The sequence below is a fragment of the Taklimakanibacter deserti genome (genome assembly GCA_003574785.1).
This window is the reverse complement of the sequence record QORU01000009.1, coordinates 111,609-226,131: the sequence shown is the minus strand read 5'-3', so window position 1 is coordinate 226,131 and position 114,523 is coordinate 111,609. Positions and strand designations below refer to the sequence as shown.

Annotated in this window: 107 protein-coding genes and 1 pseudogene (2 of these 108 only partly in view); 52 read left to right on the top strand and 56 right to left on the bottom strand. The window is 62.9% G+C overall.

Annotated features, from left to right (window positions below):
- The 3 genes from DS839_RS20305 to DS839_RS20295 all read right to left on the bottom strand — a co-directional run.
- Positions 1-1,562, bottom strand: the 5' portion of a protein-coding gene (locus tag DS839_RS20305) for a sarcosine oxidase subunit alpha family protein (protein WP_119272283.1). The gene continues 1,381 nt to the left of window position 1, outside the view; the window shows 1,562 of its 2,943 coding nt (coding positions 1-1,562); the start codon lies at positions 1,560-1,562; its stop codon lies beyond the left edge, outside the window.
- Positions 1,562-1,852, bottom strand: a complete 291-nt coding sequence (locus tag DS839_RS20300; RefSeq protein ID WP_119272282.1) for a sarcosine oxidase subunit delta — start codon at positions 1,850-1,852, stop codon at positions 1,562-1,564. Before DS839_RS20300 ends, DS839_RS20305 begins: the two co-directional genes overlap by 1 nt.
- A gap of 247 nt (positions 1,853-2,099) precedes the next feature.
- A complete protein-coding gene (locus DS839_RS20295) occupies positions 2,100-3,350 on the bottom strand; it encodes a sarcosine oxidase subunit beta family protein (protein WP_119272281.1) in 1,251 nt (416 codons plus the stop codon).
- Between the two features lie 94 nt (positions 3,351-3,444).
- Between DS839_RS20295 and DS839_RS20290 the strand changes: the two genes are divergently transcribed.
- Positions 3,445-4,392 (top strand): GlxA family transcriptional regulator, encoded by a 948-nt coding sequence (locus tag DS839_RS20290; RefSeq protein WP_119272280.1) that lies wholly within the window; start codon positions 3,445-3,447, stop codon positions 4,390-4,392.
- 3 nt (positions 4,393-4,395) lie between these two features.
- Here DS839_RS20290 and DS839_RS20285 read toward each other — a convergent pair whose 3' ends face one another.
- Entirely contained in the window at positions 4,396-4,860 is a 465-nt protein-coding gene (locus DS839_RS20285) for an Lrp/AsnC family transcriptional regulator (protein WP_119272279.1), read from the bottom strand.
- Positions 4,861-5,017: 157 nt separating this feature from the next.
- On the opposite strand from DS839_RS20285, the gene DS839_RS20280 reads away from it, so the two are divergent.
- The 5 genes from DS839_RS20280 (at position 5,018) to DS839_RS20260 (ending at position 8,957) form a co-directional block, all read left to right on the top strand.
- Positions 5,018-6,031: a 1-aminocyclopropane-1-carboxylate deaminase gene (locus DS839_RS20280; protein WP_119272398.1), complete on the top strand. Its 1,014-nt coding sequence runs from the start codon at positions 5,018-5,020 to the stop codon at positions 6,029-6,031.
- A 6-nt stretch (positions 6,032-6,037) separates the two neighbouring features.
- Complete coding sequence (locus DS839_RS20275; RefSeq protein ID WP_119272278.1) at positions 6,038-6,334, top strand: hypothetical protein; 297 nt, start codon at positions 6,038-6,040, stop codon at positions 6,332-6,334.
- A gap of 48 nt (positions 6,335-6,382) precedes the next feature.
- Entirely contained in the window at positions 6,383-7,303 is a 921-nt protein-coding gene (locus DS839_RS20270; protein ID WP_119272277.1) for an alpha/beta fold hydrolase, read from the top strand.
- A 141-nt stretch (positions 7,304-7,444) separates the two neighbouring features.
- Positions 7,445-7,744, top strand: a complete 300-nt coding sequence (locus DS839_RS20265) for a helix-turn-helix domain-containing protein (protein ID WP_119272276.1) — start codon at positions 7,445-7,447, stop codon at positions 7,742-7,744.
- Complete coding sequence (locus tag DS839_RS20260) at positions 7,737-8,957, top strand: type II toxin-antitoxin system HipA family toxin (RefSeq protein ID WP_119272275.1); 1,221 nt, start codon at positions 7,737-7,739, stop codon at positions 8,955-8,957. The genes DS839_RS20265 and DS839_RS20260 overlap by 8 nt, the downstream gene beginning before the upstream one ends.
- On the opposite strand, the gene glnT is transcribed toward DS839_RS20260, so the two are convergent.
- The 7 genes from glnT to DS839_RS20225 all read right to left on the bottom strand — a co-directional run bounded on the left by glnT (position 8,958) and on the right by DS839_RS20225 (position 15,454).
- Positions 8,958-10,265: a type III glutamate--ammonia ligase gene (gene glnT, locus DS839_RS20255; RefSeq protein ID WP_119272274.1), complete on the bottom strand. Its 1,308-nt coding sequence runs from the start codon at positions 10,263-10,265 to the stop codon at positions 8,958-8,960.
- 31 nt (positions 10,266-10,296) lie between these two features.
- Positions 10,297-10,764, bottom strand: a complete 468-nt coding sequence (locus tag DS839_RS20250) for an OsmC family protein (RefSeq protein WP_119272273.1) — start codon at positions 10,762-10,764, stop codon at positions 10,297-10,299.
- Positions 10,765-10,767: 3 nt separating this feature from the next.
- On the bottom strand, positions 10,768-11,379 hold the full coding sequence (locus DS839_RS20245; protein WP_119272272.1) for a LysE family translocator: 612 nt from the start codon (positions 11,377-11,379) through the stop codon (positions 10,768-10,770).
- A gap of 345 nt (positions 11,380-11,724) precedes the next feature.
- Positions 11,725-13,053 (bottom strand): FMN-binding glutamate synthase family protein, encoded by a 1,329-nt coding sequence (locus DS839_RS20240; protein WP_119272271.1) that lies wholly within the window; start codon positions 13,051-13,053, stop codon positions 11,725-11,727.
- A gap of 8 nt (positions 13,054-13,061) precedes the next feature.
- Entirely contained in the window at positions 13,062-13,745 is a 684-nt protein-coding gene (locus DS839_RS20235; RefSeq protein WP_119272397.1) for a GltB/FmdC/FwdC-like GXGXG domain-containing protein, read from the bottom strand.
- A gap of 49 nt (positions 13,746-13,794) precedes the next feature.
- Positions 13,795-14,694: a class II glutamine amidotransferase gene (locus DS839_RS20230; RefSeq protein WP_119272270.1), complete on the bottom strand. Its 900-nt coding sequence runs from the start codon at positions 14,692-14,694 to the stop codon at positions 13,795-13,797.
- A 97-nt stretch (positions 14,695-14,791) separates the two neighbouring features.
- Positions 14,792-15,454 (bottom strand): helix-turn-helix domain-containing protein, encoded by a 663-nt coding sequence (locus DS839_RS20225; RefSeq protein WP_119272269.1) that lies wholly within the window; start codon positions 15,452-15,454, stop codon positions 14,792-14,794.
- A 164-nt stretch (positions 15,455-15,618) separates the two neighbouring features.
- On the opposite strand from DS839_RS20225, the gene cysD reads away from it, so the two are divergent.
- From cysD to DS839_RS20205, 4 genes are all read left to right on the top strand, one after another.
- Positions 15,619-16,527: a sulfate adenylyltransferase subunit CysD gene (gene cysD / locus DS839_RS20220; protein ID WP_368911763.1), complete on the top strand. Its 909-nt coding sequence runs from the start codon at positions 15,619-15,621 to the stop codon at positions 16,525-16,527.
- 223 nt (positions 16,528-16,750) lie between these two features.
- On the top strand, positions 16,751-18,688 hold the full coding sequence (gene cysN / locus DS839_RS20215) for a sulfate adenylyltransferase subunit CysN (protein ID WP_119272396.1): 1,938 nt from the start codon (positions 16,751-16,753) through the stop codon (positions 18,686-18,688).
- 59 nt (positions 18,689-18,747) lie between these two features.
- Entirely contained in the window at positions 18,748-19,695 is a 948-nt protein-coding gene (locus DS839_RS20210; protein WP_119272395.1) for an ornithine cyclodeaminase family protein, read from the top strand.
- 63 nt (positions 19,696-19,758) lie between these two features.
- The gene (locus DS839_RS20205) at positions 19,759-20,190 is read left to right on the top strand and encodes a YybH family protein (RefSeq protein ID WP_119272267.1); all 432 of its coding nucleotides are present in this window, start codon (positions 19,759-19,761) and stop codon (positions 20,188-20,190) included.
- A gap of 39 nt (positions 20,191-20,229) precedes the next feature.
- Here DS839_RS20205 and DS839_RS20200 read toward each other — a convergent pair whose 3' ends face one another.
- On the bottom strand, positions 20,230-22,209 hold the full coding sequence (locus tag DS839_RS20200) for a BTAD domain-containing putative transcriptional regulator (RefSeq protein ID WP_119272266.1): 1,980 nt from the start codon (positions 22,207-22,209) through the stop codon (positions 20,230-20,232).
- 189 nt (positions 22,210-22,398) lie between these two features.
- Here DS839_RS20200 and DS839_RS20195 point away from each other — a divergent pair, with 189 nt between their 5' ends.
- Positions 22,399-23,823: a phenylacetate--CoA ligase family protein gene (locus DS839_RS20195; protein ID WP_119272265.1), complete on the top strand. Its 1,425-nt coding sequence runs from the start codon at positions 22,399-22,401 to the stop codon at positions 23,821-23,823.
- Between the two features lie 152 nt (positions 23,824-23,975).
- On the opposite strand, the gene DS839_RS20190 is transcribed toward DS839_RS20195, so the two are convergent.
- From DS839_RS20190 to DS839_RS20180, 3 genes are read right to left on the bottom strand one after another with little or no spacing between them, the layout of a single operon-like run.
- Entirely contained in the window at positions 23,976-25,490 is a 1,515-nt protein-coding gene (locus DS839_RS20190) for an HAL/PAL/TAL family ammonia-lyase (RefSeq protein ID WP_119272264.1), read from the bottom strand.
- Positions 25,478-26,266: an N-formylglutamate deformylase gene (gene hutG / locus DS839_RS20185; protein WP_119272263.1), complete on the bottom strand. Its 789-nt coding sequence runs from the start codon at positions 26,264-26,266 to the stop codon at positions 25,478-25,480. The genes DS839_RS20190 and hutG overlap by 13 nt, the downstream gene beginning before the upstream one ends.
- A gap of 29 nt (positions 26,267-26,295) precedes the next feature.
- Positions 26,296-27,492: an MFS transporter gene (locus DS839_RS20180; RefSeq protein WP_119272262.1), complete on the bottom strand. Its 1,197-nt coding sequence runs from the start codon at positions 27,490-27,492 to the stop codon at positions 26,296-26,298.
- 61 nt (positions 27,493-27,553) lie between these two features.
- Between DS839_RS20180 and DS839_RS20175 the strand changes: the two genes are divergently transcribed.
- A complete protein-coding gene (locus DS839_RS20175; RefSeq protein WP_119272261.1) occupies positions 27,554-28,144 on the top strand; it encodes a CGNR zinc finger domain-containing protein in 591 nt (196 codons plus the stop codon).
- 5 nt (positions 28,145-28,149) lie between these two features.
- Entirely contained in the window at positions 28,150-28,953 is an 804-nt protein-coding gene (locus DS839_RS20170) for an alpha/beta fold hydrolase (protein WP_119272260.1), read from the top strand.
- On the opposite strand, the gene DS839_RS20165 is transcribed toward DS839_RS20170, so the two are convergent.
- The 3 genes from DS839_RS20165 to DS839_RS20155 form a co-directional block, all read right to left on the bottom strand.
- The gene (locus DS839_RS20165; RefSeq protein WP_119272259.1) at positions 28,954-30,138 is read right to left on the bottom strand and encodes an alpha/beta hydrolase; all 1,185 of its coding nucleotides are present in this window, start codon (positions 30,136-30,138) and stop codon (positions 28,954-28,956) included. It lies immediately after the preceding gene.
- Positions 30,139-30,443: 305 nt separating this feature from the next.
- Entirely contained in the window at positions 30,444-31,979 is a 1,536-nt protein-coding gene (gene hutH / locus DS839_RS20160; RefSeq protein ID WP_119272258.1) for a histidine ammonia-lyase, read from the bottom strand.
- 8 nt (positions 31,980-31,987) lie between these two features.
- Positions 31,988-33,373: a formimidoylglutamate deiminase gene (locus DS839_RS20155; protein ID WP_119272257.1), complete on the bottom strand. Its 1,386-nt coding sequence runs from the start codon at positions 33,371-33,373 to the stop codon at positions 31,988-31,990.
- A gap of 43 nt (positions 33,374-33,416) precedes the next feature.
- Between DS839_RS20155 and hutI the strand changes: the two genes are divergently transcribed.
- Genes hutI through DS839_RS20130 form a run of 5 tightly spaced genes read left to right on the top strand, consistent with a single transcriptional unit; the run spans position 33,417 to position 38,981 of the window.
- Positions 33,417-34,625 carry an imidazolonepropionase gene (gene hutI, locus DS839_RS20150; protein ID WP_119272256.1) on the top strand — a complete coding sequence of 403 codons (1,209 nt, stop codon included), beginning with the start codon at positions 33,417-33,419 and terminating at the stop codon, positions 34,623-34,625.
- A complete protein-coding gene (hutC, locus tag DS839_RS20145) occupies positions 34,622-35,347 on the top strand; it encodes a histidine utilization transcriptional repressor HutC (protein WP_119272255.1) in 726 nt (241 codons plus the stop codon). Before hutI ends, hutC begins: the two co-directional genes overlap by 4 nt.
- 13 nt (positions 35,348-35,360) lie before the next feature.
- The gene (hutU, locus tag DS839_RS20140) at positions 35,361-37,037 is read left to right on the top strand and encodes a urocanate hydratase (RefSeq protein WP_119272254.1); all 1,677 of its coding nucleotides are present in this window, start codon (positions 35,361-35,363) and stop codon (positions 37,035-37,037) included.
- A gap of 8 nt (positions 37,038-37,045) precedes the next feature.
- Positions 37,046-38,560: an aromatic amino acid lyase gene (locus tag DS839_RS20135; RefSeq protein WP_119272253.1), complete on the top strand. Its 1,515-nt coding sequence runs from the start codon at positions 37,046-37,048 to the stop codon at positions 38,558-38,560.
- Positions 38,561-38,573: 13 nt separating this feature from the next.
- Positions 38,574-38,981 (top strand): AprI/Inh family metalloprotease inhibitor, encoded by a 408-nt coding sequence (locus DS839_RS20130; protein ID WP_119272252.1) that lies wholly within the window; start codon positions 38,574-38,576, stop codon positions 38,979-38,981.
- Positions 38,982-39,160: 179 nt separating this feature from the next.
- Here DS839_RS20130 and DS839_RS20125 read toward each other — a convergent pair whose 3' ends face one another.
- The 7 genes from DS839_RS20125 to DS839_RS20095 all read right to left on the bottom strand — a co-directional run bounded on the left by DS839_RS20125 (position 39,161) and on the right by DS839_RS20095 (position 47,642).
- Positions 39,161-39,571 carry a VOC family protein gene (locus tag DS839_RS20125; RefSeq protein ID WP_119272251.1) on the bottom strand — a complete coding sequence of 137 codons (411 nt, stop codon included), beginning with the start codon at positions 39,569-39,571 and terminating at the stop codon, positions 39,161-39,163.
- Positions 39,568-40,044: a helix-turn-helix transcriptional regulator gene (locus DS839_RS20120; protein ID WP_119272250.1), complete on the bottom strand. Its 477-nt coding sequence runs from the start codon at positions 40,042-40,044 to the stop codon at positions 39,568-39,570. Before DS839_RS20120 ends, DS839_RS20125 begins: the two co-directional genes overlap by 4 nt.
- A 57-nt stretch (positions 40,045-40,101) precedes the next feature.
- Positions 40,102-42,543: a GcvT family protein gene (locus DS839_RS20115; RefSeq protein WP_119272394.1), complete on the bottom strand. Its 2,442-nt coding sequence runs from the start codon at positions 42,541-42,543 to the stop codon at positions 40,102-40,104.
- 2 nt (positions 42,544-42,545) lie between these two features.
- Positions 42,546-43,433 carry a phosphotransferase gene (locus tag DS839_RS20110; protein WP_119272249.1) on the bottom strand — a complete coding sequence of 296 codons (888 nt, stop codon included), beginning with the start codon at positions 43,431-43,433 and terminating at the stop codon, positions 42,546-42,548.
- Positions 43,430-45,409: an ABC transporter permease gene (locus tag DS839_RS20105; protein ID WP_119272248.1), complete on the bottom strand. Its 1,980-nt coding sequence runs from the start codon at positions 45,407-45,409 to the stop codon at positions 43,430-43,432. The genes DS839_RS20110 and DS839_RS20105 overlap by 4 nt, the downstream gene beginning before the upstream one ends.
- Positions 45,406-46,455 carry a quaternary amine ABC transporter ATP-binding protein gene (locus tag DS839_RS20100; RefSeq protein WP_119272247.1) on the bottom strand — a complete coding sequence of 350 codons (1,050 nt, stop codon included), beginning with the start codon at positions 46,453-46,455 and terminating at the stop codon, positions 45,406-45,408. The genes DS839_RS20105 and DS839_RS20100 overlap by 4 nt, the downstream gene beginning before the upstream one ends.
- Positions 46,456-46,676: 221 nt before the next feature.
- Positions 46,677-47,642 carry an ABC transporter substrate-binding protein gene (locus DS839_RS20095; RefSeq protein ID WP_119272246.1) on the bottom strand — a complete coding sequence of 322 codons (966 nt, stop codon included), beginning with the start codon at positions 47,640-47,642 and terminating at the stop codon, positions 46,677-46,679.
- A gap of 197 nt (positions 47,643-47,839) precedes the next feature.
- On the opposite strand from DS839_RS20095, the gene DS839_RS20090 reads away from it, so the two are divergent.
- The gene (locus DS839_RS20090) at positions 47,840-48,610 is read left to right on the top strand and encodes a DeoR/GlpR family DNA-binding transcription regulator (protein ID WP_119272245.1); all 771 of its coding nucleotides are present in this window, start codon (positions 47,840-47,842) and stop codon (positions 48,608-48,610) included.
- On the opposite strand, the gene DS839_RS36590 is transcribed toward DS839_RS20090, so the two are convergent.
- Positions 48,597-48,767, bottom strand: a complete 171-nt coding sequence (locus DS839_RS36590; protein WP_162918684.1) for a hypothetical protein — start codon at positions 48,765-48,767, stop codon at positions 48,597-48,599. The genes DS839_RS20090 and DS839_RS36590 overlap by 14 nt on opposite strands.
- A gap of 75 nt (positions 48,768-48,842) precedes the next feature.
- On the opposite strand from DS839_RS36590, the gene DS839_RS20085 reads away from it, so the two are divergent.
- Entirely contained in the window at positions 48,843-49,871 is a 1,029-nt protein-coding gene (locus DS839_RS20085; protein WP_119272244.1) for a histone deacetylase family protein, read from the top strand.
- A gap of 9 nt (positions 49,872-49,880) precedes the next feature.
- Here DS839_RS20085 and DS839_RS20080 read toward each other — a convergent pair whose 3' ends face one another.
- Entirely contained in the window at positions 49,881-50,756 is an 876-nt protein-coding gene (locus DS839_RS20080; RefSeq protein WP_119272243.1) for a polysaccharide deacetylase family protein, read from the bottom strand.
- Positions 50,757-50,950: 194 nt separating this feature from the next.
- Here DS839_RS20080 and DS839_RS20075 point away from each other — a divergent pair, with 194 nt between their 5' ends.
- The 9 genes from DS839_RS20075 (at position 50,951) to DS839_RS20035 (ending at position 59,123) form a co-directional block, all read left to right on the top strand.
- Positions 50,951-51,436 carry an Lrp/AsnC family transcriptional regulator gene (locus tag DS839_RS20075; RefSeq protein ID WP_368911760.1) on the top strand — a complete coding sequence of 162 codons (486 nt, stop codon included), beginning with the start codon at positions 50,951-50,953 and terminating at the stop codon, positions 51,434-51,436.
- A gap of 128 nt (positions 51,437-51,564) precedes the next feature.
- Complete coding sequence (locus DS839_RS20070) at positions 51,565-52,608, top strand: Rieske 2Fe-2S domain-containing protein (protein WP_368911759.1); 1,044 nt, start codon at positions 51,565-51,567, stop codon at positions 52,606-52,608.
- A gap of 14 nt (positions 52,609-52,622) precedes the next feature.
- Positions 52,623-53,555: a PDR/VanB family oxidoreductase gene (locus tag DS839_RS20065; RefSeq protein WP_119272241.1), complete on the top strand. Its 933-nt coding sequence runs from the start codon at positions 52,623-52,625 to the stop codon at positions 53,553-53,555.
- Between the two features lie 103 nt (positions 53,556-53,658).
- On the top strand, positions 53,659-54,441 hold the full coding sequence (locus tag DS839_RS20060) for an SDR family NAD(P)-dependent oxidoreductase (protein WP_119272240.1): 783 nt from the start codon (positions 53,659-53,661) through the stop codon (positions 54,439-54,441).
- A 25-nt stretch (positions 54,442-54,466) separates the two neighbouring features.
- Positions 54,467-55,594 (top strand): ABC transporter substrate-binding protein, encoded by a 1,128-nt coding sequence (locus tag DS839_RS20055; RefSeq protein ID WP_162918683.1) that lies wholly within the window; start codon positions 54,467-54,469, stop codon positions 55,592-55,594.
- Between the two features lie 19 nt (positions 55,595-55,613).
- The gene (locus DS839_RS20050; RefSeq protein WP_162918682.1) at positions 55,614-56,651 is read left to right on the top strand and encodes an ABC transporter ATP-binding protein; all 1,038 of its coding nucleotides are present in this window, start codon (positions 55,614-55,616) and stop codon (positions 56,649-56,651) included.
- Complete coding sequence (locus tag DS839_RS20045; protein WP_162918681.1) at positions 56,648-57,496, top strand: ABC transporter permease; 849 nt, start codon at positions 56,648-56,650, stop codon at positions 57,494-57,496. Before DS839_RS20050 ends, DS839_RS20045 begins: the two co-directional genes overlap by 4 nt.
- On the top strand, positions 57,493-58,269 hold the full coding sequence (locus DS839_RS20040; RefSeq protein ID WP_119272236.1) for an ABC transporter permease: 777 nt from the start codon (positions 57,493-57,495) through the stop codon (positions 58,267-58,269). Before DS839_RS20045 ends, DS839_RS20040 begins: the two co-directional genes overlap by 4 nt.
- On the top strand, positions 58,266-59,123 hold the full coding sequence (locus DS839_RS20035) for a helix-turn-helix domain-containing protein (RefSeq protein WP_119272235.1): 858 nt from the start codon (positions 58,266-58,268) through the stop codon (positions 59,121-59,123). The genes DS839_RS20040 and DS839_RS20035 overlap by 4 nt, the downstream gene beginning before the upstream one ends.
- On the opposite strand, the gene DS839_RS20030 is transcribed toward DS839_RS20035, so the two are convergent.
- From DS839_RS20030 to DS839_RS20020, 3 genes are read right to left on the bottom strand one after another with little or no spacing between them, the layout of a single operon-like run.
- A complete protein-coding gene (locus DS839_RS20030) occupies positions 59,080-60,180 on the bottom strand; it encodes a C45 family autoproteolytic acyltransferase/hydrolase (RefSeq protein WP_119272234.1) in 1,101 nt (366 codons plus the stop codon). The two genes, DS839_RS20035 and DS839_RS20030, sit on opposite strands and share 44 nt — an antisense overlap.
- Positions 60,177-61,064 (bottom strand): polysaccharide deacetylase family protein, encoded by an 888-nt coding sequence (locus DS839_RS20025; protein ID WP_119272392.1) that lies wholly within the window; start codon positions 61,062-61,064, stop codon positions 60,177-60,179. Before DS839_RS20025 ends, DS839_RS20030 begins: the two co-directional genes overlap by 4 nt.
- Positions 61,065-61,076: 12 nt before the next feature.
- Positions 61,077-61,505 (bottom strand): YybH family protein, encoded by a 429-nt coding sequence (locus DS839_RS20020; RefSeq protein ID WP_119272233.1) that lies wholly within the window; start codon positions 61,503-61,505, stop codon positions 61,077-61,079.
- Positions 61,506-61,750: 245 nt separating this feature from the next.
- Here DS839_RS20020 and DS839_RS20015 point away from each other — a divergent pair, with 245 nt between their 5' ends.
- A complete protein-coding gene (locus DS839_RS20015; RefSeq protein ID WP_119272232.1) occupies positions 61,751-62,479 on the top strand; it encodes a carbonic anhydrase in 729 nt (242 codons plus the stop codon).
- Here the strand turns inward: DS839_RS20015 and DS839_RS20010 are convergent.
- The 3 genes from DS839_RS20010 to DS839_RS20000 all read right to left on the bottom strand — a co-directional run bounded on the left by DS839_RS20010 (position 62,465) and on the right by DS839_RS20000 (position 64,742).
- On the bottom strand, positions 62,465-62,902 hold the full coding sequence (locus DS839_RS20010; RefSeq protein ID WP_438816538.1) for a VOC family protein: 438 nt from the start codon (positions 62,900-62,902) through the stop codon (positions 62,465-62,467). The genes DS839_RS20015 and DS839_RS20010 overlap by 15 nt on opposite strands.
- On the bottom strand, positions 62,899-63,225 hold the full coding sequence (locus DS839_RS20005; protein ID WP_119272390.1) for a metalloregulator ArsR/SmtB family transcription factor: 327 nt from the start codon (positions 63,223-63,225) through the stop codon (positions 62,899-62,901). The genes DS839_RS20010 and DS839_RS20005 overlap by 4 nt, the downstream gene beginning before the upstream one ends.
- Positions 63,226-63,308: 83 nt before the next feature.
- Positions 63,309-64,742 (bottom strand): amidase, encoded by a 1,434-nt coding sequence (locus tag DS839_RS20000; protein ID WP_119272231.1) that lies wholly within the window; start codon positions 64,740-64,742, stop codon positions 63,309-63,311.
- Positions 64,743-64,848: 106 nt separating this feature from the next.
- On the opposite strand from DS839_RS20000, the gene DS839_RS19995 reads away from it, so the two are divergent.
- From DS839_RS19995 to DS839_RS19965, 7 genes are all read left to right on the top strand, one after another.
- Complete coding sequence (locus DS839_RS19995; protein ID WP_119272230.1) at positions 64,849-65,592, top strand: SDR family oxidoreductase; 744 nt, start codon at positions 64,849-64,851, stop codon at positions 65,590-65,592.
- 236 nt (positions 65,593-65,828) lie between these two features.
- Positions 65,829-66,893: an ABC transporter ATP-binding protein gene (locus DS839_RS19990; protein ID WP_368911757.1), complete on the top strand. Its 1,065-nt coding sequence runs from the start codon at positions 65,829-65,831 to the stop codon at positions 66,891-66,893.
- Positions 66,894-66,895: 2 nt separating this feature from the next.
- On the top strand, positions 66,896-67,840 hold the full coding sequence (locus DS839_RS19985; protein ID WP_119272228.1) for an ABC transporter permease: 945 nt from the start codon (positions 66,896-66,898) through the stop codon (positions 67,838-67,840).
- 46 nt (positions 67,841-67,886) lie between these two features.
- On the top strand, positions 67,887-68,732 hold the full coding sequence (locus tag DS839_RS19980; RefSeq protein WP_438816540.1) for an ABC transporter permease: 846 nt from the start codon (positions 67,887-67,889) through the stop codon (positions 68,730-68,732).
- Between the two features lie 194 nt (positions 68,733-68,926).
- Positions 68,927-69,961: an ABC transporter substrate-binding protein gene (locus DS839_RS19975; RefSeq protein ID WP_119272227.1), complete on the top strand. Its 1,035-nt coding sequence runs from the start codon at positions 68,927-68,929 to the stop codon at positions 69,959-69,961.
- Positions 69,962-70,037: 76 nt separating this feature from the next.
- Positions 70,038-71,072 (top strand): ABC transporter substrate-binding protein, encoded by a 1,035-nt coding sequence (locus DS839_RS19970; RefSeq protein ID WP_119272226.1) that lies wholly within the window; start codon positions 70,038-70,040, stop codon positions 71,070-71,072.
- A gap of 52 nt (positions 71,073-71,124) precedes the next feature.
- Positions 71,125-72,333 carry a serine hydrolase domain-containing protein gene (locus DS839_RS19965; RefSeq protein WP_119272225.1) on the top strand — a complete coding sequence of 403 codons (1,209 nt, stop codon included), beginning with the start codon at positions 71,125-71,127 and terminating at the stop codon, positions 72,331-72,333.
- A 118-nt stretch (positions 72,334-72,451) separates the two neighbouring features.
- Here DS839_RS19965 and DS839_RS19960 read toward each other — a convergent pair whose 3' ends face one another.
- Both DS839_RS19960 and DS839_RS19955 read right to left on the bottom strand, forming a co-directional pair.
- Positions 72,452-72,808, bottom strand: a complete 357-nt coding sequence (locus DS839_RS19960) for a septal ring lytic transglycosylase RlpA family protein (RefSeq protein WP_119272224.1) — start codon at positions 72,806-72,808, stop codon at positions 72,452-72,454.
- Positions 72,809-72,876: 68 nt separating this feature from the next.
- Positions 72,877-74,127: a D-amino acid dehydrogenase gene (locus DS839_RS19955; RefSeq protein WP_119272223.1), complete on the bottom strand. Its 1,251-nt coding sequence runs from the start codon at positions 74,125-74,127 to the stop codon at positions 72,877-72,879.
- A 71-nt stretch (positions 74,128-74,198) separates the two neighbouring features.
- Between DS839_RS19955 and DS839_RS19950 the strand changes: the two genes are divergently transcribed.
- Together DS839_RS19950 and DS839_RS19945 are read left to right on the top strand one after the other, a co-directional pair.
- Positions 74,199-75,542, top strand: a complete 1,344-nt coding sequence (locus tag DS839_RS19950; protein ID WP_119272222.1) for an NAD(P)/FAD-dependent oxidoreductase — start codon at positions 74,199-74,201, stop codon at positions 75,540-75,542.
- A 393-nt stretch (positions 75,543-75,935) separates the two neighbouring features.
- Positions 75,936-79,694 carry a hypothetical protein gene (locus DS839_RS19945; protein WP_162918680.1) on the top strand — a complete coding sequence of 1,253 codons (3,759 nt, stop codon included), beginning with the start codon at positions 75,936-75,938 and terminating at the stop codon, positions 79,692-79,694.
- A gap of 170 nt (positions 79,695-79,864) precedes the next feature.
- Here the strand turns inward: DS839_RS19945 and DS839_RS19940 are convergent, their stop codons facing one another.
- On the bottom strand, positions 79,865-80,650 hold the full coding sequence (locus tag DS839_RS19940; protein WP_119272220.1) for a 2-keto-4-pentenoate hydratase: 786 nt from the start codon (positions 80,648-80,650) through the stop codon (positions 79,865-79,867).
- Positions 80,651-80,829: 179 nt separating this feature from the next.
- Here DS839_RS19940 and DS839_RS19935 point away from each other — a divergent pair, with 179 nt between their 5' ends.
- Both DS839_RS19935 and DS839_RS19930 read left to right on the top strand, forming a co-directional pair.
- Complete coding sequence (locus DS839_RS19935) at positions 80,830-81,108, top strand: GNAT family N-acetyltransferase (RefSeq protein WP_119272219.1); 279 nt, start codon at positions 80,830-80,832, stop codon at positions 81,106-81,108.
- A 1-nt stretch (position 81,109) separates the two neighbouring features.
- A complete protein-coding gene (locus DS839_RS19930; protein ID WP_368911756.1) occupies positions 81,110-81,568 on the top strand; it encodes a DUF1810 domain-containing protein in 459 nt (152 codons plus the stop codon).
- Here the strand turns inward: DS839_RS19930 and DS839_RS19925 are convergent.
- Positions 81,537-82,451, bottom strand: coding sequence for a pirin family protein (locus DS839_RS19925; RefSeq protein ID WP_119272218.1), 915 nt, complete (start codon positions 82,449-82,451; stop codon positions 81,537-81,539). The two genes, DS839_RS19930 and DS839_RS19925, sit on opposite strands and share 32 nt — an antisense overlap.
- Positions 82,452-82,906: 455 nt before the next feature.
- Between DS839_RS19925 and DS839_RS19920 the strand changes: the two genes are divergently transcribed.
- The 5 genes and pseudogenes from DS839_RS19920 (at position 82,907) to DS839_RS19900 (ending at position 88,515) form a co-directional block, all read left to right on the top strand.
- Positions 82,907-83,443, top strand: a complete 537-nt coding sequence (locus DS839_RS19920) for a sensor histidine kinase (protein WP_119272217.1) — start codon at positions 82,907-82,909, stop codon at positions 83,441-83,443.
- Positions 83,444-83,605: 162 nt separating this feature from the next.
- Positions 83,606-86,800: a PAS domain-containing protein gene (locus DS839_RS19915; RefSeq protein ID WP_119272216.1), complete on the top strand. Its 3,195-nt coding sequence runs from the start codon at positions 83,606-83,608 to the stop codon at positions 86,798-86,800.
- Entirely contained in the window at positions 86,797-87,438 is a 642-nt protein-coding gene (locus DS839_RS19910) for a response regulator transcription factor (RefSeq protein WP_119272215.1), read from the top strand. Before DS839_RS19915 ends, DS839_RS19910 begins: the two co-directional genes overlap by 4 nt.
- A 2-nt stretch (positions 87,439-87,440) precedes the next feature.
- A pseudogene (locus tag DS839_RS19905) lies at positions 87,441-87,820 on the top strand (response regulator).
- 2 nt (positions 87,821-87,822) lie between these two features.
- Positions 87,823-88,515, top strand: a complete 693-nt coding sequence (locus DS839_RS19900) for a response regulator transcription factor (protein ID WP_119272213.1) — start codon at positions 87,823-87,825, stop codon at positions 88,513-88,515.
- A 6-nt stretch (positions 88,516-88,521) separates the two neighbouring features.
- Here DS839_RS19900 and DS839_RS19895 read toward each other — a convergent pair whose 3' ends face one another.
- Positions 88,522-89,700 (bottom strand): MFS transporter, encoded by a 1,179-nt coding sequence (locus tag DS839_RS19895; protein WP_119272212.1) that lies wholly within the window; start codon positions 89,698-89,700, stop codon positions 88,522-88,524.
- A gap of 102 nt (positions 89,701-89,802) precedes the next feature.
- Complete coding sequence (locus tag DS839_RS19890) at positions 89,803-90,831, bottom strand: alpha/beta hydrolase (protein WP_119272211.1); 1,029 nt, start codon at positions 90,829-90,831, stop codon at positions 89,803-89,805.
- A gap of 314 nt (positions 90,832-91,145) precedes the next feature.
- Between DS839_RS19890 and DS839_RS19885 the strand changes: the two genes are divergently transcribed.
- The 5 genes from DS839_RS19885 (at position 91,146) to DS839_RS19865 (ending at position 94,204) form a co-directional block, all read left to right on the top strand.
- On the top strand, positions 91,146-91,892 hold the full coding sequence (locus DS839_RS19885) for an alpha/beta fold hydrolase (protein WP_368911785.1): 747 nt from the start codon (positions 91,146-91,148) through the stop codon (positions 91,890-91,892).
- A gap of 44 nt (positions 91,893-91,936) precedes the next feature.
- A complete protein-coding gene (locus DS839_RS19880; protein ID WP_119272209.1) occupies positions 91,937-92,692 on the top strand; it encodes an SDR family oxidoreductase in 756 nt (251 codons plus the stop codon).
- Positions 92,693-92,724: 32 nt separating this feature from the next.
- A complete protein-coding gene (locus DS839_RS19875; protein WP_119272208.1) occupies positions 92,725-93,132 on the top strand; it encodes a cupin domain-containing protein in 408 nt (135 codons plus the stop codon).
- Positions 93,133-93,155: 23 nt separating this feature from the next.
- Positions 93,156-93,683 carry a carboxymuconolactone decarboxylase family protein gene (locus DS839_RS19870; protein WP_119272207.1) on the top strand — a complete coding sequence of 176 codons (528 nt, stop codon included), beginning with the start codon at positions 93,156-93,158 and terminating at the stop codon, positions 93,681-93,683.
- 83 nt (positions 93,684-93,766) lie between these two features.
- Positions 93,767-94,204 carry a CBS domain-containing protein gene (locus tag DS839_RS19865; RefSeq protein ID WP_119272206.1) on the top strand — a complete coding sequence of 146 codons (438 nt, stop codon included), beginning with the start codon at positions 93,767-93,769 and terminating at the stop codon, positions 94,202-94,204.
- Between the two features lie 6 nt (positions 94,205-94,210).
- On the opposite strand, the gene DS839_RS19860 is transcribed toward DS839_RS19865, so the two are convergent.
- The 11 genes from DS839_RS19860 to DS839_RS19810 form a co-directional block, all read right to left on the bottom strand.
- Entirely contained in the window at positions 94,211-94,978 is a 768-nt protein-coding gene (locus DS839_RS19860) for an SDR family NAD(P)-dependent oxidoreductase (RefSeq protein WP_162918679.1), read from the bottom strand.
- Positions 94,975-95,763, bottom strand: coding sequence for an SDR family oxidoreductase (locus DS839_RS19855; RefSeq protein WP_368911753.1), 789 nt, complete (start codon positions 95,761-95,763; stop codon positions 94,975-94,977). Before DS839_RS19855 ends, DS839_RS19860 begins: the two co-directional genes overlap by 4 nt.
- Before the next feature lie 8 nt (positions 95,764-95,771).
- Complete coding sequence (locus DS839_RS19850; RefSeq protein ID WP_162918678.1) at positions 95,772-96,833, bottom strand: branched-chain amino acid ABC transporter permease; 1,062 nt, start codon at positions 96,831-96,833, stop codon at positions 95,772-95,774.
- Between the two features lie 17 nt (positions 96,834-96,850).
- The gene (locus tag DS839_RS19845) at positions 96,851-97,735 is read right to left on the bottom strand and encodes a branched-chain amino acid ABC transporter permease (protein WP_119272203.1); all 885 of its coding nucleotides are present in this window, start codon (positions 97,733-97,735) and stop codon (positions 96,851-96,853) included.
- Positions 97,732-98,481, bottom strand: a complete 750-nt coding sequence (locus tag DS839_RS19840; RefSeq protein WP_438816537.1) for an ABC transporter ATP-binding protein — start codon at positions 98,479-98,481, stop codon at positions 97,732-97,734. Before DS839_RS19840 ends, DS839_RS19845 begins: the two co-directional genes overlap by 4 nt.
- Complete coding sequence (locus DS839_RS19835; protein ID WP_119272202.1) at positions 98,478-99,203, bottom strand: ABC transporter ATP-binding protein; 726 nt, start codon at positions 99,201-99,203, stop codon at positions 98,478-98,480. Before DS839_RS19835 ends, DS839_RS19840 begins: the two co-directional genes overlap by 4 nt.
- Positions 99,204-99,264: 61 nt before the next feature.
- Positions 99,265-100,446, bottom strand: coding sequence for an ABC transporter substrate-binding protein (locus DS839_RS19830; protein ID WP_119272201.1), 1,182 nt, complete (start codon positions 100,444-100,446; stop codon positions 99,265-99,267).
- Positions 100,447-100,475: 29 nt separating this feature from the next.
- Entirely contained in the window at positions 100,476-102,257 is a 1,782-nt protein-coding gene (locus DS839_RS19825; protein ID WP_119272200.1) for a hydantoinase B/oxoprolinase family protein, read from the bottom strand.
- 14 nt (positions 102,258-102,271) lie between these two features.
- The gene (locus DS839_RS19820) at positions 102,272-104,347 is read right to left on the bottom strand and encodes a hydantoinase/oxoprolinase family protein (protein WP_119272199.1); all 2,076 of its coding nucleotides are present in this window, start codon (positions 104,345-104,347) and stop codon (positions 102,272-102,274) included.
- 16 nt (positions 104,348-104,363) lie between these two features.
- A complete protein-coding gene (kce, locus tag DS839_RS19815) occupies positions 104,364-105,299 on the bottom strand; it encodes a 3,5-dioxohexanoate:acetyl-CoA acetone transferase (protein WP_119272198.1) in 936 nt (311 codons plus the stop codon).
- A gap of 23 nt (positions 105,300-105,322) precedes the next feature.
- Entirely contained in the window at positions 105,323-106,240 is a 918-nt protein-coding gene (locus DS839_RS19810; protein WP_119272197.1) for a 3-hydroxyacyl-CoA dehydrogenase, read from the bottom strand.
- 177 nt (positions 106,241-106,417) lie between these two features.
- Between DS839_RS19810 and DS839_RS19805 the strand changes: the two genes are divergently transcribed.
- On the top strand, positions 106,418-107,143 hold the full coding sequence (locus tag DS839_RS19805) for a GntR family transcriptional regulator (protein ID WP_162918677.1): 726 nt from the start codon (positions 106,418-106,420) through the stop codon (positions 107,141-107,143).
- An 11-nt stretch (positions 107,144-107,154) separates the two neighbouring features.
- Here DS839_RS19805 and DS839_RS19800 read toward each other — a convergent pair whose 3' ends face one another.
- From DS839_RS19800 to DS839_RS19775, 6 genes are all read right to left on the bottom strand, one after another.
- Positions 107,155-108,189, bottom strand: coding sequence for a molybdopterin-dependent oxidoreductase (locus DS839_RS19800; protein ID WP_368911751.1), 1,035 nt, complete (start codon positions 108,187-108,189; stop codon positions 107,155-107,157).
- Positions 108,190-108,602: 413 nt separating this feature from the next.
- Positions 108,603-109,796 carry a multiple monosaccharide ABC transporter permease gene (gene mmsB / locus DS839_RS19795; protein ID WP_368911750.1) on the bottom strand — a complete coding sequence of 398 codons (1,194 nt, stop codon included), beginning with the start codon at positions 109,794-109,796 and terminating at the stop codon, positions 108,603-108,605.
- Positions 109,793-111,331 (bottom strand): multiple monosaccharide ABC transporter ATP-binding protein, encoded by a 1,539-nt coding sequence (mmsA, locus tag DS839_RS19790; protein ID WP_119272193.1) that lies wholly within the window; start codon positions 111,329-111,331, stop codon positions 109,793-109,795. Before mmsA ends, mmsB begins: the two co-directional genes overlap by 4 nt.
- 108 nt (positions 111,332-111,439) lie before the next feature.
- Complete coding sequence (gene chvE, locus DS839_RS19785; protein WP_368911784.1) at positions 111,440-112,489, bottom strand: multiple monosaccharide ABC transporter substrate-binding protein; 1,050 nt, start codon at positions 112,487-112,489, stop codon at positions 111,440-111,442.
- 213 nt (positions 112,490-112,702) lie between these two features.
- On the bottom strand, positions 112,703-113,053 hold the full coding sequence (locus tag DS839_RS19780; RefSeq protein WP_119272191.1) for a RidA family protein: 351 nt from the start codon (positions 113,051-113,053) through the stop codon (positions 112,703-112,705).
- A 14-nt stretch (positions 113,054-113,067) separates the two neighbouring features.
- Positions 113,068-114,523, bottom strand: the 3' portion of a protein-coding gene (locus tag DS839_RS19775; protein ID WP_162918676.1) for a M20/M25/M40 family metallo-hydrolase. Its footprint extends 143 nt past the window's final position; only the last 1,456 of its 1,599 coding nucleotides appear in the window; its start codon lies beyond the right edge, outside the window; the stop codon is at positions 113,068-113,070.

The following is a 114,523-nucleotide window of genomic DNA, read 5'->3' as shown; positions in this document are numbered from 1 at the left end:
GAGCTGTAGCCTTCGCGCGCCGCGAGCGGCAGGTCCTTGGGCGTCACGTCGTTCTGATAGTCGACGAAGGCCTTGCCGTGGCTGGCCTTCACCCACCAGAGCGGCTGGATGCTATAGGCTTCATCGCGGCATCTGGGCGCCGGCGCAGGCTTGGCCTTGAAGCCCAGATCGTTCACCGCTTTGGCCGCCTTTTCGGCTCCTTCGCGCAAGCATTCCGACAGCAGCATGGCGCCATTGGCCGAGCCCGCGGCAACGAGCGCCGTCTCGCCATTGGGCGGCAGGAAGGCCTGGAGCTTGTCGTTCCATTGCGGCTTGGCACCCTTGTGGCAGAGAAGATTCACGACCGGGCTCCAGCCGCCCGACATCGCCACCGTGTCGCAGGCGATGTGCACATGATCGGAAAGCTCGACGCCGGTTACGATCTTGCCGCCTTCCACATCGGAGACAGCGCGGCCCTTGAGCACCGGGATGCCTTGAGCATCGCCCGTGCCGTCCCTGCGTGAATCGACGATCACCTCGACATGGACGCCTTTGGCCTTGAGATCGCGCGCCGTGCGATAGCCTGAATCGTTGTTGGTGAAGACGACCGCCGATTTGCCCGACGCCGCCGCATAGCGATTGGCGAAGCCGCGCATCGCGGAAGCGAGCATCACGCCCGGCACGTCATTGCCGCCGAAGACGATCGGCCGCTCCTCGGCGCCCGCCGCCAGCACACAGCGCTTTGCCATGATCTTCCAATAGCGTTGCCGGGGTTCGAAGGGCGAGGGCTCGAGCACGTGATCGTTCACCCGCTCGAGCGCGCCGAAGACATTGCCGTCATAAGCGCCGAAGGCGGTGGTGCGCGGCATCAGCGTGACATTGGCCATGCTCGCGAGCTCGGCGATGGCGCCTTGCGCCCAGTCGAAGCCGTTCTCGCCATCGATCTCCTCATTCTCGTTGAGAAGCGAGCCACCGAGACGGGAGCCTTCATCGAGCAGGATCACGCGCGCACTCGAACGGGCGGCGGTGAGGGCCGCCATCAGGCCCGAAGGCCCCGAGCCGATCACCAGGAGATCGCAATGGCCGTAGGATTTCTCGTATTTGTCGGGATCGGCCTCATGGGTGGCGGCGCCTAGGCCCGCGGCGCGCCGGATCAAGGGCTCGTAGATCTTCTCCCAAAAACTCTTCGGCCACATGAAGGTCTTGTAGTAGAAACCGGCGACGAAGACCGACGCGGCAAGCGAATTGATCGCGCCGATATCGAAATTGAGCGACGGCCAGCGGTTCTGGCTTCTGGCCGTGAGCCCGTCATAAAGCTCGATGACGGTGGCGCGGGTATTGGCTTCCTTGCGTCCGCCCTCGCGCAATTCGACCAGCGCATTGGGCTCGGCCGCACCGCTTGCGATGACGCCGCGCGGGCGGTGATATTTGAACGAGCGGCCCATCAGATGGACGCCATTGGCGATGAGCGCCGAAGCGAGCGTGTCGCCGGGATGGCCGGAAAAACTCTTGCCGTCGAAGGTGAAACCGAGGGTCGCTGAACGGTCGATGAGACCGCCTTTGGCGAGACGGAAGCCGGCCATCAGGATCTGCCCTTCTTGTTCTGCATCTCAGCGAAGTCCCGCGCCGTCATGGTGCCGAAGATCTCATGCGTCTGGGTGTCGCGATCGACCACCAGCCAGGAACGGCAGCCGCCGCCATGATGCCAGTATTCCTGGAACCGGCCCTTGGGATTGTCGCGCAAATAGACATAGTCGAACCACTGATCCATGGTGTTGGGATCATTGGAGGTCGGCCGCTTGACCGTCGCATCGCCGAGCTGGGTGAATTCTTCCGAGGGACGCGGGCCGCAATAAGGACAATTGATCAGCATGGTTTGGATTTCCGGATCGTCTTGACGCAGAGTCTCCCTCCTCCGCCGAAGGCGGGGAGGGTGGCCACGGCGAAGCCGTGGTCGGGTGGGGTGTTGCCGCAGTTGAGCTCTTGCACGTTGGTATTCGTATTGGGCGAGTCACACCGCTCACGTGGTAACACCCCACCCGTCGCGCTTACGCGCGCCACCCTCCCCGCGCTGCGCGCGGCGGAGGGAGAAGATATGGATGAAAATGCGTGCATGATCGTCAGTGCAGATTGGGTGTCGCGCCGACACCCTTTTCGTCGATCATGTAGCCGCGCTGGAAGCGGTCGAGCCGATAGGGCGCGTTGAGCTTGTGCGCCTCGTTCTTGGCGATCGTATAAGCGAAGCACCAGCCCGACGCCGGTGTCGCCTTGAAGCCGCCATAGCACCAGCCGCAATTGAGATAGAGCCCGTCTATATGGGTCTTGTCGATGATCGGCGAGCCGTCCATCGACATGTCCATGATGCCGCCCCAGGAGCGCAGCACGCGGATGCGCGCGATGCCGGGGATCATGGCGACACCCGCCTCGATGACATGCTCGACGGTCGGCATGTTGCCGCGCCTGGCATAGGAATTGTAGCCGTCGAGATCGCCGCCGAAGACGAGCCCGCCTTTGTCCGACTGCGAGACGTAGAAATGGCCGACGCCATAGGTGATGACCGTGTCGAGATAGGGCTTGATGCCTTCCGACACGAAGGCCTGCAGCACATGGCTTTCGATCGGCAGCTTCATGCCGGCCATTTGGGCCACCTCGCTGGTATTGCCGGCGGCGGCGAGGCCGAGCTTTCGGCAAGCGATGAAGCCCTTGTTGGTCTCGACCCCCTTGACCTTGCCGTTCTCGACGCGGATGCCGGTCACTTCGCAATTCTGGATGATGTCGACGCCGCGCGTGTCCGCTCCCCTGGCATAGCCCCAGGCGACCGCGTCATGGCGCACCGTGCCGCCGCGCCTTTGCAGGAGGCCGCCCATGATCGGAAAGCGGGCATTGTCGAAGGAGAGGAACGGCGCCATCTCGCGCACCGCCTCGCGGTCGAGCAGTTCCGAATCGACGCCGTCGAGCCGCATGGCATTGCCGCGCCGCGCATAGGCGTCGCGCTGCGGGTCGGAATGGAAGAGGTTGAGCACGCCCCGCTGCGACACCATGGCGTTGAAATTGAAGTCCTGCTCCAGGCCTTCCCACAGTTTCAGCGACCATTCGTAGAACGGGTTGTTGCCGATGAGCAGGTAGTTGGAGCGGATGATGGTGGTGTTGCGCCCGATATTGCCGGAGCCGAGCCAGCCCTTCTCCAGCACCGCGACATTGGTGATGCCGTGCTCCTTGGCGAGATAATAGGCGGTGGCGAGGCCATGACCGCCGCCGCCGACGATGACGACGTCATACTCTTTCTTAGGCGTGGGCTGGCGCCAGGCGGGCGCCCAGTTCTTGTGGCCTGAGAGAGAATTCTTGAGAAGCGATAAGACGGAATAGCGCACGGGCTTTGCAATCCCCTGTTGGAGCGGGCGCAGTGTGGCACCGAGGGCGAGTTCCTTCTTGTCGTAAAGAGACAAAATCTGTTAAAATTGAGACATGCTTTCGGATCGTCCCCAGACCATCGGTTTCCTGCTGGTGCCGGGCTTCGCGCTCATGTCCTATGCCTCGGCGATCGAGCCCTTGCGCGCCGCCAATCTCTTCGCCGGCCGCACGCTCTATCGCTGGGTCCATATCACGCCCAAGGACCAGGCTGTCACCTCGTCCTCCGGCGCCACAGTGCCAGCGAATGCGCGCGTCGGCGATGATCTCGCCCTCGATCTGCTGCTCGTCTGCGCCGGCGGCAATCCGGCGCAATTCGCCCATCGCCCGACCTTCGCCTGGCTGAGGAAGCTCGCACAGCGCGGGCTTCGCATCGGCGGCGTGTCGGGCGGGCCTTTCATTCTCGCGCGTGCCGGCATCATGGGCGGCTATCGCATGACCATCCACTGGGAACATGCCCCGGCCTTCGCCGAGGAATTCCCCGACCTGCTGTTGACCCGCGCCCGCTATGTGATCGACCGCAACCGCGTGACCTGTGCCGGCGGCGTGGCGCCGCTCGATCTGATGCACGCCCTCATCGCCGAGCGGCACGGCGCAGGGCTAGCCACCAAGACCAGCGACTGGTTCCTGCACACCGACGTGCGTCCGGGCGGCGGGCCGCAGCGCGCCTCGTTGAGCGAGCGCTATGACGTCCACCGACCGGAGCTGATCGCCGCTCTCGAGCTCATGCAGAACAATCTAAGCGAGCCGCTCGACCGCGGCCAGGTCGCGCGCCATGTCGGGCTCTCCACCCGCCAGCTCGACCGTTTGTTCGCCCAGCATCTGAGCAAGAGCTTCGCCGAGCACTATCGCTCCATCCGCCTCGAAGCGGCGGGCGAGCTCCTGCGGCACTCGGCCCTCACCATCACCGAGATCGCCATCGCCTGCGGTTTCGCCAATGCCAGCCATTTCTCCACCTGTTTCAAGGCCGAACACGGCATCTCGCCAAGCGCAGAGCGGCGATAAGATTCAGAAGTCCAGAGGGGCGTTATCGACGACCTCTTTCATGACGAAGAATGTTCGCGTCTGACGCACGCCGGGCAGCGCGATCAGCTTTTCACCGTGCAGCCGGTTGAAATCTGCCATGTCGCGTACTCTGATTTTCAGGAAATAGTCGAAGTCGCCGGCCACGAGATGGCAGTCGAGCACGAATTTCAGCTTGGCCGCGGCCTTCTCAAACGCCGCGAAACTGTCCGGAGTCGAGCGATCGAGCACCACGCCGACCATTACCAGCGCCCCCATGTCGATCTTCTGCGGCGCGATCGCCGCTCTGACCTGGCTGACGAAACCTTCATCGAACAGGCGTTGTGTGCGGCGGTGGCACGTGGCCGGGCTGACGGAGACCAGTTGCGCCAGCTCGGCATTTGTGAGCCGGCCATTGTCCTGAAGCAGGCGCAATATCTTCAGGTCGATCCGGTCAAGATCTGCGGGCATGGAAGATTCTCTCACAAACAAGCCTCAGCAAGGAAGATAAATGAATTTCTGTCTGTAAAATAGGCAGAATAGGTAGAATTTCGGAAGCATTTCGAGAGCACTCTTCTGGTCTGAAATGCTAATGAACGCATCAGTGCAGACCGAAGAAAGTCACCCGATGCTGCGGAAATTCGAACGCTATCCCCTCACTTTCGGGCCGACCCCTATCGAAAAGCTCGAGCGCCTCGGCGCTCATCTCGGCGGCAAGGTCGACCTTTATGCCAAGCGCGAAGACTGCAATTCCGGCCTCGCTTTCGGCGGCAACAAGCTGCGCAAGCTTGAATATATCGTCCCGGATGCAATCGCCTCCAACGCCGACACGCTGGTCTCAATCGGCGGCGTTCAATCCAACCACACGCGCATGGTGGCGGCCGTCGCGGCGAAGATCGGCATGAAGTGCCGGCTCGTGCAGGAAAGCTGGGTGCCGCATGAGGACGCCGTCTATGATCGCGTCGGCAACATCCTATTGAGCCGGATCATGGGTGCCGACGTCCAACTGGTCGACGAGGGTTTCGACATCGGCATTCGGGAAAGCTGGGAACAGGCGATCAGCGATGTAAAAGCTAAAGGCGGCAAGCCCTATGCGATTCCGGCCGGCGCGTCGGTGCATAAATATGGCGGCCTGGGCTATGTCGGTTTCGCCGAGGAGGTGCGCGCCCAGGAGAAGGAGCTTGGGTTCACTTTCGACTATATCATTGTCTGCACCGTCACCGGCTCGACCCATGCGGGCATGGTGGTGGGTTTTGCCAAGGACGGCCGCGAGCGCAAGGTGATCGGGATCGATGCTTCCTGCACCCCGGCGCAGACCAAAGCGCAGGTCCTCGATATAGCGCGCAACACCGCAAGCCTGGTCGAACTCGGCAAGAAGATCGTCGCGGACGACATCATCCTTCTCGAAGACTATGCCTACCCCGTCTATGGCGTCCCTTCGCCCGAGACGAAAGAGGCGATCCGCCTGTGCGCGCGCCTCGAAGGCATGATCACCGACCCGGTCTATGAGGGCAAGTCGATGCAGGGGCTAATCGATCTCGTGAAGAAATCATACTTCCCCGCCGGGTCGAAGATCCTGTACGCCCATCTCGGCGGCGCTCCCGCGATCAACGGCTATGCTTATACGTTTCGCAATGGATGATATGACATGGGCGCTGTCATCCTGTTTGAATTTCCTGCCGACCGGCCCGAGGCGCGATCATGGATTCTCGACCACGCAGCCATGCTGGCGATCGAAGGCAAGGCAGAGCTCAAATTTGTCGGAACTGAGCCGGCTCGCTCCGGCAGGGCCGGCACTGAGACAATTGCCCTTGAATTTGCAGGCGTCGACTGTGCCGAGTCGACCATTGCCGCGTGGCAACGCGACTCCGGATTTCCTGGTGTCGTAGAAATGCGATTGCTGGAAATCGAACCCATTACCCTCGCCGGCGCGATCTTCCCTTGAGCGGCGGCGCGGCTGGAACGCCTGCCTGCCCGACGGCGTTACCTCCGCATGGACACTGTGAGCGATCGGATCATCGATGAGCGGAAACACCCGGCGACGCGGCAGCGAATGCGCCTGTCCGGCGGCACCGAATTGTCCTTCATCACGGCAGGCAAGGCTTCGCGGCCCGCATTGCTGCTCTTGCACGGATTTCCAAATTCGGCGCGAGGTTTTCGCGAGGTCGTACCCGAGCTGTCTCGGGCCGCCTATGTGATCGCACCCGACCTGCCCGGCTTCGGCGAATCCGACGTGCTGCCTGAGGTCTCGTTTGCGGCCTTCGGCCAGGCCATCGCGGAGCTGCTGGACCGCCTCGCGATCGGGCCGCTCTATCTCTACGTTCACGACTGGGGCGCACCCGTGGCCTTCCACATCGCCATGCAGGCGCCGGAGAAAGTCCTGGGCCTCATCATTCAGAACGCCAACGCGCATCGAACCGGCTTCGGGCCGGCATGGGCCGGGACGCTGGCCTACTGGTCTGATCCGAGCCCGGAGAACGAGGCCGAAGCGACCGCGTTTCTGACCTTCGATGGCGTGCGCGACCAGTATCTCCTCGATGTTCCGCCGGACGTGACCGCGCGAATCCCGGCGCAAAGATGGGAGGAGGACTGGCGCGTGATGCAGTTGCCGGGCCGGATGGACACGCAGCGGGCACTCCTCGCGGACTATGGGCATTACGCCGCCCGCTTCGACGCGATCGCCGAATATCTGGCGCGCCGGCAGCCGCCTTCGCTCATGCTCTGGGGACGGCACGATGCCTTCTTCGACATCGCCGAGACCCTGTCATGGATGCGCGATCTGCCAAGGATGGAATCCCATATTTTCGACGCCGGCCATTTGCTGCTCGAGACGCATGCAGGCCAAGCCGCATCGCTCATGCTCGACTTCATCAAGCGCACCCAGAGAGACGGCGACGCGCGAGGCAATCCTTAGCAATCCGGCGTCGTGTCGCGCTCCACACTGGATGAGATGGCAGCAATACTGGTTCCGCCGAGCCGGAGTTGATCAAAAATTCCGAATCTGATATAGAATATCATATCATTATCCACTATTGATATGTAAATCTGTATCGAAATGGCTTATATAGTTGAGGATATCGGCAAAGATCTCAAGAAAGCCCGCCAAGGCAAGGGATTGAGCCAACGCGCCCTGAGCGCCGCGTCCGGGGTGCCCCAGGGCCATATCTCGAAGATCGAGACCGGCACCGTTGATCTGCGCCTATCAAGCCTGATCGAGCTCGCGCGTATCCTCGATCTTGAACTCATGCTTGTTCCCCGAAAATATATCCCGGCGGTGCAATCTATCGTGAGACAAGCTTCCGCCGACCAGAATCAGCGTCCAGCTTACACGCTCGATGAAGACGACGATGCCTGATCTCACTGTCCTTGATGTGCTCCTCCATGGGCGGCCGATCGGCACGCTGACCCGGACGGCGGGCGATCGCACTCTGCTCGCGTTCAACCAGGCCTATCTAACGGACAGTGATCGTCCTACTCTCGGCCTCGCCTTTAAGGACACGCTCGGTGGTCTCATCACCGACTTCAAGCCGACGCAGACGCGGCTCCTTCCTTTTTTCTCGAACCTTCTGCCGGAAGGTCCCCTGCGTGCCTATCTCGCCGCAAAAGCGGACGTGAATCCGCAACGCGAGTTCTTCCTCTCATGGGCGCTGGGCGAGGATCTGCCCGGAGCCGTCACCATTCAACCACCCGACAACATGCCTTGGCTCGTGGATCCGGATCAAGCTCCAGACAAAGGTCATCGTCACGAAGACGCCTTGCGCTTCTCGTTGGCCGGCGTGCAGCTCAAATTCTCAGCGGTCGCCGAGGCGCGTGGCGGCCTGACCATACCGGCCAAGGGAATAGGCGGATCATGGATTGTGAAGCTCCCGTCGCGCGAGTTCGAAGGCGTTCCCGAGAATGAGTACTCGATGATGACGCTCGCCCGGCTCGTCGGGATGAACATACCGCCGCTCAAGCTCATCCAGCCCGACGAGATCGAGAACCTGCCCAGGGACATCGGCGCCCTCAGGGGAATGGCGCTCGCCATTGAGCGTTTCGACCGGACGCCGGCATCGATGGCGGTCCATATTGAAGATTTCGCGCAAGTCTTCGGCATCTATCCTGAGGACAAATATAAACGCGCCAGCTATCGCAATATCGCGCAGGTGATCGGGGCGGAAGGCAGCCAGGACGACATGGTGGAATTCACCCGCAGGCTGGTCTTCAATGTGCTGATCGGTAATGCCGACATGCACCTCAAGAACTGGTCAATGATCTATCCCGACCGGCGCAAAGCGAGACTGTCGCCCGCCTATGATTTCGTCTCGACGATTTCCTATTTGCCCGATGCAAAAGCGGCGTTGACGTTCAGCCGGACGAAGCGTTTCGATGAATTCACCGAGGACGAACTCTCGCATCTTGCCATAAAGGCGCTGCTGCCCGAGAAACTCATACTTGATACGGCGCGTGAGACGGTCAGCCGATTTCATCAACACTGGCAGGCTGAGAGAAGCCATCTGCCTCTCCCTGCCTCAACCGTGCAAGCGATCGAGGGTCATTTCGAAGGCGTCCCCCTCGCTCGTCTTTGATCAGCAATCCAGCGTCGTGTCGCGCTCCCACTGGGTGAGATGGCGGCAATACTGGTTCCACTCATTGTTCTTCAGTTTGATGTAGGCGGAGGCGAATTCCGCCCCTAGCGCGTCGAGGATATATTTGTCCTTCTCGAGATTGCGGATCGCATCGAGCAAATTGAGCGGCAGCTTCTTGGCGCCCTTCACCTTGTGGCCCTCGGCATACATGTCGATGTCGAGCCGCTTGCCCGGATCCATCTTCTCATCGATGCCGTGGAAGCCCGCCGCCAGGATCACCGCCATCATCAGATAGGGATTGGCGGCATTGTCGGGGAGCCGCAATTCGACCCTGCCCTCATCCGGCACGCGCACCATATGGGTGCGGTTGTTGCCGCCGAAGGTCACCGTGTTGGGCGACCAGGTGGCACCCGAGAGCGTGCGCGGCGCGTTGATGCGCTTGTAGCTGTTCACCGTCGGGTTGGTGATGGCGGCAAAGCTCTCGGCGTGGTGCATCAAGCCGCCGAGGAAATTATAGCAGAGCGGCGACAGGCCGAGCTCGCCCTTCTTGTCGTGGAAGAGATTGCTCTTGCGGCCATTGTCCCACACCGAGATATGCACATGGCAGCCATTGCCGGTGAGGTTGACGAAAGGTTTGGGCATGAAGGTCGCCCGAAGCCCATGCTTCTCGGCGATCGACTTGACCATGAACTTGAAGAAGCAGAGCTGGTCGGCCGTGGTCAGCGCGTCGTTGAAATTCCAGTTGATCTCGAACTGGCCGTTGGCGTCCTCATGGTCGTTCTGATAGGGCGCCCAGCCAAGATTGATCATGGTGGTGCAGATCTCGGAGATGACGTCGAAGCGGCGCATGACCGCAGACTGGTCGTAGCAGGGTTTTTCCTGCGTATCACGCGGATCGGAGACCGCCGAGCCGTCGGCATTGATGAGATGGAATTCGGGCTCGACGCCCGCCATCAGCTTCATGTTGCGCTTGGCGCATTTGTCGAGCAGGTTCTTGAGCACGAGGCGCGGCGCCTGGGCGACCGGCTTGCCTTCCATCCACGGATCGCCCGCGACCCAGGCCACTTCCGGCTTCCACGGCAATTGGATCACCGAATCCGCATCCGGCATGACAAAGATATCGGGATGCGCCGGCGTCATATCGAGCCAGGTGGCGAAGCCGGCAAAGCCCGCGCCCGATTTCTGCATGCTGCCGACCGCTTCCGCCGGCACCAGCTTGGCGCGCTGCGTGCCGAAAAGGTCGGTAAAATTGAAGAGGAAGAATTTTACTTTTTTGTCCTTGGCAAATTTTGCCAGATCCCCAGCCATGAAGGTCTCCTGTTTCCACCCTTAGTCAAGTTCATACGCCCTGCGGTTCGCAGATGATTTCTGTTTTGACGGAATTGGCGATGAAGCATTCCTCATGCGCCAGATGATGAAGATGATCGAGCTCTGGCCGCGTCGGCTGCTTGCCGATGAACTGGACGTTGGGCTTCAACGTGCAGCGCGTGATGGCGAGCCGCCCTTCCGCGTTCTTGGCCATCAGGCCTTCGGCATTGTCCTCATAGCGCTGGATGGTGAAGCCCGCCTTGGCGGCGTGATAGAGGAAGGTCAGCATGTGGCAGCTCGAGATCGACGCCACCAGCGCCTCCTCGGGATCGATGCCGGCGGGATCGGAGAACGGCACCCGCACGACGCTCGGCGATGAGGAGGCGAGCACCGTCTGGCCGCCGTCGAAGGACCAGTGATGGGCGCGCGAATACTGGTTCTTGGTGAACTCGTCGGTATTGCTCTCCCACAGGATGCGGGCGGTATGGAGATGGGCCATCGTTTACCTCGTTGCCATGGTGACCGCGGCACCGCCCATCGCGAGCGCGCTGCATCTATTGGCGAGGCGCATCGCCTTGGCGCTACGGATGAACTGACGCGCCCGCGCGGCGAGAAAGACATAGCTCAGATCGATCGCTGCCAGCACCAGGAACAGAGTTAGCGTAAGCTCGCCCCAGCCGATGAGCGTCACATGCGCGAGATCGACGACAGTCGGCAGAAGCGCCATATAGAGCACCATGATCTTCGGATTGCCGAGCGTGATGGCAAGACCGGTGAGGAACAGGCGGAAGGATGAATCCTCCCTGGGCAATTCGCCCTCCTTCACCGCGACCGGCGCAGTCCACATCTTATAGGCAAGATAGACGAGATAGGCGAGGCCCAGATATTTGATGGTGAGGAAGGCCCAATGGAAAGTCTGGGCGATCATCGCAAGACCGAAGACCGCGAAAGCGAGCCAGATGGCTTCGCCGATCCACATGGCAGCGAGGAAGGGAATGACGCCCCGATAGCCGCGTGAAATAACCTGCGCGACAAGGGCAGCAAGGCTGGGTCCGGGTGAGCCTGCCACAAGGGCGACGGTGCCGGCGAAGATTAGTAAGGCGGAAAGATCCATGGTGAGTGTCTCCTTTACGCGCCCTCTATAGACCGGCCTGCCGCAAACCGGAGAGAGCCACTGCGGAGACTATGGCACAGGCCACTTGCCTCTTTGTACCTCGCCCCGCGCAGCGGGGAGAGGGAGGGGCCCATTGCGGAGCAATGGGAAGGTGAGGGGCCTCCGTTCATTTCGCGCATGCCCCTCACCCCTCCCGCCGCTCTCGCCTTCGCGAAGCCGAAGTTTCGCTTAGGTGGAGCAGGGCGGCTTCGCTTCGGCGGAGCAAGGTCGCGTCGGGGCCCTCCCCTCTCCCCGCTGAAGCGGGGCGAGGGTTTAAGGGAGAGAGGATATGTGCGTCGATCTGCATCAATAACCGTTCTTGCCCGGGATCCAGCTGGTGCCGGCGAGCGGCACTTGCGCCATGGCGGCGGCCTCGACGGTGAGCGCCACCAGGTCCTCGGGCTCCAGATTGTGGACATGGTTCTTGCCGCAGGCGCGCGCGATGGTCTGCGCCTCGAGCGTCATTACTTTGAGGTAATTGGCGAGCCGGCGCCCGGCGAGCTTCGGATCGAGCCTTTTGGCGAGCTCCGGGTCCTGGGTGGTGATGCCGGCCGGGTCCCTGCCCTCATGCCAGTCGTCATAGGCGCCGGCGGTGGTGCCGAGCTTCTGATATTCCTCTTCGAGATGCGGGTCGTTGTCGCCCAAGGCTACCAGTGCGGCGGTGCCGATCGACACCGCATCGGCGCCGAGCGCCAAAGCCTTCGCCACATCGGCGCCATTGCGGATGCCCCCCGAGACGATGAGCTGCACCTTGCGGTGCATGCCGAGTTCCTGCAGCGCCTGAACAGCCGGGCGGATGCAGGCGAGGGTCGGCTGGCCGACATGCTCGATGAAGACTTCCTGCGTCGCCGCGGTCCCGCCTTGCATCCCATCGACCACGACGACGTCGGCGCCCGACTTCACCGCAAGCGCGGTATCGTAATAGGGCCTGGCACCACCGACTTTGATATAGATCGGCTTTTCCCAATTGGTGATCTCGCGCAGCTCATGCAATTTGATCTCGAGGTCGTCGGGCCCGGTCCAGTCGGGATGGCGGCAGGCCGAACGCTGGTCTATGCCCTTGGGCAGGCAGCGCATCTGCGCCACGCGATCGGAGATCTTCTGCCCCAAGAGCATGCCACCGCCGCCCGGCTTGGCGCCCTGGCCGACCACGACCTCGATCGCATCGGCCTTGCGCAGATCGTCGGGATTCATGCCGTAGCGCGACGGCAGATACTGATAGACCAGCGTCTTCGAATGGCCGCGCTCTTCCGGCGTCATGCCGCCGTCGCCCGTCGTCGTCGACGTGCCGGCAAGGGTCGCGCCATTGCCCAGCGCTTCCTTGGCCTGCGCCGACAGCGAGCCGAAGCTCATGCCGGCGATGGTGATCGGGATTTTCAGCTCGATCGGCTTCTTGGCGAAGCGCGTGCCGAGCACGACATTGGTGCCGCATTTCTCGCGATAGCCTTCGAGCGGATAGCGCGAGATCGAGGCGCCGAGGAACAGGAGGTCGTCGAAATGCGGCAGCTTGCGCTTGGCGCCCGCGCCCCTGATGTCATAGATGCCGGTGGTGGCGGCACGGCGGATTTCCGACAAAGTATAGTCGTCGAAGGTCGCCGATTTGCGGGGCGTGGTGCGCGGCGTGTTGGGATCCATGTGTGCCCTCAGTAAGCGTCGGCGTGATCGATGTTGAAATTGTAGAGCTTGCGCGCCGAGCCATAGCGGCGGAAGTCGCGCGGATTGGCCTTGATCTCGGCCTGGTCGAGGAAGCGCGCGAGCTTGGCGAGATGATGCTCGGTCATCTTTTTCTCGATGCAGTCGGCGCCGAGGCTCGTCACCTTGCCCCTGACATAGAGCCGCGCTTCATAGATGGAGTCGCCCAGCGCTTCGCCGGCATCGCCCAACACGACGAGATGGCCGCGCTGCGCCATGAAGGCCGACATATGGCCGACGGAGCCGCCGACGACGATGTCGATGCCCTTCATCGAGATGCCGCAGCGCGAGGCGGCATCGCCCTTGATCACAAGGAGCCCGCCATTGCCGGTGGCACCCGCCGACTGGCTGGCATTGCCGTCGACCCTGACGATGCCCGACATCATGTTCTCGGCCACGCCGGGGCCGACATGGCCGCGGACCAGGATCTCGGCCTGTTTGTTCATGCCGCCGCAATAGAAGCCGGCATGACCGTCGATCTCGACCGTGATCGGCGCATCGAGCCCGCAGGCGATGGCATGCTGGCCCATCGGATTCCTGATGAGCCAGTGCCGCTCATTGGTGTCCTTCGGCAAGGAATGCAGGCGTGAATTGGCGCCCCGCACGCCGTCCTTTTCGAGATCGATCTCGATCATATGCCGTTGCTCATCGGTTTTTCTCGCCAGCGCATCGCCTCGAGCCATGTCAGTGTCCACCCCAATTGTAGATCGTCTGCGGCGCCGGTTCCCAGATCTTCGCCTTGTCGGCGCCGGGCAGATGCGCGATGGCGCGGAACTCGGTCGCCATCGCCACCCAGTCGTCGGTCTCGGCGAGGACGGCGTGCTTGCAGGCAATGGGATCGCGCACCACGGCGAAGCCGTCATGCGTGCCGACGCAGAACGTATAGAAGCCGTCGAGATCCTTGATGCCGTCTTCCAGCGTCTGCTTGAGCGAGGCGCCCTGGCGCAGCTTCCAGGTCATATAGGCGGCGGCGACCTCGGTGTCGTTCTCGGTCTGGAATTCGAGGCCTTCGCGCTTCAGATTCTCGCGCAGGCGGTTGTGATTGGAGAGCGAGCCGTTATGGACGAGGCAGAGATCGGCCCCGGTGGCGAAAGGATGCGAGCCCGCCGTCGTCACCGCACTCTCGGTCGCCATGCGGGTATGGCCGATGATGTGGCTGCCCTTGGCCTTGGCGAGATCGAATTTCTCATAGACCTTTTCCGGGAGACCCGTTTCCTTGAAGATCTCGATCGCCTGGCCGGAGCCGACGATGCGCACATCCTTGTGATGCTCCCTGAGCCAGGCCGTCACCGTCTCTTCCTCGGCATTGGTGGTGATGATGGCGTGATTGCCGATCTGCTGGACGCTGACCTGCTTCCTGGTCGCGGCCTTGAGCGCTTGGGCCAGCTTTTTCCAGCCGAATTTCGCATCGTCATGGGCGAGCGAGAATTTGGTAAAACCCTTCTTGGCCGGATTGCGGTAGATGGCGACGCCGGCGGAATCGGGCCCCCGGCTCGTCATCTCGATGAGCATGGGCTTGAACAATTCGCCGAGCTTCGGCTGCAATTTCGGGTTCTTCAGATAGAGGCCGACAATACCGCACATGGCCTGGGCTCCCGTTGAGTGAGGTCGAGGACGTATGTAACAGCGGTCAGGAGAACTTGCAACTGGGGGGAATAATTTTTTCCCCAGAGGAAATGACCTATTCGTCGCGCCGGTAGCAGATGACGGACAGATAGCGGATGGGCAGCTTGCGCAGCTCTTCCGGCCCATGCGGGGCGTCGGCATCGAAGAACAGGGCATCGCCCGGCAGCATCGCATAGGTCTTGTCGCCATGGCGATAAACGACCTCGCCTTCCAGCATATAGAGGAATTCGAGCCCGGCATGCTGGAAGGTCGGGAAGACGTCGGACTGGGCGGTGAGCGTGATCATATAGGGCTCGACCATGACCGGCCCATGCGGGCTGTGGCCCAGGAGCTGGTACTGGTGGCCCGCCCGCGTACCCCGCCTTTCTATGGTAAGTCCTTGTCCTGCTTTGACAAAAGTCGCATCCCGAAGCTCCTCGTAGCCGCGGAAGAAGGCGGTGACCGGCACATGCAGCGCCCGCGACAAGGCCTGCAGCGAGCTCAAGGAGGGCGATGTGGCGCCGTTCTCGATCTTGGACAGCATGCCGGCCGACATGTCGGCCGATTTGGCGACCTCGCTGATCGTCAGGCTGAGCTTCTCGCGGAAGCGCTTGACCTCGCGTCCGATCGATTCCTCGAGCAGCTTATGGGCGCCGGGAGCTGTCTGATGCGGCTCCTGATAGGGGAGCGCCTCCTCCCTCCGGGATTTTTTCCCCCGTCCGCCACTTGGCTTGTCCAAAGCTGCCTCCCTTCAGACCTTCATAAGGCGCAGGATCGCCAAGCTCAACAGGAGCTTGAGTTTGCGGTGCACAAGAGCCATAAGCAGGCCCGATTAGAGCGCTTTCCGTCAAAGTTGCACGACTTTGGCGGAAAGAAAGCGCTCAGGAAATGTCTGAGTATCGAATGACCCCCGAAAAACTGACCCACCTGCAGCGGCTCGAAGCCGAGAGCATCCACATCATCCGCGAGGTCGCGGCGGAATGTGAGAACCCCGTCATGCTCTATTCGATCGGCAAGGATTCGGCCGTCATGCTGCATCTCGCCATGAAGGCCTTCTATCCCTCGAAGCCGCCCTTCCCCTTGATGCATGTCGACACGACCTGGAAGTTCCGCGACATGATCGCCTTCCGCGACCAGACCGTCGCCAAGCTCGGCCTCGACCTCATCGTCCATATCAATCCCGACGGCCTCGCCAAGAAGATCAATCCCTTCGATCACGGCTCCGCACTCCACACCCAGATCATGAAGACCGACGCCTTGAAGCAGGCGCTGGACAAATATGGCTTCGATGCGGCCTTCGGCGGCGCGCGGCGCGATGAGGAGAAGTCGCGCGCCAAGGAACGCATCTTCTCCTTCCGCGACAACCGCCATCGCTGGGACCCCAAGAACCAGCGCCCGGAATTGTGGAATCTCTACAATGCCCGCAAGAACAAGGGTGAATCGATCCGCGTCTTCCCGCTCTCCAATTGGACCGAGCTCGACATCTGGCAGTATATCTTCCTCGAGAACATCCCGATCGTGCCGCTCTATTTCGCCAAGGAGCGTCCGGTCGTCATGCGCGACGGCCAGATGATCATGGTCGATGACGAGCGCATGCCGCTGCACAAGGGCGAGACCCCTGAGATGAAGCTGATCCGCTTCCGCACACTGGGCTGCTATCCCCTGACCGGGGCCATCGAATCCAATGCCGCGAGCCTCCTCGACATCATCCAGGAAATGCTGGTGACGACCTCGTCCGAGCGCCAGGGCCGCGTGATCGACAAGGACCAGGCCGCCTCCATGGAGAAGAAGAAGCAGGAGGGGTATTTCTGATGTTGACCTCTTATCTCGCGACTTGCGATCTCTACGTTTCATTCCCCCTCTCCCGTCCGAAGGATGGGAGAGGGTGCCCGACAGGGCGGGTGAGGGCTCTTCATCTGTCAAGCGCAGTGCTTTTCGAGCTCTCGTGCGTGTTGCGAAAGAGCCCTCATCCGGCCTTCGGCCACCTTCTCCCACGCTACGCGCGGGCGAAGGGAAATCTTGGAAAGAGCTCATGATGTCGCGTTTCATCGAATTCCAGGGCGGCGACGTCGAAGCCTATCTGCGCTCGCAGGAGGACAAGGACCTCTTGCGCTTCATCACTTGCGGCAGCGTCGATGACGGCAAGTCGACGCTGATCGGCCGGCTTCTCTATGAAGCCAAGATGCTGTTCGAGGACCAGCTTTCGGCGCTGGAAGCGGATTCGAAGCGCGTCGGCACGCAAGGCGGCGCGCTCGATTTCGCCCTCCTCGTCGACGGGCTGTCGGCCGAGCGCGAGCAAGGCATCACCATCGATGTCGCCTATCGCGCCTTCACCACCGACAAGCGTAAATTCATCGTCGCCGACACGCCGGGCCATGAACAATATACCCGCAACATGGCGACCGGCGCCTCGACCGCCGACCTCGCCATCATCCTGATCGATGCGCGGAAAGGCGTGCTCACCCAGACGCGGCGCCATTCCTTCATCGCCACCTTGCTCGGCATTAGGAACGTCGTGGTCGCCGTCAACAAGATGGACCTCATGGACTATCGTCGCGACGTGTTCGAGGCGATCGAGGAGGACTATCGCGCCTTCGCCAAGAATTTGGGGCTGGAGGACTTCACCTGCATTCCCTTGTCGGCGCTCAAGGGCGACAATGTCATCGACCCCTCGGAGGTCATGCCCTGGTATCACGGGCCGACACTCATGGCGCATCTCGAAAGCGTGCCTGTCGGCAACGAAACCGGCGACGGCGCCTTCCGCCTGCCGGTGCAATGGGTCAACCGGCCCAACCAGGCGTTCCGCGGCTTTTCCGGCAGCATCGTCGAAGGCCGCGTGAAACCCGGCGATGAGATCCGCGCCGTGCCGTCGGGACGCACGTCCAAGGTCGAACGCATCGTCACCTATGACGGCGATCTCGATAAGGCGATCTCCGGCCAGTCGGTGACGATCACGCTCAAGGACGAGATCGACATCAGCCGCGGCGATGTCATTTGCGCCGCAAACTCGCCGCTTGCCGTCGCCGACAAGTTCGAGACCCGTATCCTGTGGATGAATGACGAGGAGATGCTGCCCGGCCGTCCCTATCTGATCAAGGCGGGGCCGCTCACCATTCCGGGCATGTTCGAGGCACCCAAATACAAGGTCAATGTCAACACGCTCGAGCATGTGGCGGCGAAGACCTTGAGCCTCAACGAGATCGGCGTCGTCAATCTCGATCTCGACCGCGCCATCGCCTTCGCGCCCTATGGCGAGAATCGCCATCTCGGCTCCTTCATCATTGTCGACCGCTTCACCAACAACACGGTCGGCATGGGGCTCATCAATTTCGCTCTGCGCCGCGCCGCCAACATCCATTGGCAGGCGATGGATGTAAATAAAGCTTCCCGCGCGGCCAAGGCGGGGCAGAAGCCGACCGTCCTGTGGTTCACCGGCCTCTCGGGCTCGGGCAAATCGACCATCGCCAACCTGGTCGAGAAGCGCCTGCATGCCGCGGGGCATATGACCTACCTGCTCGACGGCGACAATGTCCGGCACGGGCTCAACAAGGATCTGGGCTTCACCGATGCCGACCGCGTCGAGAATATCCGCCGCGTCGCCGAGGTGGCGCGGTTGATGGTCGATTCCGGCCTCATCGTGCTCGTCTCCTTCATCTCGCCCTTCCGTTCCGAGCGCCTCATGGCGCGCGAGCTCGTGGAAGGCGATGAATTCGTCGAGATCTTCGTCGACACCCCGCTCAGCGTCGCCGAAGCCCGCGACGTCAAGGGCCTCTATGCCAAGGCGCGGCGCGGCGAGATCAAGAATTTCACCGGCATCGATTCCGATTACGAGGCGCCGGAGAGGCCGGAGCTTCGTCTCGACACGACGACGCTCTCGCCCGAAGAGGCGGCCCAGGAGATCATCGCCCATCTCACCCAGGCCGGAAGGTTGACACCCGATATCCCGGTCACCGATCCGCCGGGCTTCCAGTGAGCGGAGCCTCCTCCATCCGCTTCACCTGGCTCGCCGGGCCCGATATCGCCCGTCTCGCCATGACGGATGAGGAGATCCTGGCGGCGGTCGAAGGCGGCCTCCTGGCGCAAGGCCAGGGCCAGACGGTGATCGAGCCGCGCATGCATCTCACCCCCGATCCCGCCTTTCGCGGCCATTTCAATGTGCTGCGCGGCTACGTGGCGCCGCTTGATCTCGCCGGCGTCAAGATCGTCGGCGACTATGTCGACAACTGGCAGAAGGGCCTGCCGTCCGAAATGGCCCTCCTCAATCTCTTCGATCCGAGGACCGGCATGCCGGTCGCGATTCTCGATGCGACGGCGATCACCGAGATGCGCACCGGCGCCCTCACCGCGCTCGGCGCCCGCTACCTTGCGCGCAAGACATCGAAGATCCTGGGTCACGTCGGGGCGCGCGGCACATCCTATTGGAATATCCGCCTGCTCGACCGGCTGTTCGATTTCGCCGAGATCCGCGTCCATTCGCGCCGCAGGGAAAGCCGTGAGTCCTTCGCGGAAACGCTCGAGCAGGATCTCGGCAAGAAGATCATCGTGACCGAGGATTGGCGGAGCTGCCTGGAAGGCGCTGACATCATGGTCGAGGCCTCGCGCCTCGAAGAGCGCGCGGAAGTCTTCAAGACGGCCTGGGTCGGACAAGGCGCCTGCGTCATCCCCTATGGCACGGTGAGCGCGCTCGAGCTGTCCATGACCCAGATCATGGACAAGATCGTCATCGATGATTTCAGCCAGTTCCGGGCGGGCAAATTCGGCGCGCTCAGGCCGCATATCGACGCCGGCCTCATCAGCGAAGCGACCGTCCATGCAGAGCTCGCCCAGATCGTCGCCGGCAAGAAGCCGGGCCGCGAAAAAGAGGACGAGACGATCCTCTTCTGGCATCGCGGCCTGTCGCTCTCCGACATCGCGCTGGGTGCCGCGATGCTGGACAAGGCGAAGAAACTCGGCATCGGCCAGACACTGGTTTACGCCTGAACCACATCGGGAACCGGCGGCACACCGTCGGGGTTTGACTCTGAATGATGAGGAGTCAGACCCATGACCAGCAGCCAGACCGAGGTAAAGAAAATCATTATCGACTGGACGCGCGCCATCAGTGCGGGCGACCGCGAAGCCATCCTGGCCCATCACGCCGATGATCTCCTGATGTTCGATTTCCCCGCGAAGGTCGAAGGCATCGATGCCTATGGTGAGACCTGGGACTTCTTCTATGACAAGCCGCGCGGGCCGATCGTCTTCGAGCCGCGCAACGTGGAGGTCACCGCCGGCGACAAGGTCGCCTTCGCGACCTGCGAGATCCATTGCGACGGAACCTCGGCCGGGCCGCTCGATCTCAGGCTCACGGTCGGCCTCCAGAAACGTGGCGGTGAATGGCTCATCACCCATGAGCACCATTCCGTGCCGACCACCGAAGAACGGTTCATCGATCCGACGCAGGCGGAGCCAAAACCGTCAGTTTCCCCGATGTGAGACGCCCTTTATGACAGTGCCGGATATTGATAGCCCCGGCTACTCAGGCAACCCAACCAGGCGCAGGCCTGAGAAAAGCCTGTCCCGGCAGTCGGGACGCCGGATGCCGGCCTCGTAATGCTGACGCAGCTTGCTTATGGTCACATCGGGAACGACGGCGAGCAGCCGTTCGACCCACTTCTCGCCCTCCTGGGTTTGACCCTTCAGGCCGCAGATGGCGATCTTCAGGCGCAACGCCGGGAGATAGCTCGGCAGCGCGCGCAGGGAACGGTCGAGCCAGGCCGATGATTCCTCGTATCTTTCTGCCGCAAAATGGGCGAAGGCGATGCCGTACCAGGCGATATAGACCAGGGGATCGAGCGGATTGAGCTCGATCGATCGCTCGAAATGGGCGATCCCCGTGGCGCTGTCGCCGGCATAGGCCCGGACCACGCCGCTGACCAGCCAAGCGCCGGCCGAGTTCGGATTGAGCCCAAGCGAGCGTTCGATCAGCGCGAGCGCCTCGTCGGACTCACCGATCAGCATCGCGAGAGAGACACCCGCCATCCAGAGAGCATCAGGGTCGTCTTGTCCTTTGCGGGCGGCGAGCCTCGCCAGACGAACGCCTTCCGACGTCGTCGAATCGACCCATCCGCGCTGGCGCTGCCGCATCCGGCAGTATGCCGCTAGACCATAAGCGGCTGCATAGTCGGGATCGAGCTCGATGGCGCGGTCGAGCAGGCGAAGCGCTTCGCGGCCATCTTCGTATATCACTGTATTGTGCAGCGCGAGCGCGCGCAGGAAAAGATCATAGGCGTCGATACTGTCGGTCGGCTTGCGGCGCGCGCGCTCGATTTCGGCATCACGGAGTCTCGGTGCGATGGCGCCGACCACGCTCGACGTGATGCGGTCCTGGAGATCGAAGACATCGCTGAGCGTGCCCTCGAAGCGATCCGTCCACAGATGCAGCCCGCTTCCGGCGTCGATCAGCCGGCAGGCGATGCGCACACGCTCGCCGGCCTTGCGCACGCTGCCCTCGAGCAGATAGCGCACGCCGAGGCGGGTGCCGATCTCCTTGGCGTCGACGGCCTTGCCCTTGAAGGTGAAGCTGGAATTGCGGGCAATGACGAACAGCCAGTGCAGGCGTGCGAGGCCGGCGATGATGTCCTCGGTGATGCCATCGGAGAAATACTCCTGCCCGGGATCGCCGCTCAGATTGGCGAAAGGCAGGACGGCGATCGAGGGTTTCAACGTAGGAGCCGTTGCCGATTCAACCGGCGCAGCCGAATCCTGGGTCGATTGGCGGGGCGAGGAGCGGTCGTGCTGTATCGACTGATGCAAGCGCTCCGTCTCGGTCTCGGGCTTCACGCCAAGCTCGGCCCGCAACCTGTCCCGGCAGGTCTGATATTGCTTCAAGGCCAGAGCCGTCTGGCCTTGCTCCGCATAGATGCGCATGAGCGCGCGGTGGGCGTCTTCGCGCAGCGGATCGAGCCCGACCAGCCGGCGCGCCACCGGGGCCGCCTGGTCGTGCGCGCCATCGGCCATATGGCGGGCGAGGAGATTGGCCAGCGCCTCACGTGCAAGATCGCGCAGGCGCTGGCGCTCCATGAGCAGCCATTCCTCGAAGGCGGGATCGCGAATCTCCAAACCATCGAGCAGGTCGCCTCGGTAGAGAACCATCGCTCGCAGGGCGGCCTCCGGCGTTCCTTCGCCGGTCAGCCGCTCGAACTCCGCGACGTCGATCGATACAGCGGCAGGGTCGAGCGTGACGAATTCCCGGTCGGACAGGAGAGGGGCGGGCTCGATGCCCTCCACGGTCTTGCGTAAGCGCAGCATGGCCTGCTTCAGGCTGTCACGCGCCTGCTTGTCGCCGCGCTCGCTCCACAGCATCGAGGCCAGCTTGTCGCGCGAGCGCGCTTCGCCCGCCGGCATTGCCAGGTAGGCAAGAAGCGCACGCTCCCGCCGGCCGGGCAGATCGATCGCCTGATCGCCCTTGCGCAGCTGGAAACCACCAAGCAGAAGGATCTCGAGGGAGGCCATTGGGTTGAACGCGCATCAAAACGTGCCGTCGCGCCCCCGCCGACGTACCTGAATTAACGCTTTTTTTCCGAGCGCCGCAACCGCGCTGTTACGATCCTGCCGACCTCGTCTTGAGGCTGTGACCGGCCTATTACCGGCGGAGCGTACAACACCATCACTCGACCAGCCCTTCCATTGAGGAGACGAGTGATGCTCACGGCAACCGAGCCCCGACCAGTCATCCCTCCCACCATCAAGCCTGCCTTGGACGCCGCAATGGGCCGCCCCCGGCTGGCGGAGCTATCGGCGCGGGACCGCTGGACGCGCCAGCAGCTCCTCGCCTACCAAAACGAGCGCCTGCAGGCGGCCTTGCAGCATGCCGTCCACGCCTCTCCCTATTACCGTGAGACGATCGGGCATCTGGTGGCGCGAGATGCGCCGCTGGAAGAGTTTCCCGTGCTCACGAAGAGCCAGCTCGTGGCCAATTTCGACCGGATCGCTACGGATCGCCGGCTGAAGCTTGCCGATGTCGAGCACCACCTTGCCGGCGAGCACGCCGCTGAGCTGCTCCACGGGGAATATCGCGCCTGCGCCACCGGCGGCACGACCGGCGTGCGCGCCGTGATGGTCTACGATCGACCGGCCTGGGACTATGTGGTTGCCAATGCCACCCGATCCAACGGCATGGCCGGGATAGCGCGGGAGGCTCGCAGCGTCGGGATTGGCGCTCCCACACCGCAGCATCTGTCTTACCGCATTTACGGCGCGATGCGCCGCGCCAACCCCAATGTGCCGCACCTCCATGTCATGATGCCCATGCCGGAGGTCGTTGCCGCATTGAACGAATTCCAGCCGGACGTCATCTCCACCTATCCCTCGTTCATCCGGCTCCTCGCGGAGGAGCAAATGGAGGGGCGTCTCAAAATTTCGGCCCGGCGCTTCTGCTCGGTCGCGGAGATGTTGATGCCGGAGGTGCGCGATCTCGCCCGGAAGGCTTGGGGAGCCGCGGTCTTCAACCGCTACTCCACGACGGAAACCGCGTGTTCGGGCTCCGAATGCGAGCATCATTGCGGCATCCACCTGCCGGAGGACCTGGTGGTGTTCGAGGCCGTCGATGATGCCAATCGCCACGTGCCCACCGGCGTCCGCGGACACAGGTTGCTGACCACGACGCTCACCAACGCGCTGGTGCCGCTCATCCGTTACGAAATGTCGGACATGGTCACCATGACGGATGGCTCTTGCGCCTGCGGCCGACCCTATGCCCGCATCACCTCGATCGAGGGCCGGCGCGAAGAAGTCCTGGAGCTGCCGCGCCGCGGCGGCGGGCGCATTCAGATCGATGCGTTTCGCCTTCTCTCGCCACTCGATGCCATGCCTGGCGTTCGCCAGTATCAGCTGCTGACCGGCGCCAACAAGGTGACCGTCAAGATCTCCATGCGAAACGGCGAGTCCCGGCAGAAGATCAGAAACGCCATCGAACAGAAGATCAGGAACGTGCTGGCGGATGCGGGTGCGGGCGACACCGAGCTTGCGGTGGAGATCGCCGATTCGATCGAGCGCTCCGGCACGGGCGCAAAACTCAGGCTGGTCGCGAAGGCTGCGCCGAAGGATACCCGCCATGATCAGGTTTGATCTGCTCGACGAATACACCTGTGTCGTTGTCCCTAGGCGTCTGCGCAATGGAGCACATGGCGAGACGGCGGGTAGTGAAGCGAGTTCGCGCGGTTCCTATGCCAAGTCGATCTGGAGAAAAGCCGTAACGATGATCGCCTTGCTCGACTTCATCAGCCGCGAGAGCCTGTCTGACCGGCGACAGAGGCAAGTTCACCGGTTCTGATCAATTCGGAAGCGATCCGCTCGATCTCGCGGCCAAGCGGGCGATCGTCATCGATGAAATTCGAGATCGCCCGGATACGCGCGTGAACCGGCGCCAGTCTCGCCGGCAGCTTCTTCAGTCCGGCGAGATCGACCGCCTGCGCGCCCGCCAGCAATTCGAGCGCCCCCAGGAGATCGAGACGGTCGAGAAGATCGCCGAGCTTCTGGGCGGCGAGGGCGGAGAAAGTCGCCGCATCTTCCTGCCCGTCGGCATTCTGGCTGGGAAGGATCGGCACCGGATTGGCCAGATGGATGATCTCGGCGCGCAGCGCCTCGGTGGGCTTGAGCAATGGCGCGAAGCCGGCACGATCGACGCTCTCCGAGGACAGAAGCGGCGGCAGGCCGGAGAAGGACGGGCTCATGAGCTTGGCGACGCGCGAGACCGAATCGGTCGCGGCGAGCGCCAAAGCCCGCGCCATGCCGTCGAGCGCCAGCGTCAGATGCGGCATATGGAAATTGCTGGTGCCGATGATCTTCTCCTCATCGAGAAGGACGACCGGATTGTCGGCGACCGAATTGAGCTCGATAGCGAGCGCCTGATCGAGGCGCAGCGCCTCCGCATAGGCGGCACCATGGACTTGCGGCATGCAGCGGAAGGACAAGGGGTCCTGGAGCCGCCGCGCCTTGCTGTCGGGCGTCCCGAAATCGGTGAGTGCCAGCAATTCATCGCCGGCCTCGACCTCGCCGGGCTGGGGCCTTATGCGGGTCGCAGGCTTGGCGAAGGGCGTCGGATTGCCGCGGAAGCCGATGAAGGAGAGCGCGCCGGCGATCTGCAGCGATGTCACGGCGCGGCGCGCGCGAGCTGCGGCGAGCGCGGCGAGCCCGACCGAGAAAGCGGTATTGTTGCACAGGACCTGGCCGTCCTTCGGCTTGAGAGCGAGCGGTGCCAGACCCGCCACGGCCAGGGCATCGCGAGCCGGACGGCGCTCTCCGTCGATGAGGATCTCGCCCTCGCCGATCAGCGCATGAGCGAGCGCCGCCATGGCGACGAGATCGCCGGCGCCGATCGAGGCATGGCGCGGCATGACCGGCACGATGTTCCGGTTGAGCACATCCGCGAGATAGTCGGCGACAGGCGGGCTGGCGCCCGCGGCGCCGGAAAGCAGCGTATTGAGGCGCGTGACCATGACGGCCCGTGCTTCGGGTGCCGTCAGGGCTGAGCCCAATCCTTGCGCGCGGCCGCGCACCATGCGCAGGCTGAACTCGGCGAGCGCCTCCGGCGGCAGCATCTCGCCGGCGCGAGCGCCAAGCCCGGTATTGAGACCATAGACCGGGATGCCCTCCTCGAGATGCCGCTCGACGATGCGCCTTCCCTTTTCGAGGAGCGGACGTGCGGCGCTGTCGATGGCGATCTTCTCGCCGAGAGCGACCTTCTCGACGCTTTCGGGCGTGAGCGACCTGCCGGTGAGGATCAGGGGCGCCATGCGAGCATGGCTTCGGCGATCCGGCGCAGCACCGGCTTGAGCTTCGCCACCTTGGCGGGATCGAGACGGCTCGAGCCGTCATCCATGAGATGACAGTCCTGACCCTTCTCCATCTGCACGGCATGCACATTCTCGGAAGGCTTGCCGTATTGGCGCGTGATATGGCCCCCGACAAAGCGGCCATTCACGACGTGGCTAAGACCGCTCTTCACCATGATGCCCGTGATCTGCTCCTGCAGCGAACCGGCGCAGCTTGCGCCATGGACGGTGCCGAGATTGAGGTCGGGCAGCGTGCCCGGAAACAGCCGCGGCACGCGCGACGCGATGGAATGGCAATCGAACAGCAGCGCATAGCCGTGACGCGTCTTCACTCGATCGATCTCGGCGGCGAGCCGATCATGATAAGGCTGCCAGTAGGTCTCACGCCGGCGTGCGACCTCCGGTGCTGGGACCTCCTTGCCGTCCTTGTAGATCGGCGTGCCGTCGAATTCGATGGGCGGGCACAGGCCGGTTGTCGCCTGTCCCGGATAGAGGCTTTCATCCTGGGGCGGGCGGTTGAGGTCGATCACATAGCGGCTGACATTGGCGCGGATCAGCGTGGCGCCGAGCGTGGCTGAAAAATCATAGAGCTGCTCGACATGCCAGTCGGTGTCGGGAAGCGTCCTCGCATGCGGCGTCAGCCGCTCGGCGATATCGGAGGGAAGCTCGGTGCCGGCATGCGGCACCGAAAAAATGAGCGGACCTTCGCCCGCCTGAATATCATAGAGTGTCGTCACCGCTGTTTCCCTCTGGCGAAGCTATAGCATCAGGTGGCCAGCGGCTCATCGAGAATCTGGCTCTTCGGAATGACGAAGGGGAACGCGATGAGGAGGACGACATTGAGCAGAGCGAATGTCGTGAAGGCGCCGCTGAATCCCAGATTATCGGCCAGGGGACCGGCAATGACCGAGCCTGTGAAGAAGGCGCTCCAGCCGATCCAGCGATAGCTCGCGACCAGGCGGCCGAGCATCGCACCCGGCACGGTCGCCTGCTGATAGGCGCTGACGCTGATCACCCAGGTGACGCCGCCGATGCCGGCGAGATAGGCCGCGGCAGCGCTCGGGATGAAGCCTAGCCCTGAGGCCGGCACGGCATGGAACAAGATCGTGCCCAGGACATCGAGCATGAGGACCGGGCGCGTACCGAGCGTCCTTTGCAGGAAGCCATAGGCGAAAGCGCCGGTGAGGCTGCCGAGGCCCAGCATGGTGACGACGCTGCCATAGGCCGTGGCGTTGAGGCCCAAGCCCGTGTCCGAGATCACATAGCTCACGATCAGCACGAACCATCCGCCCCAGGCGATCGACATCACGGCCAGCACCAGAGTGAGGCCGGGGAAGACCGGCGTCCGGGCCAGGAAGACGAGGCCGCTGGTAAGATCGGAAAAGCGCAAGGCGGCGCTCGTTTGCGCCGCCTGCCCTTTGAGCCGGAGGATGGCGGCGAAGGCTGCGACCAGCACGAGGGCCGCGACGGCCAGGGCCGATAGCGGCTCGATATCGACAAGGGCCGCGATCAGCACCGGCGCCAGCAAGGTGACGCCGACCGTCTTCGCGCCATTGAGCAGGCTGTTGGCCGAGCGCAGCTCTCGTTTCGCCACGATTTCGGGCAGGATCGACTGGCTGCTGGTATCGACCAGCACTTCCGCCGCGCCGATGGCGAAGCCCGCCACGCATAACAAGGCGAGCGCCAGCGCGCTGGTGGCATAGAGCGCGACCAGGAACAGAAGGCTCGCCGCGGCGATGATCTCGCCGAGCCTGAGCACGCCGAGCTTGCTCGACCGGTCGAGCAGCAATCCGGCGAAGAGGCCGAGGACTGGCCAGGCGGCCGTGACCGACGCCGCGAAGACGCCGATTTGCGAGGCGCTGCTTCCGGCCAGTGCCAGCAGCGCCGGGACCGCGTATTTCACCGCATTGATGCCGAAGCTGGCACCGGTGACGGACGCGACAATCAGATGCAGTGGACGCATCGAGGCGTAATCTATATATTTCGGATAAACGCTTACTAACCCATTTTTGTAAGCTTGTAAAATGGAAAACGATATTACGCTCCACGGCCCGGCCTGGCTTCGGGCGGATCATGACCCCAAAGCCTTCGCGCTCGCCTTCGTGAACACCTATGATCCTTTGCGTCCCATCGTCGATCTCTTCGCCAATCCCGAGCATGCCCGGGTCTTCTTGAGCGAATGGTGCGAGATGGATTGGGACCTGGACTGGGGCAAGGTGGCGCGGCGCCTGCAGCTCTTCCGCGACGACCTCCGCAGCATCCTCACCCGCTTCATCGCGGGCGAGTTGCCGCTTCAGGATCTCGCGCATTATCTCGATCACAAGCTCGTGCACTGGCCATGGATCGCGAAGGCCCTTGCCGATGGGGGCGCCTTCCACGTGGTCTTCGCGCCGTCCCCGCATCTGCAGCCGGTGCAGCATGTCGAAGCGGTGGTGACGCGCGGGCTTGCCGATCTCGTCGCCGAGCTCGGACCTGAGCGCCTGCGCCAATGCGCATCGAAGCCGTGCGAGGAGATCTTCGCCGACCGCTCGAAATCCGGCCGCCAGCGCTTCTGCGGGAAACGCTGCGCGACGCGGTTCAATGTGGCGATGTTCCGCAAGCGCAAGGCGATCTGAACGCAATGCAGCCTCACGACGACGATCTCATCCGTTTCGCCAGTGACGGTGCGCCGGCCCTGCCGCCCGCCGATAGAGAAGGCCATGTCGAGCATGAAGGTGCCCGCATCTGGCATGCGAGCTATGCCGAAGGCGCTCCGGTGATCCTGTTGCATGGCGGCCTGGGCCATAGCGGCAATTGGACCTATCAGCTTCCCGCTTTGTTGGACGCAGGCCATCGCGTCATTCTCATCGACAGCCGCGGTCACGGCCGATCGACGCGCGATGATCGTCCCTTTACCTATGAGCTGATGGCCTCCGATGTGCTCGCGGTGATGGATGCGCTCGATCTCGACAAGGCAGCCTTCATCGGCTGGAGCGACGGCGCCTGCATCGCTCTCGTCCTGGCCATGAGGTCTCCGCATCGCGTCGCGGGTGTTTTCTTCTTCGGCTGCAACATGGATCCGAGCGGCACCAGGGAATTCGTGCCGACGCCTGTCATCGATCGCTGCTTCGGCCGGCACGCCAAGGATTATGCGCGGCTTTCGGTGACGCCGGACCGGTTCGATTCATTCGTCGATGCGGTGAGCCTGATGATGCAGACCGAACCCCATTATTCGGCGCATGACCTGGCCCGGATCCGGGTTCCCGTAGCGATCGTGCACAGCGAGCATGACGAGTTCATCACGCCGGAACATGCCGAATACCTCGCTCGCAGCATTCCCGGCGCCGAGCTGATCCGGCTTGCGGGCGTCAGCCACTTTGCGCCGCTGCAACGGCCGGACTATTTCAATGATGTGCTGTTGACGTTTTTGGAGCGGAAAAACTGATCAGGTCCCGAGCACGAACCGCTCGATCTCGCTGAACATGACCCGCCAGGCCGGTTCCTGCGGCAGGATGACGTGATTGCGGCTTTCGAGCAGGACGAACTCGGCCGCGGGGATACGCGACGCGATCTGGCGGGCCTGATCGAGAGGCTGGACGCCGTCATCGCGCGAATGCATCACGAGCGTCGGGACCCGCACCTTGTCGGTGAGGGCACTCACATCGAAATGATCGACCGCCGCGCGCAGCGCCGCGGCGTTCGCCGCCGAGGTCGAGTGTCTCTGCAGGTCGGCGACGGAGTCGATCTGCTCGCGGTCGCCGCCCGGAATATACATGGTGGTGAACGCATCGATGAAGGCGCTGTCGCGCTTGCCCCAGCCATGCCGGATCAGGGTGATGATGGCCTCGGCCTGCTCGCGCTCGGCAGCCGAGCGGACGAGCCGGCCCTTCTCATAGCCGCCTTGCAGGATCAGATGGCTCACGCGCTCGGGATGACGGCGGATATAGGCGATGGCGATGGGCACGCCCTGCGACATGCCATAGAGGGCGAAACGATCGATGCCGGCTGAATCCACCACCGCTTCGAGATCATCGACGAAGCGATCGAGGGTGAAGTCGGTGACGTCCCAGTCCGAGAGACCATTGCCGCGCTGGTCATAGCGCACCAGGTGAAAACGCCGGCTGAGCTCGTCGAGGAAGGGCCGCCAGATGGGATTGCGCATGTCGTGCTCGAGATGGGTGAGCCAGTGACCGGCCTTCACCATGGGATAGCCGCTTCCCATCGTGGCATAGGCGATACGGGTCTCATCGGCGGAGCGGCAGAAGCCGATGCGCTGGCGGCCCGCGGTGCTGCTCTCCGGCGCTTCGCCGGCGGCCGGTGTGACGGCGGTCACGGCGCCGATGAAGCGGAAGCCGCGGCCGCGCACGGTCTTGATCCATTCCTGGCGCTGGCCGTCATCGCCGATGGCGGAGCGGGCGGCGCTGATGCGGGAATTGATGGCGGATTCCGAAACGATCCGGCCGTTCCAGATGACATTGATCAGCTCGTCGGTCGAGACCACCCGGTCGTGTTCCTTCACCAGATGATGCAGCAGGTCGAAGACCTGCGGCTCGACCGGACGCAGTCCGCCCGCCACGACGAGTTCGCGGGCTGCCGGCGTCAATTCGCATTGCCCGAACTTGTAGCGCATGCGCGCTTCTATCACAGGCTGCTATCCGCATGGAACGGGCGAATGGCAAGCAAAGACAAGCGAGAGGCAAGGATAAGGCAAGCCTCCGATCAAGCGGATTTAAGCGCATTTGCTTACGCTTTGTGGGCCCTCAGCGTAGGAGATCAATGCGGTGAGCGAACTCGGTTTCGAAATGCGACGGCCGGACGGCTCAATCGACCAGCAATTCTATGTCCGGCGCGCCAACCGCCTGCGCAAGGCCGCCCTGCGCAAAGCGGCGAGCCGGTTGCGGGCGCTGCTGTCGCGCTGGCGACGACAGTATGCCCCTATGCAACACCGAGATCGTTCAGCAGACCCGGCACGAAGCCCGCGAAGCTCCCCGTCTCGACCATAGCGGCGATGCCTTCGATGTCGGTGGCGAATTCGCGGTCGGTTTCGCGCGCCGCGGCCTTGCCGCGGATGAGCTTGAAGGTTTCCTCGAGCGGTTGCGACGAGGTAAGGGGCCTGCGGAAGTCGATGCCTTCGGCAGCGGCGAGCAGCTCGATGGCGATGATGCGGGCGAGATTGGCATTCATGAGGGAAAGCCTGCGCGCGCCATGAGTCGCCATGCTGACATGGTCTTCCTGATTGGCCGAGGTCGGCACGCTGTCGACGCTCGCCGGATGGGCGAGCTGCTTGTTCTCGCTCATCAGTGCCGCGGCGGTGCATTGCGGGATCATGAAGCCGGAATTCAGGCCCGGATTGCGGATGAGAAAGGGCGGCAGGAGCGAGATCGTCGGGTCGATCAAAGCGGCGATGCGCCTCTCGCTAATCGAGCCCATTTCGGCGACGGCCATGGCGATGATATCGGCGGCGAAGGCGACGGGCTCGGCGTGGAAATTGCCGCCCGACAACACCGCGCCGTCCTCGGCAAAGACCAGCGGATTATCGGAGACACCATTGGCCTCGATGACGAGCGTCTTCGCGGCATTGCTGAGGAGATCGAGCGCCGCCCCCATCACTTGCGGCTGGCAGCGGAAGGAATAGGGATCCTGCACCCGGTCATCGCCCGTCACATGCGAGGCACGGATGCGGCTTCCTTCCATCAGGCGGCGATAGTGCTTGGCCGCGAGCTGCTGGCCGGGATGCGGCCGCAAGGCATGGATGCGCGGATCGAAGGGCGTGTCCGATCCCATGACGGCATCGACCGAGAGCGCGCCGGCGAGGATTTCGCACGCGGCATTGCGCTCGGCGGCGATGAGGCCGGAAAGGGCGAGCGCGGTCGAGACCTGCGTGCCGTTGAGGAGCGCCAGGCCCTCCTTGGGCCCGAGCGGTACGGGGCCCAAGCCCGCTGCCCGAAGCGCCTCGCGGCCGGAAACGCGTTTGCCTTTGACGAAGGCCTCGCCTTCGCCGATGAGCACGAGGCTCAGATGGGCGAGCGGCGCCAGATCGCCCGAGGCGCCGACCGATCCCTGCCCCGGGATCACTGGCAGGATGTCCTGGTTGAGGAGCTTTGCCAGCGTATCCATCGCCTGGACGCTGATGCCGGAAGCGCCTTGCGAGAGCGCGTTGATCTTGAGCAGGAGGATGGTGCGCACGATGGCTTGATCGAGCGGCGCGCCGACGCCCGCCGCATGCGAGCGCACAATATTGAGCTGCAGCGCCGAGAGATCGGGCGCAGCGATCCGCTGCTTGGCGAGCTTGCCGAAGCCGGTATTGACGCCATAGATCGCGTCACCGGTGGCGAGGAGCCGCGTCACCGTTTCGGCACTGCGCGCGATCTGGGCGCGCGCCTTTGGGGTGAGCTCGATCGTGATCGGCCCGGCCAGCGCCTTGCGGATATGATCGAGAGTGAGCGGACTGTCGCCGATTGGGATGGTCATCGATTGCCTCAGTCAGTAAGCCGCTTCACCGCGGCGCGGAAATTTTTGAAGATTGCCTCTTCCTTGATATGGCGGCGATCTTCGACCACGTGCTGGCCGGCAACGAAGACGTCGCGCACGCATGCATTGCCGCCGGAGAATATCCAGGAATCGAGCGCTGAATCTTCCGACCGTCCGATGAGGGCCGGATGCTCGTCATCGAGGACGGCGATATCGGCGCGGAAGCCGGGCGCCAGGGCGCCGACCGGCTGCGTCATCGATTTGGCGCCGCCCTTGAGCGCCAGATCGAGCAGCGTGCGGCCCGTCGATTGGCCAGGGCCCGCTGCCAGCGCATTGCGGGTGCGGTCGCGCAGACGCTGCGAATATTCGAGCTGGCGCAGGTCTTCGGCCGGGCTCACGCTGATATGGCTGTCCGAGCCGATGGCGATGGCGCCCTTGGCTTTCAGGAAACTGTCGGCCGGGAAGATGCCATCGCCGAGATTGGCTTCGGTCGTGGGGCAGAGACCGGCGATCATGCCGGCCTTTGCCATTCGTTGCGTCTCGTCCGCCGTCATGTGGGTGGCATGGATGCCGCACCAGCGGCTCGACAAGCTGAAATTGTCGAGGAGATACTCGACCGGGCGTTTGCCGCCCGACCAGGCGAGGCAGTCATCGACTTCCTTGGTCTGCTCGGCGACATGGATATGGATGGGCGCCGATGTTCGCCCCATGCGATCGAGACCGGCGATCACCTCGGTGAGAAGCCCTTTGGTCACGGCTCGCAGCGAATGCGGCGAGATGCCGAGCCTCGACTGCGGATTGGCCTTGCTGGCTTTGTCGAGGCTTTCGAGAATTTTAAGGTAGCGACTCGAATCGTTGATGAAGCGGCGCTGTCCCGTCACCGGCGGCTGGCCGCCGAAACCGCCATAGGCATAAAGCGTCGGCAGCAAGGTGATGGCGATACCCGCCTCTTCGGCAGCCTTGAGGCAGCGTAGAGTGAGCTCGGCCGGCTCCTGATAGGGCGTGCCGTCCGGCTGGTGATGCAGATACTGGAATTCGCCGACGACCGTCGAGCCGCTTTTCAGCATCTCGACATAAAGCTGTGTCGCGACCGCTTGAAGGTCATCGGGGCCTAGCTTGAGGGCAAAGCCATACATCACTTCGCGCCAGGTCCAGAAGGAATCGGCCCCAGGCCCCGCCACTTCGGCGAGCCCCGCCATGAGGCGCTGATGGGCATGCGAATGGACATTCGGCACCGCCGGAATGGCGATGCCTTTCAGGGCCTTGACGGTCTTGTCGGCGCTTTGGGCCTCGACCTTCTCGATCATCCCCTGGGGCCCGAGGGTGAGGGTGACGTCCGACGCCCAGCCGGTGGGAAGGAGGGCCGAGGCGAATTTCAACTTGCGCTGTTCCATCTTTTCACTATACTGTATATACAACCTTATACAAGTGGCTTTGATGCTTTTTTCTCATGTGAAGCTCGCGACCATGACCGGCGTCCAGCCCTATGGACTGATCGCGGACGGTGCGGTCCTCGTGGAAGACGGCCGGATCGCCTGGGCCGGGCCGCGCCAGGATGCGCCCCGCGAGAAGACCGGCAAAGCGGTCGATTGCGGCGGGCGGCTTCTGACCCCCGGCCTGATCGACTGCCACACGCATCTCGTCTATGGCGGCAACCGCGCCAATGAATTCGAGATGCGTCTCAATGGCGCCGCCTATGCCGACATCGCCAAGGCCGGCGGCGGCATCCTCTCGACCGTGCGCGCCACGCGCGAGGCAGCGGAAGACGAGCTTGTCCAGTCGGCCTCTGTGCGGCTCGAAAGCCTGCTCCGTGAAGGCGTGACCACGATCGAGATCAAATCGGGCTATGGGCTCGATGTCGAGACCGAGATGAAAATGCTGAAGGTGGCGCGCAAGCTCGGCGAGACGCATTTCGTCGATGTGGTCACGAGCTATCTCGGCGCCCACACCTTCCCGGCTGAATATCGCGACGATCACGCGGCCTATGTCGATCTCGTCTGTGCCAAGGCCTTGCCGGCCATCGCGGAAGCGAAGCTCGCCGATGCCGTCGATGCCTTCTGCGAAGGCATCGCCTTTTCCGTCGCCGAGACGGAGAAGGTCTTCGCCGCGGCGAAGAAGCTTGGACTTCCGATAAAGCTCCATGCCGAGCAGCTCTCCAATCTGGGTGGCGCCAAGCTCGCCGCCAGATATGATGCGCTCTCCGTCGATCATATCGAATATCTGGACGAGGACGGCGTTGAGGCCATTGCCCGCTCGCGAACGGTCGCGGTGCTTCTGCCCGGCGCCTTCTATTACCTCAAAGAGAAGCAGCACCCACCCGTCGCCGCCTTGCGCAAGCACAAGGTGCCGATTGCGATCGCGACCGATCTCAATCCGGGCTCCTCGCCTGTCCATTCGCTCCTCACAACCATGAACATGGCTTGCGTCCTCTTCGGCCTGACTCCCGAAGAGGCGTTGCGCGGTGTCACGGCGAATGCAGCGCTGGCTCTGGGCCTGAAGGATCGCGGGCGGATCGCCCCTGGCCTCAAGGCCGATCTCGTTCTGTGGAATGCCGAGCGGCCGGGCGACCTGGCCTACCCCTTAGGTCTAAATCCTTGCGCCGCGGTGATCCGCGACGGCGCCATCGTCAGGGGCCAGATCGGATGACCGCGCCGCTTTATGCCAAGGTCAAGGAGCATATCCTCGAGCATATCCGCTCCGGCGCCTGGACGCCGGGCACGCGCGTGCCGTCCGAGAACGAGCTCGTCGAGCATTTCAGCATCTCGCGCATGACCGCCAACCGGGCGTTGCGCGAGCTCACCGCCGATGGTTTCCTGTCGCGCGTGCCGGGGGTCGGCACCTTCGTGAAAGAGCCGCCGGCGCGCTCGAGCCTGCTCGAATTGCGCAATATCGCCGAAGAGATCGCCCAGCGCGGCCATGCCTATGCCGCCCATATCAAGAAGCGGCAGACGGTCGAGGCGACACCGGCGCTTGCCGAGCAGTTCGAGATGAAGCACCCCGCAAGGCTCTTCTACCTGGTGATGGTGCATACCGAGAATGGCGTGCCGGTGCAGCTCGAGGAGCGCCATGTCAATCCCTTCACCGCGCCCCAGTTCAACGATCAGGATTTTGCAAAGATCACGCCGACCGCCTATCTGATCGCTCACCAGCCGGTCGATGAGCTCGAGCATACGGTCGAAGCGATCATGCCGAGCCCTGAGCAGTGCGCCTTGCTCGATATCGGCGAGGACGAGCCCTGCCTCGCTTTGCATCGCAGGAGCTGGAGCCGCGGCCATGTCGTGACGGTCGCGACCCTTATCTATCCCGCCAGCCGCTACGCCCTTTACAGCCGCTACAAGACGTCACCCTCAGGAACGCTGAGCCAGTAGGAGTTTTCAAGAGATGAATACGCGCCGCGACAATACTCGCGTCATCAAATCCCCGATCGGCCCCGAGATCAGCGCCAAGAGCTGGCTCACCGAGGCGCCGATGCGCATGCTGATGAACAATCTCGATCCGGGCGTCGCCGAACGTCCCGAGGAGCTCGTCGTCTATGGCGGCATCGGCCGCGCGGCGCGCAACTGGGAAGCCTTCGACCGTATCGTCGCCTCCCTGCGCTCGCTCGAGGAAGACGAGACGCTGCTGGTGCAATCGGGCAAGCCGGTCGGCATCTTCCGCACCCACAAGGATGCGCCGCGCGTCCTCATCGCCAATTCCAATCTCGTGCCGCATTGGGCCGACTGGAACCATTTCAACGAGCTCGACCGCAAGGGCCTCATGATGTACGGCCAGATGACGGCGGGCTCGTGGATCTATATCGGCACACAAGGCATCGTTCAGGGCACCTATGAGACCTTCGCCGAGGTCGGCCGCAAGCATTATGACGGCAAGCTCAAGGGCAAATGGTTCCTGACCGCGGGACTCGGCGGCATGGGCGGCGCCCAGCCGCTCGCCGCCACCATGGCGGGGGCCTCGATGATCGCCATCGAATGCCAGCCGTCGCGCATCGAGATGCGGCTCAAGACCCGATATCTCGACGCCAAAGCGGCGACAGTCGACGAGGCGCTCGCGATGATCGAGCAGTCGCACAGGCAGGGCAAACCGATCTCGGTCGGCGTGCTCGGCAACGCGGCTGAGATCCTGCCCGATCTCGTCAAGCGCGGCATCCGGCCCGACGCGGTTACCGACCAGACCTCGGCGCATGATCCCGTCAACGGTTATCTGCCTGCCGGCTGGACGATCGCCGAATGGGAAGCCAAGCGCGCCACCGATCCCAAGGCGGTCGAAGCCGCCGCGAAGAAATCCATGCGCGACCATGTCGAGGCGATGCTCGCTTTCCACAAGGCCGGCGTGCCGACCCTCGATTACGGCAACAACATTCGCCAGGTCGCTCTCGATATGGGCCTCAAGGACGCCTTCGCCTTCCCGGGCTTCGTCCCGGCCTATATCCGCCCGCTCTTCTGCCGCGGCATCGGCCCCTTCCGCTGGGCAGCGCTCTCCGGCAACCCTGCAGATATCTACAAGACCGACCAGCGCGTGAAGGAGCTGATCCCCGACGATCCGCATCTCCACAACTGGCTCGACATGGCCAAGGAGCGCATCGCCTTCCAGGGCCTCCCCGCCCGCATCTGCTGGGTCGGCCTCGGCCAGCGCCATCGTCTGGGCCTCGCCTTCAACGAGATGGTGAAGAAGGGCGAGCTCGACGCGCCGATCGTGATCGGCCGCGACCATCTCGATTCGGGCTCGGTGGCTTCCCCCAATCGCGAGACCGAGGCGATGCTGGACGGCTCCGATGCCGTTTCCGACTGGCCGCTCCTCAATGCGCTGCTCAACACCGCGAGCGGCGCCACCTGGGTGTCGCTGCATCATGGCGGCGGCGTCGGCATGGGCTTTTCGCAGCATTCGGGCATGGTGATCGTCTGCGACGGCACGGACGACGCGGCCCGCCGCCTCGAGCGCGTGCTGTGGAACGATCCGGGCACCGGTGTCATGCGCCACGCCGATGCCGGCTATGATATCGCCATCGACTGCGCCAAGGAACAGGGTCTCAAGCTGCCGTCGCTGGGCATTGGAATCTGAGGACGGCGATGACACGGCACACGGCGTCCCTGGTCATCACCGGGCACGATCTCGACTTCCGCGACATGGCGAAAGCGGCGGCGGGCAAGCTTCCCGTCTCCTTGGCACCCCAAGCCTTCGCGGCAATCGCCGCCTCGCGCGGGATCGTCGAGACGATCCTTAAGGAGAACCGGCCGGCCTATGGCATCACCACGGGCGTCGGCTCCCAGAAGGATTTCGCGGTCGATCCGGCATCGGCCGCCGCCTACAATGCGAGGCTCGTCGCCGCCCATGCGACGCGCGTGCCGGGGCCGACCTTGCCGCCCGAAGCCGTGCGCGGCGCCATGATCTTTCTCGCCAACCAATTCGCCAATGGCCTGTCCGGCGTGTCGCCGGAGCTGGTCGAATTGCTCGTCGCCGCGATCAATGGCGACAAGATGCCGGAGATCGACGGCTCGGGCTCGGTTGGCGCTTCCGATCTCGTGCCCAATGCGCAATTGGCGCATTGGCTGCTCAACCGTCCGGAAGCGAAGAAGCTCGGGCTTCCTCGTCCCAAGGAAACGCTTTCGCTCATCAACAACAATGCCATCTCGCTGGCGCAAGGGGCGATGGCACTTGCTTCCGCCGAGCGCCTGCTCGCGGCCTTCGATCTCGCTGCGGCGGCAGCGCTGGAAGGCTTCCGCGGCAATCTGGGCTCGATCTCGGAGGCGGCGAACCGCGCCCATAAGCGCGAGGGCCAGCGCCGCGCGGCACAGCGTCTGCGCCATTTCCTGAGTGACAGCCGCCTGTGGAACAAAGGCGAGCCGCGCCTGTTGCAGGATCCTCTCTCCTTCCGTTGCGTGTCGCAAGTCCATGGCGCGGCGGCGGAGGTCTTCGCCGAGACGGCAAAGGTCTGGAATTCCGAGCTGAACTCGGTCAACGACAATCCGATCATCGACCGCGAGACGGCGGACGCCGTATCGAACGGCAATATGGATACGACGCGTCTCACCTTGGCCGCCGACCATCTGCGCCAGGCTTTGGGCAAGATGTGCGATCTCGCCGGCGAGCGCGTCCACAAGCAGCAATGGCCGGCCTTCACCGGCCTGCCCACCGGCCTTGCCGAGGAAGGAGGCGCCGTCGGCGGCGTTCAGTTCCTCAATCTCGGCCATATCACCGCATCCCTCGTCACCTCGGTGAAGATCTGGGCCCGACCCAGCCTGCTCAATTCCGTGGGCCAGGTCGCCGATGGCGTGGAGGACACGGCGAGCCACGCCCTTCATGCCGTGCATGATCTGATGCGGGTCATCGACGCCGGCTGGAAGATCGCCGGCCTCGAGCTGATGATCGCGGTCTGGGCGATGAAGCGCCGGCGCCTCGGCACGGCCGATCTGGGCAGAGGCATCCGCCCGGCCGTCGAGAGTCTAAGCGATATGCTGCCGATCGGGCGGGAGGGCGATGCGATCTTCGATATCGCGCCCTTGATCGCCGAATTGCAGTCGGGCGCCCTTCTCGATCGCGCCTTGACGGAAAGTCGGGAAAAGGTTGATCTTTCCCTCGATTGAGGGAACGGCTGCCATGCGGACGATCAGGGTTTTGGGCTTTCTGGTTTTGCTCGGCGCGAGCCCGGCCGCGGCGCAGGCGCTCATGGATCTCGAGGCGGTCGACCCGGCGATGCTGGACGATTTCCTGGGCGACTGGTCGATCCAGAATGTCGATAGCAGCAAGACCTGCAGGGTAACGCTCAGCCGCGAGACGACGATCGGCGGCTTCGTGGTCGATGTCGATCCCGATTGCGGCCAGGTTTTTCCGGTGATGAACGATGTGGCGGCCTGGCGCCTCTATGAGGATTGGCAGATCGTCTTCGTCGATGCGACGAAGAAGTCGCTCATCCGCTTCTCGACGCCCGACAATGCCTATGTCGCCGAACCCGAGGCCGACGGCATCACCACCATCGTGAAGCTCGGCGGCGGGCTGGAAAATTAGAGCGTGATGACTGGAAAAAGAGTCGGCCCGCCGAAACATCCTCATGCTGAGGTGCGAGCGTAGCGAGCCTCGAAGCATGACCCAGGAACGACGGTCTTGCCGCTTGCCACCCTTCGAGGCCCGCCTACGGCGGGCACCTCAGGGGTGAGGGTTGTGAGGCGGACTAAACTCATCACGCCCTACCCTCGCCGCGCCTCGATCATCTTCCACCCGTTGCCCGACGGATCGCGGAAGCCGGCATCCACGGAACCGTAGCGCTCGACCGGTTCCTGGGTGAATTCCACGCCGCGGGCGTGCATCCGCTCATAGGCGGCGCGGCAGTCGTCGACGACGAGCACGAGCGGCGGCATGGCGCCCTTCGCCACGGCCTCGCGCAGGGTCTGCGCCGTCGCGGCGTCGACCATGGGTGACTGCGGCATGAACAGGCCGAGCTGGAAGGAGGGCTGGTCCGGATGCTGCACCGTGAGCCAGCGGTAATCGCCGTTGCGCGCATCGGTATGGATGCGGAATCCGAGCTTTTCGACATAGAACGCGACCGCTTCGTCCTGATCGCGAACATAAAGACCAACGACCTCGATACCTTGACTCATGGGACCTCCGTTTTTTCGGGGCCGCTTATATCGTCCGCCTCCTGCCGCCGCTTCTCCAAAACTGCGATCTTGAGGTCGGGCCGATGGGCGGCGCTGGTGAAGCAGCCCGGCACCCGCTTGAGCTCGTGCGGAGCCGCCTTCTCACGTAGCCGGAGCTCACCTGGGCTCTCGCCGGTGACGTCACGGAATACGCGTCCAAAGGTCCCCAGACTGTTCCAGCCGGTCTGGAACGCGATCTCGGTGATGGCGAGATCCGTATCGCGCAGCAGCGCCTTGGCCCGCTCCAGCCGGCGGGTGAGCAGATAGCGGTGCGGCGGCACGCCGAAGGCCTTCTTGAACGATCGCGCGAAATGGGCCTCGGAGACGCCGCTCACGCGCGCCAACCGCCTGACGGGCCATTCCTCCTGCGAGGCGGCGTCCATCCGGTCCTTCGCGCGCAGCAGACGGCGCAACAGCTTGGGGTCCTGGCTCATGACGTGCCTTGTATCACGCGCGGGCCTGAGAACGGAAAGCTCCGATGGAGAAGTGTATCAGGACTTTACGCGCGCATTTGCCGAGTCATACAGCGGTTCGAGATGCACCTGCGCCTTGACCACGTCCTTCGCGACCACGAGCTCATAGGTTCCTTGGCCGAGATAGGCATCATCGACGCCGTCGCCGTCGCGCACATAGCCGAAGCCGATCGGCTTGCCGACCGTGTAGCCATAGCCGCCGCTGGTGAGATAACCGACCTGGCGGCCGTTGCGCAGAATGGTCTCGCGGCCGAGGAGCACAATGGAAGGATCATCGGTGGTGAAGCCCGCGAGCTTTTTCGGCAAAGGCGAGGCGGCGGCCTTGGCGCAGGCTTCGCGCCCGAGGAAGGCGATATTCGACTTGAGCTTCACCGCCCAGCCGAGCCCGGCCTGGAACGGATTGTCATTGGGCGTGATGTCGGAGCCCCAGGCGCGATAGCCTTTCTCGAGCCTGAGCGCTTCCAAAGCGCGATAGCCCGCGGGCGCGATGGCCTGCGGCGCGCCCGCTTGCATCAGCGCGTCGAACACATCGCCGGTGGCGCCGATCGGCATGTGCAATTCCCAGCCGAGCTCACCCACATAAGTGACGCGCAGCGCCCGCAGCCTGTGGCCGGCGATCTCGATCTCGCGCACATGGCCGAAGGGGAAGGCCTGGTTCGACATGTCGGCTTGGGTGACGCCCGCGATCACCTCGCGTGACTTGGGCCCCATCACCGAGAGCGTGCCCCAGCCTTCCGTAACATCCTCGATCCGGGCATCGAGGCCAGGCTTGATATGGTCCCTGATCCAGGCGAGATCATGGGTGCGGAAGCCGGTGCCGGTGACGATATAGAAATGATCGTCGGCCAGGCGCGCGACGGTGAGGTCGCATTCGATGCCGCCGCGCGAATTGAGCATCTGCGTATAGGTCAGGCGCCCGGCCGGGCGGGTGACGTCATTGGCGCAAATCCACGACAGGGCCTCGGCCGCATCCGCGCCTTTAAGCTCATATTTGGCGAAGGAGGACTGATCGAACACGCCGACGCGCTCGCGCACCGCTTTGTGCTCCTGGCCCACCGCATCGAACCAGTTCTGCCGTCCCATGGAATAGAGGTCCTTCGGCTCCACGCCTTTGGGTGCAAACCAGTTCGGCCTTTCCCAGCCGAGCTTCGAGCCGAAGCAGGCATTGAGACCTTTGAGCCGCTCATAGAGCGGGGAAACGATCCGCGGTCTTACGCTCTGATATTCCTCATGCGGGAAGCCGATCGTGTAGTGCTTGCCATAGGCTTCGAGCGTGCGCTCATTCACCCAGTTGCGGTCCTTATGCAGTTCGGAGAAGCGCCTTATGTCGACGACCCAGAGATCCATGGGGGCTTCGCCTGAGGCGACCCATTGCGCCAGCACCCAACCAGCTCCGCCGCCGCTCGCTATGCCGAAGGCGTTGAAGCCGGCGCCGACATAATAATTGGCGAGCTCGGGCGCTGCCCCCAGGATGAAGTTGCCGTCGGGCGTGAAACTTTCCGGCCCGTTGATCATCTTCTTGATGCCGGTCGTCTCGAGCGCCGGCACGCGGGCCAGCGCCTGCGTCATATGCTGCTCGAAATGATCCCAGTCGTCCTCGAAGAGCTGGAACTCGAAGTCGGAGGGCACGTCATCGAGCGTCCAGCTGATGGGATCGGGCTCATAGCCCCCCATCACCAGCCCGCCGACCTCTTCCTTGAAATAGGTGCGCCGGTCGGGATCACGAATGGTGGCGATGTCGGTCGAAAGCCCCGTAACCTTCTCGGTGATGATATATTGATGCTTGACCGGCTGCAGCGGCACGCTGACGCCCGCGAGAGCGCCGAGCTGGCGCGCCCATTGCCCGCCGCAATTCACCACCTTCTCGCAGGCGATGCGGCCGTGATTGGTCCTGACCGCCGTGACCCGGCCCTTGTCGATGTCGAAACCCTCGACCCTGACCCCTTCGAAAAGCTTGGCGCCATGCATGCGCGCACCCTTGGCGAGCGACTGGGTGATATCGGAAGGGCTCGCCTGGCCGTCCGTGGCTAAGAAGCTCGCGCCGACGAGATCGGAGACCTCCATCAAGGGCCACATCGCCTTGACCTCATACGGTGAAAGGAGGTGCATCTCCATACCGAAGCTCTGCGCGGTGGTAGCGAGGCGCTTATATTCGATCCAGCGGTCCTCGTTGCAGGCGAGCCTCAGGCAGCCCGTCATCTTCCAGCCAGTTTCGAGGCCGGTCTCCTTGGCGAGGTTCTTGTAGAGCTCGACCGAATATTTGAGCACTTGCGTGATCGAGGCCGACGAGCGCAGCTGCCCGACGAGCCCCGCTGCATGCCAGGTCGAGCCGGAGGTGAGCTTGTTCTGCTCGATGAGGATGACATCCGCTTTGTGATCGCGCGCCAGATGATAGGCGGTCGAGCAGCCGATGATGCCGCCGCCGATGACGATGGTCCCGGCGTGGCTGGGTAGCGAGATGGTCATGATGCTCCGTAACGGTCCTGGAAGGTCTTGAGCGCCCGCTCATAGCGGCCGAGATACTCATTGGCATGCGCCACATAATCGACGCCCGGCGCATTGAGGTGCAGCTCCGAGACCATGCCCCATGTCGCCTCGCGCAAGGCCGACGCCGTCTTCATCGCGTCGAAGGCGCGCTGCGTCGCCTCGTCCGGGGCTTTCTCGAAATAGATTTCGAGCAGCCGGCGCTCCTGCCTCTCGTCGAAGGAGTTGTTGGCCGAGATATTGGCGAGGTCGAACATGGCGGTGCCGAAGCCGCCATATTCCCAGTCGATGAGCCACAGCCGCCGTCCGTCATCCATGAAATTGCCGGGGAGAAGGTCGTGATGGCCGAAGACGACAGGCAGCGGGATTTGCGCGTCTTCCAACGCATCGATCTGCGCGAGCCAGCGCGGTATATCGCCGACACGCGCGTGGCCGCCCTCCTTTAGCGTATTTCCGTAATCCCGCAGCACATGGAAGACCCAGAAGATCGAGGCGGGGCCGGTGACCCGGCGCTTCATGTCGCGATGGCATGTCTTCAAGAGCTCGGCGCAGCGCTCGAGATTGTCGCGCACATTTTCTTCCGAGAAGGTTTTGGCTTCGATGAAGCGCACCACCATGAGCCCGGGCTCGGCATGGACAACCTCTGGTGAGAGGCCCGCTGCATGCGCGGCCCGGCTGGCGCGCGCCTCGCGGTCGCGGAAGACATGATGACAGGGAAAATCTTCGCCGACCCTCGCGACATATTTGCCTTTCGCGTCCGAGACGATGAAGCTCGCATTGCTCAAGCCGCCCTTGAGCGGTTCGAGCGTCACGGCGCCCTGCCAGCAGGCGAGATTGCGCACGCGCTGTTCCGCAGAATTGCTCATGCGAGGCCGCGCCTGGCCTTCATGCGCTCGACCCAGGCGGTGATCAGCCGGTCGGCGATGATGCCGATGAAGGCGATGGCGAGGCCGGCGACGATGCCCTTGCCGGCATCGGCCTTGGACAGCGCCTTGAACACTTCCTGGCCGAGATCGCGCGTGCCGATCATGGCGCAGATGACGATCATGCTGAGCGACAGCAGGATCGTCTGGTTGATCCCGAGCATGATCTCCGGCATCGCCACCGGCAATTGCACGCGCCAGAAGAGCTGCCGCTTGGTGCAGCCTGCGGCGACGCCGGCCTCGATCAACTCATGCGGCACCTGCCTTATGCCGTGATTGGTGTAGCGGATGGCGGGCACGATGGCGAAGGCGACGGTGGCGATCAGCGCCGTCACGTCGCCGACCCGGAACAGCATTACGACAGGGATGATGAAGCAGAAGGAGGGAATGGTCTGCAGCGTGTCGATGATGGGCGTCACGATCTTTTCCACCCGCCTGGAGCGCGAGGCCCAGACGCCGATCGGTATGCCGATGAGGGCAGCGATGAAGGCCGCGACACCGCACAGATAGAGCGTCGCCATGGTCTGCACCCAGAGGCCGGTCGCGGCGCAGAAGGCGGCGAGGGCGGCGACGATGAGCGCCAGCGGCAGCGCGCCCAGGCGGAAGCCCGCGAAGCCGAGCAGCAGGACGACGCCAAGCCAGGGCAGTCCTTCGAAAAACGCGCGCAAAGGGTTGAGGACATAGATGAGGAAGGTGGTGCGGACGATCTCGATGACGTCGAAATAATTGACCGTCACCCAGTCGACCGCCGCCTTCCAGGCGGGGGCCGTCGTCACGGTGATCTCGGTCGGCACCTTGTCGAAGGCGGGCAAGACGAGACCGGCCAATGTCGTCAGAAGCAGCAAGGCGAGGATGGTGATGAAATCGCGGTGTCGTTCATGCCAGGGCCTGGCCACGGCCTCCTGCTCCGGCCGCTGCGCGGCCGCCGCCTGGCTCACCCGGTCGAGAACGATGGCGAGGATGACGATGGCGAGACCCGCTTCCATCGCCTGCCCCACTTTGAGGGCCCGCAGAGCGAGCAGCACGTCATAGCCGAGCCCGCCTGCCCCGATCATCGAGGAGATGATCACCATGTTGAGCGCCAGCATGATGACCTGGTTGACGCCCAGCATGAGCGACGGCTTGGCGCTCGGCACCAGCACGCGCCATAGTTTCTGCAGCTTCGTGCAACCCGCCATGTCGGCGAAGTCCTTGATGTCCTGCGGCACCTTGGCGAGGCCGAGCACGGTTGCGCGCACCATGGGTGGCGTGGCGAAGAGACCGGTGGCGAGAAGGGCCGAGACCGGGCTGTTGCCGAAGAGCAGCAGCATGGGAATGAGATAGGCGAAGGTCGGGATCGTCTGCATCAGATCGAGCAGCGGCGTGATCACGATGCGGTTGATCCACGGATTGAGATAGCCCCAGATGCCGATGAGGAGCCCGGTCGCGACGCAGATCGGCACGCAGACCAGGATCAGGGCCAGCGTCAGCATGGCGCTGTCCCATTGCCGGAAGAGCGCGATGGCGAGGAAGCTGAGGCCGCTCAGCAAAGCGAGCTTGAGCCCGCCGAAACGGTAGCCGATCAAGCCGGCGACCGCGCAAAGGCCGACCCAGGAGAAGCGCGGCAAGGTGATGAAGCCGTCGCCCCAGTTGATCCGGTAGCCTTTGGCGAGGAAGCCGATGGCAAGCTGCAGCGGAATGTTGATGAGATCGGCGAGGCCGCGGGTCAACCAGATGAAGGTCGCCTTGATCCACCCCATGATGGCATTCACCCAGTCGGTGAAGGGGATGACCGCGGCTTGCGGATAGTCGGTGCCGCCGGGCACGATCCAGGCGACGGTGAAGGCGACGATGACGGCCGCGAGCAGGATCAGCGCGGCGCGCCAGCCCGGCAGCGCGCCGAGTTGCCCTTCCTTATGCTCGAGCGCGACATCGGTCATGGCCGCAGCTCTTTCGCCTTGCGCCCCGCCAGGAGATCGATCACCGCTTGCGGCGCGATCTCGCCCAAAAGATCGCCCTTGCCGTCGACCACCGCGAAGGGCGCCTTGGCCGCCACGATGTCGGCGGCGAAGGTCTCGATCTTCGCCTTGGCCTCGACCTTGCCGGCGTGATGCTGATGCGTCTTGCCGCGCGTCATCAGGCTTTGCGCCGACATGACCTTGGCGCGGTTCACGTCGCGGGTGAATTCCGCCACATAATCGGTCGCCGGATTGAGCACCAGTTCTTCCGGCGCGCCGATCTGGATGATCTCGCCGTCCTTCATGATGGCGATGCGGTCGGCGAGCCTGATCGCCTCGTCGAAATCATGGGTGATGAAGACGATGGTCTTCTTGAGCACGTTCTGGAGCCGCATGAGCTCCGATTGCATTTCGCGCCGGATCAGGGGATCGAGCGCCGAGAACGGCTCGTCCAGGAACCAGATCTCGGGCTCGACCGCGAGCGAGCGCGCGATGCCGACGCGCTGCTGCTGGCCACCCGAGAGTTCGCGCGGATAGTGATGCTCGCGGCCCTTGAGGCCGACGAGATCGACCATCGCCTTGGCGCGTTTCGTCTGCTGCGCCTTGGGCACACCCTGGACCGAGAGCGGGAAGGCGACATTCTCGAGCACGGTCAGATGCGGCAGGAGCGCGAAATGCTGGAACACCATGCCCATCTTGTGGCGGCGGATCTCGATCAGCTCAGCTTCGCTGGCCTTGAGGAGATCGCGGCCATCGAATTCGACTTCGCCATAGGTTGGCTCGATCAGACGCGACAGGCAGCGCAGCAATGTCGATTTGCCGGAGCCCGAAAGGCCCATGACGATGAAGATCTCGCCTTCATGCACATCGATGCTGGCCCGGCGCACCGCGCCGATGAGCCTGGCCTCAGCCAAAGCCTCGGCGGAAGCATCGCCCTTGTGCCGGCGCATGAAGTCTTCCGCGCTGCCGCCGAAGACTTTCCAAAGATTGCGGCAAGACAGCTTCACCGGCCGCTTCGCATCGGTCATCGAAACTCGTTCCGTGTCCAAGCTTTCGCTAGCTTTCCCCCTCTCCCGTTGCGAAGCAATGGGAGAGGGTGCCCGAAGGGCGGGTGAGGGCTCTTTGTCTCGGCAAGAAATATTTGTTCAGATTAGAATGCATTTCGCGAAAGAGCCCTCATCCGGCCTTCGGCCACCTTCTCCCACGCTGCGCGCGGGAGAAGGGGAATTCGTGGAGAACGCCCTGGCCTCTACTGCGCCCAAGCCTTCCACTTGGCCTCATTGGCGGCGATCCAGGCGGCCGCGACCTCATCGATCGACTTGCCGGCGAGATCGACCTCGCCCGAGAGCTTGTTGAGCTCTTCCGCCTCGATCTGATAGGCCTTGGCGACTTTGTAGGCGATCGGCCATTTGTCCTTCATGCCGGACCAGGCATATTTCCAGATCTCGCCATGCGGCTTGCCGCAATCATGCGCCTTGTCGGGATTGCCGCCCCATTTCGGATCCGTGTAGCATTCGGGCGTGTATTCCGGGAACTGGATCCACTCTCCTTCATATTTTGCCGGCGCCCAATGTGGCGAATAGATCCACAGCATGATCGGCCCTTTGCGCTGATAGGCCGAATCGAGCTCGGCGAACATCGCGGCATCGGTGCCGGCGTGGATGACGGTGAACGGCAGGCCCAGCGCCTCGACACGCTCGTCGTCGAAACCTTCCCAGGTCACCGGTCCGCCGAGATAGCGGCCCTTGGGCGCCGTCTCCGGCGTCGAGAAGGCTTCCGCGCATTTCGGATCCTTGAGCGCTTCCCAATTGGGGAGCCCCGGGCATTTCTCCTTCATATAGATCGGATACCACCACTCTTCCTTGGCCTTGGGCCCGAGCGCGCCGAGCTTCTCGGTCTGGCCGGTTGCGTCCGACGCCTTCATCGCTTCACCGGCCGTCGTGTCCCAGAACTCGACGCCCACCGTGAGGTCGCCATTGGTGAGGCCGGTGGTCAGGCTCGAAAGGTAATCGGCGGTCGGATATTCGACCGTGTAGCCGAGCTTCTCGAGAATGCCGCCGAGGATCTTGGCGTTGAGATTGACGCTGGTCCAGTCGAACAAGGCGATCTTGACGGGATCGTTCGATTCGACCGCGTATGTGGGCATGGGGGTGAGCGCCGTCGCCGCCAGAGCGGCAAGGCCGAACAAGGCACTTGTTACGCGCAATCTGCTCATGGATGTCTTCCTCTTCCTGGCTCCCAATACGGACTTTGATTTTTGCTGTGGTCCGTTGGCGGCAAGTGTCACGGCACTGGCCCATGACTGTCAATGCCAAACCACAAAATCCGTGGAAATTTGTGGATTTGAGAGAATTTTCTTGCCAGAAATGACCAATTGACGGTCAATCCGCTCAATATCGGGCAAATGGAACCATGAATCGCCTCTCTCGCCGCCATGCCGAGATCCGTCGCCTCTTGCATGACCACATGTCGGCCTCGGTCGCCGATCTGTCGGACTGGCTCTCGGTCTCGGCCGAAACCATCCGCCGCGACCTGCGCCTCCTGGCCGAGCGCGGCGAGGTCCTGAAGATGCATGGCGCCGCCGCTTTGCCGCATGCCGTCGGCGAGGCACCCTTCGAGCGCCGCATGCGCGAGAATGCTCTCGGCAAACGCGCGATCGCGCGCCGCGCGGCGCAAGCCATCGAAGACGGCGACAGCATCATGCTCGATACCGGCACCACGACGAGCTATCTGGCGCGTGAGCTTTTGCAGAAGCGCGGGCTGACGGTGGTCACCAATTCCTGCGACATCGCCCGCACGCTGTCGACCGTCAACGGCAACACCGTGCATATCGCCGGCGGCGAACTTCAGGGCGACAATGGCGCGGCTTTCGGCAACTCGGCCGTCGCCTTCGTCGAGCGCTTCAATGTCCGCCACGCAATCATCACCGCAGGCGCGCTCGATGCCGCGACCGGCGTCAACGACTACAATCTGGCGGAAGCGGAATTCGCCGCTACCGTCTTGTCGCGTGGCGAGCGCTGCGTCGTCGTCACCGATCATAGCAAGTTCGGGCGCAGCGCCCTCGTGAACGTATGCGGCTTCGATCAGCTCGACTGCCTGGTGACAGATGCGAAGCCGCCGGATGATCTCGCCCGCGCTCTCCAGGCGGCGGGCGTCGCCGTCGAGATCGCTACACTCCCTTGAGCAGGCAGCCTGCCGCCAGCACGATGAAGGCGATCGTCATCAGCCATATGGCGGCGAGCGGGATGAAGGTCAAAGCATTGAGGGCGGCGAGGACGGCAAGCACCGCGATGATAAGAGCGATCACGAAGGTGATGGTCTTAGGCGCACTGAGTTCCATGACGGATCCCCTCTTGAGTTGGCCTGATTCGGAATCTACACCAAAATCGCCCCAAGGACAAAAAGCAGGTCATTCATGAAAGTCGTCTATTCCGAAGATCACCGGCTGCATTTCCCGCAAGGCGAGCTCTATGGCGGCGAGTTCGTGACGCCTTTCGAGCGGCCCTCGCGCGTCGAATACATCTTGCGCGAATTGAAGCGGCGCAAGATGGCCGACCTCATGGCGCCGGCGAAGCTCGATTGGAAGCCTGTGCGCAAGGTGCATGACCGCGAATTCCTCGACTTCCTCGAGACCGCCTGGTCGGAATGGACGGCAGCCGGTTATCGCGGCGAGATCATTCCGACGGGTTTCGCCGCGCGCGGCATGGGCCGGAAGAAACCGCGCTTCATCGACGGCAAGGTCGGCTATTACTGTCATTCGATGGAGACCTGCATCACCGCCGGCACCTGGGAGGCGGCTCAGGCCTCGGCCGCCGTGGCGCAGACGGCGCAGAAGCTCGTGAGCGCCGGCGCCCGCTCCGCCTTCGCTTTGTGCCGGCCGCCCGGCCATCATGCGCATCACGACATGTATGGCGGCTATTGCTTCCTCAACAACGCCGCCATCGCGGCGCAAGGCTTTCTCGATCGCGGCGCCAAGCGCGTCGCCATTCTCGATGTCGACTTCCATCACGGCAACGGCACGCAGGACATCTTCTATGGAAGGGACGACGTCCTTTTCTGCTCGCTGCATGGCCAGCCGCAAGACGCCTATCCCTATTTCCTCGGCTACAAGGACGAGAAGGGTTCGGGCAAGGGCGAAGGCTTCAACCTCAACTACCCGATGCCGCCCGGCAGCAAATACGATGTCTGGGGCAAGGCGCTCGCCGATGCCACCGCCAAGATCAGGCGCTTCAAGCCCGATGCGCTCGTCGTGTCGCTGGGCGTCGACACCTTCAAGGACGATCCGATCAGCTTCTTCAAGCTGACCTCGGACGACTTCTCGACCTATGGCGCGGCGATCGCCAAGTTCAAGCTGCCGACCTTGTTCGTGATGGAAGGCGGCTATGCCGTCGAGGCAATCGGCATCAACACGGTGAATGTGCTGGAGGGCTTTCTCAACGCCTGACCGCGAAGCTCAAGCGCTGCAGGCATCGCGCGGCAGGGACGGCGTCTTCCCCTTCCGCCACTCACGGGCATAGTCACCGACCGTCGTGAACCGGCCGCCGGGCTTGCTCAGGACATGCTCGATGAGCCCTTCGAGCACGGTCAGGCGATGGCCGCGGCCGATCACTTGCGGATGCATGGTCGGAATGAAAATGCCGGTGCCGATGCGATCGTTGAGATAGTCGAATTCAGCCTTCCAGCTTTCGAGCACGCCGCGCGGTGTTTGGCCGCCTTGCAGCACAGCGCTGCCCATGACCACAAATTCGAACTGCAGGAAGTCGTCGAGATGCCATGAGACCGGCATCTCCACGAGGTCCACCGGCGCGCCGAACTTGAAGGGCTCATCGAGGCTCGCGACATCGCCGAGGCGGCACCAATAGGGCTCGAAATCGGACCCCATCATGCTGCTGTCATAGTCGAAACCATATTCGAGCAGCAGCGGGATGCTGTTGGGGCTGTTGTCCCAGGCGGGCGAGCGATAGCCTCTCGGCCTGACACCGGCAACCTTGTCGAGCGCCGCGAGGCCGCGCTCCATGATCCACCGCTCACGCTCGGCGGTGACGGCGAGTGGGCTTTCATGCGTCCAGCCGTGATGGCCGATCTCATGTCCGGCGGCGGCGATGGCTTCGACCGATTTGGGATAGGCATAGGCCGTGTGGCCGGGAATATAGAATGTGCCCGGCACCTTGTAGCGCTCGAGAACCTCCAGGATGCGGCGCACGCCGACGGCGCAAAATTCGCCACGCGACAATGCCGTGGGCGATGTCTGGCCGAACATGCCGATCCAGACCGACAGCGCGTCATAATCGAAGGTGAGAGCGACCGCTGTGTTGCCGGCACCGAGCATGGCTTGCTCCTCCTCCCCGATGGGACAGCGAGAAGACTAGCTGCGCTTCGCCCGTGAAAAATAACCCGCAATGGGTATGGCAGCGATCCGCACATCAAATGACCATGCTTGAGCGAGGTCATCCATGAGGTGACAGGAGGCCCGGCCCGCGTTACGAAGCCATCTGCGCAAGCCGGCAACGGGAGATGATCAAGATGGTGCCGTTGATGCATATCGATGAAATCGACCGCGGCATCATCGTCGAGTTGCAGTCGGATGGCCGCCGGCCCTTGCGCGAGGTTGCCCGCAATCTGGGGATCGCCGAGGCCACGGTCAGGCTCAGGCTGAAGCGCCTGCAGGACGAAGGCATCCTGCAATTCATTGCCTTTGCCGATCCGACCAAGCTCGGCCCCTCGGTGATGGCGCTCTTTTTCATCACCAGCGAGCCTGATTTCCACGACGCGGTCATTGCCCACCTTCAGGGCCTGAGCGAGGTCACTTATCTGTCGACGACCCTGGGCGATGCCGACATCTGCGCTCAGGTGGTCTGCGCCGATGCCGCCGCCCTCTGGTCCCTCCAGCAATTGACGCGGCGGCTGAAAGGGGTGAGCCGCGTCCAGGTCATCAGCGAGATCGAAGTGCACAAGATCCGTTTCGTGCTGCCCGCCGACAGCATTACGACTGCGCAAAGCGATATATAATAACGATATTTCTGCTATTTGCGCAGAAATAAGCAAAAATAATGTTGACTTGCGCATAATCTCGCCGAATAATCTCCGGATCAGGTGCGGTCGCCAGACCCGCCGCCCGACTGGAGGTTGGCTCACCGATGTTCGACGCCCTTACTCGTCCGTCTGACCGGCTCCCCCCGTTGAAAGGCCCCAAGCGTGAAGCGGCCGAACGCGCCATGCGCCGGCAATGGTGGCCGGTGGCCCGCTCCGTCGATATTGGAAAGCCGCAAGGCGCGGTGCTGCTGGGCGAAAGGCTCGTCGTCTATCGCACGGCAAGCGGAAAGGCCGTCGTGCAGGCGCGGCGCTGCCCGCATCGCGGCGGCGACTTCGCGCTCGGGCAGATTCACGGCGAAGCAATTGCCTGCCCCTATCACGGCTGGCAATTCAGCAGCGCGGACGGCAAATGTACCCATGTCCCCTCGCTCGCCGACCAATCGAAGATCCCGCCCAAGGCCGCCATCGCCGTCTATCCCGCCCTCGAGAAATGGGGGCATGTGTGGACCGTCCTGGAGACGCCCGCTCGTGACATGTATGAGATCGATCTCTGGACCGGGCTCGATCTCGAATGGCTCGCCGGATCGCCGCTCGATTCGACGACCGGCGTCGCCGTCGCCATCGAAAATTTCCGCGATGTCGCGCATTTCCCCTTTGTCCATGCCGTCTCCATGGGACCGACGCCGCATGTCGTCGACCCCCTGAAGGTCAGGCGCGAAGGCCTCAATATCTGGATGGAGCGCCTGCTCACGGCGAGCAGCGGCGACTGGGCCAATGACGGCGACTGCACCATGATCTATCAGTGCACCGCGCCCGGCCTTGCCACCATCACCTATGACTACGAGAAGCTCGGCAAGCGCATCGTCGCCGGCTTCCCCTCGCCCATGGCCTATGACCACGTCATGATCTTCTGGGGCGTGGCCAATGAGAAAAGCTACAAGGGCCTGAGCCTCGAGGAATGCCTGCGCATCGAGGAGATGGTCTATCGCGAGGACTTGCCGATTGCCGGCGCACTCGAGCCGCGCGAGGTGGATTGGGATCAGAGCTATGTCGAGCATTCCGTCCCGGCCGATCTGTTCACGCTGAATTACCGCCGGGCCTTCACGGAATTCGTCGCGGGCGCCGCGGCAGATGGCGGAGCGCGGTGAGCCCTGAGCGGCAGATGCGGATCGTGCGCAGCCAGATCGAGGCCGACAATGTCATTTCGCTCAAGCTGCGCGCCGCCGGCCCGGAAGATCTGCCGGGCTGGACTCCTGGCGCCCATATCGACCTGTTCTTGCCATCCGGCCTGACGCGGCAATATTCGCTGTGCGGCGACCCGGACGACAGGCGCCATTATCAGATCGCCATCCTGCGCGAGCCCAATGGCCGCGGCGGATCGATGGAGGCTCACGACAGGCTGCAGGTAGGGCAGTCCGTCGCCATTGCCGGACCGCGCAACGCCTTCGAGCTCCGGCCGGCGAAGCAATATCTGTTCGTCGCCGGCGGCATCGGCATCACGCCCATTCTCGCCATGGTGCGGCATGCGGAAAGCGCCGGCTTCGCCTGGAAGCTGATCTATGGCGGCCGCACGCGGTATTCCCTGGCCTTCACGGGTGAATTGCTGCCGCTTGGCGAAGACAAGATCACAATCGTGCCGGAGGACGTGAAGGGCCGGATCGATATCGCGGCCGTGCATCGGGCTGCGGAACACGGCGATGAGGTCTATGCCTGCGGACCGGCCGGCATGCTGGACGCGCTCGAAGCAAGATTCACGGCCTCGGGCCGCCGCGGCCAGCTCCATATAGAACGGTTCAGCGCCAAGCCCCCTGCTCCGGTCGCGGGTGACGGCGTCATTCGCGTGTTCCTGTCGCGCAAGGGCGTTCATGTCGATGTTCCGCCCGATATGACCGTCCTCGCCGCCTTGCGCGCCGCCGGGCACGATCTGCCGTCCTCCTGCGAGCAGGGCATTTGCGGCACCTGCGAGACCCGCGTGCTGGACGGCGTGCCGGACCATCGCGACAGCCTCCTGACCGAGGCCGAGCGCGCCAGCAATAGTTGCATGATGCCCTGCGTCTCGCGCGCCAAATCGCCGACGCTGACCCTCGATGTCTAGGTCAAATGGGCCCGATGCTAACCCGTGCGTGGTATGTCGCGCGCACTGTCGCTGTGGCTAGCTGTGGAGAAGGAGGCCGTCTCGAAATGACAGGAAGCGTGCGATGAGTGGCGGTTGGGTGGCGGAAAAGACGGCAATCGTCACCGGCGCCGGCAGCGGCATCGGACGTACCGTCGCGCGGCTCCTGTCCGCGGAAGGCGCCACGGTCCTTCTGACCGATATCGATGCCGATGCGGCGCGCAAAGCCGCGGCCGAGATCGGCGATGGTGCGGCAAGCCTCGCCCAGGATGTGCGCGATCCGCTTCAGTGGGACGCCGTTGTCTCGGGAGTCGTCCAGCGCCATGGTCGCCTCGACGTGCTGGTCAACTGCGCCGGCATTCAGCTCACCCGCGGGCTGATCGAGACGACGCTCGAAGACGTGCGGCGGGTGTTCCAGACCAATTTTGAATCGGTGTTCCTCGGCACGAAGGCGGCGGTGAAGGCCATGCTGCCGCGCAAGACCGGCTCGATCATCAATGTCGCGTCGAACTACGCGAATATTGCCGACGGGCTCAACGCCGCCTATTGCGCCTCGAAGGCGGCGGTGGCGCATTTCACCAAGGCCGCGGCCCTTGATTGTGCGCAGCGCGGCACCACCATCCGCGTCAACTCCATCCATCCCGGCTGCATCGACACGCCGATGCTCGAGCGCGAGATCGTCGATGTCGCCAAGAAGCGCGGCGATCCCGACACATCGCAAGTGCGCGCCGAATGGCGGCGCATGGCGCCTTTGGGGATCGGAACGCCGGAGGACGTGGGCTGGGCCGTCGTGCATCTGGCCTCGGACCGCAGCGCCTACATGACCGGATCGGAAATCGTGATTGATGGTGGTCACATCATTCGCTGACAACACAAGACCAATGGAGGAAACGATGAGGAATTCGAGCAATCCCCTGAAAGGCAGCGCGCTGTCCATCACCCGCCGCGGCTTCATGCTGGGCGCCGGCGGCATGGCGGCCCTGGCCGGTCTCGGCGTTAGGCCCTCTTCCGCCGCCGGTGACGTCACCTTCGTCGGCTGGGAAGGCTATGACACCGCCTTCAAGGCGGGAGACCTCCTCAAGAACGCCGGCGCTTCGCTGCAGACGACCTATATCGCTTCGATCGAGGACATCATCACCAAGCTGCGCGGCGGCGGCATCGGGTCGATCGATCTGACGACGCTGATCTATCAGTATGTCGGCTTTTCCGGCGCCAGCGGCCTTCTCGACGAGATCGACGAGAGCAAGATCCCCAATCTCGCCGGCATGCATCCCAGGGTGAAGGCGTTCGACAAGTTCATGCGCGTCGACGGCAAGCTCTATGCCATCCCCTTCACCTTCTCCTCCATTCCGCTCCTCTACAATCCCGACATGGTGCCCGAGCCCACGTCCTGGCTCGACATGCTGAAGCCCGAATACAAGGGCAAGGTGGTGGGCTATCCGGATGTGATGAGCATGATCGTGACCTGGTCGAAAACGGCCAACGGCCTCGAGGATCCGAGCCGGATGACCAAGGCGCAGCTCGATGCGACCGTCGATCTGATGATCAAGCTCAAGCAGAACTCGCGCACCGTGCCGGCGAGCCTCGGCGAGATCTCCGACATGTTCAAGCGCGGCGAGATCGCCATGGGCATGGGCTGGGAGCCGATGATCAAATGGGTGGAAGGCTCCAAGGTCAAGCTCAAGATCGCCTCGCCGAAGGAAGGCACTTTCGCCTATCTGGATACGGTGAACATCGGCAAGAACGCGCCGAACCGCGATCTCGACCACGAGCTCATCAACTGGGCGCTGGCGCCGGAAAACCAGAAGACATTCGCGGAAGCCAATATTCTCGGTATCGTGAACGAGAAGGCGATGGGCATGGTGTCGGACAAGGTGACGTCGGAAATCTACGGCTTTGCCGATCTCGACAAATACTTCGCCAACAAGTTCCTTCCCGGCATGTTCCCGCTGGAAGCCGAGGGCGAGCTGGTCAAATGGGACGATGTATTGGCGGCCTATGAAACCTATCAGCGCGCATGACATAGAGAGGATGAACCGGATGAAGACGCCGCTCGTGCGGCTCGAGGCGCTGGCCAAGAGCTACGCCTCGGTTCCGGCCGTCCATCCGCTCGACCTCGAATTCGATACCGGCGACTTTCTCGCCATCCTTGGACCATCGGGCTGCGGAAAGACGACATTGCTCAAAATGCTGGGCGGCTTCGTGCCGCCCACATCGGGCCGCATCCTGATCGGCGGCGAGGACGTGACGCACTTGCCGCCGGAGAGGCGGCCGACCAACATGGTGTTCCAGGGCTACGGTCTGTTTCCGCATATGACCGTGCGCCAGAACATCGCCTATGGGCCGCGCATCGCCGGCGAGGACAAGGCCCTTCTGGCCAGGCGCGTGGACGACATGCTGGCGCTCGTCCGCCTGACGGAATTCGGCGACCAGTATCCGGGCGCCCTCTCGGGCGGCCAGCAGCAGCGCGTCGCCTTGGCGCGCGCGCTGATGATGCGGCCCAAGGTTCTCCTGCTCGACGAGCCGTTCGCCGCCCTCGATCTGAAGCTGCGCCAGGCCATGCAGGAGGAATTGCGCACGATCCACAAGAATATCGGCGGCACTTTCGTGTTCGTCACCCATGACCAGGCCGAAGCCATGGCGCTCGCCAGCAAGGTCGTCGTGATGTCCAAGGGCCGGGTGGAGCAAGTGGGCAGCGGCGAGGAGATCTACCGCCGTCCCAAGACCCGCTTCGTGTCGCAATTCGTCGGCGAAGCGAATTTCTTTGCCGCCGAGCGCAAGAACAACCGGGTTTCGATACCCGGCGCCTTCACCTTCGAGGATCACGGCCCCGATTGTCCGGTGCAAGTGGGGGTGAGGCCCGAGCGCGTTCTCCTGGGGGCAAGGACGAAGCAGTCCGCCCATAGTTTCGATGCCAGGATCATCGACCGGCTGTTTTTAGGCGCCCAGGTCCAGTACCGCGTGGCGCTTCCGGACGGCGTCACCTTCCTGGCCACGACACCGGAAGGCGCGCTGCAGATCGGCGAGACGACCAGCGTCGGCTGGTCGGCCGAGGACCAATGGGTGGTGCAGGCATGACGGGCGTGGCCCTCGACCGCCGCAACCTGCTGCTGCTTCCGGCGCTGCTGGTTCTCCTGCTGCTGTTCCTCGGGCCGATGGCCTATTTCTTCGTCGCCTCCTTCTTCAAGGTCTCGCTGTTCAATCTCGTTCCGACCTGGAATCTCGGCAATTACCAGAAGGTCGCCGGCGAATATGGCCTGCCCATCGCCTACACGATGGGCATCAGCGCCTTGATCGCGCTCATCGCGACCGTGCTCGGCTATATCGTCGCTCACGTCATCTGGCGCAATCCCGGGCGCTGGGGCGCTTTCCTGCTCGGCGCCACCTTGCTCACGCTGTTCGGCGGCTATCTCGTCAAGATCTTCGCCTGGAAGACGATCCTCGGCCGCGAGGGCATCATCAACAACACGCTCCTCGCCCTTGGCCTTGCCGATCAGCCGGTCGAGATCCTGCTCTACAGCCCCTTCGCCGTCGTGCTGGTGCTGGTCAGCTACCTTCTGCCCTTCACCATCCTGCCGCTCTATGGCGCGCTCAGGGCCATCGAGCCCACGACCCTCGATGCCGCCCGCGATCTCGGCGCCTCGCCGGCACGGATGTTGTGGGACGCCATCCTGCCGCGCTGCATCCCGGCCATGCTCACGGCCTTCAGCCTCTCCTTCCTGGTATCGGCGGGCGACTATGTGACGCCGCGGCTGGTCGGGGGAACGCGCAGCCTGATGATGGGCAATTTCATCGAAAGCCAGTTCGGCCTGCGCATGAACATTCCCTTGGGCGCCGCCATGACCTATTCGACGATGGTCACCTCGCTCGCCATCATCATCGTCGTCTGGCTGGTCTTGCGCGCCGCGCTGAGGCCCAAATGACCGCGCTCGCCCGCCATGGCTTGAACCTCGCCGCCGGCCTGGCGCTGCTGTTCATGCTGGCGCCGCTGCTGCTGGTCGTCGTGTTCTCGTTCGGCAGCAGCGATGTGATGACCTTTCCCATTCCCGGACTGACGGTCGACTGGTATCGCAAGCTCTTCGCCAGGACGGAATTCTGGGGCGCGCTGCGCAGCACCGCGATCGTCTCGTTGAGCGTGGCGCTGGCCGCGACCGTCATCGGCTCGATGGCCGCCGTCGTCATCTCGCGCATGCGGCCTAAGCCCGCCGCCGCCAGCACATTGCTGTTCGGGCTGCCGATGATGATGCCGCCGCTCGTCCTGGCGCTCGCTTTGCTGTCGGCCTTCGCCGTGGCGGGCGTGAAGCTCAGCCTCCTCACCGTGATCCTGGCGCATCTCACCTTCACCATGCCCTTCGTGATCCTGATCGTCGCGGCGCGGCTGCGCGACTTCGACTACACGGTGCTGGACAGCGCCCGCGATCTCGGCGCCTCGCCGCTCACCACCTTCCTGACGGTCACATTCCCCATCATCCGTCCGACGCTCCTCGGCGCGGCGCTGATGTCCATGGCGCTGTCGCTCGACGATTTCGTCATCACCTTCTTCATGCTGGGCGGCGGCAACACTTTGCCGACGCTGGTCTGGGGCATGCTGCGCACCGGACTCGACCCCTCGATCAACGCGCTCGGCACGCTCATTCTCGCCTTCACGCTCGGAACATCGGCCATCGCTCTGTGGCTGACGCGGTTCCGCGGATGAGCGGCATCCGCCATCTGCGCATCGAGCCCGTGCCGGCGGAACGAAGTCCGGTTGCGCCGGCGCAGAGCGTGACCGTCGACGCCGCTTTGCTGGCCTCGGTTGTCGCTGCCCTTGGCGGCGAAGATTTTTACGCCGCGCTGCGCGCTTTCATCAACGGCATCGTGCGGATCGACAATTGCGTGGCCCTGGTCTTCGACCGTCAGGGCCCGCCGCTCATCCTGCATCAATGGTCGCCGCAGCAGCCCAATTATTTTCAGATGCTGTACAGCCAGGGCGCCTACACGCTGGATCCGTTCTACCGCGCGAGCCTCGATGAGCGCCGCGACGGCGTGATGCTGCTCAAAGACATAGCGCCCGACGGCTTTGGCGAGTCGGATTTCTACAAGGCCTATTACGAGAAGGTGAACATGATCGACGAGATCGGCCTTCTGTGCCCGGTCGACGAGCAGCGCACCATGCATCTCTCCCTCGGCCGCCGCTGCAACTCATGCATCTATGCCGCCGATGATCTTGCCCATGTGAAGCGGCTCCGGCCGCTGCTCTCCACCCTGCTGCTGAAGCAATATCATTTGCAGGACGCGGGGCGTGATGCCGCCGGACATCAGGCGCCCGAGCATGCGGGACAATGGCTGAAACCGTTCCACGTGACGGCCCGCGAAGCGGAAATCGCCGACATGATCCTGCGCGGCCATTCGAATGCCTCGATGGGCGTGATCCTGGCCATCAGCGCCGAAACCGTGAAAGTGCACCGCAAGAACCTCTACGCCAAGATGCGGATCTCTTCGCAGGCGGAGCTGTTCCAACTGTTCATCAGCCATATTTTGCCGCAGCGGGCCGGTCAGCCTCTCGCCTGACCGCGGGATGGCTGCACGGACCGCCGGCATGGACGTCCAGGCTGCCGGCCTCGAGATCGAGCACAACGGTGGACAACGTCTCATATTGCATCGGCGGCGCCTCGGCGGGATCGTGATGGCAGCAAACCGCGGCACCCTTGCCGGAATGGCTGGCCATGGCCGCGAGCACCGTCCGCGCATTCACCTCCGCGAGCGCCGCCATCCGGCGCGTCAGCAGATCGTGGCGCAACAGCGTGTCCGGAAAGGATTTCGGCTCGGTGTCGGAGGCGTCAAGTCCCGGCGCCAGGAAATGGTTGGTGTGGACGAGGAAGCCATTGGCCTGCGGCAGGACGAAGCCCGGGCCGCCGGGATGGAGCTCGACCGTCATCGCCGCCGCCACGTCATGCTCGAGCGACACGAGGTTGATGGAGCTCGACGCCGACACATCGGCGCCCGCCGCGAGCTGGGCCGCACGGGTGATGGTGGCGGCGGAATCGAGGACCTGCCGCGCCACCACATGCACCGGCACGCCGATGCGCTTGCCGTCATCCGCATGGTGAAGGATGGTGAAGAGCACGCCCAGCCCGCGCGTATTGAGGCCGGTCTTTCCGACGATGCCATATTCGGTCATGGTCTTGGTCACGCTGCCATCGGCGAGCGGGATTTCCCAGACCAGCCAGGAGTCCTTCAAGGCATAATACCAGTCCCAGGTCTGGACGGCCGTCGGCGCGCGGCCGTCCACCGGCGCATGAATCACGGACGAGCATTCGCCGCGGGTTCCGGCCTTCAGAAAGGCCAGGATCTCGGTGCGCGCATTCAGCATGCCGATGAGCGCCGGATCGACGCCGGTGCCTTCGGCCATGCCCTGCATTTCTTCATATAGAGCGGGAGCGAAGGCTTGCGTGGCCGCAAGCGCAGCACTACCGGCGCTTTCCATGTCGAAGCTGCCACCCGCCTGGCGCTCGAACATCTCCTGATAGATGCCGATATTGGTGCGGATCCTGTCGGCATGGGCGGCGCCGAATTCCAATCCCCGCGCATGCGCATCGGTGGCCGTCGAGCGGAAATGCCGGATCATAGGCGGTCCCGTCCGCAGGCGGACTGCGCTTGCGGCGCGCCGGAGGCCTTCCACTTGTCCAGCGGATTGGCTTTGCGCCAGCCCTGCGCATAGGCGAGCATGGTGGTGAACTTCACATCGCGCGCGCGCTTGAACTTGTTGATCAGGCGCTCGAGCATCATCAGGCGATGCCCGCGCCCGATCACTTGCGGATGCATGGTGAGGCTGAACAATCCGCCTTTGACGTTCTTGCGGGCGTAGGTGAATTCATCCGTCCAGATTTCCTCGACCTTGCTCGATGCCGACAGGCCGTAAGTATCCTTGTCGACGAATTCGAAATGCGGGAAATCGTCCAGGAGCCAGGTGACGGGCAGCTCGACCAGATCGACATTGGGTCCGAATCTGTAGGGCGAGACACTGTCGAAGCCGTCATCGATGCGGGCATAATAGGGTGTGAAGTCGGCGCCCATCAGGCTCGAATCATAGACGAAGCCGTAATCGAGGAGGATCTTGATGGTGCGATCCGAGAAATCCCAGGAGGGTGACCGGTAGCCTTTCGGCGTCACCCCGGCTGCCTTTTTGAGACATTCGAGACCCTTCTCGATATTGAAGCGCTCGCCGGCTTCGTCGAAATCGGCCGGATTTTCGTGGACCCAGCCGTGATGGGCGATCTCATGGCCCTCGGCGTCGATCTTCTTGACGATATCGGGATAGGCGAGCGCCGTGTGGCCGGGAATGCAGAAGGTCGCCTTGATCCGGTGCTTCTTGAGGAGGCTCAGAATGCGCGGCACGGCGATGGCGCCGAACTCGCCGCGCGAGATCATCGACGGGTTGCGGCTCTTATAGGAGCCGAGCCAGACCGACATGGCGTCGAAATCGAAGGTGAGAGCGCAATTGAGGGTCATCACCGCCTCCAATCAGGTGGAATAGTCCGGGTCGGTGGTGATGTGCTCCTTGAGGATGATCCACTTGCCGTCGCGCCGCTCCAGCGGGAAGGTGCAGTACTGGCGCAGTTTGTGCACTTGGCCGTTGGCCATCTCGCCGCCGCCGCGCAGGATGAAGGAGGCGCAGGCGATATTGCCGTCCACCCAGATCTGGACGCTGTCTTCCTCGGCCTTGATGGCCCACTGTTTCATGTATTGCTTGACCATGTCGCCCCAGATCGTCTTGTAGTCCTTGTGGCCGTAAAGCAGAGACAGCTGGCCGCCATAGTCGTCAATGACCATCGCGTCCTTGTCGAGGACGCGCTCGAATTTCTCGATGCTCCAGGGCTGATCGCCGAAAGTCCACGCATCGAGCCACGCATCGATCGCCGCCCGCACACCTGCAACATCCTTGCCCGTCATGTCCTTCCTCCTTTTTCCGGCTCGTTTTCGCGGTGATCCTAGTCGGCAGGACAGCGCAGGAAATACCCCGGCAAGGGTAGGAAAGGAGGTCGCGCATCAGATGTGCACGCGGCCCCGGCGCGGTGCTGCCGCACGTCCTGAACGCCGCCAGCGTCTCGATCATTTCGATACATGACCTAACGTCAGGCTTGTGATACAGTGCTTTGGAGGCCGGCATCGGGCTGGCACCACGGAAGGGACAGCTCATGTGCGGCAATTGCAAGAATAACGGGATCGGTCGAAGGGATGTGCTGACGCTCGGCGCGGCGAGCATTGTCGCGCTCGGGCTTGGCGGCGTATCGGGACCGGCACGCGCCGCCGACGGCGCGCCGACCGCGCTGTCTCCCGACGAGGCCTTCGCCGCCCTGAAATCAGGCAACGAACGCTATGTCGGCAATCCGGAGCTCTGCTCGGTCGATCTGGCGAAGCAGCGCACGGCAGTGGCCGGGCACCAGGCACCCTGGGCGACGATCATCAGCTGTGCTGACAGTCGTGTGCCGCCGGAGCTGATCTTCGGCGGTCGCGGCGTCGGCGAGCTCTTCATCGCGCGCAACGCCGGCAATCTCGTCGACACCGCGACCCTTGGCACGGTCGAATATGGCGCTGCCGTGCTCGGCTCGCCGCTGATCGTCGTCTTGGCCCACACCAGTTGCGGAGCGGTGAAGGCAGCGTGCGACGTCATCAAGAAGAATGCAACCTATCCCGGCGCCATCGGCCCGATGATCGATCCCATTCTGCCGGCGGCACTTGCGGTGCAGAAAGACTCTGGCGACTTCGTCGACAACGCCGCCAAAGAGAGCGCCAGACGGACCGCCGGGCGGCTTACTGCCGCGAGCAGCGTACTTTCAGGCCTTGCCGGTGCCGGCAAGCTGAAAATCGTTTCGGCGATCTACGACCTGCAGACAGGCGCCGTCAGCTATCTAAACGGCGCCTGAATCCTCATAGCCGCTGACGATGTGGACGATGCCGGCGGGATTGGCGATCCAATAGCCGTCGAAATTTTCAGGCAGCGCCTCGATCGCATCGCAGCGCACGACATCTTGCGCCGCGAGATGCCGGGCCGCTTTCTTCGTGTCGCTGGTGCCGATGTCGAGCCAGAGCTCGGCATGGGACGTCTTGGCGCAGCGGTCGAGCCACAGGCGGATCGGACCGTAATCCACCGCATGCGAATTCTCCGACGTCTGCGTGACCTCGAGGCCGAGCGTGTCGCGGTAGAATTTGATCGTCGCTTCATATTGATGCGGCGGCAGCTTCATGGCGATGTTGCGGCCACCGCGGAATTTGGGAGACGTGTCGGGCATTTTGCGCTGCTCCTGCTCATGATTGCTGTTGTCGATGACGGTGCCGTCATAATTCATGACTGATCATCCTTGCTGCGCGGATCCGGCTGCCTAAGGGCTTCCTCGAGCGCATCGAGCCTTGAGCGCCAGAAGTCACGGATGGATTTGAGCCAGCTTTCGACGTCGCTCAGCCCTTGCGCATTGAGCGAATAGATGCGCCGCTGGCCCTCCACGCGCACATCGACGAGCCGCGCTTGCTTGAGCGCCTTCAAATGCTGCGACACCGCCGGCGCCGTCATCCGGAAATTCTCCGCCAGCGCGCCGGCGGAAAGCTCGCGCTCCGCCAGGAGGCCGATGATGCGCCGGCGCGTGGGGTCGGAAATGGCCGTGAAACTATCCATGGCCATATAATGTAGTTATCACTTAAATAAGTCAAGTCTTAAGTATTTAATTTCAAATATGCTTTTGAAAAAGAACATGAATTTTAGATCTTCGGCCTGGACTTCTTTTCGGTAAGCCAACCACCGACGGCCTTCTCATAGGCGAGCGCCGCCTTGAACACGGTGGCATCGTCGAAGGTCCGCCCGACGATCTGGATGCCGGTCGGGACCCCGCTCGCGGCAAAGCCCGAAGGCACCGACATCACCGGGCAATTATGCAGCATGTTGAACTGATGGGTCATGACCCATCCATATTCGCCGTCGACCTTGACGCCGTTGATGCTGAAATCGGGATCCCAGGGATCATGGTCGGCATGCACGGCGGGAAGGTTGAGCGTCGGGCAGATGAAGACGTCATGTTCCGCGAGCACCGGGCCCAATGTCTCATACATGCGATGCGCCTCGGCCCACGCCTTGTGCACGTCGTCGATGCCCGTCTTCTCGACGGCGTCCGCCATCTTGAGCGCATAGTCGGTCATGAGATGGCCATGCGTCTTCTTCCACCACACCGTCTGGCGGCCGAACTCCATCGTATTGTACCAATGCAGTGCATGTGTCTCGACATCGCCGGTCCAGCCGAGCGTGACCTCGCTCACCTTTGAGCCGAGCGCGCGGAAGCGGTCGAGTGCCGCAGCTGTGTTCTTGCGCACATCGGGATCGACATTCACATAGCCGAAATCGATCGACCACGCGATCTTGAGCCCTCTGAGCGACCCTGGCCGTTCCGGCAGCGTGACCACATCGCGCAAGGAATCATGATCGAGCGGATGGGGCCCTGAGGTGACCGACTGCATCAGCGCCGCATCGCCCACCGCGCGCGTCATCGGCCCGCAGTGATTGTAGCGGTCGAAGCAGTTGGGCGGGCCGTCCGGATTGCGCCCATGCGGCGGCTTGAAGCCGACGACGCCGCAGGCGGACGCCGGGATGCGGATCGACCCGCCGATATCGGTCCCCGTTGCCAGCGTCGTGAGGCCGGCAGCGAGTGCGGCACCCGATCCGCCGGACGAGCCGCCGGGCCCATAATCGATATTGAAGGGATTATGCGTCGTGCCCCAGGCGCGCGAATGGCAGGCGCCGGAAAGGCAGAATTCGGGTGTCGTGGTGCGCGCATGGATGATGGCGCCCGCTTGCGTCAGCCTCTCGATCATCGGATCGGAATGATCGTCGATATTGTCGATGAAGATGAGCGAGCCGTGGGTCGTGCGCTTGCCCTTCACGCGCTGCGCGTCCTTCACCGCGAGGACGATGCCTTCGAGCGGCCGCGGCGCGCCGGATCTTTTCGCATAGACCGCTTCCGCCGCCTTGGCTTGCTCGAGCGCCTCCTCGAAATAGCGGTCGGTAAAGCAGTTGATCGACGGATTGACCTTTTCGCTGCGCGCGATCTGGGCCTTCAGGATCTCGAGCGGCGAGACCTTGCGGGCACGGAAGAGCTTCAGCGCCTCCTTGGCGGACAGATAGCACAGATCCTCATCAGTCATGGACAAACCTCAGGCGGGCGGTTAGAGCATCGGACCGAAAAATCCATGGCCGCCCCTCGAGGCGGCCATCCAGTTACTATCTGACTCAAACGAGGGAAAGAAGTCCATGGGTGACAGGCTGAAGGGCAAGACGGCTCTGGTGACATCGGCGGCGCAGGGCATTGGCCGCTCGGCGGCGGTCGCCATGGCGCGCGAAGGGGCGAAGGTCTATGCCACCGACATCCGTGAAGATCTGCTCGCCGCTCTCGCCAAGGAAAATCCCGGCATCGAGGCCTTCACGCTCGATGTCCTGAACCCCGCGGCAATCGCCGCGGCGGCAAAGCGCGCGCCGGACGTGGATGTCCTCTTCAACTGCTCGGGCTTCGTCCATCACGGCACCATTCTCGATTGCGACGAGAAGTCCTGGGATTTCTCCTTCGATCTCAACACCAAGGCGCATTACCGGATGATCAGGGCGTTCCTCCCCGCCATGCTGGAAAAGGGCAAGGGCGCCATCATCAACATGTCCTCCGTCGCGTCCTCGATCAAGGGCGTGCCCAACCGTTTCGTCTACGGCGCCACCAAGGCTGCGATCATTGGCCTCACCAAGGCGCTCGCCGCCGATTTCGTGGGCAAGGGCATCAGGTGCAATGCCATTTGCCCGGGAACGGTCGACACCCCCTCGCTCAATGACCGCATGCGCCAGCAGGGCGATTACGAGAAGGCTCGCCAGGCCTTCATCGCCCGCCAGCCCATGGGCCGCCTGGCGAGCCCCGAGGAAATTGCCGCTCTCGTCATCTATCTCGCGAGCGATGAGGCCGCCTTCGTGACCGGACAGACCTTCGTCATCGACGGCGGCTGGGCCATCTAAGGGTAGCGTGATCAGGAAAAGTGGGTACCGGTTTTCCGTCCGATCACGCGCCAAACATGAGATCGTTAACGCGTGTCCTTTCGCTCCGGGCGACGGAAAGATTCGCCGATGCCACATCCCAGTTGGCAAGCTTCCACATTCCCCCTAGGATGGATGCAATAAGAATAAGGACATGATCAGGGGAGTTGTGATTGGGTAGGGCCGAGTCTGGGGAACGGCGCAGTGCCATTGAGGCATTGGCTGTCAGCAAGGTTTTCGGCAATGGTGATGATGCGGTCAAAGCGCTCGACAATGTGTCGGTCACCATTCGCGAAAATGAGTTCTTCACGCTTCTGGGCCCTTCCGGCTGCGGCAAGACCACCCTCCTCCGCCTGATCGCCGGCTTCGATTTTCCGACCGAAGGCGAGATCCGTCTCTATGGCGAGGACATCGCGCCGCTGCCGCCCTTCAAGCGCCCGGTCAACACCGTCTTCCAGAATTACGCTCTGTTCCCGCACATGACCGTCGCCCAGAATATCGGCTTCGGTCTTGAAATGCTGGGCAAGCCGCGCCCTGAGATCGATGCGCGCATCGCCGAGATGCTGAAGCTCGTGCGCATGGAGGAGTTGCGCAACCGCCGCACCAGCCAGATCTCCGGCGGCCAGCAGCAGCGCGTGGCGCTTGCCCGCGCTTTGGCGCCCAGGCCCAAGGTGCTGCTCCTCGACGAGCCACTTTCGGCGCTTGATTTCAAATTGCGCAAGGACATGCAGATCGAGCTCAAGCGGCTGCAGCATGAGACCGGCATCACCTTCATCTTCGTGACCCACGATCAGGAAGAAGCGCTCACCATGTCGGACCGCATCGCGGTCATGTCCAATGGACGCATCCTGCAAGTGGGCTCGCCGCGCGACATCTATGACCGGCCGGCCGAGCGTTTCGTCGCCAATTTCATCGGCGACACGAACTTCCTCGAAGGCGACGTCAAGTCGCTCAGCCATGGCAAGGCGCGCGTGGCGCTTCTGGCGGGGGCTGAGGTCGATGCCGGCATTTCCGCAGGGACGAAGCCTGAAGGCCGCGTCACCATCGTGGTCAGGCCCGAGCATGCGGCACTCCAGGCCAGGCCCGACGCCAATGCGCTGAAAGGCACGCTCGAGAATATCGTCTATTTCGGCACCGACACGCATTTCCATGTCAAGCTCGCGGCGGGTCCGCATTTCATCATCCGCCAGCAGAACCGGCATGGCGTGACGGAGGATTTCAGGACCGGCATGCCGGTCGGCGTCGAGATCGGCGAGAACGCGGCCCAGGTGCTGAAGGACTGATCATGATCCAGGAACGTCCGCCGCCCGTCTCCCGCGCCGCTCAAGTCGCCGCCGACGCTGACCGGCGCGAAGTCCGCAATCGCTGGTACCTCGCCTCTCCCGCCCTCCTCATCATCCTTTTCGCCGCCACTGGCCCACTCGTCATCGTCCTGATCTATTCCTTCCTGACGCCTGCCGATTATGGCGGCGTGGTGTGGAAGCCCTCGGGCCAAGCCTGGTTCCAGGTGTTGTTCCAGAAGGACATTTTCGACGACACGACGACCTTCGCCGATGCGCATCTCTCGATCCTCTGGCGCTCGGTGAAGCTCTCTCTCCTCACCACCATCATGGCGCTGATCTTCGGCTTTCCGACCGCCTATTTCATCGCCACGCGCTCGGAAAAGGCGCGCGACATCTGGCTCTTCCTCATCACCATCCCCTTCTGGACCAACCTCCTGATCCGCACCTTCGCGGTCCAGGAAGTCATCCGCAACGAGGGCATATTCAACACGATCCTCCTGAAGCTCGGCATCATCTCGAGCCCGATCCAGATCATGTTCACCGATGTCGCCATCATGCTGGGCATGCTCTATGTCTATTTGCCGCTCATGGTGCTGCCGCTCTATGCCAGCATGGAGAAGCTCGATTTCCGCCTGGTCGAGGCCGGCTACGATCTCTATGCCAACCGCTTCCAGGTGCTGCGCCGGGTCATCATCCCCCTGGTCAAGCCCGGCATCATCGCGGGCTCGATCCTCGTCTTCATTCCCTCGCTCGGTGCCTATGTGACGCCGCGCGTCTTGGGCGGCGGCAAGAACATGATGCTGGGCAATCTGATAGAGCTGCAATTCGGCCAGGGCCGCAACTGGCCCCTGGGTGCGGCACTCTCGATCACCTTGATGGCCATCGTGATGATCGCCCTTATGGTCTATGTCCGCTATGCGACCCGCGGAGACGTGCGCCATGGGTAGAGCATCGGCCCAGAAAGTTCATGGCCGGGTTAAACCCGGCCATCCCATGGCTTTCGGGCAAGCCGATGCGAAAAAGCCAAGCCTGGCGAAAATCGGCGGCACGTTCTCGGTCAAGCGGCAGACCGGCTTCGGCACCATCGCCCTCTTCTGTTTTGTCCTGCTCTATCTGCCGATCGCGACCCTCGTGGTCTATTCCTTCAATGCCGGCCCTTCCATCGCGGTCTGGGAGGGCTTTTCCTGGCGCTGGTATGTCGCGGCCTGGAACAATGCCCAGATCGTCGAGGCCTCGACCCGCTCTTTCATCATCGCGAGCTGTGCCGCCGTCATCTCGACCATCGCCGCCACGATGGCGGGCCTCGCCACGACCCGCACCAGGCCCTATCGCGGCCTCAACTTCATCTATGGCTTCATCAACCAGCCCTTGATGGTGCCGGAGATCGTCACCGGCATTGCGCTCCTGATCTTCTTCGCCATGGTCAAGATCTGGACCGGCTATACGGGTCTCGGCTATCTCATCATCGCGCACACGGCCTTCTGCATTCCCTTCGCCTATTTGCCGATCCGCGCCCGGCTCGAGAATATGGACCTGACGCTCGAGCGCGCCGCCGCCGACCTCTATGCGACACCGTGGATGACGTTCCGGCGGGTGACCTTGCCCTTGATGTGGCCCGGCATCATCGCCGGCCTGATGCTGGCCTTCGTCATCTCGCTCGACGATGTCGTCATCACCGAGCTCGTCAAGTCGGGCGGCCAGGACACGCTGCCCACTTATATGCTGGGCCAGCTCCGCCGAGTCGTGACGCCGGAGATCAACGCCATATCGAGCGTATTCCTGCTGATTTCCATCGTCATCGTCACCTTGTTCTTCTTCCTCAACCGAAGGCAGGCGTGAACGGCATCATGGCTTCGCCATTGACCGATCTTGCAAGATGCGCCGGGTTCCCTCGGGAACTGCGTGACGGCCGGTGCATCTGGACGGGTAACATCAAATGAGCGCAGACTGATATCTGATTTCGGTGCCGCGATAGGCGGCACCGGGTTTGGCATTGAGGGCAAGACAAGTCGAAATACCAGGGAGAATAGGAAATGATCGCAAAACTGAAATACGGGATGATCGGCATGGCCATGGCGGCCATGACCGTGCCCGCCCTCGCTGAGGGCGAGCTCCATATCTACAATTGGGGCAACTACACCAATCCGGAGCTGATCAAGAAATTCGAGGAGACCTACAAGGTCAAGGTCACGGTGACCGACTATGATTCCAACGACACGGCGCTGGCCAAGATCCGCGCCGGCGGCCATGGCTTCGACATCGTCGTGCCGTCGGCGAATTTCATGCCGGTCTGGATCAAGGAGGGATTGCTCATCGAGACCCGTCCGGACCAGATGGAGAACTTCAAGAATGTCGAGGACCGCTGGGTGAATGTCGATTGGGATCCGGGTCGCCGCTATTCCGTGCCCTGGCAATGGGGCTCGACCGGCATCGTCGTCGACACGTCCCTCTATAAGGGCGATATCAATACGGCGAAAGTCATTCTCGATCCGCCGCCCGAGCTTGCCGGAAAGATCGATGTGGCGCCCGAGATGAACGACGTCATGGCGCTCACCATCTGGTATCTGGGCGGCGAATGGTGCACGGCCGACAAGGAGCTCCTCAAGAAGGTTCGCGACACGCTGGTCAATGCCAAGAAAAGCTGGATCGCGATGGACTACAGCATAATCGATAAATTCGCGAGCCGCGACTATGGCGCCGCCTATTACTGGAACGGAGCCGCCTTGCGCTCCAGGATGCAGAACAAGGATGTGCGTTTTGGCTATCCCAAGGACGGCTATCCCTTGTTCATGGACAGTGTCGCGGTGCTGAAAGACGCCAAGAATGTCGAGAACGCCAAGCTCTTCCAGAACTTCATCATGGATCCGCAGAACGCGGCCCTGATCTCGGCTTTCGCCAACTACGCGAATGGCATCAAGGGCTCCGATCAATACATGCCGGCGCACATGAAGGGCGCGCCGGAAGTCGAGATCCCGGCCGAGTTCGTCGACAAGGGACGTTTCTTCAAACTCTGCGAGCCGGAAGTGACCGAGATCTATTCCAAGATCTGGACCGAGTTGCTCAAATAAGAAGCAGGAATGCATCCCGGCAGGAGCCTGCCGGGATGCTCTTTGAAATGCGACAACAATAACTGGGAGAGGAAACATGACACCGAAGCTGAAATATGCCGCCATGGCTCTCGCCATGACGGCCTTCGCCGTGCCGGCCTCGGCCGAGGGCGAGCTCAACATCTACAATTGGGGCAACTATACCAATCCGGACTTGATCAAGAAATTCGAGGAAACCCATAAGGTCAAGGTTACGGTCACCGATTATGACTCGAACGACACGGCGCTCGCCAAGATCAAGGCCGGCGGCCATGGCTTCGACATCGTGGTGCCGTCCGGCAATTACGTGCCGATCTGGATCAATGAGGGCCTGTTGCTCGAGACGCGCCCCGACCAGATGGAGAATTTCAAGCATATCGAGGACCGCTGGGTGAATGTCGACTATGACAAGGGCCGCCACTACACCGTGCCCTGGCAGTGGGGCACGCTCGGTATCGGCGTCAATACCGATGTCTATAAGGGCGACATCAATACCTGGGGCGTCCTTTTCAACGTTCCGGCCGAGCTCAAAGGCAAGCTCAATCTCGTTCCCGAAATGAACGACGTCATCTATGCGGCGATCAAATACAATGGCGGCACGCTGTGCACCGGCGACAAGGAGATTCTCAAGAAGGTGCGCGACACGCTGGTCGCCGCCAAGCCCGACTGGATGTCGATGGAATATTCGACCATCGAGAAGATGGTGAACGGCGATTTCGCCGCGACTCTCGACTGGAACGGCTCGGTGCTGCGCCAGCGCCTGCAGAACAAGAAGATCCATTACGGCTATCCCAAGGAAGGTTATATCGTGTGGATGGACAATGTCGCGGTGCTGAAGGACGCCAAGAATGCGGAGAATGCCAAGCTGTTCCAGAACTTCATCATGGCGCCGGAAAATGCCGCTCTGATCTCGGCTTTCGCGCGCTATGCCAATGGCATCAAGGGCTCGGATGAATTCATGCCGGCCGACATGAAGGACGCACCGGAGGTGAACATCCCGGCGGAGTTTCTCGCCGCCGGCGAAATCTCCATGACCTGCCCGCCTGAGGTGCAGCAGCTCTATACGGCGATCTGGACTGACCTGACGAAATAAGGCATCACCAACCCCGGCGGGAATCGACCCGCCGGGGGATCCATCAGAAATCATGACATCCTATAAGAATTCCGAGCCGCGCCCTCAAATCATGCGCGGCAGCCCTCCCCAGTTGCGCGTTCCTTTTGCGGATTGGGACCGCCCGCCCTGGAATCGCTGGTCGTTCCAGCATGTGCGCGAGATCCTTCCCACGGCTGAAGTCTGGCGCGGCACCGGGCCTGAATCGGTTTTCCCGCAAGTGCCGCAGGATCTGGGCGGCATCGGCTTCGAGCGCCTGGGTGGTGTCCCCACCACGGTCGAGGCATTCCTCGACGACAGCTACACTGATGGCCTCATCGTGCTGCATAAGGGCCGCATCCTATGGGAGCGTTATTTCAACGGCATGACCGAGCGCACGCTTCACCTTTCGCAGTCCATGGCGAAGTCGGTGACCGGTGCGGCGGCGGGTTGTCTTGTGGCCCTTGGCGTGCTCGACCCTCGTGCCCTGGTCACGCATTATCTGCCCGAGCTCGCCCAGACCGCTTATGCGGGTGCGACGCTGCAGCAGGTCCTCGACATGACCACCGGTGTCCGCTTCAGCGAGGAATATACCGATCCCTATTCCGATGTCGGCAAGGTCGATGTGGCATCCGGCTGGAAGCCGGCGCCCGCCGGCGCCGAAGGCTTCCCCGGCCATGTGTGGGAGCTCATTCTCTCGCTTAACTTCCGCGAGCGGCCGCATGGCGAGCGCTTCGTCTATCGCTCGATCGAGACCGATGTGCTCGCCTTCTGCATGGAGCGCGCCACCGGGAAGCGCCTGCCGCAGCTCATATCGGAGCTTCTATGGCAGCCTATGGGGGCTGCGGAAAGCGCCTGTTTCACCGTCGATCGCGCCGGCTATGCGCTGGCCGAGGGCGGCCTCAACGCCAGCTTGCGCGACTATGCCCGCTTCGGCTCGCTCTATCTCGATGACGGTGTGTTCAATGGCCGCCAGATCGTGCCCGCGGCCTGGATCAAGGCGACGCAGACTGGCGACAACACGCGGTTCGGCGAGCCTTATACGCTCACCACGCCCAATGGCGCTTATCGCAATCAATTCTGGATCGAGGATGTGTCCCGCCCCGTGATCCTGTGCCGCGGCGTCTTCGGCCAGTTCATCCACATAGATACGAGCCGCGATCTGGTGATGGTGAAATTGTCGAGCTGGCCGGATTTCCTCAATATCGAGCTCGGCATCGACACGCTGCGCATGTTCCATGCGCTGGCGAATGAGATCACGTAAAAAATCAAAAAAGCGTGATGGCCTGGATTCAGGTCATCGCGCTTTTTGAGGAAACCAATTTTCGGTTCGATGATTGACTGAGTAAGACTGTGCCGCCCTTTGGCGGAACGCGGGAATTTTAGTTGAGTACGGCGACCTGTACTTTGGCGACGCCGGAATTGTGAAGGCCAACGGCCTTCGCAGCGCCATAAGCGAGATCGATGATCCGGCCCCTGATGAATGGGCCGCGATCATTGATGCGAACGACGATTGAGCGGCCAGTCTTGAGATTGGTTACGCGGACAAGCGTGCCGAATTTGAGAAAACGATGCGCGGCAGTGAAGCCGTTTGGATTGAATTTTTCGCCATTGGCCGTCAGACGGCCGGATTTGTAATAGGAGGCCATGCCGGTTTGCGCTCCGGCAGGCGCGGAAGAATGAAGAATAAAAGGCAATAGAAAGGCACACATAGAGAGAGCAGCGAGGATTCGCTTCATATCTATCCCCTCGAGTTGTTTTGATTGAGGAGTCCCCTAGGGAACGTATGAGGCGAGAATGTGTTCCCTCATGACGCCGCGTAAGTCATGCCTTCGAGGGAGATTTCCGGCTTTTTTCCGGAGATGAGATCGGCGGTGATACGTGCCGCGCCGTGACTCATGGTCCAACCCATATGACCTTGCCCGGTATTGAACCAGAGATTCTTGTAGCGGCCTTGTCCGAGGATCGGCGTTCCTTCCGGCGTCATCGGCCTGAGGCCTGCCCAATATTCTGAAGCCTGCCAGTCGGCGCCATGCGGGAAGAGCTCGCGCATCACGTGAAGCATGGTGCGGAAATCCTCCGGACTGTGGTTGCGCGCATAGCCTGAAAATTCGGCCGTCGCCGTCGCGCGCACGCGGTCGCCATAGGGCGCATAGGCCACGAGATTTTCTTCATCGATGCCGCCGATGCCCGGCGGATTATTGCGGCCGGCGACGGGTGCGGTGATCGAATAGCCTTTCACCGGATAGATCGGCAGGTGTGCGCCGAGTTGGCGCGCCAGATGCGGCGAATAGATGCCGAGCGAGAGGACGATCACATCGGCCGTTTCCTTGCCCTTGTCGGTCACCACCGCCGTGATCCGCTCGCCATCAGCGTCGAAGCCCGTCACCTGAGTGCCGAATTTGAACGTGACGCCCCGTGTCATGAGCCATTTCGCCATATTGCGCGCGAACAGCCGGCAATCGCCGCTCTCGTCATTGGGCGCATAGAGGGCACCGGCGAATTTGCCCTTGACCTCGGCGAGCGCCGCGTCCTTGCCGGCGATCGCGTCACGATCGAGCACATCGATGACGCAGCCCTCTTTGCGCAGGGTATCCGCCTTGGCCGCAGCACCATCGAGCGCCTTTTGGCTGCGATAGAGATAGAGAAGCCCGTCCTTGCGCCCGTCATAGGCAATGGGCGCCCGCGCTAGCGTGTCGTGAAACACGCCGAGCGAATAGGCGCAGAGCCGCGCCTTGCGCTGCGTATTGAGGGCGGCGCGTTCCGCCGTGCATTGGCGCCAGAATTTCCACATCCAGCTCCAGAATTTGGGATCGAGCGTGGGGCGGAAGCGCAAGGCCTGGTCATTGCGCCACAGCGAGCGCAGCAGGATGCCGGGGGCGGCCGGCGACGACCAGGCATAGGCATGGGCGGGGGCGAACAGCCCGGCATTGCCATAGGAGGTGAAGGAGGCGGGAAGCTCCTCGCGATCGATCACGGTCACCTCATGGCCGTCGCGATTCAACTCATAGGCGGTCGTCACCCCGACAATGCCCGCTCCCAGGACCAGCGCTTTCATTGCTATTCACTTCTCCTTATGCCGGGCCAGTGGTAGGCGAGTTCCACGTCCTGAACAACACACAAGAACACATGCCGAATACCACCCATCCGGATGCCTTTCATTTCGACCGCCCCGTCGCAAGCTATTGGGAAGCGACCGCCAAACCCCTGGATATCGCGATCCCGCCTCTCTCGGGCGATGCCCAATGCGATGTCGCCGTCATCGGCGCCGGCTATACGGGCCTCAACGCCGCTTTGCGGCTCAGACGCGACTATGGGGTAGATGTCCGCGTGCTGGAGGCGGGCGAGCCCGGCTGGGGCGCCTCCGGCCGCAATGGCGGCTTCTCCTGCATCGGCTGCCACAAGCGCAGCTATGGCTCGCTGATCAAGTCCTATGGTCTCGACGACACGCGCCGCTTCTATGGCGCGATGAAGAATGCCGTCGCCTTTGTGGCGGAGCTCTGCCGGACGCACGACATCGACGCCTGGATCCATGGGGGCGGCGAGATCTCGCTGGCACATCTGCCGAACCGCTGGACCGAGCTCGAGGAAGAGCGCGACTTCATGGCCCGTCTCTTCGGCGAGAAGCTCGAGCTTCTCACTGCCGATGAGTTGAAGGCGAAGGGGTTGTGGGCGCCGCATTTCCATGGCGGCATCAGGGGCGATGTGGGCTTCAGCATCCATCCGCTCAACTATGTGCGCGGCCTCGCGCGCGCCGCCGCCGCGGCCGGGGTGAGGATCCACGGGCGCTCGCGTGTCACGCGCTGGGAGGAAGCAGGCGGCCGGCATCGTCTTGCGACCGCGGGCGGCACGCTCTCGGCGCGCCATGTCGTCGTCGCCACCAATGGCTATACGCCGGAAGACGTTTCACCCTACACAAGAGGCCGGCTGATGCCGGCGCTCTCCAATATCATCGTCACTCGCCCCTTGAGCGAGGCCGAGCGGCGCGAGCAGGGCTGGACCTCTCGCCTCATGGCCTATGACACGCGCAATCTCCTGCATTATTTCCGGCTTCTGCCGGGCGGCGAATTCCTGTTCGGCGGCCGAGGCGGCACCGATGCGTCGGATAGGGGTGCGGCACCGATGAAGCAGCATATGATCAAGACACTGCAGGAGATGTTCCCGGTCTTCGGCAAGGCCGAGATCACGCATTTCTGGCGCGGCTTCGTCTGCCTCTCCTATGATCTCGTGCCCTATGTCGGCCCGCTCGATGATCGCAAGACAGTATGGACGGCGCTCGCCTATCACGGCAATGGCGTGGCGATGGCGAGCCATTCGGGACGGGCTCTGGCCGATCTCATTGCCGGCAAGCCCGAGCGCGCCGATCTTCCCGCGGTTCTGACCCGGCGGCTCGCACGCTTTCCCTTACCCTTCCTGCGCCCGCTCTATCTCAAGGGCGCCTATCTCTGGTTCAACCATCAGGATGGTCGCTAAATTTCTACGCATCGCAATCACGATACCTCACCTGGGTGACGGCCTTGTCATCAACGCTTGCACCTTTGGCTTTCCACATTTGCCAATGGTATTGGCAGGTGAGACGTGGTATCATTATCGCCACTAATAATAATCGGCGATGCAGCCGCCTATCTAGAGCTTTCCAACTTTTCCCATTCCGCGTCGGCTTATCTATCTGATCTTCCACGTCGTTGTTGAAACTAAACAGCGCAATGAGAGGACCGGCGACGATAAGATTTCCAACAAGCGCTTTGGTTCTCTCACTACCGGCCAAGCTCCTCTTGCTTGTGTGCCAGCTGCCGGGACAACACGTGCCTTGAGTCGTAGACGTTTGCTGCTGTTCACAGCCCATCCTATGACGAGGAGTGCGCAATGAAGCTTAGGTTCTTCGCTCTGAATTCCGAAAGCGGCGCGGCAATAAGCGGCTGCCAGGTGCGAGCATGTGTTTCCATTGGCAAGAGATCCGCTGCAAGCGACAGAACGGGGAGGACCGTAAGTAGCGTATCCGCTCAGGCGAAGCAGTTGCGGTCGATTCGAACGATTTCCGGCTCCGCGATTGCGGAGCTGGTGGAAGGTCTTGTATCGACGATAGCGCAGATCGCGGAAACGGAGGGCGCACTCGTCCTCGCAACTGCGCGAACGGATCGCTGTGGCTATGGACGGATCGATCTCGACAAGGCAAGTGGCCGCGGCAAGGATTTCTTTCAGATACTCACGATAGCGGCGGCGTATTCCGACCGCATAGATCTCTATCTCGACATTGACGGTGAGCCCGCCGCGCGCCATTCGGTATTTGACGGCACTTTCCTGAAGATTATCGGAAAAATCATCCAATCGAGCCAGTATGCGGCGTCCACCGACGTCGCCACGCGCGTGCAGATCGTCGAGGACGCGATTGACGCCCGCGGAGCCGCCTACGAGCTGAGAGGCGGCGCGGATACGGTTTGCGGGCCTCAGGGCCACGTCGCCGATCCCGATGTGCTCGACTATCAATATTCGCCGCAATCGTTTGTGTCGCGCCGCGACATCATTGTCGGGGCTGACGGCTGTGAGCATTTGAATCCCGCAACGCTCCCTTTGCGCCAGTACCCGATCTACCACGTCGTGGTCCATCATCCGGAAGCGGGCGAATTGAAGCCGGCCAAGGCCGCCCTGAAAGATAAATTACCGCACAAAACGCAGGCCCTGCCGTCGGTCGACGGCAACCCGGCAAGCGATCGGGACGTGCGCTGGGGCAAGATACTCGAGTTCGACCAGACCTGGACGTCCCTGGGCCATTCGCTCGGCGAGGTGAAATACAGCCTGCCGCTTGCGCCCGGCGAAGCGGTGAAAGTCGCGATCATCGATTGGAAGCGGCAGGACGCCGCGTCACGGCTCGGAGACAACGCGTCGAACGACGAGTTGCGGCACGAGCAGTCCGTCGATCGTGATATCGACGACATCGTGAAGGGACGCGTCCGCGAGAAAACATCGGGCGAGACTTTCATGGCCGGGCTCGCTGCCGCCATTGACTTTCAGGTCCCGCAATCCGGCGTTTCGGGCGCCGTGAGGCCGGCCATCGGCTACGGCACTTCGAACACCAAGGGGAATAGAGATCTCAAGGGCGAGGCCCATCAGAATATCCATGTGGGAACGGTCCAGCGGTCGAATCTCGCACGCACCCAGAACAGCTCGGTGATCGTTCAGGCCACTCAATCGGAAAGCAACTATCTGTCGACACGGATCGTCGCGAACATGAATCGCGGCCACTCCCTGACGATCCTTTACTACGAGGTCCTGCGGCACATCGCTGTCAGGACAGCCTTCCGCCGCTCCGACCATGCCGTTCTCGTTCCCGTGGCGATGTTGACTTTCACGAAGGAGCTCGCCATGCGCTTCCGGGCACAGATCGAGCCCGTCTTGCTGGATCGGAAGTATTCCTCTGGATTTGACGCGATCGAGCGGCTCGCGGCTGGCATTGCGGATCCGGTCGTGCCGCCGCCGCCTCCTTTCGGAGGCCCGCCCACGGCAACCGGCCCGACGGCCGGGACCTCTCCCGTCATGGCGACGCGCTTCACCGTGACCTTCAAGACAGGCTGGCGCTCGACACCCAACGGACAGAGCTACAATGCTCCGGCCGACACCGCCGGCGCGGTCAGGGTCGTCGCCCGGATGTCGGATGGCACCGAAATCGAGATCGCGCGCCTCGATACCATGCCGGTCGTATACGAGAATTTCGGTTATATCTTCAACGTCGCCAGACGGGACGCTCTTAGCCTCGGCAATGTGCCCGCTTTGGCTGTTCATGGCCAGAACAACTACAAATGGACGGTCAGCTATGATGACCCCAATACCAAGGGCTTCTGTTTCGCCACCTATATAGCGGATATCTCCCCGATCGATCTGAGAAAGGTCGCGTCCTATGTCGTCTATTGGACCGGTATAAACGATCTCGATGGCTGGAATCTGCAGGACGCAACCATATCGCCCATGCTGCAGAACGGGCCCTTCACGATGGCGCGCTATCAATACCCGGGAAGCGCGGGCGAACTGTTTGGCTATGGCAGTGATGGGCGCCGCACGCTCCAGAACAACAGGGGTATTCCGCTCATCAATCTCAATGCGCTTGATGCGGCAACTCCCGCGTCACCACCTCAGACCGGCACGATTCCGCCGCCCACCGGCGGGCCGACCACTGTGTCTCAGAAAACCACTCCTCCGCCCAGCAGCCAGCAGTTGACCGACTTGCTGGTCAATCATTTGAACGCCAATCAATATTATTACAGCGCGCAAGTCTGGTTGAACATGGATGCGCGCGAGCGCCGTTTGCGGCTGGCGTCGGCCTATGAGGAGCTGCTCGGCGGCATGTCGGAGCTGCCCTTTGCGATGTCGGGCAATCATCTGGCCTTTCGTTATTCCGGCGCGCTGCCGGTCGACGCGGCCAAGATGCTGGCGGACGATCCGGAGGACACCCAGGAGCTCGAAAGCATAGTCACATTGCCCACACCTGGCATCTTCGCCGAAGCGCATCTCGGCCACTGCAACGCCGCGGAGAAGCGCGACATCACGCGATACTGGAGTGTGGACGAGCTTCCTGTATCGCTCCTCCCGAATATCGATACCCTCAAACCCGGGCATATCGGTGAGATTCCAAATCTTACGCCGGACCAGATGGCGCCAAGTCAGCTGGGAATTCAGGGCCTGCCAGAGCTGCCGGCTCCGGGCGCGGCACTCGCCAAGGCGTTCGAGCTGCTGGGCAAGCCTGATATCTTCCGTGATATGTCGGCGCGTGCGGAAGTTGCGCAGGTCATGGGCGAATTGATCAAGAGCGCGAAACCACCAGAGATCGGCGGGTCCGGATCGAAGGCGACCACCGGCAAGAGCGGCGATGACAGTCCGACCAAGCCGACGCCCAAGCCCGGAGAGGGCGAAAAGTCTGCTGCCGGCGCCTCGCTCAAAGACTATAATGTCGATGGCTTCAGCCTCGTGCCGGACATCAAAAACTTCGTCAAGGATCTGGGATTGACGGGATTTGATGCCATAGAGTTTGCCAAGGAACATGTCAGAAGGCCGACTCCCACACCCACGCCCACGCAGCCGAAACAGAGGAACATTCCCGTGACTTTGATGTTCCTAACCAATTTTGGCAAACCACATGACTGCATTTGCGACCTCAAAATCGATTGCGGCTCCAAGCGCTTGATCGCGGAGAGGATTGACACGGTCTATTCCGGCGGTTCACACAGTTATCTGGTCAACCTGCCTGTTGCACCGGATGATCAGAACTTTGCCGTGTTTATTACTAATTGTCAGTTCGCTGATCCTTTCGACATTTACACATCGCAATTTGCGGGTACTGGATTCTTCCAGATCACGAAGGACACCACATCGGTTGTCCTCAAGGTTGCAATGCTGGCGGAGAAGGAGGAGCTTGTTGTCGAGGAGAATCAGACAACACAAACAGCCCTTGGCCTCCTTGCAAATCGGAAATTCGGTGCGAATGTGGACTTTGAGAAAGTCATCAAGGTCTTGGCTGAAACAGTCGTCCAACTTGATATCAAGCGAACCTGGACGACGGCCGCCACTACGACCCGAAAGTTCAACCTCAGCAACCCTACCACAGGTCTCGAAATTGTCCTTTTCCGCAATTGAGCGCAACGCCGAAGATCGGGCGGCAGTTTAGCTCCATGGCGAACTATTCGGGCACGGCTCGCCGATCTCATCGCGCGTAAGCCCGAACGCGCCGATCTTCCCACGGTTTTGACCCGGCGGCTCTCGCGCTTTCCCTTGCCCTTCCTGCGCCCGCTCTATGAGGATTGGCGCTAGGCGAGCTGCATGGTCATTTCGCCAAGAGCGCCATAGTCCACGGAAACCTTGTCGCCGGCGGTGATTTCGAGCGGCACGAGACATGTTCCGGTGGTCACGATCTGGCCCTTGGCGAGTGTCATGCCGTGCTGTGAAAGCTCGTTGGCGAGCCAGGTCAAAGCGATGCGGGGATCGCCCAGGACATTCCCGCCGACGCCCTCGCGTAGAAGCCGCTCACCGACGCGACCGGTGACCAGGTGTGCCGCGAGGTCGAGGCCGCGCCATGAGCCCGGCGCCTCCGGTCCGAGCACGAATTGATGCCCGCAGGCATTATCGGCGATCAGCTGCGCAGCACCCACGAGCGTGAAGTCCGTATAGCGTGAATCGGGAATTTCGATCGCAAGATGCAGCGCCGCCACCGCCGCAAGCACGTCATCCTGGGTATAAGGCTCGCCACGGGGCGGCAGGTCGCGCGACATCCGGAAGGCGAATTCGGCTTCGGCGACACGCATGTGATTCGCGCCGAATATCACGGTGGCGCCGTCGGGATAGACCATTTCCGCCAGGAGCCGCCCGGCGAGCGGGCCATCGACCGCTATATGCCGCTGGCCGGCAAGGCTCGTGGCGGCGATTTTCCACCCCGCAAGCGGCCTGGGACTCAGTCTCTCCATTTGCGACTGGATCAGATAGGCTTGGGCGCGCGTTTCGGGCCGCAACGGGAGAGGCAATGAATCGAGCGTCGTGCCGTCCTGCCAATGCCGGAGCAACAATTCCGACGCTTTCTTCGCCTGAGCCAGATCCATAAGTCCGCCGCCCTCAATATTCCCGACGACACGATCTTGCCCGCGAGTTGCCGCAAGACGCAAGCATCTTGCCTGGCCGACCTGCCCCATCGTATGGGCAGTCCTATTCTCGACATAGGGCAAGCTCGACGATTATCCTGCTGCCGGCGTCACCCGCCAAGGCAAGATCGAGGTCGCTCATGTCCGACGTAAGAGAAAACCCGCAACAGCATCGTTTTGAATTGCCGCTGGGCGACGGCGTGTTAGCTGCTGCCTATTACCGTATCGAGGACGGGCGCGTCGTTCTGATTCACACCGAAGTGCCGACGGAATTTTCCGGGCAAGGCATCGGATCGCAACTGGCAGCCGGGACATTCGAGCTGCTTCGCAAAAGCGGCCGCAAGGCCATCCTGAAATGCCCCTTCATGGTGCGGTATTTCGCCAAGCATCGCGAATACGCCGATGTCGTGGAGGGATGACATGGATCATATTCAAATGAGCGACGAATACGATCTGGACCGGTTCGTTCGGGCGCAGGAGGCGATCTACGAGAATGCGATCCTGGATTTGCGGCGCGGAACGATGCGTCCTTATCATATGGACTTCATCTTTCCGAAATTGGCGAGCCGATACAGCGAGCCCGGGGCCGAGCCCTACGCCATCGCATCGCTCGACGAAGCCAGCGCCTATCTCTCCCATCCGCTATTGGGTGGCCGCTATCGCGAATGCACTGGCGCGCTGCAAGGACTTCCCGACATGAGCGCCCGCGCGGTCTTCGGTGACGCAGGCGCAAAGCACCTGCAGGCGTCGCTCACTCTCTTTTCCGAAGCGAGCGACGAGTTCCTGTTCGAGACCATATTCTATGCCTGGTTCGACAGCTTGCTCGATGAGGACACCGTCACTGCGCTCAGGCCGCTCGATCATTCGGCAGAGGGATGAAATCCTGCTCTCCCGGCACGTTCGGGAATCGTCTTTCGCGCCAATCGGCCTTCGCCTGCTCGATCCTCTCCCGCGATGAGGACACGAAATTCCAATAGACATGCCGCGGCTCGGCAAAGGGCTCGCCTCCCATCAACATCAGTCGTGTCGAATGGAAGGCCGGCGCCTTGAGCACGATCTCGGCGCCAGGCTTGATGACGATCAGATCAGCCTCGCGGAAGGTCCGGGCCTGTCCCGAAACTTCAACTTCGCCGGAGACGACATAGATCGCGCGCTCAACATGGTCCGGCCTGACCTGATAGCGAGCGCCACTCGTCAGCACGATCTGGGCAAAGACCATGTCGCAAAAAGTTCTCACCGGCGAGACCAAGCCGTCGGACCGGCCGGCGATCAAGGTGAACTCGACCCCCTCGGCGCAGATCCTTGGCACTTCCGTGGCGCCATAATGCGCGAAATCGGGCTCGACCTCTTCGTGCCGGGCAGGCAGCGCGACCCAGGCCTGAAGGCCTAAGAGATCGCCGCCCGACGCTCGGCTCCGCGGCGAGGCGCGCTCGGAATGAACGACACCCGACCCCGCCGTCATCCAGTTGACCTCACCCGGACGGATGGCCTGCACGGCGCCGAGACTGTCGCGATGGATGATCTCGCCGTCGATCAGATGGGTCACGGCGGCAAGACCGATATGGGGATGCGGCTGCATGTCGAAGCCATGGCCGGCCGCGAATACCCGGGGACCCAGGTGATCCAGGAACACGAAAGGGCCGATCATGCGCCGTTGAGACGACGGCAATGCGCGTCTTGAATGGAGCCCGTCGCCCAGATCGCAGATCGGTGACAGGACGATGGCGTCAAGGTCGAACAAATCGCTTCCGTGAATGGACATGTCTTTGCTCGCCTGTGGACTCGCCGAAATTTCAAGCCAAGAATAACCGCCGTTGAAACGAGTTTGCACTGCCGCGACGCTTCGGAACTGATGCACCATGGTTGCGTTTTTCATATACCAGCACGCTGCACGCACTATGCCCGGATTTGATGATTCCTATTCCAGCGCGCGGCTGGGCGAGCGTTGCGCTCTCGTGAGAATTTCGCGGGCGTGGGCCGGGTCAACCGGACATGACAGGGATGACGGATGCAGGTGGTTTTTCCGGTTTCACCCTGCAGCCAACGAAGCGGCAGTCGAGCGTCCTACCTGTCCGGTCCACCTCGCCTCCCACCACCTGTGCCGAGGTCCAGATCTCACCATCGATCGGGTTGCGAAATCATTCGCCTGCACGATGGCGGCAACGGTTCCAAATCGAGACCATGGGTTGATCCAACTGTCGGATATGGGAGGATTCAATGCCGCGCGCAGAAACGAGCATTAGTGCCGAGCCTGGCGCCGGGAAAACTGTCGGCATCGGCGCCTGCCTGACGGAGATCGAGGCGCTCGTCAGGACGACGTGGACCTCCGACATCCGTTTCGATTTCCAGACGAGTCCGGATCTGCCCGTCGTGACATGCAATCGCCTGAACCTGCAGAGCGCTCTCATGAACCTGCTGTTCAATGCGCGCGATGCCATGCCGGACGGTGGCGTCGTCTCGGTGCGCGCGGCCGCGGTTTACGACGGACCGGTCGCGACCGAACTCGAGCTGCTTGTAGCCGACACCGGCCTCGGCATGACCCGCGATACGATGCGCCGTGCCGTCGATCCCTATTTCACGACCAAGACAATGGGATTGGGCGGCCTTGGGCTGCCGATGGTCATGCGTTTCGTCCAGGAGGCGGGAGGACGCTTTCATATCGAAAGCGAACGCGGCGTCGGCACGATCGTCACGTTGCGGCTGCCCGCCTCTCAGGGCGGCCTGTCCGATTCAGGCAGCTCCGACCCTGCATGAGGAGGAATGGCCACCTACGCGCAATACATGGATTTCCATGAGATACGGCTGCCCATGGCCGGCGTAGGGTGGGGCGTGACATCTCCAGCCCCGATATCGAGAATACGTGCTAGACGGAGTCCTGACGACCCCCATGCTTTCCTTGTCAGGCAGGAGCAGCCGATGATGTACGTCTGGTCGCACCGCCCCCGGTTCTTGCACCTGGGGCTTTTTTTCGTGGCCTATGTCCTGGGCTGCGGATTTGCTCAGTTGCTCGCCATCGTGCCGGGTACGGGTATTTCCATCTGGCCGCCGGCCGGGCTTTTCATTGCAACACTCGTGATCGCGCCCCGGGCGAGCTGGCCGTGGTGGATACTGGCGGGCTGTCTGGCCGAGCTTTTCAGCAATTTCGTGTGGTTCCACAGTCCGCTGCCTGCCGCCTTCCTGATCTATGTCGGCAACGCGCTCGAGGCGGCGACCGGAGCATGGCTCGTGAACCGGACGTGCAGGCAGCCGGTTCGCCTGGAGACCTTGCAGGAAGTTCTCGCCTTCGTCGTGCTGGCCGCAGGAATCGCGCCCATCGTGAGTGCCACGATCGGAAGTGCGACCCTGGCGTGGTTCGGCATGCAATCGCAGACCTTCACAGGCGCGTGGCCCCTATGGTGGATCGGAGACGCAACCGGGGTCCTGATCGTGGCGCCACTGGCGCTGGTTGTGTTCCAGAACTGGCGCGGTGAAACCCGGCTCTCGCCCGCGCGTTGGGTGGAAGCTTGCATCCTGGGGCTGATCTTTCTTGGCGTCGCCGCCCTTTCCCTGAGTGGCTACCTGCCCTTCGCCTATATCATCATGCCGCCCCTGCTTTGGGCCGCGGTGCGCTTCGAGTTCAAAGGCGCCGCTGTGTCCTTGACTGTCCTGGCTCTGATCACGGCGGTGTTCACAGTATCCGACGCCAGCCAATTTGCCGGCGATCCCGAGTCCCAGAGGCACAGGCAGATCATGCTGCAGCTGTTTCTGGCCATCTCGGCCTTCTCGGCGCTCGTCGTGGCTGCCATATCCCGGCAGCACCATCAGGCGGTGCTCACCTTGCGACAGAACGAGCGGTGGCTGCAGCAGCTGATCGACACGGTCCCGGCCCTGATCTGGAGTACGACCCACGAGGGAAAGCCGACTTATGTCAACAAGCGGTTCACCGACGTAACCGGCGCCACGCTCGAAGATATTACCGCGCCTGACGGGTCGCCGTCGCTCAGCGTCATCCATCCGCTCGACAGGGCCGAGGCGGCCCAAACCTTCGCCCACTCGTTCAAGACGGGTACGCCCTATGTCATGAGATATCGCCAGCTTCGCCGCGACGGTTCTCACCGCTGGACCGAGACTCGCGCCGAGCCGCTGCGTGATGACTCTGGCGCCATAGTTGAATGGTATGGCGTGAGCGTCGACATCAACGACCAGGTGACCGCGCAAGCGGTCTTGCGCGAGCGGGAGCGGGAGCTCTCACAGCTCGTGGACATGGTTCCGAGCCACCTCTGGCGACTGACTCCCGACGGCGAGCCGACCTTTTTCAACAAGCGCATGGTCGATTTCCTCGGCCTTGACGTGGCGGATACGGAAAAGCCGGGTATCAGCCGGCTGGAAGCGGTCATAACGACCGTCATTCATCCCGACGATGCGGCGAAGTTCAGAGACGCCCTCAACCACAGCCTCGCCACCGGCGAACGCTTTTCCCTGAGATATCGCCTGCGCCGCGCCGACGGTATCTATCGCTGGATGTCGAGCAGCGCTGAACCGATGCGGGATCAGGACGGACACATCGTCCAGTGGTACGGCCTCTGTCACGACATCGACGATCAGATGCAGGCCGAGGAGACGCTGTGCGAGCGCGAACGTGAGCTGTCGATGCTCGTGGACATGGTCCCGAGCAACCTCTGGCGCCTGACGCCTGACGGCGTGACGACGCTCGCCAACAAGCACATGGCGGACTATCTGGGCATGGACCTGTCCGACAAGACCCAATTGGAGACGGCATTCAACACCATCTTCCACCCGGATGATGTGGACGCGGTGTGGGACGTCTTCGGACGCTGCCTCAGCACCGGGGAGCGCTTTTCCATGAAGTATCGACTGCGTCGTTGGGATGGCGTTTATCGCTGGATGTCGGGCCGCGCCGAGCCGTTGCGGGATCAGAACGGGCAGATAGTCCAGTGGTTCGGCCTCTGTCACGACATAGACGATCAGATACATGCCGAAGAGGCGCTTCGGCAGAACGAAAGGCGGCTTCAGCAGACAATCGACGCAGTACCGGTCCGCATCTGGAGCATGAACCCCAAGGGCGGGCCGATCTACTTCAACAAGCGGTACCAGGACTATCTCCGCTCCGTGCTCCCGAATTTCGACACGCTTGAAGAGCCGCGAGTCGAGAAATTCGTGGAAGAGCTGATTCACCCCGAAGAAGCTTCGGGCGTGATGAGCGCCTTGCGGAATTGCTTCACAACCGGCCACGGCGCCGTGATGCGGTTTCGCTGGCGTGAGAAGGACGGCGAATATCGGTGGGCGGAGTGCCGGGTCGAGCCTCGGCATGATGAGGACGGAGCGATTGCGCAATGGTACGGCGCCTCCATCGACATCGACGATGAGGTGCAGGCGCAGGAGGCGCTGCGGCGCGCATCCGAGCAGGTCGCGCAGGCGACTCGAGCCGCAAGCCTGGCCGAGCTTTCTGCTTCGATCGCACATGAGGTGAACCAGCCGCTGGCCGCGATCGTCGCCAATTCCCACGCCTGCCACCGCTGGCTGTCCGCCGAGCCGCCGAATGTCGGGCGCGCGAAGATCACCGCCGAGCGCATCACCCGTGACGCCAACTCGGCAGCGGATGTCGTCAACCGCATCCGCGCTCTCTTCCGTCGCACGCAGCAGGCCAGGTCGCCTGAGGACGTCAACCAGCTGATCGGCGAAGTCGCCCGGCTGATGGCTGACGAGACCGCGGCCAAGGACATCCGCATGAAGACGGATCTGTCACCCGACCTGCCGCCGGTTGCGCTCGACCGCGTCCAGGTGCAGCAGGTGATCGTTAACCTGATCCGCAACGGGATCGAGGCGATGGATAACGTGGCCGACGGCGCGCGGGTGCTCCGCATACGCTCACGCCGCGAGGGGCCCGACGCGATCCGCGTCGATATTCGCGACACCGGACCAGGGTTCATGGACGTCGAACGCGTCTTCGAGCCCTTCTTCACGACAAAGGAGAACGGCATGGGCATGGGCCTCGCCATCTGCCGCTCGATCGTCGAGTCGCATGGCGGACGCTTGTGGGCGGAGAGGAACGAACCGCAGGGAGCGACGTTCCTTTTTACACTGCCGGTTGAGATGAAAACGGCGTCATGACGACCAACAACCACATTGTCTACATTGTCGATGATGATCTGCGTGTCCGGGAAGCGCTCGGTGAGCTGTTGGCCTCGCACGGCATGCGCGCCATGGCCTTCGGATCGGCCGGCGACTATGTCGGCGCGGACAAGCCCGACCTTCCCGCCTGCCTTATCCTCGATGTCGAATTGCCGGATATCAACGGCCTCGACCTGCAGAGGCAGATCGCCGCGGGCGATCATCCGCCCATCGTCTTCATTACCGGACATGGCGATATCCCCTCCTCGGTGCGGGCGATCAAGCATGGCGCCGTGGATTTCCTGACCAAGCCTTTCAGTGACGCGGACCTCATGGCCGCGATCCACGCGGCGATCGCCCAGGATCGGGAAATGAGGTCGGAACGCGCCGACCTTCGTGTGCTGCGGGAACGTTATCTTGAGCTGACACCGCGCGAGCGCGAGGTGCTGCCGCTGGTGGTGAGCGGTCTTCTCAACAAGCAGGCCGCCGCTGAATTGGGAATCAGCGAGGTCACGCTGGAAATCCATAGACGGAACGTCATGCAGAAGATGGCGGCGGCGTCGCTGGCCGATCTCGTGCGTATCGCGGAAAGATTGAAAATACCGGTCACCCATTCGCGCCGGGCGGGAGGAAGTTGAACGTGAATAAACGCAGACCCGTCGTGGCGATTGTCGATGACGACCCGAGACTGCTCGAGTCGCTGGAAGACCTTCTCGAGTCCGCGGGCTACGCGGCCCGCAGCTTCTCCTCGGCGGGAGCGCTGCTCATCAGCGGGTTGTCGGGCCTCGACGTGCTCATCACCGACATCGGGATGCCGGGCATGGACGGCTTTGAGCTTCGTGACCTGGCGAAGAGGACGCGCCCCGATCTGCCGGTGTTCCTGATCACCGGCCGCCACGAGATTGTCGATCAGGACCGAGCCCAGGGAGCCGGCCGCCTTTGTTTCCGCAAGCCCTTCGATGCAAAGGTCCTGCTTGCGGCCGTTGGCGACGCCTTGCGCGACAGACAGATGGAGGATGAACATGACAATTGACCAGCCGCTTCTACGGAGATCGGCGCCGGCATCATCGCAGCGGAGGAGCGAGGCAGAGCAGCCCCTCGTCATCATTGTCGATGACGACGCATCTGTCCGGGAAGCTCTGTCGGAATTGATCCTGTCGGCGGGCTTCCAGCCGGTCTGCTTTGCCTCGACCCGCGAATTGCTTGACGCCGACGTGCTGGACAGCCCCGGCTGTCTGATCCTCGATGTGCGCATGCCGGGCGCGAGCGGTCTCGATCTGCAGCATCATCTGGCCCAGCGCGGCAACCCCAAGCCGATCATCTTCCTGACCGGGCATGGCGATATTCCGATGACCGTCCAGGCGATGAAGGCCGGTGCGGTCGACTTTCTCACCAAGCCGGTGCGGGACCAGACGCTGCTTGACGCGATCGCGGCCGGGGTCGAGCGCGATATCAAGCAGCGGGCACGCTCGCGGGTCGTGAAGGAGCATCTGAGCAAGCTCGCGCTGCTCACGCCGCGCGAGCGTCAGGTGCTGCGCCAGGTCGCGGGCGGCCGGCTGAACAAGCAGATCGCCTTCGATCTCGGCATCAGCGAGATCACCGTCAAGCTTCACCGCGGCAATGTCATGCGCAAGATGCAGCTCTCTTCCGTCGGTGAGCTGGTTCGCGTCTGGGAGACGCTGCCGGCCGACGTGCGCGACAGGGTGGAGGCCTGACCGCTGTCACGCGGGCGCGTCGGCCGGAAGTGCCGCACGGGCCGCGGTGCCGAGACGTCGATTGACGGCCATGGCAAGCCCCCAGGCGACAGCCGTGAGGGCGACACAGGCCGCGGCGAGGCCGGCATAATCCGCCGCCGCGATCACGATACCGCCCACCAGAGGGCCGGCAGCGTAGCCGAGCAGATAGGCCGAGCACGCTGCTGCGGCCCAACGCCCGCTGCGGTCGAGCGCGGCCGCGAGGCCCAACATGTAAGGGACGGAGAAATAGAAGATGATGACCGACGCCACCAGGGCCACGACATAGGCGGTCGGATTGCGCCAGAGACAGATCATGAGCGTGAAGAGTGTGAAAGCCACGCAGAAGCCCGAGATCGGGATCGCCCGCCCCCAGCGCACATTGAGCACAGTGGCGGCTCCGGCACCCACGAGACCGACCAGCGACCCGACGGTCAGCACATAGCCGACCGCGCTCGTATCGAGGCCCGCGCGCTCGCCCAGGGGTGCGATGAACGCGTACAGCGCGGCTGAGGCGGCGAGATAGAGCATGATCGACGCGAGCGTCATGATGCCGAGCAGCGGAGAGGTTGGCACTCGATCCGCTGTAACAGCGTCGCCGCTTTTGGCGCGATCGTCCGGAATGAGGAGCAGGAGCGGCGCAAGCGCAAGGGTCACGCCGGCGATCAGCGCGAGGGTCCCGTGATGCGCGTGGGCCGCAGTGAGCTGCCCCCCGACAGCGAAAAGCGGGACGCTGCCCAAGGCCCAGACGATTTGAAAATAGCCATAGACCTTGTCCGGGTTGACGGAACGGGACGCGACGATGGAGAGCGAAACGGCGCACAGCGCGCCCTCGCCGACGCCGGCAAGGCCGCGCAGCAAGACGAGCGATGCGAAGGATGTGCTGAAGATCGACGCACCTTGCGCGACGAGTGCCAGCGCGACGGCAGCGAGGCTGACCCGGCGATAGGAAAGCCGGGGCAGAACCGGCGCGATGGCGATAGCGGTGAGGGCGAGCGCGAGGAACTCGACGGATGTGACCAACCCCGCATCGCGTTCCGAAAGCGCAAGACCTCCCATGAACCCGCTGACCATGAAAGGTGCCATCTGTGTGACCAGCGCACCGGTCACCTGCGCGGCGATTGCGCCGACCACGAGGGACATGGGATCGCGTTGGGTTTCGGCCATACGCGATCGTATCACCGGACGGTTCTATCCGTCGACCTATACCGACGTTCATAAGCCGAGGCGGCGGCGCGCGACCGAAATCGTTCCGCCGCCCGGCTCCGGTCAGCGGGCCGCGAAAACGTGGCGCAGATAGCCGTTTGCCTGGGCGATCGCCGCGCGCACTGCCGGTGTCTCGGCAATCGGGTTCAGCAGCATGAAGTCGTGGATCGTGCCATTGTATCTGAGCGAGGTGACGCGGACGCCGGCCTCGGCCAGCCTGCGCCCATAGGCTTCGCCTTCATCGCGCAGCACGTCGTTCTCGTCGACGATGAGCAGCGTTTGCGGGAGCCCCCGCAGCTGCTCGATGGAGGCATTCAGCGGCGAGGCATGGATGTCGCGGCGCTTCGCGATATCGGGCAGGTACTGGTCCCAGAACCAGGCCATCGCCTTCTTCGTGAGCCACGGCCCTTCGGCGAAATCGCTGTAGGATGCGCTCGACATCGAAGCGTCGGTGACCGGATAGAACAGCAATTGCGCCAAGATGTGCGGGCCCTTGCGCTCCTTCGCCATCAGCGCGACGGCGGTCGCCATGTTGCCGCCGACGCTGTCGCCGGCGATCGCCAGGCGGCTGACATCGGCGCCGAACTCGTCCGCATGTTCGGCGACATATTTGGCGACGGCGTAGCTCTGCTCGACGGCGGTCGGGTAGCGGCTTTCGGGGGACCGGTCATAGTCCACGAAGACGATGACGGCATTGGCGCCGGCCGCGAGCTCGCGGACCAGCCGGTCATGTGTCTCCTTGTCACCCAATACCCAGCCGCCGCCATGGATGTAGACGACGACCGGCAAGGCGCTTGTGGCACCAAGGGGCCGCACCACGCGGATGTTCGTGCGCCCGTCCGACCCGACCTCCAGCACGCGATCCTGGCTGGCGACATCGAGCAACGGTACTTGCGTCGATCTCTGCACGGTGGAAAGGACGGAACGCGCGGCCTCGGGTGTCAGCGTGTAGAGCGGTTTCGCCCCCTGGAGGCTGTCGACGAATATTTGGGTCGATGGTTCGAGCTGTTGCGCTTCGGCCGGCAGGGCGGCCAAGGCGGTTGCCGAGGCGAGCATGGCGGCCGCCACCGGCTTTTTGAGGCTGTGAGACATGTGCGTTTCCTTGCATGGGTTGCAGTGGGTCGAGCGTGGATGTTCGCTCCGGACGTCATGTGCCCATACAAGATGCCCGCCGGCTATCTGCACGGATGGCGACGTCTGCCGGTACCAAGGATTGCGGCGTCAGACTTGACGTGGCGAGGATCGCCCAATCGACCGGCCTGCCTGCCCTAGACTTTGGCATGGCATGGGCAAATCCACCGTTCGATAGGCATGGCCCGCCGGGCGGCGCATTCTCTGCGGCATACCAGCCATACGGGAGGATGCACGTGCAAATCACACTGAGAGTGCTGGCGCTTGTCGCAACGATGACCCTCTTGGGCAGTGCCCAGGCGCAGGCCCAGGATCCCCAAGGCAAGCCGACGATCGTGCTCGTCCACGGCGCCTTTGCGGAAACGTCGAGCTGGAACGGCGTCATCGCCGAGCTGAACCGGCGCGGCTATGTCGCCATCGCCGCCGCAAACCCGCTGCGCAGCGTCGCCAAGGACGCGGCGGCGATCTCGGCCGTCGTTCAGTCCATCCCCGGGCCCGTCCTGCTGGTCGGTCATTCCTATGGCGGACCGGTCATCACCGCGGCCGCCAACGGCAATAGCAATGTGACGGCCCTCGTCTATGTGGCGGGCTTCGCGCCGGACACGGGCGAATCCGCTTTGACGCTCTCGGAGAAATTCCCCGGCAGCACCTTGGGGAGCGCCATCACGCCGGTCGCCCTGCCGGATGGCGGACGGGATCTCTATATCGAGCCTGAAAAGTTTCACGCCCAATTCGCCGCCGACGTCCCGGAAGACGAGGCGCGCCTAATGGCCGCCACCCAGCGCCCCGTCACGCAAGCGGCCCTCGCCGAGGCTGCGGGCGCCGCCGCCTGGAAAACGCTGCCCTCCTACGTGATCTACGGCTCCGCCGACCGCAACATCCCGGCAGCCGTGATGGCCTTCATGGCGGAGCGCGCCCATGCCGTGAAGACCGTGGTCATCGACGGCGCGTCACACGCGCTCATGGTCTCGCATCCCAAGGAGGTCGCGGCATTCATCGAAGAAGCCGCTTCGGCGAAGTGACCTCGAGAACGCAACGCAAATCAAACTTGAAGAGGAGATCGAACATGAAAATCGTCGTCATAGGCGGCACCGGCCTCATCGGATCGAAGACCGTGGAGAGGCTGCGCAAAAAAGGGCACGACGTGCTGGCGGCAGCCCCCAATACCGGGGTCAACACCATCACGGGCGAAGGTGTCGCGGAAGCCGTCGCCGGCGCCGGCGTCGTGATCGACCTCGCCAACTCGCCCGCCTTCGATGAGAAGTCGGCGCTCGAATTCTTCCGCACCGCCGGCCACAATCTCTTGGCGGCCGAGATGGCCGCCGGCGTCAAGCATCACATCGCATTGTCGGTCGTGGGCACCGAGCGCCTGCAAAGCAGTGGCTATTTTCGCGGCAAGCATGCGCAGGAGGAGCTCATCAGGAGTTCCGGCATACCTTACACCATCGTCCACTCGACGCAGTTCTACGAGTTCACCGGCGCCATCGCCCAATCGGGCGCCGACGGACAGACCGTGCATCTGCCCCCGGCCCTTTTCCAGCCCATCGCGGCGGATGACGTCGCCGACATCATGGCCGACGTCGCCTTGGGCTCACCGGCGAACCACATGATCGAGATCGCCGGTCCCGACCGGGTGCGCATGAGCGACCTCGTGACGCAATATCTGAAAGCAACCAACGATCCGCGTACCCCGATTGCGGATCCCCGCGCGCTTTATTTCGGCGTCGAGCTCGACGACAGCACGCTCGTCCCGGGCGACAACCCGCGCATCGGCCCCAAGCGCTTCGACGACTGGCTCAAGCAATCGGCACGCAAGAACTGACCGCCCCCTCGCTTTCGAAACAGGAGAAACCAATGATCAAGACACTCATTTGCGCGGTAACGCTGGCGCTCATGTGCGCCACCGGCGCACAGGCTGAAGACAACAGAGCCAAGGTGACGGTGGTCTTCGACCAGGCGCTTCCCAACGTCCCCGGAAAGAGCATGAAGGGCGTGCTCGTCGAATATGCACCGGGCGGCGCATCACCCGCTCATGTCCACGCGAAATCCGCCGTCATCTATGCCACCGTCCTCGAAGGCGCGATCCGCAGCAAGGTGAATGACAAGCCGGAGAAGACCTATCACGCCGGCGAGAATTGGGTCGAGCTTCCCGGCGATCACCATGCCGTCAGCGCGAATGCCAGCAAGAACGAGCCCGCTCGCCTGCTTGCCGTCTTCGTCGTCGACACCGGCGAGACCGAGCTGACTATCTTTGAGGATTGATCTCGACCCAAGGAAAAGAGACCATGAATGTGCATACGAAGTCACCAGTGCAACCGCCGCCGGGAAATGCCGCCGGGCCGCGCGTAAACTATTTCGCGCAATCTCCCGAGTTCGCCAAGAAGCTCACCGAGCTGATCCTGGTGGCCAAGCAGGGCGCGATCGAGGAATCGATCCTCGACCTGGTCGCGATCAGGACCGCGCAGATCAATGGCTGCAGCTTCTGTCTCGACATGCATGTCAAGCAGGCCAAGATCCATGGCGAGCGCGAACTCAGGCTTTACCACCTCGCTGCCTGGCGGGAGTCGACCTTGTTCACCCCGCGCGAGCGCGCGGCGCTGGCCTGGACGGAAGTTCTCACCAGGCTTCCCGTCGAGGGCGTTCCGGACGATATTTACGAGCGCGTTCGCACCCAGCTCTCCGACAAGGAGACCTCGGATCTGTCCTTCATCATCGTCGCGAACAATTCCTGGAACCGCCTCAATATCGGCTTCAGGACCGTTCCGGGTTCGATGGACGCCAAGTACGGCCTGGACAAAGCGGCGCTCAGCTGACGCCGACAGCGGTCGAGGTGGTGCTCCTCCCCGGCTCCACCTCGACCGGTTCTTCACGGGTGACGGGCCTTGAGGAAATCGACATGCGCATCGAACAGCTCATCCCTCTGACATCGGATCGCCTCAGGGTGATCGACATGGATGCGACGCTGCAGGCTGCCGCTCATTTGCTTTCCCATCCTGGAATAGGATTGGTCATCGTCTGCGGCGGGAACGGCAAGGCGGCGGGGGTGCTCAGCAAGTCCGATCTCGTCCGCCACCTGGCACACCGGGACCCGGCCAGGTCATCGGTAGCGGCTCTCATGAGCCGGGACATCGTCGCCTGCACGCCCGAGGACGAGGTCTACGCCGTCTGGCAGACCATGGCGGAGCGGCGGCTCCAGAACATGCCGATCCTCGGTAGGGACTCGATACCCATCGGCATTCTCGATATCCGCGACGCCATGAAAGCGCTCTTCGAGCAGGAGCGATATCAGGAGCGCATGCTCTCCGACTACGTGGCGGGACTGGGCTACCACTGAGACTGGTCAGTGTGTCCCGGTCATGCCGCCGTCGACGACCAGGGCATGGCCGTTGACATAGCCCGCGGCCCCCGACGCCAGGAAGACCACCGCATGCGCAACCTCGTCCGGCATTCCCCAGCGGCCGGCCGGCGTCTTCGACCTGACCTTGGCATCGAAGTCCGCGTCGTTCTGCAGCGACAGGTTGATCTCGGTCTTGATATAACCCGGGCAGATGGCGTTGACGGTGATGCCGTCGGAGCCGAGCTCGGCGGCGAGCGCCCGCGCCAGTCCGATCACGCCATGCTTGCTGGCGGTATAGGCCAGAGCGGCCCGCTTGCCTTGCAGGCCCAGGATCGAAGCGATCATGATGATGCGGCCATGCTTGCTGGCCACCATCCCGCGGGCCGCTTCGCGCGACACCACATAGGCAGCGTTGAGATTGACGTCGAGGACGCGCCGCCATCCATCGCTCGTGCTGTCGAACAGCGGGCTGCGATCGATGATGCCGGCATTGTTGACAACGATGTCCGGACTTGTGTTCTGCGCTCTTTCCGCATCGAACCAGGCGGCGACGAGATCCTCGTGGGCCACGTCCAGTTCCAGGATTTCCGATCCGATATGCGGATTCGGTAATGATAGGCGCGTTCTTTCAAGCTCGCCGCGATCGCGGCCGCACAGCACCGTCATGGCTCCGGCGGCATTGAGCGCCTGGGAAATGGCCCGGCCGATCCCGCGCGAAGCGCCGGAGACGAAGGCGCGGCGTCCGGTCAGGTCGAACGGTCCGCCGCTCACTTGCCCTGTCCGATCGTCAGGGGACCGCGGTAGCTTTCGAAATTGCCGCAGACCCCGATCGACTGCCCGCTCACGAAGCGGGCGCCGTCGGAGGCGAGGAAAAGCGCCATATTGGCGACGTCTTCCGCTTCGACCGCGGTGTGCATCGACACATTATGCAGGATTCGCGGCATGTATTCCTCGAGCGTTTGCCCCACGACTTGGGCCTGTTCGGCCAGAACCCGCCGGACCCGCGTCCCATTGACGACACCCGGCAGGATGGCGTTGACCCGTATATTATGATCGCCAAGCTCGACGGCAAGAACATCGGTAAAACCCCGCACCGCATATTTCGACGCCGAATAGACCGAGCGCCGCGGCATGCCCATGCGGCCGGCGGTCGAGGAGATGTTGAGGATGACGCCCGCTTTCTGCGCCTTCATGACCGGGACGGCGGCGCGGACGCAATAGAATTGGCCATTGACATTGACCTCCATGGTCCGCCGCCACTCATCGTCGGTGATCTCTTCCACGGGTTTGGTCGGGCCCGAGACGCCGGCATTGTTGATGAGGACGTCGATGCCGTCCAGCCAGCTTATCGCCTCGGTCATGAAGCGCCCGGCGGACTCCGGTTCGCCGATATCGGCCTGCCAGCAGCGGATGGCCGCAGACATGTCCTGGGCCGTGGCACATGCCGGATCGATGTCGCATGTGGCGACACTTGCCCCCGACTTCGCAAAAGCATTCGCGATCACGCGCCCGATGCCGCTGCCGCCCGCCGTCACGACGACCTTGCGCCCGTTCATTTCGATATTCACAGATAGCCACCCTTTCTTTCATGTCGGACGTGGGCCGCGGTCGAACCGAACCAGCTCTCGGGGAATGGGATGTCGCGCCCGGCGAAGAGCCCGCGCGGCCGCAGCAGCAGAACCAGAAGCAGAATGATGCCGAGCGCGACCTGGCCGAAGCCCGAAGGTGCGGTGACGTCGATCCCCAAGAGCGATATGCCGCGCTCGAGCTGCCGCAGGATTTCGGAAACGGCCGCGACCAATATCACCCCGCTGACGGCGCCGGCGAGGCTCCGCATGCCGCCGACGATCAGCATGGTGAGGGTGAGGAAGGTGAGATTGAGGTAGAGATTGGCCGATGTCGTGAGCGCACCGCTGAAATGGCCCTGCAAGAGGCCGCCGACGGCGACGATCGCCACGCTGACGATGAACCCGACGAGCCGCATGCGCACCACGGAGACGCCGGCGGCGCGCGCCGCGACTGGGTCTTCGCGCGTGGCCCTGAGCATCATCCCCCAGCGCGACGACTGGAAGACGAAGGCGACGATCATGGCGGCGATCACGACGGCAAGCGCCGTATAGGGGCCGACATAGACCGGCAGTCCGACGAGCGAAGCCGTGCCCTTCGTCCAAGACGTCCAGTTGTTGTAGATCACGACGACGACATTGAGGAAGGCGAAGGTCGCGATCGAGGCGGCGATGCCGGCGAGGCGCATCAGCGCCGAGCCGATGATCAGCGCGAGGATGACGGCAATGACGGTCGCCGCAAGCGCCGCCCAGACGGGATGGAGCTGGACCTGCTGCAGCCAGAGCGGTATCTCCGGCAGGATGATCTTCTTGAACTGCGGCGGAATGGTCAGCCAGGCGGAGAGATAAGCGGCGATCACCATGAAGCCGGCATGGCCGAACGACACGATCCCGCTCTGACCGATGAAGACGTAGAGGCCTATGACGATCGTCATCTTGATCAGCGCGTCGGTGACCACGCGGGCTATGATGGGGCTGCTCGTCGCGAGGACGATCGCGAGCGCCGTCACGACCACCGCCGGCACGAGGAGCGGCCAAAGGGACCGGAGGATCCGTGTCATCTTGCCCTGCTCCATCGTCACACGCGCTCTTGTGCGGTGCGGATCATGATCAATCCACCCGGCCTCACGACCAGCATCAGCATCACGGCGCCGAAGACGAAGGCTTCGCGGAACGGCTGCAGCGACGGAGGCAAGGCGAGCTGCAGCGCCGTCGTGATGAAGCCGACGAGAAACCCGCCCAGCGCGCAGCCCACCAGGCTGCCCATGCCGCCGATCACCGTGGCGACAAAGCCGATGATCGTCAGCGACTGGCCGAAGAACGGCGTGGTGGTGCCGGTCTGCGCCAGGAACAGCACCGATACCGTCGCGGCCAGCACCGCGCTCGCCAGGAAGGCCGCCATGATCACGCGGTTCGTGTTGACACCGACGAGCCGCGCCATCTTCACATTCTCGGAAACCGCGCGCATCTGGTAGCCGATCGCGGTGTATTTGATGATTGCCGCGAGAAGTGCCGTCAGGACGATGGTGGCACCGATCTGGAGCAGGCTCACGGCGGCGATGCGCAAGCCGAAGATCTCGATATTGCGGCTCATCTCCGGCAGGAAGTTGACGGTCCGCGCCAGCGAACCGAAAGACATCACGAAAGTGTGCTCGAGCGCATAGCTCAGGCTGAAGGATACGATCATCAATGTCGCGGGTGACGCCGTCCGCACCGGTCTGAAGACGAAGATATCGGATGCGACGGCCAGTGCCGCAACGGCGACGATGGTCAAGGCGATGGCGACCGGCACGCTGAACCCGGTCATCAGCAGAATGCAATAGGTGCCGATCATCACATAGTCGCCATGGGCGAAATTGACCAGGCCGACGACGCCGAAGATCAGGCCGATGCCGAGGGCGACGAGCGCATAGAGCCCGCCCACGCTGATGGCATCGACGAGGAACTGGACAAGATAGCTCATTTCGCAACTCCGCCCGGTCGATCGGCCTTGCCCTTGCTGAGGCCGAAATAGGCCTCATGGACATTGCCGCTGGAATGGATGTCCGCCGATGTGCCGTTGAACACGATGCGGCCCGTCGAGATCAGATAGGCCCGATCCGCGACCGAAAGGGCCCGCTCGGCATTCTGCTCGACGAGAAGGATGGTGACGCCCGAATCCCGCAATTGCCGGATGGCGTCATAGACGGCATCGATCACGATGGGCGCCAGGCCCAGCGACGGCTCATCGAGCATGAGCAGCTTTGGCGCCGCCATCATCGCCCGGGCAATCGCCAGCATCTGCTGCTCCCCGCCCGAGAACAGCCCGGCTGGATCGCCTCTGCGCTGGGCGAGCTTGGGGAAGAGAGCCGTCACGCGATCGAGGTCGCGGGCAACCTGTTCGCGATCGCGGCGCGCCGTAGCGCCGATCAGCAGGTTTTCCCAGACCGAGAGTTTGGTGAATATCTCGCGGTTCTCCGGGACCACCGAGATGCCCTGGCGCAGGATCTTTTCAGCAGGCTCGCCGAGGATCGACCGGCCGACAAGTTCGATGCTCCCGCCCGCCACCGGAACGATCCCCGCGATGGCCATCAGCAAGGACGTCTTTCCGGCACCATTGGGCCCGATCAAAGCAACGATCTCCTGCTCGGCGACATCGAGGGACACGCCGCGAAGCGCGTTGATGGCGCCATAGCTGACGCGAAGATCGGTGACCGCGAGCATCGTCATCGTGCCGACCGCCCGAGATAGGCCTGATGGACCTCGTCATGCATCCACACTTCCTTGGGCGTGCCCTGGACGAGGGTGCTGCCGCTGAGCAGCACCTGGACGCGCTCGCAAAGATTGTAGACGAGCTGCATATTGTGCTCGACCAGGAGGACGCCGCAGCTGTAGCTGTCGCGCAACTGCCGGATGAGCGTCATGAGCTCCTCCGCCTCGGCCTCGCTCAGTCCCGCCGCGGGCTCGTCCATCATGACGAATTCGGGCTTCATCACCAGCGCGCGGGCAATGCCGACGCGGCGCTCCAGGCCATAGGGCAGCGTATCGGCGATCTGCTCGGCCTGCCCGGCAAGCCCGGTCTTGTCCAGGACGTCGAAGGCGCTCTGCCGGGCTTCGGCGCGGGACTGGCCCAAAGCGAGAGCTCCGACCTGGACATTGTCGAGCACCGACAATTCCTTGAACAGCCTGACCGCCTGGAAGGTCCGCGCCAGCCCGGCCCGCGCCCGGCGTTCCGGCGTCCAGGCCGTGATGGCGTTGTTATCCATGGACACCGAGCCGCTGTTCGGCTTCTGGAAGCCGGACAGCACATTGACGAAGGTGGTCTTGCCGGCGCCATTCGGCCCGATCAGCCCCAGTATCTCGCCCTTCTTCACCGTCAGACTGACATCGCGGATGACCTTCAGGCCTCCGAAGCTCACATTGATGTCGCGTGCATCGAGCGTTTGGGTCATTGCGGCGGCTCCAGAGGCTGGTCAAGCGGGATATCCCGCCTGGCCCGCGACCCGTGCGGGATCAAAACTTCGGACGCTCGACCTGTTCCGCCGAGAACCGGCCGATCGCGGTATATTTGCCGTCCGTCATTTGCATCAACAGCAGCGGACGATTGAGATTGATATGCAGGTCGGGCTCATAGCTGGTGGGGCCGATCAGCAATTCTTCGTTCTTGAAGGCATCGAGGGCGGCTTTGACCTTGTCGCTTTCGACCGTGCCGGCCTTTTCGATGGCGCGGGCATAGGCCTCGACCGCGCTATAGCCGGTGATGACGTGGCCCATGGGTGCCGCCTCGCCGAACTTCTCCTGATAGCGCTTCATGAATGCCTCGATCTTGGGATCGGGGTCGTTGCCGAAGATCGAGGCATAGACGGCGATGTAGTAGTTGCTCAGATTCGGCACCGCGCCAAGCCAATACGAGCCGTCCATCGATTCGGAGCCGACGACCGGATTATCGACGCCGGCCGAACGGAGCTGGCGCAGGACCGAGCCATTATTGGTGAAGCCGCACCACATGATGAAGTCGACGCTGCCGGCGACTTCCTTGATGCGCGTGATCTGGCCGGCGATGGAATTGTCGTTGATGCCGTTCCAGGTATCGCGGCCCTTGATCGAATCGGCCCCGGCGAGCGCCGTCCAGCGGCTTTCGAAGTGCTCGCACAGCGACTTGGTATATTCGATCGCGGTGTCCTTCATGATGTAGGTCGTCTTCCAGCCTTTCTGGCCATGCGCCCACTCCGCCAGAAGCGCGCCCTGGCCATTGGTCGCCAGCGACATCGTATAGGCCGTGGGACCGATGCCCTGGGCGCCGAATTTGGGATCGGCGGCGCAGGTCGAGAACACGATCTTGCCCATGCCGCCGGCCGTCATCGCGGCGGGTGCCGCGAAGTCGTAGTCGCAGGCGACGATGACCATCTCGGCGCCTTCGGCGATGACTTCCGATGCCGCCGTGGGTCCGAGCGAGGGATCGGATTTCGTGTCGCTGACCACCAGCTTGAGCTGCCGGCCGAGTACGCCGCCGCGCGCATTGATGTCTTCGACGGCGATTTCAGCGCCGCGGCGACCGCCGAGATCCCAGGGCGAGAGGATGCCGGTCTGTCCGGAGGCGACGCCGATCACCAGCGGATCCTCCGCCATGGCCGGCACGGCGAGTGTGCCGAGGGCCCCGAGCGCAAGCACGACTGTCTTCAATGATAGGTTCATCTGACTACTCCTTGGCGTTTCCCTTGGGTTTATTGGGCGGTCTGTTCGGCGAGCTCTGCCCGCTTCCTGCGGGTCTCGTTCTCATTGATCTGGAATTTTTCATCGAGGACCACGCCATAGACGCGCGCCGCGCGCTCGCGCGTGATCCATCCTTCTCGGGCATTGTGAGCGACGCGCTGCGGGTCGCGTTTGAGCGGCGAGCCGAAGCCGCCGCCGCCGCAGGTCACCGCAAGGATGCGCTCGCCGGGCGCCAGGGTGGTCGAGGTCACGCCGGGCAGCGGCTCGAGCGTGCCGTCCACCCGACGGCGATATTGCTGCGCATTGCCGCCCGTGCCGCCGCCGCGCACGCCGCGTGGCGGATTCTGAGTGCCGTCGGACACGAAGTTGACATCCATCGAGCAGTCGACCGGGCCATATTCGGCCGTGCTGCTCGGGGCGCCGTTATAGGTGCCGGCCCCCTCGGTGTCGGTCACCAGGCGCTTGTCATAGACGCGCAGCGGATAATGCAGCTCCGACACCTCGATGCTGTCCTGGTAGAGCATGCCGGCATTGCCGGCATGCGCGATGGTGATCCAGGCATCCTGCGTCGGCGACGCGGCGCCGCCGGTGTGAACGACGAAGAGCTGGTTGACGAAGGCGCGGTTGCGGCGCGGATCGACGCCCGACACCACCGCCATGGTCCCGGGCAGGATGGCGCCGGCTTCCGCTTGCCCCGCATGTTCACTGAGCTCGGCAATGGCGGTCTGCACCGGATTGGTGATGCGGTCCGCGACATTGGTGGTCGCCACCGAGCAGCTTGTCGGATGCTTGGGGGTGCCGACGACTCCGCCCTCGCGCAGAAGTATGTCGAGGCGCCGGAAAGCGCCGGCATTGCGCGGCACGTCATCCGGGATGGCGTTCAGCACGCCGATCATCGCGGCCGTGCGGGTGCAGGCTTCGCTCACATTGAGGCCGCAGGGCAGCGAATCGATATTGTCGCGCAGGTCGACGGTGATGCGCGCCGCCGCCGGGTCCACGGTCACCGTCGCATTGATCTTGATCCCCTCGGAGGGCGTGCCGGGTGTCGGATCGTGGGTGGAGGATTTGGTCACCTTGCCTGCGGGCAGCTTCCTGATGGCCGCCGCCATCAGGGTTTCCGAATATTCGAACCAATCCTCGACATACTGGTCGAGCTCGTCCCAGCCGATCTCGGCGGCAAGGTTGATCACCTCGCGCTCGGCGATGCGGGCGGCACCCACCATGCCCAGATAATCGCCCCACCATTGGTCGGGAACACGGATGCGCAAGCGGCAGAGCCGGATGATGTCCTCGATGTCCTTGTAGTCGCGCTGAACCTGGGTGGCGGCGAAGATCAGCGCGCCCTCATTATAGACGTCCTTTGCCGCGCCCATGTAAGTGGTCGGCAGCGAGTTGCCGATATCGGCCTGATGCGCCTTCACCACGGCGGTGTAGCGGTGGCGGCCCTTGCCGTCGAAGATCGGCACCAGGATGCTGAGATCGGCCGCATGCGAGCAGCCGTGATAGGGCGAGTTGTGCAGGAACGCATCGCCGGGCTTGAGCTCCGGATGCAGCTCCTTCATCGCCTTGGCCATCAGGTCCGGGCCGGACAGCACATGGATCGGTATGCTCTCCGCCGTCGCGAGAAGACGGCAGTCGGCGGTGACGACGCAGCAGGAGAAGTCGCGCGCCGTTGCCAGAACCCCCGACCGGCCGGTCCTGAGGAGCGTATTGGCCATCTTGCGGGCAATCCCTTCCCAGCGGTTCGACAGGATCGCCAGACGAACGCCATCCACTTTTTGACGATTTTCCATGGAGCTCTCCCGCCCTAATTCATTTCCGCAAGATTCATGATCAGCGACCCAGAGGCCGTCTTGACGACTTCGACGCCCGGATTGACGACGACGGTGGTCAGCGAGGACTCGACGATGGCCGGCCCCTTGGCGCGCCATCCCGCGTCGAGCCGATCGAGCACGCTGACCGGCGCCTCGACATGGCCATGTCCGGGGAAATAGCATTTGCGCAGGGTCCGGCCGTTCGCGGCGGCGAGCTCCTTCGAAACGCGTCCGGTTCCGCGGTCGCGCAGCTGGCAGCGCACATGGGCCTGCCAGCCGACGACCTCGATATGGGCGCCGCGATCGGCAAAGGCGAAGAGCTCCTCATGCGCGGCATGGAAGCTGTCGATCACCTTCTTGAGGTCTTTCTCGCCCGCGAGCTTCGCTGAGTGGAGCGGCGCCTCGATATCCCAGACCTGGCTCGGATAGTGGCCTTCGATGCTGTATTCGACGCTGTGCCCGATCACCTCTTCGCCGGCCGCGGCGACGAAGGCGTCGCACTTGGCCTTGAGCTCGGCCAGGACCTGGTTCGCCAGAGGGAAGGAGAACTTGTCGGTGCTGATATGCTTGGTGATGTTGAAGTGGCGCGACAGATCGCTGATCAGCGCACCGGCGGCGCTCAGCGCCGCCCCCGTTTCGGGGATGATGGCCGTCGGGCAGTTCAACCGCTTTCCAATCAAGGTGGTGTTGAAGCCCGCGGCACCGCCGCCGCCGATCAGCACGGCCTTGGACGGATCGATGCCCTGTTTCACCGTCAGGTCGTCGATGGCGTTCACCATGTTCTGGGTCACCACGTCCATGATCGCGGCGGCTGCCTCTTCGATCGAGAGCGAAAGCGGCTTCGCGACACGCGACTCGATCGCGGCCCTTGCCGCCTCGAGGTCGAGCGCCATGGCGCCGCCGAGGAAATTCTCAGGGTCGAGATATCCAAGGGCGAGTGCCGCATCGGTGACCGTCGGCTCGGTGCCGCCGCGGCCATAGCAGACGGGACCCGGCACGGCGCCGGCGCTCTTGGGGCCGACGCGCAGCATGCCCCCGGCATCGACCGATGCGATCGAGCCGCCGCCGGCGCCGACCGACTTCACGTCGACCGAGGGGAAACCCGTCATATGGCCGCGGAAGGGCTGGCCGATCCAGGTTTCCCGCGACCAGGGAATGCGGCCGCCGCGGATGAGGGATACGTCATAGGTCGTGCCGCCGGTATCCGCCACGATCGCGGTCTGCATGTCGGCATCCATGCCGGCATAGTATCGGCCCGCGACCGGGGCCATGGCGGGGCCGGAATTGATCGAATGTATCGGCGCGAGCGCGATTTCCTCCGCATCCATCACGCCGCCCTGCGAGGTGACGACCAGCACGCGGCCGGGAAAGCCCGCCTCCTTCAGGCTCTGGGCGAGATTGCGCATATAGGATCCCATCAGCGGCTTGAGCGATGCATCGATCGCGGCCGAGGACGTCCGCCGGTATTCCCGGATGATCGGGTTGATCTGGTGGGACAGCGTCACCGGGATTCCCGGCAGCAACTCCGCCAGCATCTCGCCGACGCGCAGCTCATGCGCGGGATTGGCGATCGACCACAGGAAGCTCACGGCGACGGCCTCGACGCCTTCCGCCTTCAGGCGCTGGATCGCGTCCCGCACCGAGCCTTCATCGAGAGCTGTCACGATCTCGCCGGTCGTGCCCACGCGCTCTTCGATCTCGAATGTCAGATGCCGGGGAATGTAAGGCTCAGGGTATGGAACCTTGAAGTTGAAAGGCTCGATCCGGCCGCCCTCGCGGAACACCAGCACGTCGGGATTGCCCTTGGTGGTCAGGAGCGCCGTGCGCGCCGTCGTTCCGGTGACGATGGCGTTGATGGCGCGGGTCGTGCCATGGATGAAGATCTTGCCCTTTGCCAGCAGGTCATGGCGTGTGATGCCCATGGCATTGGCGGCGACCTGCACGGAATCGAGGACACCCGTGATCGGATTCTCGGGCGTCGTCGGAGCCTTGAACATATGCAGGGCGCCAGCTTCGTCCTCGACGATCAGATCGGTGAAGGTGCCGCCGGTGTCACAAGCAAAACGCATGCGATGAGGTCCTTTCTCAGAATTCGACGCGGTCACCGCCCTTGAGCGCGAGCATGGCGCGCGCCTCGGCGGGGGATGCGACTTCGAGGGACTGGTCGTGCAGGATGCGCCTGATCTTGGCGACCTGCTCGGCATTGCTCTTGGCGAGCTGTCCCTTGCCGATATAGAGGCTGTCTTCGAGGCCGACGCGCGTATGGCCGCCCATGATCGCGCCGGTGGTGACGAAGTTCATCTGGTGACGGCCGGCGGCGAGGATCGACCACTCGTAGTCGCTGCCGAAGAGCTTGTCGGCGATCCTTCGCATATGGACCAGGTTCTCGATATCGGCGCCGATGCCCCCGAGAATGCCGAAGATCGTCTGGACGAAGAGCGGCGGCTTGACCAGGCCGCGCTCGAGGAAATGCGCCAGTGTGTAGAGATGTCCTACGTCATAGCATTCGAACTCGAAGCGGGTGCCGCAGCCCTCGCCGAGCTCCTTGAGAATGAACTCGATATCCTTGAAGGTGTTGCGGAAGATGAAGTCGCGGGAATTCTCGAGATAGGCGGGCTCCCAGTCGTGCTGCCATTCCTTGTATTTGCCGAGGATGGGAAACAGGCCGAAATTCATCGATCCCATATTGAGCGAGCACATTTCGGGCTTGGTCTTCAGCGGCGCGGCCAGCCGGTCCTTGAGCGTCATATTGTGCCCACCGCCGGTGGTGATGTTGATGACGGCATCGCTCTGCTGCTTGATCTGGGGGAGGAAGCGCATGAATACGTCGGGATCGGGCGTCGGCCGGCCGTCTTCGGGATTGCGCGCATGGAGGTGGAGGATCGCCGCGCCGGCTTCCGCCGCGGCGACGGCTTCGGCCGCGACCTGATCGGGCGTGACCGGCAGATAGGGCGTCATCGTCGGCGTGTGGATCGAGCCGGTCACGGCGCAGGTGATGATGACTTTCCGGGGCTTCTTCATGTCCGATGTTCCTTTGAGCCTTCTCATGTCTTCAATTTGCGCAGCGACCGGACTTGGCTGTCGCGCCAGCGCTGGCGCTCGGCGATCGCATCGAGCGGCAATCTCTGCCGGCGGTCGTCGCTCACGACGGACATGGCCGCTTCGCTCCACGGCCGCGATGATCCGAGCGTCCGCCCCATGATTTCGAAGAGGCTGCGATATTTGCGGGCATAATCGGCGAAGCCGCCATCGGCGTTCAGATCCATGGTCTCGAAAGGACCGATGAAGGCCCAGCGCAAGGCGAGCCCGTCGGTCAGGCATTTGTCGATGTCCGCCGGCGATGCGACCTTGGCATCGACCAAGGCCATCGCCTCGTTGACCAGTGCCGCCTGGAGGCGGTTGAGGACGAAGCCGTCGATCTCCCGGTGGATCCGGATCGGCGACTGGCCGATGGCGGTCATGGTGTCCGTGGCGCGCGCGATCGCCTCCGCCGACGTCCACGGCGCGCCCAGCATTTCGACGAGCGGAACGAGGTGCGGCGGATTCACCGGATGGGCCACGAGGACGCGGGCGCGACCGGGAAGGGATTCGGAAAAAGCCGATGGCAAGAGAGCGGAGGTGGATGAGGCGATGATCGTCTCAGGGGCGGCGAGCCGGTCGATGTCCGCCAGCACCGTGCGCTTCAGCTCGAGCGCCTCGGTGGTGTTCTCCTGCACATGCGTTGCGCCGGCGACGGCATCCGCGAGGGTGGGGCTGATGCCGATGCGGCGGCGGACGGCGCTGCGCCGATCGGCGTCCGGGACGTCGTCGGCAAGAGCGGCGTCGATCCATTTGGCCGCATTGTCCGCGGCCTCAGGCGACGGATCGAACAGTTTTACCGACCAGCCGGCACGCGCGAAGACCAGCGCCCAGCTGCGTCCGATCAATCCCGTGCCAACGATGGCAGCGCTTCCTGCGGTCATCGGTCTCCATCCCTTCGCGGCTTTTGCGGCCCGCATTTCTTGGGTCGGGAAGCTACGCAGGATGGAAAGCCATGTCAATATTTGTTATAACAGATATCATACAAACAATTTCTGATTGGCTATTGCTGCGCGCCGCGCATCAGTGCAATGCCAAGTCGGGAGACAGGAGCGACGGGCGTGATTCAACCGGTGCGTGGCGACGCCAAACCGAGCCGCCAAAAATTGCAGCGTCTGAGCAAGACCACTTTGCAGGATCAAGCCTATGAGGAGCTGAAGGACGCGCTGATCGGCGGACAGTTCACGCCCGGGGACGTGCTGGTGATCCGGCAGCTGGCGATCGAGATGGGCACCAGCATCATGCCGGTGCGCGATGCCTTGCAGAGGCTCGTCGCCGAGCGCGCCCTCGAAATGCTTCCCAACCGGACCGTGCAGGTGCCTCTGATCACCAGGGATGCCTTTGACAAGCTGACCGAAATCCGTCTTCGCCTGGAAGCGCTCGCCACCGAAGAAGCGGCGCTGCGCGTGACGGGCGACCTGATCGCGGCTTTGCGCGAGCAGAACGAAGCGATGATGGGCGCGTTGCGGGAAGAGGATGCGGCACGGGCGCTCGAGGCCAACAAGTCATTCCACTTCACCCTCTACCGGGCATCGCAATCAGAGCTGCTCATTGCCTATATCGAATCGCTTTGGCTGAGGATCGGTCCCTTGCTCAAGACGCCGTGGCGGATGGCCGAAGGCTATGCGGTATTCGACCGCGCGCCGGACACCCACCAGCTCGTCATCGACGCGCTCGGACGGCGCGATGCGAAACGCGCGGCCGCGGCCATCGTCAAGGACATAAGCGACGCAGCCGACTGGTATCGCAGCCACAGCAACGTCTTCTCCGGTTCAGATCGCGAATGAACGATCTCGCGCTAAGTGATCGTGATGGGCACGCGATGAATTTCATTGCGTGCGCCCTTGAGCGGCTGGCTGGCCCCGGCTGCGGAATGTGCCCGAGCGCATAATTCATGCCGATTGCCGCGCTGCTCCACTCGCCAGGTGACGGAAAAACGTTGCCATGACCGCGATAGGGGCGGCTCGACATTGGCTCGCATCCAATTCGACCCGCCGTCGGTGCTGACGTCGACAGCGGCGACGCCGCCGTCCGCCCATGCCCAGCCCCAAATTTCGACCGGCTCTCCGGCATTCAGGGCTTCGTCAGGCGATGGCGCGACGATGACTGAGCCAGGTGCGATCGACCAGACCGGGCGCGTGGCGCCGGTCGGTTCGCCTGACGCGGCGCGGATCGCATCATTGTACCACCGGGTGGTGAACGGACCCGGTGCACGCGCATCAGCGACCGTCAACCGCTCGAGCCACTTGACGCTGTTGGTCCCATAGTACCCAGGCACGACGAGCCGTGCCGGAAAGCCGTTCTCGGGCCGAAGTGGCGCCCCGTTCATCTGATCGGCAATAATCACATCAGCCTTCGCCCGCTCGATCGGGAGGTCCTTGACGAAGGCGTCGCAGGCAATGCCGCCGAAAACACCGTAATCGGCGCCGGTGGACCATAGAAAGCGTGCCGTGGGGTCCGGCTCGCAATCCGCGAGCAGTTCCGACAGCCGCACCCCCGACCAGGAAATGTTGCAGACGCGGCGAGTTGGAACCTCCGGCTTGAACGGACTGCCGCAGCACTCGTGAACGGCGTTGAGCTCCACGCGCGGCCGCTTCATAAGATCGCTCAGCGAGAGGCGCAGGGGCCGGCGCACCAGTCCGTCGATCGTAAGCGACCAGCTCGCGGGATCAAGTCGGGGCACGCCGAAATGGCAGAGCACGATCACATCCTCCACCCGCGTCAGCCGCTCAGTGAGCTGATGAGGCTGAAGCGGATGGCGAAGAACGGGTTCCGATGGATCAAGTGGCGCACGGCTCATGGCTACATTCCCTTTTGCCCAAGCCTGCATCATTGGCATTGCCATATCATCAGGCCGGCGATGGGGCTCGATGTAAAGTGCTCCGAGGACTGCCAGTGCATCCCTCTTGCAATCGCGGGCCAGACCGTGCGATTTGGGAAATACCAGTCTTGAGAAGCGTATTCGCAAATACGGCCCGGCGCCGACGTAATGGAACGCAGTGCCCGAAGCGCTGTTCCGCATGAGATTTCAGATGCGAGGTCTAGGAAATATTATAAGACGCCAAAGTCCCGGCATCCCACCGACAAAATTCCCTGCTTCCACTCGACCGGCAAAGCTAAATGACTGATATTGCTGGGGTCGAAATTTTTTCGCGAAAATTCCCTGAAAATCCCTGTATCCAGGCATCCGACAACGTCGGTTGAACCGGCAAGGGCCGGGAATCGTTCCCTATCGATGTGCCGGATCTACCGCGCCTTGTTCTTGTAATAGACGTCGAGGAACACCGCGAGCATCAGCACCGCGCCCTTGATCACCTGCTGCCAGTCGATGCCGATGCCCATGATCGACATGCCGTTGTTCATGACGCCCATGATGAAGGCGCCGATCACCGCACCGATCACCTTGCCGACGCCACCCGTCGTCGCAGCCCCGCCGATGAAGCAGGCGGCGATGACGTCGAGCTCGAAGCCGAGACCTGCTTTGGGCGTCGCCACATTGAGCCTTGCGGCGAAGATGAGGCCCGCCAGGGCGGCCAGCGCCCCCATGATGACGAAGATGAGAAAAGTCAGCTTCTCGGTGTCGATGCCGGAGAGCTTCGTCGCCTTCTCATTGCCGCCCATGGCGTAGATGCGCCGGCCCATCGTCGTGTTGGTCGTCAGGAAGACGAAGAGCGCGATCAGCGCGAACATGACGATCAGCACATTGGGCAACCCCTTGTAGCGCGCCATCAGGAAGGAGAAACCCAGGAAGGCGATGGCGATCAGAAGGTTGCGGCCGTAGAAGATGATGTCCGGCTCCTCGGCGAGCCCATGCGCCTGCTGGTTCAGCCTCTTGCGATAGTTGAAATAGATGATGACCGCCGTCACCAGCGTGCCGATCACCATGGCCGTCACGTTGAACAGGCCGACGCTGAACAGGTCGGGAATGAAGCCTGAGCTCAGGAGCTGGAATTCGCGCGGGAACGGTCCGACCGAGGCGCCGCCGAGCACGGTCAGCGCCAGGCCCTTGAAGATGAGCATGCCGGCGAGGGTCACGATGAAGGCCGGTATCTTGTGATAGGCGACGAAGAAGCCCTGCAGGCCGCCGATCGCGGCGCCCAGCAACAGGCACGCGATGACCGACAGGAACGGATCGAGCTTCCAGCTCACCATCATCACCGCCGCCACCGCGCCGATGAAGCCCGACACCGATCCGACCGAGAGGTCGATATGGCCCGCCACGATGATGAGCAGCATGCCGAGCGCCATGATCACGATATAGCTGTTCTGCAGGATGATGTTGGTCATGTTCACCGGCATGAACAGCGTGCCGTTGGTGGTGAACTGGAAGAAGATCATGATCGCGAGCAGCGACAGGAGGAGCGCATAATCGCGGATGTGAGCCTTGACGAACCGCAGTATGTCGGGCTTCGCTTCGCTCTGTGCGGTTATTTCGCTCATCTCGGCTTTTCCCATGAATTCATGATGGCGCGCATGATCTTCTCCTGCGAGGCCTCTTTGGTCGGCATCTCGGCGACGAAGCGACCCTCATTCATCACATAGATGCGGTCCGAGATGCCGAGAAGCTCCGGCATCTCGGAGGAGATCACGACGACGGCCTTCCCCTGCTCGGCGAGCGCGTTGATGATGGCATAGATCTCGTATTTGGCGCCAACGTCGATGCCACGCGTCGGCTCGTCGAGGATGAGGACGTCGGGCCCCGAGAACAGCCATTTCGACAGCACGACCTTCTGCTGGTTGCCGCCCGAGAGATTGACCGTCGTCTGATAGACGCCCGAGCAGCGGATCGCCAGGTCCTTGCGGTATTTGTTGGCGACCTTGAGCTCCTTGAGGTCATCGATCACGCCGCGCGAGGCAACGCCGTCGAGATTGGCGAGCGTCACATTGTGCTTGATATGGTCGATGAGGACGAGGCCATAGGTCTTGCGGTCCTCGGTCACATAAGCGAGCCCCGCCGCCATGGCCTTGGGGATGGTCGAGACGTCGGCCTTCTTGCCGTGGATCGTGACCTCGCCCGAGATCTTCTGGCCATAGGCGCGGCCGAAGAGCGACATGGCGAACTCCGTCCGCCCCGCCCCCATGAGCCCGGCAATGCCCACCACCTCGCCCTTGCGCACGCTGAAGCTCACATTGCGGATCAGATGGCGGTCGGCATGCAGCGGATGGAAGACGTTCCAGTCCTTCACCTCGAGGATGGTCTCGCCGATCTTGGCCATGCGCTGAGGATAGCGGTCGGTCAGCTCGCGCCCGACCATGGCCTTGATGATGCGGTCCTCGCTGACTTTCGCGGTCGACGTGTCGAGCGTGTCGACCGTCCTGCCGTCGCGCAGGATGGTGATGCGGTCGGCGACCTTCATCACCTCGTTGAGCTTGTGGGTGATGAGGATCGAGGAGATGCCATGCGCTTTCAGCTCCTGCAGCAGTGCCAAGAGCTTGTTCGAATCGGTCTCGTTCAGGCTCGAGGTCGGCTCGTCGAGGATGAGGAGCTTCACCTTCTTGTTGAGCGCCTTGGCGATCTCGACCAGCTGCTGCTTGCCGGTGCCGAGATCGGTGATGAGCGTGTTGGGATGTTCCTTGAGGCCGACCTTCTTGAGGAGCTCGGCGGCGCGGCGGAGGGCCTCGAACCAGTCGATGACGCCCCTTTTCGCCGTCTCATGGCCGAGGAAGATGTTCTCGGCGATGGAGAGCAAAGGAACCAGCGCCAGCTCCTGATGGATGATGATGATCCCGGCGGTCTCGCTGTCGGAGATGGTGGTGAATTTCCGGCTCGCGCCCTCGAACATGATCTCGCCGTCATAGGTGCCATGCGGATAGACACCCGACAGCACCTTCATCAGCGTCGATTTGCCGGCGCCGTTTTCCCCGACCACGGCATGGATCTCGGCCGGCAGAATCGCGAGATTGACGTCCGTCAGCGCATTCACGCCCGGGAACGTCTTGGTGATGCCGCGCATTTCGAGAATGGGCTCGCTCAACGCCCTCATCTCCCCAATATGCTGTCCGGTTCGCCCGGATCTTGATCGATTAAAACATAAGCAAGGGGCTTCGCAAAGCGCGAAGCCCCCCGATGACAGCGCCCCTGATCAGTTATCGATCTGGTCCTGCGTATAATAGCCGGAATCGACCAGCGCCTTCTTGATGTCGTCCTTGCCGACCGAATAGGGGGTCAGGAGATAGGACGGCACCACCTTGACTTCGTTATTGTAGGTCTTGGTGTCGTTGACCTCGGGCTCCTTGCCCTGGAGCACCGTGTCGACCATCTTCGCCGTCACCTTGGCGAGCTCGCGCGTGTCCTTGAACACGGTCGAATATTGCTCGCCGGCGATCATGCCCTTGACCGAGGCAAGCTCGGCGTCCTGGCCGGTGACGATCGGCATTTCGGGCCCGGGCGCATAGCCCACACCCTTGAGAGAAGAAATAATGCCGCGTGAGAGGCCGTCATAGGGGGCGAGCACGCCGTTCACCTTCTTGTCGGTGTAGTTGGCCGAGAGCAGGTTGTCCATGCGGGCCTGGGCGACGGCGCCGTCCCAGCGCAGCGTGCCGACCTTGTCCATGCCCATCTGGCCCGAGACGACGGCGACCTCGCCCGAATCCATCAGGGGCTTCAGGACCGACATGGCGCCGTCATAGAAATAGAACGCGTTGGTGTCGTCCGGCGAGCCGCCGAAGAGCTCGACATTCCACGGCTTGGCGCCGGGGAAGCGTTCCTTGAGCCCGTCGACCAGGGATTTCGCCTGCAGCACGCCGACGCCGAAATTGTCGAAGGTCGTGTAATAGTCGACATCCGGCGTCTTGGTGATCAACCGGTCATAGGCGAAGACCTTGACGCCCGCTTCCTTGGCCTTCTTCAATATGTCGGACAGCGTCGATCCGTCGATCGCGGCGATGATCAGGACCTTGGCGCCCTTGGTCACCATGTTCTCGATCTGGGCGAGCTGGTTCGGGATGTCGTCCTCGCCATATTGCAGGTCGGTGTCGTAGCCGAGCGCCTGGAACTCCTTCACCATGCTTTCGCCGTCCGAGATCCAGCGGGTCGACGACTTGGTCGGCATGGAGATGCCAATAAGCCCTTTGCTCTCGGCTAAGGCCGTTCCGGCGGCGGCCAGCGCCGCGGCTCCCGCAACGGAAGCCATGAAATACCTGCGATTCAGCATGAATTCCTCCCTTGATGCTGTGGAGCGACCGCTCCTTTTCGGGAGATGCCGCCCTTGGGCCCTGTCCTTAGATTGAAACCCAAAAGCGTTCAACGGCAATTTGTATTACAAAAGGCTTTTGTAATACAAATGACTAATAAAAAAATCCCCCTCCCCGGCGGGGAGAGGGATTCGAAACGCTCATTTGCGATCTCAGAGCGCCGCTTCGACCATGATCTCGACATCGAGGCCGGGACCGGCGAGCTTCGCCTCGACGGTGGCGCGCGCCGGCGTCTGGCCCGCCACCACCCAGGCATCCCAGGCTTCGTTCATTTGCGCCCAGGTCTTGATGTCGGTCAGCCAGATATTGGCCTTGAGGATCTTGGTCTTGTCGGTCCCCGCTTCCTTGAGCGTCGCATCGATCTGGTCGAGGATGTCCTTCGTCTGCTCCTTGACCGACTTGCCGACCGTCTTTTCCGCGACATATCCCGAGAGATAGATCTTGTCGCCGTGTATCACCGCATCGCTCATGCGGTTGCCGGCGCCGATACGTTTCAAAGCCATGGGAAACCTCCTGTTTATTCGAGCGCGGCCTTGGTGGCACGAAGCACGAGGTGAGGCAAGACGTCAAATGCGTAAGGAGCGTTGAGCCGTTCCAGCCAGTGATGATAGTCGCGCCCCCAGGGACCGATATTGATGGCCGGATAGGCCGGCGAAGCGGGAAGCGTGAAGCTCGCACCCCAGATCGGCGTATTGGCCTGGGCGGCGGCGAGATCGCCCGACGTCTCGCCGAGGAAGCTCATATCCGATATGCCGGGAAAGTAGCCGAGCCGCGAAATCGTGGTGCCCTTCTCCATGGCGGCCTCGCTCACCGCCGCCATCAGGCGTTCCGCCAAGGCCTCATCGCCGAGGCTCACCGCCGGATAAGGCAGGGAGCCGAAGCCCAAGATGACCGCAGGGCCCGGCAGCTTGGTCGATGCCCAGGCGAATTCGGTGACGAGCCGCGCCCGGGTCGGAAAATCGAGGTCGTTGCGTTCCGCCAATTCGCGGTTGAGGAGATCGAAGGAGGCTTCGAAATCGGGATCGGACTTCAGCGCCTGGGCGAAGAGCTCGGCGAAGCTCAGCACCTGGACCGCTTCCTGCCGGAAGGGCTGCGGCGGGCTGACATTCCCCGCCCTTTGCGCAAGCTTCGCCACCGCCCGCTCCATCGCCTCGCGCGCCATGCCGGTGGCGATGCTCAGGACGTCCGCCGGCGCGCGGCGATGCTGCAGCGTGTTCCAATAGAGGAAGATGCGTGCCGGCGTCGTGACATTGTAGCCGCTCTTCACATCCTTCACATAGAGCGCCGCCGGGGGTGCGGCGATCTCATGGCCGCTGGTCTCGGCGAGCTCGGGCGCGCATTCGAGCTCGGCCAGGAGCTCGGCGGCGAGATAATTGGCATTGATGCCGGCGAAGGGATAGCAGGCATGGGCTTCGCGTCCGACGACGAGCGCCGTCAACAGAAGCTTGCCGATCGATCCCGTCGTCAGCGAGCGGCCGAAGGCGCCGTCGCCGTCATCGGCGATCGAATCGAGATTGATGACGAGGCGGATATCGAGATCGCCCTCGCGCGCGATGACGGGGAGGATCGCCGCCGCCGCGCGCATGCCGGCCGAGCGGTCCTCCTCATCGGGGGTCGCCAGCAGCAGGATATTGCCATGCCGGTGCTCTTCGGCGGCGAAGGTCTCGAGCACGGCAATGCCCGCCGCGATCCCGGCTTTCATGTCGAGGAGCCCGCGGCCCGGCAGATAATCGCCCGATTCGAGATCGGCGAGGGCTGCCGGATTTTCGCCGGTCCGCTTCAGCTTCTCGATGATCATCGGGAGCAGCGTCTCGGGATCGCAGGCGTAAGGCATAAGCTCGGCATAATCGTCGAACGGCACCGTGTCGAAATGCCCGGCCAGCACCACCGTCCTGCGGCCCTCGCCCTTCACCAAGGCGAGAAGGTTGCCGCGCTCCGTCCCGTCATCGAGCGGCTGCACCTTGAGATGCGAC

Bases quoted from the DNA above. Each gene is read 5' to 3' on its own strand.
- DS839_RS20070 (WP_368911759.1), top strand. From the start codon at position 51,565: ATGTTCGACGCCCTTACTCGTCCGTCTGACCGGCTCCCCCCGTTGAAA.
- DS839_RS20040 (WP_119272236.1), top strand. From the start codon at position 57,493: ATGACCGCGCTCGCCCGCCATGGCTTGAACCTCGCCGCCGGCCTGGCG.
- DS839_RS19980 (WP_438816540.1), top strand. From the start codon at position 67,887: ATGGCTTTCGGGCAAGCCGATGCGAAAAAGCCAAGCCTGGCGAAAATC.
- DS839_RS20240 (WP_119272271.1), bottom strand. From the start codon at position 13,053: ATGGATCCCAACACGCCGCGCACCACGCCCCGCAAATCGGCGACCTTC.
- DS839_RS19925 (WP_119272218.1), bottom strand. From the start codon at position 82,451: ATGTCCATTCACGGAAGCGATTTGTTCGACCTTGACGCCATCGTCCTG.
- DS839_RS19800 (WP_368911751.1), bottom strand. From the start codon at position 108,189: ATGATGCAGGCTTGGGCAAAAGGGAATGTAGCCATGAGCCGTGCGCCA.
- DS839_RS20120 (WP_119272250.1), bottom strand. From the start codon at position 40,044: ATGAGCCAGGACCCCAAGCTGTTGCGCCGTCTGCTGCGCGCGAAGGAC.
- DS839_RS20175 (WP_119272261.1), top strand. From the start codon at position 27,554: ATGGAAAACGATATTACGCTCCACGGCCCGGCCTGGCTTCGGGCGGAT.
- DS839_RS20285 (WP_119272279.1), bottom strand. From the start codon at position 4,860: ATGCCCGCAGATCTTGACCGGATCGACCTGAAGATATTGCGCCTGCTT.
- DS839_RS19950 (WP_119272222.1), top strand. From the start codon at position 74,199: ATGCCGAATACCACCCATCCGGATGCCTTTCATTTCGACCGCCCCGTC.
- cysN (WP_119272396.1), top strand. From the start codon at position 16,751: ATGTCGCGTTTCATCGAATTCCAGGGCGGCGACGTCGAAGCCTATCTG.
- DS839_RS19820 (WP_119272199.1), bottom strand. From the start codon at position 104,347: ATGCGTTTTGCTTGTGACACCGGCGGCACCTTCACCGATCTGATCGTC.
- DS839_RS19850 (WP_162918678.1), bottom strand. From the start codon at position 96,833: ATGACACGGATCCTCCGGTCCCTTTGGCCGCTCCTCGTGCCGGCGGTG.
- DS839_RS19870 (WP_119272207.1), top strand. From the start codon at position 93,156: ATGAATGTGCATACGAAGTCACCAGTGCAACCGCCGCCGGGAAATGCC.
- cysD (WP_368911763.1), top strand. From the start codon at position 15,619: ATGACCCCCGAAAAACTGACCCACCTGCAGCGGCTCGAAGCCGAGAGC.
- DS839_RS36590 (WP_162918684.1), bottom strand. From the start codon at position 48,767: ATGGAACTCAGTGCGCCTAAGACCATCACCTTCGTGATCGCTCTTATC.
- DS839_RS20060 (WP_119272240.1), top strand. From the start codon at position 53,659: ATGAGTGGCGGTTGGGTGGCGGAAAAGACGGCAATCGTCACCGGCGCC.
- DS839_RS20190 (WP_119272264.1), bottom strand. From the start codon at position 25,490: ATGGCGCCCCTGATCCTCACCGGCAGGTCGCTCACGCCCGAAAGCGTC.
- chvE (WP_368911784.1), bottom strand. From the start codon at position 112,489: ATGGCTTCCGTTGCGGGAGCCGCGGCGCTGGCCGCCGCCGGAACGGCC.
- DS839_RS20105 (WP_119272248.1), bottom strand. From the start codon at position 45,409: ATGACCGATGTCGCGCTCGAGCATAAGGAAGGGCAACTCGGCGCGCTG.
- DS839_RS19900 (WP_119272213.1), top strand. From the start codon at position 87,823: ATGACAATTGACCAGCCGCTTCTACGGAGATCGGCGCCGGCATCATCG.
- DS839_RS20200 (WP_119272266.1), bottom strand. From the start codon at position 22,209: ATGGCCTCCCTCGAGATCCTTCTGCTTGGTGGTTTCCAGCTGCGCAAG.
- DS839_RS20110 (WP_119272249.1), bottom strand. From the start codon at position 43,433: ATGAGCAATTCTGCGGAACAGCGCGTGCGCAATCTCGCCTGCTGGCAG.
- DS839_RS20000 (WP_119272231.1), bottom strand. From the start codon at position 64,742: ATGACTGATGAGGATCTGTGCTATCTGTCCGCCAAGGAGGCGCTGAAG.
- DS839_RS20275 (WP_119272278.1), top strand. From the start codon at position 6,038: ATGGGCGCTGTCATCCTGTTTGAATTTCCTGCCGACCGGCCCGAGGCG.
- DS839_RS19970 (WP_119272226.1), top strand. From the start codon at position 70,038: ATGACACCGAAGCTGAAATATGCCGCCATGGCTCTCGCCATGACGGCC.
- DS839_RS19840 (WP_438816537.1), bottom strand. From the start codon at position 98,481: ATGACGATGCTCGCGGTCACCGATCTTCGCGTCAGCTATGGCGCCATC.
- DS839_RS19885 (WP_368911785.1), top strand. From the start codon at position 91,146: ATGACCCTCTTGGGCAGTGCCCAGGCGCAGGCCCAGGATCCCCAAGGC.
- DS839_RS19940 (WP_119272220.1), bottom strand. From the start codon at position 80,650: ATGGATCTGGCTCAGGCGAAGAAAGCGTCGGAATTGTTGCTCCGGCAT.
- DS839_RS20165 (WP_119272259.1), bottom strand. From the start codon at position 30,138: ATGCGCTACAAGTTCGGGCAATGCGAATTGACGCCGGCAGCCCGCGAA.
- DS839_RS19915 (WP_119272216.1), top strand. From the start codon at position 83,606: ATGATGTACGTCTGGTCGCACCGCCCCCGGTTCTTGCACCTGGGGCTT.
- DS839_RS20210 (WP_119272395.1), top strand. From the start codon at position 18,748: ATGACGGATGAGGAGATCCTGGCGGCGGTCGAAGGCGGCCTCCTGGCG.
- DS839_RS19825 (WP_119272200.1), bottom strand. From the start codon at position 102,257: ATGGAAAATCGTCAAAAAGTGGATGGCGTTCGTCTGGCGATCCTGTCG.
- DS839_RS19910 (WP_119272215.1), top strand. From the start codon at position 86,797: ATGACGACCAACAACCACATTGTCTACATTGTCGATGATGATCTGCGT.
- DS839_RS20170 (WP_119272260.1), top strand. From the start codon at position 28,150: ATGCAGCCTCACGACGACGATCTCATCCGTTTCGCCAGTGACGGTGCG.
- DS839_RS20090 (WP_119272245.1), top strand. From the start codon at position 47,840: ATGAATCGCCTCTCTCGCCGCCATGCCGAGATCCGTCGCCTCTTGCAT.
- DS839_RS20055 (WP_162918683.1), top strand. From the start codon at position 54,467: ATGAGGAATTCGAGCAATCCCCTGAAAGGCAGCGCGCTGTCCATCACC.
- hutC (WP_119272255.1), top strand. From the start codon at position 34,622: ATGACCGCGCCGCTTTATGCCAAGGTCAAGGAGCATATCCTCGAGCAT.
- DS839_RS20230 (WP_119272270.1), bottom strand. From the start codon at position 14,694: ATGTGCGGTATTGTCGGCCTCTATCTGAAGAACCCGAAATTGCAGCCG.
- DS839_RS19965 (WP_119272225.1), top strand. From the start codon at position 71,125: ATGACATCCTATAAGAATTCCGAGCCGCGCCCTCAAATCATGCGCGGC.
- DS839_RS20025 (WP_119272392.1), bottom strand. From the start codon at position 61,064: ATGACCCTCAATTGCGCTCTCACCTTCGATTTCGACGCCATGTCGGTC.
- DS839_RS19975 (WP_119272227.1), top strand. From the start codon at position 68,927: ATGATCGCAAAACTGAAATACGGGATGATCGGCATGGCCATGGCGGCC.
- DS839_RS20005 (WP_119272390.1), bottom strand. From the start codon at position 63,225: ATGGATAGTTTCACGGCCATTTCCGACCCCACGCGCCGGCGCATCATC.
- DS839_RS20030 (WP_119272234.1), bottom strand. From the start codon at position 60,180: ATGATCCGGCATTTCCGCTCGACGGCCACCGATGCGCATGCGCGGGGA.
- DS839_RS19985 (WP_119272228.1), top strand. From the start codon at position 66,896: ATGATCCAGGAACGTCCGCCGCCCGTCTCCCGCGCCGCTCAAGTCGCC.
- DS839_RS20010 (WP_438816538.1), bottom strand. From the start codon at position 62,902: ATGAATTATGACGGCACCGTCATCGACAACAGCAATCATGAGCAGGAG.
- kce (WP_119272198.1), bottom strand. From the start codon at position 105,299: ATGAAGAAGCCCCGGAAAGTCATCATCACCTGCGCCGTGACCGGCTCG.
- DS839_RS20130 (WP_119272252.1), top strand. From the start codon at position 38,574: ATGCGGACGATCAGGGTTTTGGGCTTTCTGGTTTTGCTCGGCGCGAGC.
- DS839_RS20020 (WP_119272233.1), bottom strand. From the start codon at position 61,505: ATGACGGGCAAGGATGTTGCAGGTGTGCGGGCGGCGATCGATGCGTGG.
- DS839_RS19930 (WP_368911756.1), top strand. From the start codon at position 81,110: ATGGATCATATTCAAATGAGCGACGAATACGATCTGGACCGGTTCGTT.
- DS839_RS20280 (WP_119272398.1), top strand. From the start codon at position 5,018: ATGCTGCGGAAATTCGAACGCTATCCCCTCACTTTCGGGCCGACCCCT.
- DS839_RS20290 (WP_119272280.1), top strand. From the start codon at position 3,445: ATGCTTTCGGATCGTCCCCAGACCATCGGTTTCCTGCTGGTGCCGGGC.
- DS839_RS20065 (WP_119272241.1), top strand. From the start codon at position 52,623: ATGCGGATCGTGCGCAGCCAGATCGAGGCCGACAATGTCATTTCGCTC.
- DS839_RS19875 (WP_119272208.1), top strand. From the start codon at position 92,725: ATGATCAAGACACTCATTTGCGCGGTAACGCTGGCGCTCATGTGCGCC.
- hutH (WP_119272258.1), bottom strand. From the start codon at position 31,979: ATGACCATCCCAATCGGCGACAGTCCGCTCACTCTCGATCATATCCGC.
- DS839_RS19810 (WP_119272197.1), bottom strand. From the start codon at position 106,240: ATGACCGCAGGAAGCGCTGCCATCGTTGGCACGGGATTGATCGGACGC.
- glnT (WP_119272274.1), bottom strand. From the start codon at position 10,265: ATGGCTGGGGATCTGGCAAAATTTGCCAAGGACAAAAAAGTAAAATTC.
- DS839_RS20235 (WP_119272397.1), bottom strand. From the start codon at position 13,745: ATGATCGAGATCGATCTCGAAAAGGACGGCGTGCGGGGCGCCAATTCA.
- DS839_RS20035 (WP_119272235.1), top strand. From the start codon at position 58,266: ATGAGCGGCATCCGCCATCTGCGCATCGAGCCCGTGCCGGCGGAACGA.
- DS839_RS20085 (WP_119272244.1), top strand. From the start codon at position 48,843: ATGAAAGTCGTCTATTCCGAAGATCACCGGCTGCATTTCCCGCAAGGC.
- DS839_RS20155 (WP_119272257.1), bottom strand. From the start codon at position 33,373: ATGGAACAGCGCAAGTTGAAATTCGCCTCGGCCCTCCTTCCCACCGGC.
- DS839_RS19945 (WP_162918680.1), top strand. From the start codon at position 75,936: ATGAAGCTTAGGTTCTTCGCTCTGAATTCCGAAAGCGGCGCGGCAATA.
- DS839_RS20205 (WP_119272267.1), top strand. From the start codon at position 19,759: ATGACCAGCAGCCAGACCGAGGTAAAGAAAATCATTATCGACTGGACG.
- DS839_RS20260 (WP_119272275.1), top strand. From the start codon at position 7,737: ATGCCTGATCTCACTGTCCTTGATGTGCTCCTCCATGGGCGGCCGATC.
- DS839_RS20095 (WP_119272246.1), bottom strand. From the start codon at position 47,642: ATGAGCAGATTGCGCGTAACAAGTGCCTTGTTCGGCCTTGCCGCTCTG.
- DS839_RS20050 (WP_162918682.1), top strand. From the start codon at position 55,614: ATGAAGACGCCGCTCGTGCGGCTCGAGGCGCTGGCCAAGAGCTACGCC.
- DS839_RS20300 (WP_119272282.1), bottom strand. From the start codon at position 1,852: ATGCTGATCAATTGTCCTTATTGCGGCCCGCGTCCCTCGGAAGAATTC.
- DS839_RS19890 (WP_119272211.1), bottom strand. From the start codon at position 90,831: ATGTCTCACAGCCTCAAAAAGCCGGTGGCGGCCGCCATGCTCGCCTCG.
- hutI (WP_119272256.1), top strand. From the start codon at position 33,417: ATGCTTTTTTCTCATGTGAAGCTCGCGACCATGACCGGCGTCCAGCCC.
- DS839_RS19780 (WP_119272191.1), bottom strand. From the start codon at position 113,053: ATGGCTTTGAAACGTATCGGCGCCGGCAACCGCATGAGCGATGCGGTG.
- DS839_RS19880 (WP_119272209.1), top strand. From the start codon at position 91,937: ATGAAAATCGTCGTCATAGGCGGCACCGGCCTCATCGGATCGAAGACC.
- DS839_RS19865 (WP_119272206.1), top strand. From the start codon at position 93,767: ATGCGCATCGAACAGCTCATCCCTCTGACATCGGATCGCCTCAGGGTG.
- DS839_RS19845 (WP_119272203.1), bottom strand. From the start codon at position 97,735: ATGAGCTATCTTGTCCAGTTCCTCGTCGATGCCATCAGCGTGGGCGGG.
- DS839_RS20250 (WP_119272273.1), bottom strand. From the start codon at position 10,764: ATGGCCCATCTCCATACCGCCCGCATCCTGTGGGAGAGCAATACCGAC.
- DS839_RS20125 (WP_119272251.1), bottom strand. From the start codon at position 39,571: ATGAGTCAAGGTATCGAGGTCGTTGGTCTTTATGTTCGCGATCAGGAC.
- DS839_RS19855 (WP_368911753.1), bottom strand. From the start codon at position 95,763: ATGAACGGGCGCAAGGTCGTCGTGACGGCGGGCGGCAGCGGCATCGGG.
- DS839_RS19995 (WP_119272230.1), top strand. From the start codon at position 64,849: ATGGGTGACAGGCTGAAGGGCAAGACGGCTCTGGTGACATCGGCGGCG.
- DS839_RS19935 (WP_119272219.1), top strand. From the start codon at position 80,830: ATGTCCGACGTAAGAGAAAACCCGCAACAGCATCGTTTTGAATTGCCG.
- DS839_RS20135 (WP_119272253.1), top strand. From the start codon at position 37,046: ATGACACGGCACACGGCGTCCCTGGTCATCACCGGGCACGATCTCGAC.
- DS839_RS19960 (WP_119272224.1), bottom strand. From the start codon at position 72,808: ATGAAGCGAATCCTCGCTGCTCTCTCTATGTGTGCCTTTCTATTGCCT.
- mmsB (WP_368911750.1), bottom strand. From the start codon at position 109,796: ATGAGCGAAATAACCGCACAGAGCGAAGCGAAGCCCGACATACTGCGG.
- DS839_RS20075 (WP_368911760.1), top strand. From the start codon at position 50,951: ATGGTGCCGTTGATGCATATCGATGAAATCGACCGCGGCATCATCGTC.
- DS839_RS19830 (WP_119272201.1), bottom strand. From the start codon at position 100,446: ATGAACCTATCATTGAAGACAGTCGTGCTTGCGCTCGGGGCCCTCGGC.
- DS839_RS20015 (WP_119272232.1), top strand. From the start codon at position 61,751: ATGTGCGGCAATTGCAAGAATAACGGGATCGGTCGAAGGGATGTGCTG.
- DS839_RS20100 (WP_119272247.1), bottom strand. From the start codon at position 46,455: ATGACCGATGCGAAGCGGCCGGTGAAGCTGTCTTGCCGCAATCTTTGG.
- DS839_RS20270 (WP_119272277.1), top strand. From the start codon at position 6,383: ATGGACACTGTGAGCGATCGGATCATCGATGAGCGGAAACACCCGGCG.
- hutU (WP_119272254.1), top strand. From the start codon at position 35,361: ATGAATACGCGCCGCGACAATACTCGCGTCATCAAATCCCCGATCGGC.
- DS839_RS19955 (WP_119272223.1), bottom strand. From the start codon at position 74,127: ATGAAAGCGCTGGTCCTGGGAGCGGGCATTGTCGGGGTGACGACCGCC.
- DS839_RS20180 (WP_119272262.1), bottom strand. From the start codon at position 27,492: ATGCGTCCACTGCATCTGATTGTCGCGTCCGTCACCGGTGCCAGCTTC.
- DS839_RS20195 (WP_119272265.1), top strand. From the start codon at position 22,399: ATGCTCACGGCAACCGAGCCCCGACCAGTCATCCCTCCCACCATCAAG.
- DS839_RS20245 (WP_119272272.1), bottom strand. From the start codon at position 11,379: ATGGATCTTTCCGCCTTACTAATCTTCGCCGGCACCGTCGCCCTTGTG.
- DS839_RS20080 (WP_119272243.1), bottom strand. From the start codon at position 50,756: ATGCTCGGTGCCGGCAACACAGCGGTCGCTCTCACCTTCGATTATGAC.
- DS839_RS19895 (WP_119272212.1), bottom strand. From the start codon at position 89,700: ATGGCCGAAACCCAACGCGATCCCATGTCCCTCGTGGTCGGCGCAATC.
- DS839_RS20265 (WP_119272276.1), top strand. From the start codon at position 7,445: ATGGCTTATATAGTTGAGGATATCGGCAAAGATCTCAAGAAAGCCCGC.
- DS839_RS20045 (WP_162918681.1), top strand. From the start codon at position 56,648: ATGACGGGCGTGGCCCTCGACCGCCGCAACCTGCTGCTGCTTCCGGCG.
- DS839_RS19835 (WP_119272202.1), bottom strand. From the start codon at position 99,203: ATGACCCAAACGCTCGATGCACGCGACATCAATGTGAGCTTCGGAGGC.
- DS839_RS19920 (WP_119272217.1), top strand. From the start codon at position 82,907: ATGCCGCGCGCAGAAACGAGCATTAGTGCCGAGCCTGGCGCCGGGAAA.